The following is a 115343-nucleotide window of genomic DNA, read 5'->3' as shown; positions in this document are numbered from 1 at the left end:
ACTTATTCACCACCCGCAATTGGCAAAAAAAGTTGAGAGCGCCGATCACTTTGCCAACGAGAGCAACACGTATGCTCAGGTACTGATCGCCTTGATCGAGGCGGTACAGAAAAATCCTAAGCTAAACTCAATTCAATTGATGGCTCGTTGGCACGGCACCGAACAAGGACGCTTGCTTAAAGCGCTGGCGGAAAAGGAGTGGCTAATTGACGGCGACAACCTTGAACAACAGTTTTTAGACACCATTACTAGGTTATCCGCAGGTCAGCACACGCAGACCCTGGATGAGCTGATCAAGCGTGCAAGGCAGCCGGGTTTATCGGCTGAAGAGCAAATTCAGATAGCAAAACAGATGCGCGACCTCTTAAAACAGAATGTTTGTACATCTAACCCGACCTCAGCTGGCGTGTGAGGTCATAGCTCGGGTATAATCCTCGGCTTGTTTTTTGCCCGCCAAGACCTTCAGTGGATAGGGTGTTATGTCCGGAAAAGCGCAACAACAGTCTCGTATCAAAGAGTTGATCACCCTTGGTCGTGAGCAGAAGTATCTGACTTACGCAGAGGTCAACGATCACCTGCCTGAGGATATTTCAGATCCAGAGCAGGTGGAAGACATCATCCGCATGATTAATGACATGGGGATCCCCGTACACGAGAGTGCTCCGGATGCGGACGCCCTTATGTTGGCCGACTCCGATACCGACGAGGCAGCTGCTGAAGAAGCGGCGGCCGCGCTGGCAGCGGTGGAGACCGACATCGGTCGCACGACTGACCCTGTGCGCATGTATATGCGTGAAATGGGTACCGTCGAGCTGCTGACACGTGAAGGCGAAATCGAAATCGCCAAACGTATTGAAGAGGGTATCCGTGAAGTGATGGGCGCAATCGCGCACTTCCCTGGCACGGTTGACCACATTCTCTCCGAGTACACTCGCGTCACCACCGAAGGTGGCCGCCTGTCTGACGTTCTGAGCGGTTACATCGACCCGGACGACGGCATTGCGCCGCCTGCCGCCGAAGTGCCGCCGCCTGTCGATGCGAAAGCCGCGAAAGCCGACGACGACACCGAAGACGACGATGCTGAAGCCAGCAGCGACGACGAAGATGAAGTTGAAAGCGGCCCGGACCCGGTCATCGCAGCCCAGCGTTTCGGTGCGGTTTCCGATCAAATGGAAATCACCCGCAAGGCCCTGAAAAAGCACGGTCGCTCCAACAAGCTGGCGATTGCCGAGCTGGTGGCCCTGGCTGAGCTGTTCATGCCGATCAAGCTGGTACCGAAGCAATTCGAAGGCCTGGTTGAGCGTGTTCGCAGTGCCCTTGAACGTCTGCGTGCGCAAGAACGCGCAATCATGCAGCTGTGTGTACGTGATGCACGTATGCCGCGTGCTGACTTCCTGCGCCAGTTCCCGGGCAACGAAGTCGACGAAAGCTGGACCGACGCACTGGCCAAAGGCAAGGCGAAATACGCCGAAGCCATTGGTCGCCTGCAGCCGGACATCATCCGTTGCCAGCAAAAGCTGACCGCGCTTGAGACCGAAACCGGTCTGACGATTGCTGAAATCAAAGACATCAACCGTCGCATGTCGATCGGTGAGGCCAAGGCCCGCCGCGCGAAGAAAGAGATGGTTGAAGCGAACTTGCGTCTGGTGATCTCGATCGCCAAGAAGTACACCAACCGTGGCCTGCAATTCCTCGATCTGATCCAGGAAGGCAACATCGGCTTGATGAAGGCGGTGGACAAGTTCGAATACCGTCGCGGCTACAAGTTCTCGACTTATGCCACCTGGTGGATCCGTCAGGCGATCACTCGCTCGATCGCCGACCAGGCTCGCACCATCCGTATTCCGGTGCACATGATCGAGACGATCAACAAGCTCAACCGTATTTCCCGGCAGATGTTGCAGGAAATGGGTCGCGAACCGACCCCGGAAGAGCTGGGCGAACGCATGGAGATGCCTGAGGATAAAATCCGCAAGGTATTGAAGATCGCTAAAGAGCCGATCTCCATGGAAACGCCGATTGGTGATGACGAAGACTCCCATCTGGGTGACTTCATCGAAGACTCGACCATGCAGTCGCCAATCGATGTCGCCACTGTTGAGAGCCTTAAAGAAGCGACTCGCGACGTACTGTCCGGCCTCACTGCCCGTGAAGCCAAGGTACTGCGCATGCGTTTCGGCATCGACATGAATACCGACCACACCCTTGAGGAAGTCGGTAAGCAGTTTGACGTGACCCGCGAGCGGATCCGTCAGATCGAAGCCAAGGCGCTGCGCAAGTTGCGCCACCCGACGCGAAGCGAGCATCTACGCTCCTTCCTCGACGAGTGATACCAGAACCCCCGGCCCAGGCCGGGGGTTTTGTTTTCTATAGATTAATTTCTACAGATTAACTACCCCCGCAGCACCCCTCCCCCTAAATGCCCGTCTACACTCGACAGATTCCCCGTGCCATAACGAGACCGTTATGCCCAGACTGCCGACCGTGATACTGCTGTCGCTGCTCGCCTGGACCGCAACGGCCGGCGCGTTGACTCTTACTGATGATGAGCGTGGCTGGCTGGCGGACCATCAGGAGCTGCGCCTGGGGGTGGACGCTTCTTGGCCGCCCTTCGAATACCGTGATGAAAATGGCCGTTATCAAGGCCTCGCTGCCGACTATGTGCGCCTGATCCAGGACCGCCTGGGCGTGCGGATCAAGCTGATTGAGCCGGAAAACTGGACCGCCGTGCTCGAACAGGCGAAAAACAACCAGCTCGATCTACTGCCCGGCATCATGTCGACGCCCGAGCGCCAGAATTACGTGGCCTTTACGCGCCCGTACCTGGACTTCCCGATCGTCATCCTTGCCCATGAGGGCGGCGCAAAACCACGCAACCTCAAAGACCTGTATGGCCTGAAGATCGCCGTGGTGGAAAACTACGCGCCGCACGAATTACTGCGCACTCACCATCCCGACCTCAACCTGGTGGCCATGCCGAACGTCAGCTCGACGCTGCAAGCCCTGGCCACCGATGAAGTGGATGCGGTTGTCGGCGACCTCGCTTCCAGCGTCTGGAGCCTGCGCCAGCTCAAGCTGGATGGTTTGTACGTCAGCGGCGAAACGCCCTACCGCTATCAATTGGCGATGGGCGTGCCGCGTGACCAGAAAATACTGGTGGGCATCCTGGACAAAGTCCTCGCCGACCTCAGCTCCGACGAAACCGATGCGATCCAGCAACACTGGGTCGGCAGCTTCACCGATCACCGCACCTTCTGGGCTGACTTGCTGATGTACGGCCTGCCGGCGGTGCTGCTGTTGAGTACTGTGTTGGCCATCGTGATACGCATCAACCGCCGGCTCAGCTCGGAAATTGCCCGGCGGGTAGCCCTTGAGCAAGAATTGCGCAGCAGCGAATACCACTATCGCGGCCTGGTAGAAAGCCTCTCCGCGATTGCCTGGGAAGCCAGCATCACCGACTTCACCTACAGCTACGTGTCGCCCCACGCCGAAGACCTGCTGGGCTATCCCCGCGCCCATTGGCTGATTCCAGGTTTCTGGCGCAACATCATCCACCCCGCCGACCTGACCCGTGCCGAGGCATTCTGCTACCAGGAAACCCGCGCCAACCGCGATCACAGCCTCGATTATCGAGTGATTACCGCCGACGGGCGCTGCTTGTGGGTGCGTGACATCGTCAGCCTGATCGAGCACGGCCATGAGCCGGTGTTGCGCGGTTTGATGATCGATATCAGCGAAGCCAAACGCACTGAAGAGGCGCTGCAGCTTTCCGAAGAGAAGTTTGCCTCGGTGTTTCAGCAATGCCCGGATATCCTGGTCATCGCCCGCCTCTCTGATGGCTGCCTGCTGGAGGTAAACAAGGCATTCGAGGACCAGATTGGGCTAAGCGCCGAACAAGTCGTGGGTAAAACCGCGACCGAGCTGAATATCCTGGGTGTTCAAGGTGTCGGCCCTGACCTGTTGCGACGTGTGCAGACCACCAGCATCCGCAACCTGGAGATGCCGTTTCTGCGCAGTAATGGCCAGGCGTTTACCGGACTGCTCTCCGCCGAGCCGTTCCAACTCAACACCACAGAAGCCTTGGTGGTGGTGGTGCGGGACATCACCCAACTCAAGGAAACCCAGCAACTGCTGCAAACCTCCGAAGAGAAATTCGCCAAGGCCTTCCACGCCTCACCCGACGGTTTGCTGCTCAGCCGCCAGCGCGATGGGCTTTTGATTGAAGTGAACGAAGGCTTCACCCCGCCTGACGGGCTTTACCAGTGCGAACTCGCTCGACCAGTCGACCCTGGACCTGGGCATCTGGGTTGACCTCAACGAACGCAAACACATGCTGGAATTGATGCAGCGCGACGGTTTTGTGCGTGACTTCGCCTGCCGTATCCGCCGCGCCGACGGCTTGATTCGCCTGTGCGAAGTATCCAGCCGCCCGCTGCCCATCGGCGAAGAAGACTGCATGTTGACCATCGCCCGCGACATCACCGAGCGCCAAGTGATGCAGGAAAAACTGCAACAGGCCGCCACAGTATTCGAGAGTACCGCCGAAGGGGTATTGATCACCGACACCCGGCAGAACATCAGCGCCGTCAACCGTGCTTTCAGCGAGATCACCGGCTACAGCGAAGCCGAAGCCCTTGGCAGCACGCCGCGCCTGCTCGCCTCCGGCCTGCATGACAGCGCGTTCTATGCGGCGATGTGGCATCAATTGACGGCCCACGGCCACTGGCAGGGCGAGATTTCCAACCGTCGCAAAAACGGCGAGCTGTACCCCAGTTGGCTGACCATCAGCGCCGTGCGCAACCGCGACCAGTTGATCACGCACTTTGTTGCCGTGTTTGCCGATATCTCCAGCCTCAAGCACGCCCAGGCTCGCCTCGACTACCAGGCGCACCACGATCCCCTGACCGGCCTGCCCAACCGCACCCTGTTTGAAAGCCGACTGCAAGCCGCCCTCAATAGCCAGGAAGAAACCGGTAACCAAGGCGCGGTGCTGTTCCTCGACCTGGACCGGTTCAAGCATATCAACGACAGCCTCGGCCACCCCGTCGGCGACCTGCTGCTCAAGGACATCGCCGTGCGCCTCAAGGAGCAACTGCGCGACATCGACACCGTGGCACGCCTGGGCGGCGACGAATTCATCATCCTGCTGCCCGGCCTGCAACAAGCCAGCGATGCCGAACACCTGGCCAATAAACTACTCGCCTGCTTTACCCCGCCGTTCCAGGCTGGCGAGCATGAGTTCTTTATCAGCGCCAGCATCGGCACCAGCCTCTACCCACAGGACGGTACCGACGTCGCCACCCTGGTCAAAAACGCCGATGCCGCGATGTACCGCTCCAAGGCCAAAGGCCGCAACCGTGTCGAGAGCTACACCCGCGACCTCACCGCCCAGGCCAACGAACGCGTGGCCCTCGAGCACGAACTGCGTCGCGCCATCGAGCGTGAAGAGCTGTTTCTGTACTACCAACCAAAACTCAGCCTGGTCACCCGGGAACTGATCGGCGCCGAAGCATTGATTCGCTGGCACCACCCAACCTTTGGCGACGTGCCGCCGGAACACTTCATCGCCATCGCCGAAGAGAACGGCACGATCCTGCAGATTGGCGACTGGGTACTGGAACAGGCGTGCCGTCAGATGCACACCTGGAAACGCGCCTTCAACGATTTCGGCCCGCTGTCAGTCAACCTCGCCGGCGCACAACTGCGTCACCCCAACCTGCTCGCGCGCATCGAACAACTGCTGCACGACTACCACCTGGAGCCCGGCTGCCTGCAACTGGAGATCACCGAAAACTTCATCATGAGCCAGGCCGAAGAAGCCCTCGAAGTGCTGCACCAACTCAAGCACTTGGGCGTGCAACTGGCCATCGATGACTTCGGCACCGGCTATTCTTCCCTCAGTTACCTCAAGCGCCTGCCACTGGATTTCCTCAAGATCGACCAGTCCTTCGTGCGCGGCCTGCCCGACGACCCCCACGACGCCGCCATCGTGCGCGCCATCATCGCCCTGGGCCACAGCATGCAATTCACCATCATCGCCGAAGGCGTGGAAAACCCCGCACAACAAGCCTTCCTCGCCGCCGAAGGCTGCGAACAGATGCAAGGCTACATCGTCAGCCTGCCACTGCCGCCAGAGCTTTTTGCCGAGACGTTTCTTCATATGCGGGTTTCAGACTTTTCGGATGGCACAGCACGGAAACCGTCGCTATAATCCGCGTCCTACTGAGGGCCTATAGCTCAGTTGGTTAGAGCAGAGGACTCATAATCCTTTGGTCGTAGGTTCGAGTCCTACTGGGCCCACCATCTTCGAAGCCACGCACTGCGTGGCTTTCGTCGTTTTTGGTCTAAGCTTTTGGCTCAGATTTTCCAGCTAGACCAGCAAAAGTGTCCACAATATGTCCACTCGGATTTTCCAGCACCTTCACCTCAGCCCCGTTCGGCCAAGCAATTGTCAGTTGACCAACGCGCCCATAATCGACTCGGTTGGTATGGCGTTGAAAGTAGCCCTCCCCAAACACCATAAAATCCAGAACGGCACGGCACATGGTCTGCGCACTGCAACCGGCCGGGAGAATGAAGTCACGCAGCAGCAGGTTGCGTTTGAAGCGCGCAATGGTGGCGTTCCGTGCCCCCCGCTGCCGAACGTAGAACCGTGAGAAAGCTAATAACGCTCCAAAAAACACAGACTTAGATATTAATTCGACGAATTTAGCGGCGAATACGCCGCCAACTGAGAATCCTGCCAGCAAAAATCATTCGATCAGCCATACAAAAAATGCTTAGCGAATGCTTAACAAGCGCTCAAATATGAGCAATACTTCGCACCGTACAGTACATAGAATTTAGCATACCTTTGTACGTGGTTAGATTATATTGCCCTGGAGTTCAGTTATGGCAGCGCTACTTGATCGGGCCGACCAGGCCATATCGGTTACCGCAATGGTTAGGAGCTTCAGTTCAAAGCTCAAAGAAATCTCAAGCCGCACCACCGATCGCTTGGTCGTGTTCAAAGACAATGAACCGGCTGCAGTCATCGTGAACGTAGATGCTTATCAAGAATTGATGGATGAGCTGGAAGACCTACGAATCGAAGCTACTGCACGTGATCGCTTGGCGAGCTTTAACCCAAAATCGGCTATCTCTCACGCAGATATGCGAGCCAGGTACGCCAAAAAAGACTAAGGATTTGCGATGGCTTGGGGAGTCAACTATCACCCAGATGCTGAAGGCGACTTCGATAGGCTTGGATCCACAGCAGCAAACAGGATCCTCGACGTCATCGAGGAAAGAATAGTAAATGGAGAACCCGATAAAAGTGGGAAGGCCCTGAGCGGCTCGCTTGCAGGGTGTCGTCGAATTCGGACTGGCGATACACGCATCGTGTACCGGGTTGATGGAAAAGCCGTCGAAGTACTGATCGTCGCCGTCGGCAACTGACGTGACGACGAAGTTTACAACGACGCAAAAAAACGAGTCTGAGCCCGCGTTAAGGGCTTTTTTTATACTGCCCTGCATCCGTATTACAGGCTACTGAATCACCTGAAGGCCCAGAGCCTCCCGCCAGCGTGCCGCGAGCATCCAGAACAACGAGTTCACGAACGCAGCAGCGCACTATTGGCAGCCTGTTCGCAGGCATCGGAGGCTTTGATGTCGGATTTGAAAATACTGGACACACCAAACAAGAAAGCCGCGCACTGCGCGGCTTTTTCGTGTCTGGAAGTCTGTAACATACCGCCTCATTGCCCTAGCACCGGAGCCCACCCTTGCCCGCCCTCGACGAAATCGATCGCCAACTGATCGCCGCCTTGCAGATCAACGCCCGCGAAAGCGTAGCCATGCTTGCCCGGCAGTTGGGGATTGCGCGCACCACGGTGACGTCGCGCCTGGCGCGTCTGGAGAAAACCCAGGTGATCACCGGTTATGGCGTGCGCCTCGGGCAGCGTGTGGTCGATGGGGGTTTGCAGGCGTATGTCGGCATTACCGTTCAAGCGCGCTCGGGCAAGGAAGTGCTGCGCAGGCTGAGCGCCATGGCGCAGGTGCAGCAGTTGTGCGCGGTGAGTGGCGAGTTCGATTACGTGGCTTGGCTGCGCACTGATTCGCCGGAACAGCTGGACCAGTTGCTGGACCAGATCGGCAGCGTCGAGGGCGTAGAAAAAACCACCACGTCGATCATTCTCAGTAACAAATTGGACCGTGGCCAGCCAGTTTGACCAGCTACTTCGTCATTATGACTAAAAACAATCCAATCCGACGACACATTGCGTCTTAATAACGAACGCTACGCTCCCTAAACTGGCTGCCATCTTTTCCTATACTCAACGGGCAGAACCCCGCCGAGTCGTCAGTAAGGTCAGCCATGAGCATTCCGTCCAGCACCATCAGCAAGACCAATCGCCATCCCGCCGACGGTAAAAAACCTATCACCATCTTTGGCCCGGATTTTCCGTTTGCCTTTGATGACTGGATCGAACACCCGGCCGGCCTGGGCAGTATTCCTGCGGCCAACCATGGCGCGGAAGTGGCAATTGTGGGGGCCGGGATCGCGGGGCTGGTGGCGGCCTACGAGCTGATGAAGCTGGGGCTCAAGCCGGTGGTGTATGAGGCCTCGAAGATGGGCGGGCGTTTGCGCTCCCAGGCCTTTGAAGGCGCCGAAGGCATCATCGCCGAGCTGGGCGGCATGCGTTTTCCGGTGTCGTCCACCGCGTTCTACCACTATGTGGACAAGCTGGGCCTTGAGACCAAACCCTTTCCCAACCCGCTGACACCGGCTTCCGGCAGCACCGTGGTCGACCTCGAAGGCCAGACTCACTACGCGCAGAAACTCTCGGACCTGCCGGTGCTATTCCAGGAAGTTGCCGATGCCTGGGCGGATGCGCTGGAGGCCGGCTCGCAGTTCGGTGATATCCAGCAAGCCATTCGCGATCGCGACGTGCCACGCCTCAAGGCGCTGTGGAACAAGCTGGTACCACTGTGGGACGACCGCACCTTCTATGACTTCGTCGCCACGTCCAAGGCGTTCGCCAAACTGTCGTTCGCGCACCGTGAAGTGTTTGGCCAGGTGGGTTTCGGCACGGGCGGTTGGGACTCGGATTTCCCCAACTCGATGCTGGAAATCTTCCGCGTGGTGATGACCAACTGCGACGATCACCAGCACCTGGTGGTTGGCGGCGTAGCACAAGTACCCATGGGCATCTGGCGCCATGTGCCGGAGCGTTGTGCCCACTGGCCTGCCGGCACCAGCCTCAGCTCCTTGCATCGCGGCGCGCCACGGGCGGGGGTCAAGCGCATCGCCCACGCTGCCGATGGCCGCTTTGCGGTAACCGACAACTACGGTGACACCCGCGAATACGCCGCCGTGCTGACTACCTGCCAAAGCTGGCTGCTGACCACCCAGATCGAATGCGACGAAACCCTGTTTTCGCAAAAAATGTGGATGGCCCTCGACCGCACGCGCTACATGCAATCGTCCAAGACCTTCGTGATGGTCGACCGCCCGTTCTGGAAAGACAAAGACCCGGAGACCGGCCGCGACCTGATGAGCATGACCCTCACCGATCGCCTCACCCGTGGTACCTATCTGTTCGACAACGGTGACGACAAGCCAGGCGTGATTTGCCTGTCGTACTCGTGGATGAGCGACGCGCTGAAAATGCTCCCGCAGCCCATCGACAAGCGCGTGAAACTGGCCCTCGACGCGCTGAAAAAGATCTACCCGAAAGTCGATATCAAGGCACGCATCATCGGCGACCCGATCACCGTGTCCTGGGAAGCCGACCCGCATTTCCTCGGTGCCTTCAAAGGTGCGTTGCCCGGCCACTATCGCTACAACCAGCGCATGTATGCGCACTTTATGCAGAAGGACATGCCCGCCGAACAGCGTGGGATTTTTATCGCCGGTGACGACGTATCCTGGACGCCTGCGTGGGTCGAGGGCGCGGTGCAAACCTCGCTGAATGCGGTGTGGGGCATCATGACCCACTTCGGCGGCAGCACTCACCCCGAAAACCCGGGCCCAGGTGATGTCTTTGACGAAATCGGCCCGATCGCCCTGGCCGATTAAGGAGTTAAGCATGCGTGTCGCCCTGTACCAATGCCCACCGCTGCCGCTGGATGTGGCCGGCAACCTCCAGCGCCTGCACCAAACGGCGCATGAGGCGACCGGTGCCGACGTGCTGGTGCTGCCGGAGATGTTCCTCAGCGGCTACAACATCGGCGCGGAAGCGGTGGGTGCACTCGCCGAAGCACAGGATGGGCCGTCGGCACAGGCGATTGCCGAACTGGCCAAAAGCGCCGGCCTGGCCATTCTCTACGGGTACCCGGAGCGGGCTGAGGACGGGCAGATCTACAACGCTGTGCAGTTGATCGATGCCCGCGGCCAGCGCCTGTGCAACTACCGCAAGACTCATCTGTTTGGCGACCTGGACCACTCGATGTTCAGCGCCGGGGAAGATGATTTCCCGCTGGTGGAACTTAACGGCTGGAAGCTCGGGTTTCTGATTTGCTACGACCTGGAGTTCCCGGAAAACACCCGCCGCCTGGCCCTGGCCGGCGCCGAGGTGATCCTGGTGCCGACGGCCAATATGGTGCCGTTCGACTTTGTTGCCGACGTGACCGTACGGGCGCGGGCCTTTGAAAACCAGTGCTATGTGGCCTACGCCAACTACTGCGGGCACGAAGGCGAGATTCAGTACTGCGGGCAAAGCAGTATTGCTGCGCCCAATGGCCAGCGAATTGCCCTGGCGGGGCTGGATGAAGCGTTGATCGTCGGTACACTGGATCGCCAATCGATCCTGGATGCCCGCGCGGCCAATCATTACCTGCAAGACCGTCGCCCAGAGTTGTACGGCGCGCTGCACAAGCCCTGAACCAGCCGGTTTGTTAGCATAGGCACATTCTACGTTTCGGAAGTGCCCATGCCTGCGCCGGCCCACCCTCATCACCTTGACTTGACCCTGGCCAACGGCCTGCGGGTTTCCTTGCGCCATGCGCCACGCTTGAAGCGTTGCGCCGCGATGTTGCGCGTGGCCGCCGGCAGCCATGACGTGCCATTGGCGTGGCCGGGCTTGGCGCATTTTCTTGAGCATTTGCTGTTTCTCGGCACCGCGCGCTTTCCCACAAGCGAAGGCTTGATGGCTTACGTGCAGCGCCAGGGTGGGCAGGTCAACGCCAGCACCCGCGAGCGCACCACGGACTTCTTCTTTGAATTGCCGGTGCCGACCTTTGCCGGTGGGCTCGAGCGGCTGGCGGATATGCTGACCCATCCGCGCCTGGCGATTGAAGACCAACTGCGTGAGCGCGAAGTGCTGCAGGCGGAGTTCGTAGCCTGGTCGCAGGACGCCAAGGCGCAGCAACAGGTTGCGCTGTTGGAGGGCTTGGCGGCGGACCATCCGCTGCGCGGTTTTCACGCCGGTAATCGGGATAGCCTGCCGGTGGAACGTGAGGCATTTCAGCAGGCACTGCGGGAGTTTTACAACGCGTACTATCAAAGCGGGCAGATGACATTGAGTCTTGCCGGCCCGCAGTCGCTGGAAGAACTGCAAGCGTTGGCCCAACGTTTCAGCGATGAATTGGCCCCTGGCCCTCTGCGCCCCCAAACCGCACCGCCAGCATTGATGCCAGGCCACGCGCGGGGCTATCAACACGTCGCCAATAATCACCTGCACCACGTCATTACCTGTAATGCGCCTCGCCAAGCCCTGGAGTTTCTCTGCACCTGGCTCAACGCTGCGGCGCCGGGTGGTTTGCTGGCCGAGCTGAAAGCACGAAAACTGGCCAATGCCATGCAGGCGAGCGTGCTTTATGCGTTTGCCGGGCAAGCCGTATTGGATATCGACTTTACCCTCGATACTCAAGGCGATTCGGCTACGCAAATCGAGGCGTTGCTGCACGACTGGCTGGGCTTTTTCGCACACAGCGATTGGACGCCTTTACACGAAGAGTTCGCATTGCTGAACGTACGCCAGCAACAGATCCAAAGCGCACTGGCAGTGGTGCAAAATGAACGTGAAAACCTGTCGGATCAGGGCGCTGCCGCACTAAAAGCGCTGCTGGATTCGCTGCACCTTAAACCGCCCGAACACCCTTGGCAGTTGCCGCCCAGCAACCCGTTCCTGCGTCCAGCTGCCAAAGAACAACGCGCCGGGCTGATCCGTGGCCAGACCAGCGCCCACCGCGGTTTGCGCACCTTCGCCCAGGACCGCTCCCGAGGCCGTCGGGAAGTGTCGGGGCTGACCTTCAGCCAGGCATTGGCGGATGACACCGATGAAGGCGCACTGTATCTGCAATGGCGGTTTGATAACGCCGCGCCCGCAGGACTGGAGCACGGGTTGCAGACGCTGCGCGAGAACGCTCGTCAGGCGGGTGTTGAGTTGTCTTTCGAAACGATCGGCAATGAGTGGCTGGTGAAGATGCTAGGTCTTCATGAACCTATGCCGGCAGTGCTGGAAGCCTTGGCGCAGTGCTTAAGCCAACCGCCGGAAGCCGCACCCGCCGCGACTCCCATGATCGCCATCCGAGCGTTGCTCAAGGCGCTGCCGACTTGCTGCAGCGGCACTCACGCCGGGCCAGTGTCATGGGCGACTGCACGATGGCATGGGCTCGGCTTTGGGTTACCGGCCGCTTGTGAAGCCGCGATCAAAATCGCCGCTGCGCGGCTGCCTGGCCAGGCGGCAAGCATTCAACACGCACCGCCAACCCTCGACGGCCAGAAGCTCTGGCACAGGGTGAAAACAGACGCCAACGAAGCCGCTTTGCTGCTGTTTTGCCCAGCGCCGACGCCAACCTTGGCCGACGAAGCCGCGTGGCGACTGCTTGGGCATCTGCTGCACGGGCCGTTTTACCAGCGTCTGCGGGTCGAGCTGCAAATTGGCTACGCAGTATTCAGCGGTATCCGACAGATCAACGGGCACACCGGGCTGCTGTTTGGCGTGCAGTCCCCCAGCGCTTCACTGAGCGGGATAGTCGATCACCTGCAGGCCTTTCTGAAGCAGCTACCGACGTTAATCGACCGCAGCCCAGACCTGGGCAACCAGGCCCTGGCGCAGCAATTCAGTGCCCAGCAACTGCCACTCAACCAAGCCGCCGAGCTGCTGTGGCAGGCGCAGTTGGCGGGCCACCCGACCGGTTACCTGGACCAACTACAACAGTTGATACAAAACCGCACACGCGAGGATCTGCAGCGCGCTGCCCAGCAGCTCAACGATGCCTCAGGCGGCTGGCGCTGTGTGGCGAACGGCCCGCGAATCAACGATTCCTGGCAACCGGCAGGCTGATCGTTGCCAACCCTGCAACAGGCTTTTTCCGTCAAGACAGCGCTAACTTGAAAAGAATTGCGTAATATTCATACGCAATATCTGAACATCTCCGATAGGAGGTGGACTATATGTATTACTTGGTAGTGAACGTCCCATCCCTTGGTAGGAGTATGAATATGACCTGGTCCAAACCCGCTTACACTGATCTGCGTATCGGTTTCGAAGTCACCATGTACTTCGCCAGCCGTTGATTGGCTGAGTAATACAACGCCTCGGTTCGCCCGGGGCGTTTTTGTTTTGAGCTTTGCGTGATGGAGCAATCATGTTTGTCCAGATTCTAGGTTCCGCCGCCGGCGGTGGCTTCCCGCAGTGGAACTGCAACTGCGTGAACTGCGCAGGCTTTCGCGACGGCAGCCTGCGCGCCCAGGCGCGTACCCAGTCGTCCATCGCGATCTCCGACGATGGCGTGAACTGGGTGCTGTGCAATGCTTCGCCGGATATCCGTGCGCAACTGCAAGGCTTTGCGCCAATGCAACCCGGTCGTGCCCTGCGCGATACCGGCATCAGCGCAATCATCCTGATGGACAGCCAGATCGATCACACCACCGGTCTCTTGAGCTTGCGCGAAGGTTGCCCGCATCAAGTGTGGTGCACCGACATGGTCCATGAAGACCTCAGCACCGGTTTCCCGCTGTTCACCATGTTGACCCACTGGAACGGCGGCCTGGCCTGGAACCGTATCGAGCTGGACGCCAGCTTCACGATCCCGGCCTGCCCGAACCTGCGCTTCACCCCGCTGCCCTTGCGCAGCGCCGCACCGCCCTACTCGCCGCACCGCTTCGACCCGCACCCAGGCGATAACATCGGCTTGATCGTCGAAGACCTGCGCACCGGCGGCAAGCTGTTCTATGCGCCGGGCCTGGGCAAAGTCGACGCGCCGCTGCTGGAAATCATGGCAGGCAGCGACTGCCTGCTGGTGGACGGCACGATGTGGGACGACGATGAAATGCAGCGCCGTGGCGTCGGCACTCGCACCGGCCGCGAGATGGGCCACCTGGCACAGAACGGCCCCGGCGGCATGCTCGAAGTACTGGAGCAGCTACCCAAGCAGCGCAAGGTGCTTATCCACATCAACAACACCAACCCGATCCTCGACGAAGACTCCCCCGAGCGCGCCGAGCTGGTGCGGCGCAATGTCGAAGTGGCTTACGACGGCATGAGCATTGAATTGTAGGAGCAGACGAAGTGACTGACACACCGTTGACCACCGCCGAGTTCGAAGCCGCCCTGCGTGCCAAGGGCGCCTTCTACCATATCCATCACCCGTATCACGTGGCGATGTACGAAGGCCGCGCCACCCGCGAGCAGATCCAGGGCTGGGTCGCCAACCGTTTCTACTATCAGGTGAACATCCCGCTCAAAGACGCCGCGATCCTGGCCAACTGCCCGGACCGCGAGATCCGCCGCGAGTGGATCCAGCGCCTGCTCGACCACGACGGCGCGCCCGGTGAAGACGGCGGTATTGAAGCCTGGTTGCGCCTGGGCCAGGCCGTCGGCCTCGACCCCGACCAGCTGCGTTCCCAGGAGCTGGTGCTGCCCGGCGTACGGTTTGCGGTGGATGCCTATGTCAACTTTGCCCGCCGCGCCAGCTGGCAGGAAGCCGCCAGCAGCTCGCTGACCGAACTGTTCGCACCGCAGATCCACCAGTCGCGCCTCGACAGCTGGCCGCAGCACTACCCGTGGATCGACCCGGCCGGTTATGAGTATTTCCGTACGCGTTTGGGCCAGGCGCGTCGTGATGTGGAACATGGTTTGGCGATCACGCTGCAGCACTACACCACCCGCGAAGGCCAGGCACGCATGCTGGAAATTCTGCAGTTCAAACTCGACATTCTGTGGAGCATGCTGGATGCCATGAGCATGGCCTACGAACTTAAACGCCCGCCGTATCACAGTGTGACCGAGCAGCGGGTCTGGCATAAAGGGATCACCCTATGAGCTTTGATCGCAGCAAAACACCGAGCTGGCGCCAGGGCTATCGCTACCAGTACGAGCCGGCGCAAAAAGGCCATGTGCTGCTCTACCCCGAAGGCATGATCAAGCTCAACGACAGCGCCGCCTTGATCGGCGGGCTGATCGACGGCGAGCGCGACGTGGCTGCCATCATCGCCGAGCTGGATAAACAATTCCCCGACGTGCCTGAACTCGGTAAAGACATTGAGAATTTCATGGAGGTCGCCCGTGCTCAGCACTGGATCGAACTTGCCTGAAAAGCCACCGATTGGCCTGCCACTGTGGTTGCTTGCCGAGCTGACTTACCGCTGCCCGTTGCAGTGCCCGTATTGCTCCAACCCGCTGGATTTTGCCGAGCAGGGTAAAGAGCTGAGCACCGAGCAGTGGATCAAGGTGTTTCGCGAAGCGCGGGAAATGGGCGCCGCGCAACTGGGGTTTTCCGGGGGTGAGCCGCTGGTGCGCCAGGACCTTGCCGAACTGATCGCCGAGGCGCGCAAGCTGGGTTTCTATACCAACCTCATCACTTCTGGCATCGGCCTTACCGAGCAGAAGATCAGCGACTTCAAGAAGGCGGGCCTCGACCATATCCAGATCAGTTTCCAGGCCAGTGATGAGCAGGTGAACAACCTGCTGGCCGGCTCGAAAAAAGCTTTCGCGCAAAAGCTGGAAATGGCCCGCGCGGTGAAGGCCCACGGCTACCCGATGGTGCTGAATTTCGTTACCCATCGGCACAATATCGACAAGATCGATCGCATTATCGAATTGTGCATTGCCCTGGAGGCAGACTTCGTCGAACTCGCCACTTGCCAGTTCTACGGCTGGGCGCAGCTCAATCGTGTGGGCTTGCTGCCGACCCGGGAACAACTGGTACGCGCCGAACGCATCACCAACGAATACCGCGCCAAGCTCGAAGCCGAAGGGCACCCGTGCAAGCTGATATTCGTGACACCGGATTACTACGAGGAACGCCCAAAAGCCTGCATGAACGGCTGGGGCAGTATTTTTCTGACAGTCACACCGGACGGTACCGCCCTGCCCTGTCATGGCGCCCGACAAATGCCGGTGCAATTTCCCAATGTGCGCGACCACAGCATGCAGCACATCTGGTACGACTCGTTTGGCTTCAACCGCTTTCGCGGCTACGACTGGATGCCCGAGCCGTGCCGATCATGCGATGAAAAGGAAAAGGACTTCGGCGGCTGCCGTTGCCAGGCGTTCATGCTCACGGGCGATGCGAGCAATGCCGACCCGGTGTGCAGCAAGTCCGAGCAGCACGGCATCATCCTCAAGGCGCGGGAAGAAGCCGAGCATGCCACCCAGACCATCGAGCAGTTGGCCTTTCGCAACGAGCGCAATTCACGGCTCATCGCAAAAGGCTGACGGCCTCAGCGCTTGGCGATGATGTACACCGCGTGGATGATGCCGGGGAAGTAACCGCACAGCGTCAGCAGGATGTTCAGCCAGAACGCCCCGCCGAAACCCACTTGCAGGAACACACCCAATGGCGGCAGCAGAATAGCGATGATGATACGAATGATGTCCATGGGTAAGCTCCAAAAAATCGGCTCGTGTGAGCCGTGTAGCTAATCGACCTTGGGCGTTCGTGAGGGTTCAGTGGGATCTGGCGTTGGGCCATCTTCAGGCCAGAATCTCCAGGCCGTGTTTCTGTACGATGCTCAGTAACTTGAGCGCCATGCCACTGGGTTGTTTTTCGCCGGACTCCCACTTTTTCACGGTGGAGGCGCTGGTGTTGAGGTAGCGGGCGAAAACGGGCTGACTGACATGACTGCTTTCACGCAGCTGCTTGATCTGCTCGGCCGGAATTTGTTCAGGGACGGCCGATAAGCATGCTTCGTCATATTCTCGGAGGGTGGTTTTGCTGATTGCTCCAATTGAATGAAGTGCTACGGCAGATTTATGAATCGACTCCAGCGCTTCACTTTCATATTTTTTGATCATGATGAATCTCCACAAACTCCCTTAAATCCAGTAATTGCTGGACTTGTGTGTCGTTTAAGCTTTCATAAGTTTTTGCCATCGCCCGAAACCAAATCAAATCTTTTTGACTGATATTGCTTTGATTCTGCTTGGCAAATAGCAGTTGATAAACCCAGTAGTGCCTGCCCTTGGCCAGGACAATTGAACGATGACGGTTTTGATTGAGGCGCTTCTTCCAGACACCGCCTCCCAGGTTATCGGCTTGGCCCTTCAACATCTCGCTGAATGCTTCCCTTAACTCCGAATCACAGATCCAAGCCTTGGCGGCTGCATCAGCAAAGTCCCGTGTCTTGAACAACCTAAGCTTCATGGATATCCCTTCCCACAAACATACCACCCAGTGGTACAGATTAGTAACGGAGCAAATAAAATTCTTTGTGCCCCAGCGGCAGTCCTTGCTGATGCCCGCTAAAAAGCCACTGTTTTCACGGATGCTCAATCAACGTTTTCAATCCAAAAATTTCACGAACAAAAAAAACGCCCCCAGCCAAAAGAATCAGGCTGGAGGCGCCGCGTATGCCGCGAGACGGTTCAGGAATAAGAGGTTAAACGGCGATGCCTTTGCGACATTGCAGTTGGGCGGTACGCACGCGGGAGAATGCGCGTGCCAGGCGCAGGAGCATTTCGTCGATATGGCTTTTGCTCACGTTCAGGGCTGGAGTAAAACGCAAACAGTCGGGTTGCGGGGCGATAAGGATCAGGTCTTCGTGCAATGCGGCCTTTACCACGGCATCCGCAGAATCATCTGACAGCGTCAGGCCCCACAGCAGTCCGTTGCCGCGTAGTTGCCCATGGCCGTATCGATAGGCCAACCGGGCAAGGCCTTCTCCCAGGTACAGGCCGGATTCGCGTACCTGTTCAAGAAAACCGCTTTCCAGCACGGTGTCGAGTACGGCAACACCAGCAGACGCCATCAAGGCATTGCCGTGATGCGTCCCCGCCAATTCCCCCACCTCGAAACAACAGGCCTTGCCTCGCGCCAGCAACGCCGCCAGCGGCACACCGCCACCCAGGCCTTTGCCGAGGGTGATGATGTCAGCACACACGCCGTACTGTTGTTCGACCAGCAGGCTGCCGCAACGACCCATGCCGGTTTGCACTTCATCGAGGATCAGCAGGATCCCCAGTTCCCGGCACAGCCGCTCGACCCCCTTCAAATAGTGCTCGGTGGCCGGAATAACGCCAGCTTCACTCTGGATCGGCTCCAACATGATGGCAACCGTTTGGGCGTCGACGGCCGCGTGCAGTGCCGGCAAGTCGTTGAAGGGCACATGGCTGAAACCCGGCAGGTGCGGCTCAAAACGATTGCCGTCGCCACCCGCCGAGGCTGCCAAAGCCGCAAAGCTTCGCCCATGACAACCGCCGCTGGCGCTGATAATGCGATAGGCACCACCGCGATACAGCTGGCCCCATTTGCGCGCCAGTTTAATCGCGGCTTCACAGGCTTCCGAGCCGCTGTTGAGCAAGTAACCCTGGTCGCTGCCGGTGTGGTCGCACAGCCGGTCGACGAGGTTCAGTTGGGTGCGGTTGTGCAGGCCGTTGCCAGGGTTGATCAGCATATGAGTCTGATCGGCCAGGGCTTTGATCACTACCTGCGGGCTATGGCCGAGGCTGTTGGCGGCGCTGCCCTGGCTGAAATCCAGGTAGGCGCGCTCGTCGCTGTCCCACAGCCAGGAGCCCTGGCCACGCACAAACACCTGCGCGGGTCTTGCCAGAGTCGGCATCAGGGATGTACTCGAGCCGTCATGGCGCGCATCCACGATCAAATCGTCCAGGCTCGGCGCAGGGCGACGAAACAGATTCACAGCTCACCCCCAATGGCAACCGGACCTTGGTCGATGCCCTGTACAAACACACCCTTGAGGTTTTTTGCGTTGCCTATGTAAACGCTATCAACATAAACGCTATTCATTGCCCGATCCGGCCCTGTAAGCCCTGCGAATAGGCGCTAGACTAGGCGCCCGAGGGGCCATCGGCCATTTCGATTTTCCAGCTTTTTCGATAAGTAAGTCTTATGGATTTCAAGCAACTGCGTTATTTCGTCGCGGTGTATGAGGAAGGCCACGTGGGCCGTGCTGCCGAGCGCCTGTCGATCTCGCAACCAGCCTTGTCACAACAGATTCGCCAGTTGGAACAGAACCTGGATGTGAGCTTGTTCGAGCGCAGCAGCAAGCGCCTGTTGCCGACACTGGCAGCACACACCTTGTACAACCATGCGTTGCCGCTCATCGATGGTATGCAGCAAGCCGTCGAGGCGTTGCGCAACTTCAAGGGCCAGGCGATGCGCACCTTGGCCATTGGCGTGCTGCAAACCGTGCACACCAGCCTGGTTCCGCAGATGCTTGAGCGCGTGCGCAAAGCCCAGCCGCACCTTGTGGTGCAGATCTATGAATTGACCGGGCTTGAAATCGAGCGGCGTTTGCTTAACGGCTCGTTGGATATCGGCATCAGCTACCTGCCACCCCGCCAGCCGGGGTTAACCGGTGTGTTGCTGTACGAAGATGAACTGAAGGTGGTCATCCCCGAAGACCATCCACTGCGGGAATTCAAGAAAGTCTCGCTGAAACAGGCGGCCGAGTTGCCAATGCTGCTGTTGGGGGAAGAGTTTCAGGTGCGGCAGATCTGGCAAGGCCAGTTATCCAACTTAGGACGACGGCCTCAGGTGCAGGCGGAGTTGAATACGATGGTCGGGATTCTCGACAGCCTGCCCCACACCCAGCTCGCCACCGTATTGCCGGGGCGCTCCCAGGATGAGCACAACAGCAAAGCGCTGCTGTGGAAGCCTCTGAGTGAACCAAGAGTGCCGCTGAAAGTGGGCCTGGTGTGCCGCGACGTCCAGCGCCAGCAAGCGACGGTAGCGTTGTTGCGCACCTTGCTGGAAGACGTGATGAATACCCCGCAGGCAAGTGCCTGACTTTTTCGCGGGCAAAAGAAAACCCCGCCGAAGCGGGGCTTTGCAGACTGTTTCCCTGACATCCATTTCACTCCGCCGTCCTGGCAGAATCCTACGTGTCCGTGTTGTTGCTTTGCGCTTCCTGCGCGACGTCCATGTGAAGTAGATTATCCGTGGATCCAATTTGGCGATAGAGGACGAATAGCAGCACGTCATGTAAGAGAATGCTTACACGCCCTCCAAGCCCTTAGAACTGTGCTTCATCCAGCAAAAACAATGATTCGCTACCGGCTTTTACCGACGCACTCAGCGAATGAATACGCGGCAGCAGGCGGGCAAAGTAGAAGCGCGCGGTGCCCAGCTTGCTGGCGTAGAAGTCTTCTTGCGCCTCTTTGCCCAGCGCGGCCTTGGCCATGCGTGCCCACATATAGGCATAAGCCATGTAGCCAAAGGCATGCAGGTACTCAACCGAAGCCGCGCCGATTTCATTCGGGTTGGTTTTGGCGCGATCCAGTACCCAGGCGGTCAACTCATCCAGGTTATCCACCGCAGCGCTGAGCGGTCGGGTGAACTCACCCAGTTCGGCGCCTGAAGACGCGATGAACTGGCGGATCTCATCAGCAAACAAGGTGTAGAACGCCCCGCCGCTGCCGACGATCTTGCGCCCCATCAAGTCCAGCGCCTGAATGCCATTGGTGCCTTCGTAGATCTGGGTGATGCGCACATCACGCACCAACTGCTCCTGGCCCCACTCGCGGATGTAGCCGTGGCCGCCAAAGATCTGCTGGCCGAGCACAGTGGTTTCCAGGCCTAGGTCGCTGAGGAAGGCTTTGGCAACAGGTGTCAGCAGCGCCACCAGGTTGTCCGCACGTTCGCGGGCGGCAGCATCGTCACTGAACTTGGCGATGTCCAATTGGGTGGCCACGTAGGTGGAGAACGCGCGACCGCCTTCGTTCGAGGCTTTCATGGTCAGCAACATGCGGCGCACATCCGGGTGCACGATGATCGGGTCGGCCACTTTGTCCTTGGCCTGGGCGCCGGTCGGCGAGCGGCTTTGCAGACGGTCGCGCGCGTATTCAATCGCGTTCTGGTAGGAGCGCTCGCCCGACGCCAGGCCCTGGATACCCACGCCCAAACGCTCGTAGTTCATCATGGTGAACATCGCCGCCAAGCCACGGTTCGGCTCGCCCACCAGGTAACCCACGGCTTCATCGAAGTTCATCACGCAGGTCGCAGACGCCTGGATACCCATTTTGTGTTCAATCGAGCCACAGCTCACCGGGTTACGCGCGCCCAGGCTGCCGTCGGCATTGACCATGAACTTCGGCACCAGAAACAGCGAGATGCCCTTTGGCCCGGCCGGCGCATCCGGCAACTTGGCCAGCACCAGGTGGATGATGTTGTCGGTGAGGTCATGCTCGCCGCCGGTGATGAAGATCTTGGTGCCACTGATGGTGTAGGACCCGTCCGCCTGAGGTTCAGCCTTGGTGCGGATAATGCCCAGGTCGGTCCCGGCGTGCGCTTCCGTCAGGCACATGGAACCTGCCCACTCACCCGAATACATTTTCGGCAGGTAGGTGGCCTTGAGTTCTTCGCTGGCGTGGGTGTTGATGGAAACACAGGCGCCGGAGGTCAGCATCGGGTACAGGCCAAACGCCAGGCTCGACGAGTTGATCATCTCTTCAACCTGGGCCGAGACTGCCTTGGGCATGCCCATGCCGCCGAAGATCGGGTCGCCGCCTACGCCCACCCAGCCACCTTCGGCGTAGGTCTTATAAGCCTGTGGGAAACCATCCGGCGTGCTGACGGCAGTGTCCGCCCAACGGCAACCTTGCTCGTCGCCATTACGGCTGAGCGGCGCGATGGATTTGGCCGTGACCTTGCCGGCTTCCTCAAGGATCGCCTCAACGGTTTCGGCATCTACGGTGTCTGCCAATGCCGGCAATTGGGCCCAGGTGTTGGCGACCTCAAAAACTTCGTTGAGGACGAAGCGCATATCACGCAGCGGCGCTTTGTAATCAGCCATGGCAAACCTCGTGAGAACAGGAAAAGTGATTCGATAGGATCGGTTTTACAGGCTCCGAGTGTACCCGAACAACATTTGAGACACATAGGGTCTATTGGTGACTATTAGGTATTTATTGGTCACGACACAAATCCCCTGTTGGCTTATGTGGGAGCTGGCTTGCCTGCGATGCAGACACCTCGGCACATCAGATACACCGAGTTGATGCCACCACAGGCAAGCCAGCTCCCACATTTTGACCGCGGTGAATCAGTCGCCTTTACAAGGCAAACAACTGCGCCGGCAAACTCATCAGGCACTCACTGCCCGCCTCCACGGCGGCGCGGTGCGTTGCAGTACGCGGCAACAGACGCTTGAAGTAAAAATCGCAGGTGGCCAATTTGGCTTGGGCAAACTCGGCGTCGTCATGCGACTGCGCCGCAATGGCCATGCGCAACCACAGGTACGCCAGAATGATGTAACCGCTGTACATCAAGTAATCCACCGCCGCCGCGCCCACCTCATCCGGATTTTTCATGGCAGCCATGCCGACCTTCATCGTAAGCTCGCCCCATTGCTGGTTCAGTTGGTTGAGCTGCTCAACATGGGCCTTGAGCTGCGGGTGCTCGGCATTCGCCACGCAGAACTTATGCACAAGTTTGGTAAACCCGCGCAGCAACTTGCCCTGGCTGCCCAGCACCTTACGGCCCAGCAAGTCGAGGGCCTGAATGCCATTGGTGCCTTCATAGATCGGCGCAATCCGTGCATCACGCGCCAGTTGCTCCATGCCCCATTCGCGAATGTAGCCATGGCCGCCGAACACCTGCATACCGTGGTTGGTCACCTCCAGCCCGGTTTCGGTCATAAAGGCTTTGCAGATAGGCGTAAGGAACGCCAACAGGTCTTCGGCCTCCTGGCGTTGGGCGGCATCACTGTTCAAGTGCGCGGTGTCGAGCAGTTGGGCAGTGAAGTAGGTCAGCGCCCGATTGCCTTCGTTGAAGGCCTTCATGGTCAGCAACATGCGCCGCACGTCGGCGTGCACGATAATCGGGTCGGCGGCTTTATCCGGGGCCTTGGCGCCGGTCAGCGAACGCATTTGCAGGCGGTCGTTGGCGTATTTGATCGCGCCCTGGAAACTCGCCTCACCATTGCACAAACCCTGCATGCCAGTGCCCAGGCGCGCGTGGTTCATCATGGTGAACATGCAATTGAGGCCCTTGTTCGCCTCGCCAATCAAAAAGCCCTTGGCGCCGTCGAAGTTCAGCACGCAGGTGGCCGAGGCCTTGATGCCCATCTTGTGCTCGATGGAACCGCAGTGCACCGCGTTGCGCTCACCTGAATCAGCGTGGAACTTGGGCACGATGAACAACGAGATGCCCTTGGTGCCCGCCGGTGCGTCCGGCAGTTTGGCCAGCACCAAGTGAATGATATTGGCGCTCAGGTCGTGCTCGCCGGCCGAGATAAAGATCTTGCTGCCGGTGATCGCATAACTGCCATCCGCCTGGGGCACGGCGCGGGTCTTGATCAGGCCCAGGTCAGTGCCGCAGTGGGCTTCGGTGAGGCACATGGTGCCGGTCCATTCGCCGACGGTGAGTTTGCTCAGGAACGTGGCTTTCTGCTGCTCGGTGCCGTGGGCGTGGATCGCCGACATGGCGCCGTGGGTGAGACCCGGGTACATGCCCCAGGAGGTGTTGCTGGAGCCGATCATCTCGCTGAGCACCAGCCCCAGTGACAGCGGCAAGCCCTGGCCACCGTAGGCCGGGTCCGCCGCTACGCCATGCCAGCCGCCTTCCACGTATTGGGCAAAGGCTTCCTTGAAGCCCTTGGGCGTGGTGACCACGCCGTTGTCGAAGTGGCAGCCCTCTTCGTCGCCACTGCGGTTGAGCGGCGACAGCACGTTTTCGCAGAATTTGGCGCCTTCTTCGAGGATCGCGCTGACCATATCGGGGCTTGCGTCGGTCGCGCCCAACGCGGCGTAGTGGCCGTGAAAATCAAACACGTTGTCGATCAGAAAGCGCATGTCGCGCAGGGGAGCTTTGTACTCAGGCATGGCAATGTCTCCGGCAGCAGATACCTTCAACCTACTGCCGGCCACCGCCTCGAACAATCACTGTAGAACCGCTGAATACACCGCCATCACTCAACCGGCAGCGCTCTCCATGCGCACCGCGCCACGGCGGTTCTGGCCGGAGGCGACCACGCAGTTACGCCCGGCGCCCTTGGCGGCGTAGAGCGCCTGGTCGGCGGACTTGAGTACTTCTTCGGGCGTACGCTGTTCGGCCTGGCGCTCGGCCACGCCGATGCTGACCGTCACCGACACACTCGAGGCGCCACTGCCCGCCCGGCGTTGGCGGCCCTGTTGGTCATCGTGGGGGCGGTCCGGGTTGCGCAGCTTGATGTCGTAGTTGGCGATGATCTCGCGGATCTCTTCCAGGTGCGGCATGCACTCGTCCAACGTCTTGCCGGCGAACACCACGGCAAACTCTTCCCCGCCATAACGATAGGCGCGCCCGCCGCCATTGACCTTCGACAATTTGCTGGCCACCAGCCGCAGCACCTGATCACCGACATCGTGGCCGTGGGTGTCGTTAAAGCGCTTGAAGTGATCGACGTCACTCATCGCCAACACGTAATTGCGCCCCAGCCGCTGCATGCGTTCATTGAGCGCGCGCCGCCCCGGCAAGCCGGTAAGTTCATCCCGGAAGGCCATCTGATAAGCCTCGTGCGCCACGCCCGCGGCAATCATCAGCATTACCTGGCTGCACATGATGTTCAGGGTGAACGGCAGGATGAACGTTTGCGGCAACATCCAGAACAGCCCCAGCAAACCCACCAGTTGCGCCGCGTGCAAGGGCCGCGGCTGATACCAGTACTGCGCCGCCAGGGTGACAAAACCTATCAGGAACATCGGGTACGACAGCTGGATCAGGCTCATCCAACTGCCATGCAGCGCCGGCCAGCGAATCTCCGCCAGCCAGTTCAGCAAGGCTTGGGGAAAACTCTGTTCAAGTGCCAGGGCCACGCTGACAAACGCAAAGAGCACGGCGCAGCGCGCCACGAAGTCGCGGAACAGATGGGTTTTTCTCCTGCCACAGTGCGTAGATGCTGAACAGCAGGGGCAACAGCAAGCAACACAGATGGAACACCACGGCGGCGTCTTCGCGCACGCGGCCATTGTCGCGGTAGTAGTCGGTCTGGGTGTCGAGCAGGAAGTAAACGACGTACACCGTGATCATCAAGAACAGCTCACGCTGGCGCCGATACACCGCGCAGTACGCGCCGCCGAGCAACAGCACCAAGGTCGGCAGCACATTGAACAACGAGGTGAAGAACACGCTGAGGTCTTTGACATACGCAGCCGAGAGCCCGGCCATCAATAGCAGTAACGAAGGAAGAAAATGACTGAAACGTACAGCGGACACGCGTGACAAGGGTAAAGCTCCGACCCGCCCAGAAAGATGGCACAGTGCCTTCACTGAGCCCAGTTAAGCACATTCAATGTGACCTGTATCACATTGCCATCACTGTAACGGCAGCCGGGCGCAATCCCTGAGTGCTGTGCTGTGTTTTTTCTCGCCGCATAAAAAAACCGCCGCTTCCAAAAGAAGCGGCGGTTTTCAAGAGACCGGCAGGGCTTAGTAAGCCAGGCCGAAGTCTTCTTCTTTCATGTCCATCAGGTTGTTGGCGCCCGACAGCATGGTGACTTTATGCGTCTGGGTACGCGGCAGGATGCGCTGGAAGTAGAAGCGCGCAGTCTGCAGCTTGGCGGTGTAGAACGCCTCTTCGGTGGTGCCGGCAGCCAGTTTTTCGGCTGCCAGGCGTGCCATGTCGGCCCAGAAGTAAGCCAGGCACGCGTAGCCGGAGTACATCAGGTAGTCCACCGAGGCGGCACCGACTTCTTCACGGTCTTTCATCGCGGCCATGCCGACCTTCATGGTCAACTCGCCCCACTCTTTGTTCAGTGCTGCCAGCGGTGCAACGAATTCCTTAACGGCTTCGTTGCCTTCGTTGGCCTGGCAGAACTTGTGCACGATCTTGGTGAAGCCCTTGAGCGCTTCGCCTTGAGTCATCAGCACTTTACGGCCCAGCAGGTCGAGTGCCTGGATGCCGGTGGTGCCTTCGTACAGCATCGAAATGCGGCTGTCGCGCACGTTCTGCTCCATGCCCCACTCGGCGATAAAGCCGTGGCCGCCGTAGATCTGCACGCCGTGGTTGGCCGATTCAAACCCGACTTCGGTCATGAACGCCTTGGCGATTGGGGTCATGAACGCCAGCAGGCCGTCGGCTTGCTTCTTGGCTTCGTCGTCGGTGCCGTACTTGACGATGTCCACTTGCTTGGCGGTGAAGTACACCATCGCACGGTTGCCTTCAGCGAAGGCTTTCATGGTCAGCAGCATACGGCGCACGTCAGGGTGCACGATGATCGGGTCAGCGGCCTTGTCTGGCGCTTTCGGGCCGGTCAGGGAGCGCATTTGCAGGCGGTCGCGAGCGTATTTCAGGCCGCCCTGGAAGCCGATTTCAGCGTGGGACAAGCCTTGCAGCGCGGTGCCCAGGCGAGCGGTGTTCATAAAGGTGAACATGCAGTTCAGGCCTTTGTTCGCCGGGCCGATCAGGAAACCGGTGGCCGCGTCGAAGTTCATCACGCAGGTGGCGTTACCGTGGATGCCCATTTTGTGTTCCAGGGAGCCACAGGTCACCGCGTTGCGCTCGCCGATCGAACCGTCTGCGTTCGGCAGGAATTTAGGCACGATGAACAGCGAAATACCTTTGGTGCCGGCCGGTGCGTCCGGCAGGCGGGCCAGTACGATGTGGACGATGTTGTCGGCCATGTCGTGTTCACCGGCCGAGATGAAGATCTTGGTGCCGGAGACTTTGTAGGAACCGTCGGCCTGAGGCTCGGCCTTGGTGCGCAGCATGCCCAGGTCGGTGCCGCAGTGCGGCTCGGTCAGGCACATGGTGCCGGTCCACTCACCCGAAACCAGCTTGGTCAGGTAAGCGTCTTGCTGCTCCGGGGTGCCGTGTTCGGAGATGGTGTTCATCGCACCGTGGGACAGGCCAGGGTACATGCCCCACGACCAGTTGGCGGCGCCGACCATTTCGCTCACGGCCAGGCCCAGGGATTCCGGCAGGCCTTGGCCACCGTGCTCCACGTCGTGGGCCAGGCTTGGCCAGCCGCCTTCAACGAACTGTTTGTAGGCTTCTTTGAAACCAGTAGGGGTTTTTACGCCTGACTCGCTCCAGGTGCACCCTTCGATGTCACCCACGCGGTTCAACGGTGCCAGCACTTGCTCACAGAACTTGGCGCCTTCCTCAAGAATGGCGTCAACCATGTCCGGGGTAGCGTCCTGGCAAGCCGGCAGGCTCTGATAGTGCGCTTCATAACCAAGCAGTTCGTCACGAACGAAGCGAATATCACGCAAGGGGGCCTTGTAGTCAGGCATAGCGATAAACCTCTGCTGATGTATCTGGGATGAACAACCGCGTGGATTTGTTATGGCGGTCAAACAGGTGTTTGAAACATACGTTTACGACCTGGGTTTGTCAAGCATCGCGCCGACGCCGTTTGTCATGACGTGAGTCAACTCCAGGCACGGCAAGGCCTGCGGCGGGATGCCACGTGATTTGAAAGTGTAGAAGTTCCCAGGGGCGAATCAGCACAATGTGGGAGCGGGCTTGTGTGGGAGCTGGCTTGCCTGCGATACAGGCACCGCGGTTTATCAGGAGAATTGAGTCGATGCTATCGCAGGCAAGCCAGCTCCCACAGAAAGCGAGAGCCAGCGCATAGAGGGATTAAGCGTAGGTATCGATCAAGGTGCCGAGCATTTCATCCGAAGCCTTGGCGACTTTCGCGCCCAGCTCCACTTGGAATTTGCCTTGGGCCATTTCGACCATGTTGCTCGCCGAGTTGGACGGCTGGGCGCGATCGTTGGCTTGCAGACGATCACTTTGTGCATCCGAGGGCTGGGTCGTCGCGGCGCCGGCGATTTTGCCGGCGGCCTGGTCGACGCGGTTCTGCCCGGCCTGAATGGTGCTCAGCCCCGAATAAAACGCGCTGCTTCCAGAGATTTCCATGGCGTAAGCCTGCCTTTAGAGAATCGTGAACTTCAATTGAAGCAGACATCCTGGCAAAACGCCCGTCAAAAACACTAATGGCATAATGCCTTAGCGATAGCCAAAATCAGTCAAGCAGGTCCAATTCCAGGTACTCGGCCACCGCTTCGCTGCTGGCCTGCTTGAGCTTTGGCACGCGTCCAAGGCACGGCGCGGGCAAGCGCTCAGCCAGGGTGGCAAGGTTCTCTTCCAGACGAGAGGTCTTGGGGTCGATGATATTCGCCACCCAACCCGCCAACGGCAAACCGTCTCGCGCGATGGCTTCGGCGGTAAGCAGCGCATGGCTGATACAACCCAGACGCACGCCCACCACCAGAATCACCGGCAGCTTGAGCGCAATGGCCAGGTCCGACAGGTTGTCCTGATCGGCCAACGGCACGCGCCAACCGCCCGCGCCTTCGATCAAGGTGAAATCCGCGCGCTGCGCGAGTATGTGCTGCATCGGTTTCAACAATGATTGCACTGTGAGCGCCACACCGGCCTCTCGAGCGGCCAGGTGCGGCGCAATCGCGGGCTCGAAGGCCACCGGGTTGACCTCGGCATAGGTCAGCGGCAGCGAACATTCGGCCAGCAGTGCCAAGGCGTCGGCATTGCGCAAGCCTTTTGGGGTGACCTGGCAGCCTGAGGCCACCGGCTTTCCGGCGGCGGTGCTTTTACCCGCAAGCCGCGCGGCATGCAGCAGCCCGGCGGCGACGGTGGTTTTGCCGACATCGGTGTCGGTGCCGGTGATGAAATAAGCGGCGCTCATAAAGGTTTCTCCAGTACGGCGTACACCACTTGGTACGTGGCGGGCAGGCCCTGGGCCTGACGAAACTGCTCGTAAGCGTGCACCAGTGCAACAATCCGCGCGCGGCCCGTCAACCCTCCCGGCCGACCGGGGTTGAGGTTATGTGCGCCCAACGCCTTGAGCTCATGGGTCAGGCTGCGCACATCCGGGTAATGCAGCACGTGAGGCTGGCGCTCCAGGCTCAGCACCCGTAAACCGCTGGCGGCACACAGCTGTTGGTAAGCCTCGAAGGTGCGAAAGCGGTTGACGTGAACCAAGCCATCCGCCGCACGCCAGCTTTGGCGCAACTCATCCAGGGTGCCCACGCACAAGCTCGCAAATGCCAGCACGCCACCGGGTTGCAGCACGCGATAAGCCTCGCTGAGCACCGCGTCGAAATTCGCGCACCACTGCACCGCGAGGCTGGAGAACAGCAGCTCGAAGCGCTCAGTTGCCAGCGGCAAGCGTTCTGCATCACCCGCGATAAAGTGCTGCGCGCCACCCAAAGGCCGCGCATGGCTGAGCATGCCTTCGGCGATGTCCAGCGCCACCCCTTGGCTTGCCGGCAGCAATTGGCCCAGCACACGGCTGAAATAACCCGTGCCGCACCCCACATCCAGCCAGCGTCGGGGCGCGATGGCAGCGGGCAGGCGCGACAACAGCGCCTGCCCGACTGCGCGCTGCAATTCGGCGACGCTGTCGTAACTGGCGGCAGCGCGGGAAAACGAGGCCGCCACCTGGCGCTTGTCCGGCAAGCCGCCCGGCAGTGGCGGCTGGGATAAATCAGTCATCAACACACTCATGCAAAAAAGCCTGGATGGCCCCCGCTACTCCGTGAGGGTCTTCCAGAAGAAAAGCGTGACCGGCCTGTTCAATCAGGCCGATTTCTACATCAGGCAGCAGGGCCAACAGGTCACTCGCAGCTTCGGCGGGCACCAACCCGTCCAGCCCCGCAAACAGGTGCAGTTGCGGGCCGCGATACGCCTGCAAAGCGGCGCGGGTATCCAGTTGAGCAAGCAGTTCCAGGCCAGGCATCAATACGCTCGACGACGTATTCGGCGCTCCGCTGACCAACAGGCGCGACAGCCCGCGCGGGTCTGCGGCACCTTTGGCGCATAACAAACCGAAACGTTTAAGGGTGACTTGAGAGTCGGCGTGGCAACCCGCGAGGAACGCATCGAACGTCTCGGCAGGCATCGCACTGGGCCAGCCTTGATGGGCGACAAAACACGGGTTGCTCGCCAATGTCAGCAGGCCGCAGCAACGCTCGCCGCGCCGCGCCGCCAGCTCGGAGGCGAGCATGCCGCCCAGGGACCAGCCGCCCAGCCAGGCGTTGTCCGGCAGCGTGGCGTCGAGTTCGTCGAGCCACTCATCCAGATCACTGGAAGTCAGCACCGGCAACGGTTCGATATGCACTTGCAGGTGTTCGTCCAAACCCTGCAAGGCGCCAGCCAAAGGCTCCAGCGGTGAAACGCCGAGCCCCCAACCGGGCAGCAATACCAGTCGATCACGCATGGTCGGGCTCCGTAATACTTAACAACCGGAAACACGTTTCCAATGCGTTTAACAATAGCTGCACCTGCGCCGCGCTGTGGGCCGCTGTCAGTGTCACGCGCAAACGCGCACTGCCGGCCGGCACGGTCGGTGGGCGGATGGCCGTCACCATCAGGCCGCGCTCGCGCAACATTTGCGACAGACGCATCGCGGTGGCGCTGTCGCCAATCAGGATCGGCTGGATCGGCGTGAAGCTGTCCATCAAGCGCAAGCCAAGTTGCTCGGCGCCCTGGCGGAACTGGCGGATCAGGCCATTGAGGTGCTCACGTCGCCAATGCTCGGTGCGCAGCAGCTCCAGGCTTTTTAAGGTGGCGCAGGCCAATGCCGGTGGCTGGCTGGTGGTGTAGATGTAGGGCCGGGCGAACTGGATCAGGCTTTCGATCAGCGCTTCACTGCCCGCCACAAACGCCCCGGCGGTGCCGAACGCTTTACCGAGGGTGCCGACCAATACCGGCACATCTTCCTGGCTCAAGCCGAAATGCTCGACAATTCCGCCGCCCGTAGCACCTAACGGTCCGAAGCCATGGGCGTCATCGACCATCAACCAGGCGCCCTTGGCGCGGGCCTCACGGGCCAGCGCAGGCAAGTCGGCCAGGTTGCCGTCCATGCTGAACACGCCATCGGTGACCACCAACGTATTGCCGGTAGCCTTCTCCAGGCGCTTGGCCAGGCTGCTGGCGTCGTTATGCAGATAGCGGTTGAAACGCGCTCCGGACAGCAGGCCGGCATCCAGCAGCGAGGCGTGGTTGAGCCGGTCCTCCAGCACCGTATCGCCCTGCCCCACCAACGCGGTGACCGCGCCCAGGTTGGCCATATAGCCGGTGGTAAACAGCAGCGCACGCGGGCGCCCGGTGAGGTCGGCCAGGGCTTCCTCGAGTTCATGGTGCGGCGTGGCATGGCCGATCACCAGGTGCGAAGCGCCACCGCCCACGCCCCAGCGGGACGCACCGGCGCGCCAGGCTTCGATCACTTGCGGGTGATTGGCCAGGCCCAGGTAGTCGTTATTGCAGAATGCCAAAAGCGGTTGGCCGTCTACCACCACTTGCGGGCCTTGCGGGCTCTCAAGCAAAGGGCGTTGGCGATAGAGGTGTTCGGCACGGCGGGCAGCGAGGCGCGCGGCGAGATCGAAAGACATGCAGGCCTCGGTACGTGTGGGTGAACACAGTTGCATGTGGGAGCTGGCTTGCCTGCGATGACGGCGGCACATTCAGTATCAATGTGTCTGAAAGACCGCTATCGCAGGCAAGCCAGCTCCCACAGTTGAATCGCATTTCAAGAGGAGTTTTTAAACCACCGCGTTATAGAACTGCTCGCTGCTCTTTTGCTCCACCAACGCCTGCTCAATCGCCGCCTGATGCACTTCATCGGCGTGCTCTTCACGGGCTTCCGGCAAAATCCCCAGGCGCGAGAACAGTTGCATGTCCTTGTCGGCCTGCGGGTTGGCGGTGGTCAGCAACTTGTCGCCGTAGAAGATCGAGTTGGCACCGGCAAAAAACGCCAGGGCCTGCATCTGCTCGTTCATCGCCTCACGACCCGCCGATAAGCGCACATGGGATTGCGGCATCAGGATGCGCGCCACGGCGAGCATGCGGATAAAGTCGAATGGGTCGATGTCTTCGGCGTTTTCCAGCGGCGTACCGGCGACCTTCACCAGCATGTTGATCGGCACCGACTCCGGATGCTCCGGCAGGTTGGCCAGTTGGATCAGCAGGTTGGCGCGGTCGTCGAGGGACTCGCCCATGCCGAGGATGCCGCCCGAGCAGATCTTCATTCCCGAATCACGCACGTAAGCCAGGGTTTGCAGGCGCTCGCCGTAAGTGCGGGTGGTGATGATGCTGCCGTAGAACTCCGGCGAGGTGTCGAGGTTGTGGTTGTAGTAGTCCAGGCCGGCCTCGGCCAGGGCTTCGGTCTGGTCCTGATCGAGACGGCCGAGGGTCATGCAGGTTTCCAGGCCCATGGCCTTCACGCCTTTGACCATTTGCAGCACGTAGGGCATGTCTTTGGCCGATGGGTGCTTCCAGGCGGCGCCCATGCAGAAGCGCGTCGAGCCGATGGCCTTGGCGCGGGCTGCCTCTTCGAGGACCTTCTGCACTTCCATCAGCTTTTCTTTTTCCAGGCCGGTGTTGTAGTGGCCCGACTGCGGACAATATTTGCAATCTTCCGGGCAGGCGCCGGTTTTGATCGACAACAAGGTCGACACCTGCACGCGGTTGGCGTCGAAATGCGCGCGGTGCACGGTCTGCGCCTGGAACAACAGGTCATTGAAGGGTTGCACAAACAGCGCTTTGACTTCGGCTAAAGACCAATCGTGACGCAGGGTGGCAGAGGTGCTGGCGCTCATGGGCGATTCCTTGATTATGCTTGGGCTTACGCTGTGGGAAGGGCAATACCGGCAATACCCGCAATACCCACAGTCGGTCACGACACGGATGCTCGGCATATTTAAGGAAGATTCATGCACTGTCAACTTGGATACAAACATCAGGTTTACATCTGGTTAGAAAACAACCAGACCTGTTTAATCTGCGATGAAGCGACAAACTCCAGCCACAACCTGTGCAACGTCTGCGAAATCGAGCTGCCCTGGCTGTTGGAGCACTGCGAGGTGTGCGCCCTGCCACTGCCGATGGAGGGTTTGATCTGCGGCCCCTGCCAAAAAAAACCGCCTGCCTATAAACAGGTGATCGCACCCTGGACCTACAGTTTCCCCGTCGACACCCTTATCAGCCGCTTCAAACACCAGTCGCGCTGGCCGCTGGGCCATCTGCTCGCACGCTTGCTGGGGCAGTATCTGCAACACCGTTTCGACAACACCGAACTCACCCGTCCCGACTGTCTGCTGCCGGTGCCCATGGCGCGCAAGCGCCTGCGTGAGCGCGGCTTCAACCAATCGTTGATGTTGGCCCGCTGGCTCAGCGCAGACCTCGACCTCCCACACGATGAACGCCTGTTGTTACGCCCCCATGAAACCGTCGCGCAACAAGACCTCGATGCCAAAACCCGCCTACGCAACCTGCTCACGGCCTTTGCGCTGGCGCCCGGCGCGCAGGTGCAGGGCCGCCACTTCGCGCTGGTGGACGACGTACTCACCACCGGCGCCACCGCCCACAGCCTGGCCCGGCTGTTGATGGACGCCGGCGCCCGTCAGGTCGACGTGTACTGCCTGGCCCGCACGCCAAAACCGGGCACATGACTTGACTCGCGTGCGCGGCGCCTGCAACGTCCGCTGACCTTATCGAAGCGTATCCACATGTCTCTGCCGACCTCCCTCAGCCAACACATCATCCGCCGGCCCCAGCGCATCGCCTTGCTGGCGCATATTGCCGAGCAGGGTTCGATCACCCGCGCGGCCAAGAGCGCCGGCCTGAGTTACAAAGCCGCGTGGGATGCGATCGACGAGTTGAACAATCTCTCGCAAAAACCGCTGGTGGAGCGCAGCGTCGGCGGCAAAGGCGGCGGCGGCGCCAAGCTGACGGCCGAAGGTGAACGGGTGCTGCGCCTGTACCAACGCCTGCAAGTGCTGCAAGCCGAGGTGCTGGGTTCGGATGAAGACGCGAGCGACTTCAACCTGCTCGGCCGCTTGATGCTGCGCACCAGCGCGCGCAACCAATTGCACGGCCAGGTCAGCGCCATCGAACACCAGGGCCGCAATGACCTGATTTGCCTGCAACTCTCGGGCGGCTTGAGCCTGAGTGCGCAGATCACTCACGACAGCACGCAGCGGTTGGAGCTGGAGACCGGCGTTGAAGTGGTCGCCTTGATCAAGGCCGGATGGCTGGAGTTGCTCGCCATTGGGCAGACTGCAACACCTGGACACAATTGCATGAGCGGTGTGATCGAGACGATTCTCGACGCCGATGACGGCCCCAGCGAAGTGCGCATCACCCTGCCCAGCGGCCAGGTTTTATGCGCCCTGGCACAGCCCGCCGCGCTTAAAGCGCTGCATGCGGTCGAGGGCGCAGCGGTCCAGGTGCAGTTCTCACCCAACAATGTGCTGCTCGGCACACCGGCCTAGGCGCCCGCCGTCTTCAAGCTGCAACAAATTCGTCATGAGCGCTCCTTAAGGTGTCTGCAAAAACCGCAGGGAGCCTGAAATGAGCCTACTAGAAGAAAACCAAGCCACCGACCTTGAACAGATGGTCGGCCTCACCCGCCGCCGCTTTATCGGCGCCGGTGCCCTGTGCGGTGCCGCGATGTTCCTGGGCGGCAACCTGCTCACCCGCAGCGCAATGGCCGTGAACGCTGCCAGCGCCAGCCCCTTGCTGGGCTTTACCAGCATCGCCGCCGCCACCAGCGACGCCATCACCTTGCCGCCGGGTTACTCCGCCTCGGTGCTGATCAGTTGGGGCCAGCCGCTGCACAAGAACGCGCCGGCCTTCGACCCGTCCGGCAACGGCACCGCCAAGGCCCAGGAACAACAGTTCGGTGACAACAACGACGGCATGAGCCTGTTTGCCTTCCCCGGCGACAACAACCGTGCGCTGATGGCCATCAACAACGAATACACCAACTACCGCTACCTCTACGCCCATGGCGGCGCGCCACAATCGGCTGAAGACGTGCGCAAGGCCCAGGCCAGCGAAGGCGTGTCGGTGATTGAGGTGCGGCGCAAGGGCGACACCTGGCAGTTCGTGCAGGACTCGCGCTACAACCGCCGCATCCACGGCAATACGCCGATCCGCCTGGGCGGCCCCGCTGCTGGCCATGCCTGGCTGAAAACCAGCGCCGACAAAACCGGCAAAAAAGTGCTCGGCACCTTCCAGAACTGCGCCAACGGCAAGACGCCATGGGGCACGTACCTGACCTGCGAAGAGAACTTCACCGACTGCTTCGGCAGCAGCAACCCGCAACAAAACTTCGACGCCGGGCAAAAGCGCTACGGCGTGGTGGCCGCCAGCCGCGAGATCAACTGGCACCTGCACGACCCGCGCTTCGACATGGCCAAGAACCCTAACGAACTCAATCGCCACGGCTGGGTGGTGGAAATCGACCCGTTCGACCCGCAGTCCACGCCGGTCAAACGCACCGCCCTGGGCCGCTTCAAACACGAAAACGCCGCGCTGGCAGAAACCCGTGATGGCCGCGCCGTGGTGTACATGGGCGACGACGAGCGTGGCGAGTTCATCTACAAGTTCGTCAGCCGCGATCCGATCAACCACCACACCCCCAAAGCCAACAAGAACCTGCTCGACCACGGCACCCTGTACGTGGCGATTTTCGATGCCGGCGACGGCAATGCCGACCACCCCAAGGGCAAAGGCGAGTGGGTCGAACTCACCCACGGCAAAAACGGCCTCGACGCCAGCTCAGGCTTCGCGAGCCAGGCCGAAGTGCTGATCCACGCGCGCCTGGCCGCCAGCGTGGTGAAAGCCACACGCATGGACCGCCCGGAATGGATCGTGGTCAGCCCCACCGACGGCCAGGTGTATTGCACGCTTACCAATAACGCCAAACGCGGCGAAGACGGCCAGCCGGTGGGCGGGCCGAACCCGCGCGAGAAAAACGTCTACGGGCAAATTCTGCGCTGGAAAGCCGACGCGGATAACCACGGCGCCAACACCTTCACCTGGGACTTGTTTGTGGTGGCCGGCAACCCCGGTGTACATGCGGGTACGCCGAAAGGCGGCTCGTCCAACATCAACCCACAAAACATGTTCAACAGCCCCGACGGCCTCGGCTTCGACAAGGCCGGGCGCTTGTGGATCCTCACCGACGGCGACTACAGCAACAAGGGCGACTTTGCCGGCATGGGCAATAACCAGATGCTGTGCGCCGACCCCAACACCGGGGAAATCCGCCGTTTCATGGTGGGGCCGGTGGCGTGCGAGGTCACGGGTATCAGCTTTTCGCCGGACCAGAAGACGTTGTTTGTGGGGATTCAGCATCCGGGGGAGACTGGTGGTTCGACCTGGCCGGAGCATCTGCCCAATGGTAAGCCACGCTCTTCGGTGATGGCGATTCGGCGTGATGATGGTGGAATTGTAGGCGCCTGACAGGGCCTATTCGCGAGCAAGCCCGCTCCCACATTTGACCGTGTACATCCTGTAGGAATGCGATCGAACGTGGGAGCGGGCTTGCTCGCGAAGGCGTCCGCACACCCACCACCTATCCAGGCTCTGGTGCGTTACCATACCCGGCCGGACGCGGCGCCCTGCTGCGCGCAGGAGTTCGTATGGCCCACCCGTTTGAAACACTCACCCCTGATTTAGTACTCGACGCCGTCGAAAGTATCGGCTTCCTCAGCGATGCGCGCGTGTTGGCGCTCAACAGCTACGAAAACCGTGTGTATCAGGTGGGCATCGAAGACTCCGAACCGCTGATCGCCAAATTCTACCGCCCGCAGCGCTGGACCAACGAAGCGATCCTGGAAGAACACCGCTTCACCTTCGAACTGGCCGAGTGTGAAGTGCCGGTGGTCGCGCCGATGATCCACAACGGCGAAAGCCTGTTCGAACACGCGGGTTTTCGCTTCACCCTGTTCCCACGCCGTGGCGGCCGGGCGCCGGAGCCGGGTAACCTCGACCAGTTGTATCGCCTTGGGCAATTGCTCGGGCGCTTGCACGCCGTGGGCTCCACCCGCCCGTTTGAACACCGTGAAGCCTTGGGCGTGAAGAACTTCGGTCACGATTCCCTCAACACCTTGCTCGAAGGCAATTTCATTCCCAAGAGCCTGCTGCCCGCTTACGAGTCCGTCGCGCGCGACCTGCTCAAGCGTGTGGAAGAGGTGTACAAGGCCACGCCACACAAGAACATCCGCATGCACGGCGACTGCCACCCAGGCAACATGATGTGCCGCGACGAGATGTTCCACATCGTCGACCTGGATGACTGCCGCATGGGCCCGGCCGTGCAGGACCTGTGGATGATGCTCGCCGGTGACCGCCAGGAATGCCTGGGCCAATTGTCGGAGTTGATGGACGGCTATCAGGAGTTCCACGACTTCGACCCACGCGAACTGGCCTTGATCGAACCCCTGCGCGCCTTGCGCCTGATGCATTACAGCGCCTGGCTGGCCCGCCGCTGGGATGACCCGGCGTTCCCCCACAGCTTTCCGTGGTTTGGCAGCGAGCGGTATTGGGGCGACCAGGTGCTGGCCTTGCGCGAGCAACTGTCGGCGCTCAATGAAGAACCCCTGAAACTCTTCTAAAGCGCAGGACACCACCGGTGTGGGAGCTGGCTTGCCTGCGATTCAGACAACTCGGTGTTTCAGTGGCACCCAGGTGATTTCATCGCAGGCAAGCCAGCGCCCACAGAAAAGCCCCTGCCTTGCCTGACAAAAATCCTTACAATCGCGCTTTGTAAGCTGCCTGAGCAAGGATTCTGCAATGCACGCCGCCAACCCCCGCAAGGGGTACATCCTGGGCCTGAGTGCCTATGTCATCTGGGGTCTGTTCCCACTTTATTTCAAAGCCATCGCCAGTGTTCCCGCCGCCGAAATCATCGTGCACCGCGTGTTGTGGTCGGCGCTGTTTGGCGGTTTGCTGCTGATGGTGTGGAAGCACCCCGGCTGGTTCCGCGAACTGCGTGACAACCCCAAGCGTCTGGCGATACTGGCACTCAGTGGCTCGTTGATTGCGGCCAACTGGCTGACCTATGTGTGGTCGGTGAACAGCGGGCGCATGCTGGAAGCGAGCCTGGGTTACTACATCAACCCGTTGGTGAATGTGCTGCTCGGCATGCTGATCCTGGGCGAGCGCCTGCGCCGCCTGCAATGGATCGCCGTCGGGCTGGCGGCGGTGGGTGTGGCGCAGCAAGTGTGGCAAGTCGGCAGTTTGCCGTGGGTGTCGCTGGTGCTGGCGCTGACCTTCGGCTTCTACGGATTGATCCGTAAACAGGCGCCGGTCAAGGCGCTGCCGGGGCTGGTGGTGGAAACCTGGATGCTGGTGCCGATCGCCGTCGCCTGGTTGTTGTTCAACCCGTCGGCCCATAGTGCGCAACTTGAGTTTTGGAGCACTTCCGAAGCCTGGTGGCTGGTGGCCGCAGGCCCGGTGACGCTGATCCCGCTGGTGTGCTTCAACGCCGCCGCACGGCATCTGCCCTACACCGCGCTGGGCTTTCTGCAGTACGTGGCGCCGACGCTGGTACTGCTGGAAGCGGTGCTGCTGTTCGGCGAACACCTGGCGACCAGCACGCTGATTGCCTTCGCGTTTATCTGGGCAGGCCTGGTGGTCTACAGCCTGGATGCCTGGCTGACGGTGCGCAAACGCTGATCAGATAACGTACAAACCTCTGCAAGCCACAGTGCACGTGGCTTGCAAGCATTCACCCCAAGGTGATCCACAGCCTGATCCCCGCCATTTGTGCACAAGCCCTTGAAACTGCTCGTTTTTTGCTCAATCGACGAAGAAGCCCGGCCAGCGTGGCCTGGCGCCGGGTCTCTACAGGTTATCCACAGGCCCATGCAAGATTTCCATGCATAACCCTGTGGGCCGATTATTCCTCGTGGTGCAGTTCCACCATCAAATCATCGGCCAAGGTTTCCAGGGACAGCTGCAAGGTATCCAGGGACAACGCGGCCGGCACTTGCAGCAGCGCTTCGGCACTGAACAGTGGATCACCGCTCATGGGCGCCGGACGCACATCGGTGCTCAGGCTGGCCAGGTTCACGCCTTGTTTGCTCAGCAGCGCCGTGATTTCGCGCACGATGCCCGCGCGGTCATTGCCCACCAGCGTCATCATGATCGATTTGGACGCCGATGCCTGCCCGCTGCTGCCCTCGCCTACCAGCACACGGATTCCGTGTGTGGATAAGTCCTCCAGCGCCCCCACCAGGGCCTGACGCTGTTCCGTCGGCACACTGACCCGCAAGATCCCGGCAAACTGCCCGGCCATATGCGCCATGCGGCTTTCCAGCCAGTTGCCGCCGTGGGCGGCGATATTCTGCGCGATGCGTTCAACCAGGCCGGGTTTGTCGGCGGCGATAATAGTGAGTACAAGATGGTCCATGGCGAAGTCCTCTGGAAATCAATCTACAAGGTGGACGCAGACGCCCTCGAAAACAAATCGTGTACCATTTTTATATTTATCTGGAACAATCCAATAGTTTTTTGAGAACATCCGATTCTCCGCTGTGACCGTACGACCAAAATGAGTCGCTAAACGACGTATTTAGTCTAATTTTCACAACCGCAAGTCATCATGTAGTATGCCCAACCGTGCACTACATAATGAAAATCTGAAACAGCGCATAAGCTCCGCAGAGTGAGGCAAGCAATGACTGAACACGTTCAAGTCGGTGGCCTGCAGGTCGCCAAAGTCCTGTTCGACTTCGTGAACAACGAAGCCATTCCCGGCACCGGCATTACTGCCGACCAGTTCTGGGCCGGCGCCGACAAGGTCATCCACGACCTGGCACCGAAGAACAAAGCCCTACTCGCCAAACGCGATGATTTCCAGGCGCGGATCGACACCTGGCACCAGACCCACGCCGGTCAGGCCCACGACCCGGTGGCCTACAAAGCCTTCCTGCAAGATATCGGCTACCTGCTGCCAGAAGCCGCAGACTTCCAGGCCTCGACCCAAAACGTCGACGACGAAATCGCCCGTATGGCCGGCCCGCAGTTGGTCGTGCCGGTCATGAATGCGCGCTTTGCCCTCAACGCCTCCAATGCCCGCTGGGGCTCGCTGTATGACGCGCTGTATGGCACCGATGCCATCAGCGAAGCCGACGGCGCCGAGAAGGGCAAGGGTTACAACAAAGTGCGTGGCGACAAGGTAATTGCCTTCGCCCGCGCCTTCCTCGACGAAGCCGCGCCGCTCACCGCCGGCAGCCACGTCGACTCCACCGGTTACAAGATGGTGGATGGCAAGCTCATTGTCAGCCTCAAGGGCGGCAGCAACAGCGGCCTGCGCGACGATGCACAGCTGATCGGTTTCCAGGGCCCTGCGGCCGAGCCGATTGCGATCCTGCTTAAACACAACGGCCTGCACTTCGAAATCCAGATCGACGCCAGCACCCCGGTCGGCCAGACCGACGCCGCCGGCGTCAAAGACGTGCTGATGGAAGCCGCGCTGACCACCATCATGGACTGCGAAGACTCCGTCGCCGCCGTCGATGCCGATGACAAAGTGGTGATCTACCGCAACTGGCTCGGCCTGATGAAGGGCGACCTGGCCGAAGAAGTGGCCAAGGGCGGCAAGACCTTCACCCGCACCATGAACGCCGACCGTGTCTACACCGGCGTGGATGGCCAGGACGTGACCCTGCACGGCCGTTCGCTGCTGTTCGTGCGCAACGTTGGCCACTTGATGACCATCGACGCGATCCTGGATAAAGAGGGCAACGAAGTGCCGGAAGGCATCCTCGACGGCCTGCTCACCAGCCTGGCGGCGATCCACAGCCTCAACGGTAACAGCAGCCGCAAGAACAGCCGCACCGGCTCCGTGTACATCGTTAAACCGAAGATGCACGGCCCCGAAGAAGCAGCGTTCACCAATGAGCTGTTTGGCCGCATCGAAGACGTGTTGAACCTGCCGCGTAATACGCTGAAAGTCGGGATCATGGACGAGGAGCGCCGCACCACGGTCAACCTCAAGGCCTGCATCAAGGCGGCGAGCGAGCGTGTGGTGTTTATCAACACCGGCTTCCTCGACCGCACCGGCGATGAAATCCACACCTCCATGGAAGCCGGCGCGATGGTGCGCAAAGCCGCCATGAAGGCTGAAAAATGGATCGGCGCCTACGAAAACTGGAACGTCGATATCGGCCTGAGCACCGGCCTGCAAGGTCGTGCGCAAATCGGTAAAGGCATGTGGGCCATGCCTGACCTGATGGCGGCGATGCTCGAACAGAAAATCGCCCACCCACTGGCCGGCGCCAACACCGCCTGGGTGCCATCGCCGACGGCTGCTGCGCTGCACGCGCTGCACTACCACAAGGTTGATGTGTTCGCCCGCCAGGCCGAGCTGGCCAAGCGCGAGCGCGCCTCGGTAGACGACATCCTGACCATTCCTCTGGCCAGCAACACCGATTGGTCCGAAGAAGAAATCCGCAACGAGCTGGACAACAACGCCCAGGGCATCCTCGGCTATGTCGTCCGCTGGATTGACCAGGGCGTCGGCTGCTCGAAAGTGCCGGACATCAACGATGTGGGCCTGATGGAAGACCGCGCCACCCTGCGCATCTCCAGCCAGCACATCGCCAACTGGTTGCGCCACGGCATCGTCAACGAAGCCCAGGTGATGGAAAGCCTCAAACGCATGGCGCCGGTGGTGGACCGTCAGAATGCCGGGGACGCGTTGTACCGTCCGCTGGCGCCGGATTTCGACAGCAACATCGCGTTCCAGGCGGCGGTGGAGTTGGTGATTGAAGGGACCAAGCAGCCGAATGGGTATACCGAGCCGGTGTTGCATCGCAGGCGTCGGGAGTTCAAGGCCAAGAATGGGCTTTGATTAAGCGCTGAAAAAACAAAGCCCTGTTCGTGAGAACAGGGCTTTTTAATTGGACAGAAATCAATCAGAAATAAGGGTGGCCTCACAAGTACCGTTAATCGTGACTTCCTGCCCATCAACCTCGAATTGCAAATTTGTGTAGGTAATAGTGTTTTTATAAGTCTTCGGAGCGCCAGCATTTTCGAAAGTAACTACAAATTTCCCAGATATAGGCGTAAGAAAATAAAGACCTTCTTCGTCTCTATAATCAATATTACCTCGATGGATCGGGCCTTCTGGGGCCTCTGGATCTCGTGGAAAGCTGAATTCATAATGGCTATTACCGGGGGACAGTGTTTTTCCGTACTCAGCCATCAAGGAGTCAGCTCCGTCAATGGTGACCGAAAAATAGCTCCAGCTCGCTCTCACCTCTGAAGGTTTTACAACTCGGACCTCGCCATCCCTGAGAATTTCAATGGTTGCATCGTTTTCTTCTGCTGTACCAATAGGCTTTTCAATAGTCATAACGAGCTCCTTTGGATAGTTTGAGTCGCTGGCTGAAGACCAGAACTCTCCAGCCAAGTAAACACCTCACTCGCCGGCTTGCCTACTGTGAGAACTGACAGTTCAGAAAGAAGATGGATCAGCAGATGCATGACCGCCGACGGTCCAGCGGGTGGGTGATTGAAGGAACTGAACAGGCGAATGGGTATACCGAGCCGGTGTGGCATCGTCGGCGTGGTGAGTTCAAGACTAAAAACGGCCTATAAATGAAAAAAGCCCTGATCGCAAGATCAGGGCTTTACTGTTTTAGCCATTGCACTTCATACAATGAGTTAAACAATTGGACTGCCGTTCGACAAAACATAACTGTCTGACATCCATCTTCATAAGGCTCATTAATCAATCGTTACAATGAGCAACCTCTCGCGCACCTACAAAGTGCTGCCTAGAGCAATAAAACTCCAAATACCTGCCTTCCAAAAAACCAGGAAGGCTTACAGAGCAACATAATCAATTACAAATCATCATTCCACTCAGCAGTGCCTACAACTTTATATTCGACTTCCTTATATGTAAACATCCCATTCAGCTCATATACCCGTTTGCTCGCGGAGTGGGTGACAGTTTCCTTCAAAGTACCGCTCATAAAAAAATATTTATTGCTAATACCGTCCTTCAAGGTCCAAATAAATTTTTCATCCTTGCTTTCAAATTTATAGGTAGCGACCCCATCCTCAGTTTGAGGTTTAAAAAGCACAGAGAATGAATCAACCCCCCGATAGCTGTAGAGCCCGGAGTCTTCGCCCGTCATTTCAACATTAACATCGTGAGAATCAAAACTTTTATAAACGCTGCCGTTCTTGGTGATTTCCAGCTTCATAAAATTGGCAGTAGTGGAACTTCCATTTGTGCTCATGACTGGCCTCTGCTCTCTAGTAAGTTGAGGCGGTGATTCCGACCGCCTTCAAACCAAGTGAACAGCTATGCTCACACCACCGCTACTGTCAAAGTTGACAGTTCTTACAGAAGTCCGACCAGCGGTAACTACTGCGCCATCCCCAATTCCCGCTTGACCATCTTCGCCAACTTCACGCTATCAATGGGCTTGAGCAAAAAATCCACCACGCTCAAATGCATCGCATCAATCACATCCGGCGCTTCCGCGTCTCCCGACATGATGATGATCGGCAACGCCGCACGGGTGGAATCGCGCACCTTGCGAATCAATTGCAGGCCGTTGCTCGGCGCCATGCGCAAATCGGTGATCAGCAAACCGATGGAACTGCTGGAGCTCAACAAATCCCACGCTGTCTCGCCACTGTCGGCGGTCATGCAGCGAATGCCGTCCAGACCCAGGATCTCCGCAAGCAATTCACGTGCGTCCTTGTCGTCATCGACAATCAACACCCGTTGTGGCGGCAGATCGGGTTCCAGCATCACGGCGCTCAGCGCCTCGCGCTCGGCATCACTCAAAATATCGTGGTCGGACATACGTTTCTCAGCAGTTCTATTCAAGCTCCCAGCACACTCGTCAGACATCTGCGGAAGGGCGAACAATGTGCACTTCGTCGGAAAGTTTGCCTAGTGGGCGTTCTACGGGGTTTGGACGATAGTCATGTAAGGTTTTTCCCTAGTCGTAGTGGGTTTTACCGAGACCTAGACTTACGTCCAATGGGCACCCGCCGCGCGGGAGTCGACCATGCAGGACGATAACGACAAAAAAACTGCGGTCACTGTTATGAGTAAAGCTGATGCTTTCACGCAGGCGGGAAAAACCGCCGTGTTGCAGAACATCCACGGCACTTTGCAATTCCTGCAACGCTTCCCTCCGTTTAACCAGATGGAAAACGCCCACCTGGCGTTTTTGGTCGAACAGTGCCAACTGCGCTTCTACGGCCCCGGCGACAGCATTCTCAAACCGTCCGGCGGGCCGGTGGAGCACTTCTATATCGTCAAGCAGGGCCGCGTCGTCGGCGAGCGGCCGGATTCGACGCAAGCCACCTTCGAAATCACCACCGGCGAGTGCTTCCCCCTCGCCGCGTTGCTGGGTGAGCGTGCCACCCGCACCGAGCACAAAGCCGCCGAAGACACCTTTTGCCTGCAACTGAACAAGCCGGCGTTTATCAAGCTGTTCGCCCTTTCCAGCCCGTTTCGCGATTTTGCCCTGCGCGGTGTCAGCAGCCTGCTGGATCAGGTCAACCAGCAGGTGCAGCAAAAGGCCGTGGAAACCCTGGGCACCCAGTATTCGCTGAACACCCGCCTGGGTGAATTGGCCATGCGCCACCCGGTCACCTGCAGCCCGACCACGCCACTGCGCGAAGCGGTGACGCTGATGCATGAGCAACAAGTGGGCAGCATCGTGATCGTCGATGCACACAAGGCGCCATTGGGGATTTTCACCTTGCGCGACCTGCGCCAAGTCGTCGCCGATGGCACCAGCGATTTCAATCAAGCCATCGCCGGCCATATGACCCAGGCGCCGTTCTTTTTAAGCCCGGACCACAGCGCCTTCGACGCGGCCATCGCCATGACCGAGCGGCATATCGCCCATGTGTGCCTGGTAAAAGACCAGCGCCTGTGTGGCGTGGTGTCCGAGCGCGACCTGTTTTCCCTGCAACGGGTCGACCTGGTGCACCTGGCCCGCACCATCCGCAACGCACCCCGGGTGGAAAACCTGGTGGTGATTCGCGGCGAGATCGGCCAACTGGTGGAACGCATGCTGGCCCATGGTGCGTCGTCCACCCAGATCACCCACATCATTACCCTGCTCAACGACCACACCGTGTGCCGGGTGATCGAACTGACCCTGGCCGACAAAGGCGACCCTGGCGTGCCCTTCAGCTGGCTGTGTTTCGGCAGCGAAGGGCGCCGCGAACAAACCCTGTTTACCGACCAGGACAACGGCATTCTGTTCGAGGCCACGGACGCCGCCGAAGCCGCCGAGATCCGCGGCCGCCTGCTGCCACTGGCGCAGCAGATCAACCAAAGCCTGGCGCTGTGCGGCTTCAGCCTGTGCAAGGGCAATATCATGGCCGGCAACCCCGAGCTGTGCCTGTCGCGGGCTGAATGGGCGCGGCGTTTTGGTGCCTTTATCCGCGAAGCCACGCCGGAGAATTTGCTGGGCTCAAGCATCTATTTCGATGTGCGTGTGGTGTGGGGCGACGAGCGCGGTTGTGAGCAACTGCGCCAGGGCATTCTGGATCAAGTGGCCGATAACCGGTTGTTCCAACGTATGCTGGCCGAGAACGCCTTGCGCCAGCGCCCGCCGGTCGGGCGTTTCCGCGACTTTGTGCTGACGCGCAAAGGCACCGAAAAGGCCACCCTCGACCTCAAGGTGCAGGGCCTTACACCTTTTGTAGATGGCGCACGCCTGTTGGCCCTGGCCAATGGTATTCACACCAACAACACCCTGGAGCGCCTGCGCCAACTGGTGGCCAAGGAGGTCATCGAACCGCTGGACGGCGCCGCCTATGAGGAGGCGTATCACTTTATCCAGCAAACGCGCATGCAGCAGCATCAGCTGCAAACCCGCGAGAACTTGCCGTATTCCAACCGTGTCGACCCCGACAGCCTCAACCACTTGGACCGGCGCATCCTGCGCGAATCCCTGCGCCAGGCCCAACGCCTGCAAAGCAGCCTGACGCTGCGGTATCAGCTGTGAGCCTGTTCGGTTGGTTGCGTAAGAAAAAGCCTGGGCTCGACGCAACCCAACAGCAGCGACTGGCGCACTTGCCCAAGCCTGCAGCCTTGGGCGACGGGTCTTTACGCGGGCAACGCTGGGTGGTGGTCGACCTGGAAACCAGCGGCCTGAACCTCAACCGCGACCAGGTGCTGTCTATCGGCGCAGTGGTCATCGAGGATGGCGCGGTGGATTTTTCGCAGATGTTCGAGCGCACCCTGCTACGGGCCAACACCAAGGTTGGCCCCAGCGTGTTGATCCACGGCCTCGGCCCCAGTGCGATTGCCGCCGGCAGCGACCCGGCCGAAGCCTTGCTGGATTTTATGGCCTTTGTCGGCGACAGCCCGTTGCTGGCGTTCCATGCGCCGTTCGACCAACACATGCTGTGCCGGGCGCTCAAGGACAGCCTGGGTTATCGGTTGGCCCATCCGTTCCTCGATGTAGCCGACATCGCCCCGCTGTTGTGCCCCGACGCGAATATCCGTGAAGCCGGGCTCGATGACTGGATCAGCCACTTCACGCTGCACGTGGGCGAACGCCATCACGCCAGCGCCGACGCGTTGGCCACGGCGGAGCTGATGCTCATCCTGTTCAGCCGTGCGCGCCAACAGGGAATCGACAGCCCACAGGCGCTACAAGAGCGCTTGAGCCAATGGACACGGCGCAAACAAGCGCCCTCTTTCTAGCGCCCCGCACCTTGTGGCGAGCGGGCTCGCCACAATAGATAATCGCGACAGGCCACTACCCGACAGACGCCAATTGCGCCCACTCCCGGCCTCTGACACAATCGCGAATAATTCTCGTTAGTTTAAACCCCTTGTTTATTCGGTGATGCCTTGTCGTCGGTCCAAACCCCACACAGTGAGCTTGTTGGCGCGTTGTATCGCGACCATCGTGGCTGGCTGTTGGCGTGGCTGCGACGCAATGTGGCCTGCCCGAGCCGCGCCGAAGACCTGAGCCAGGACACGTTCATGCGCCTGCTGGGCCGCGACGAACTGCGCGAACCCCGCGAGCCGCGCGCGTTTCTGGTGGCCATCGCCAAAGGGTTGCTGTTCGACTACTTCCGCCGCGCGGCACTGGAGCAGGCCTACCTCACCGAACTGATGCTGATCCCGGAAAGCGAACACCCCTCGCCCGAACAGCAGCAACTGATCCTCGAAGACCTCAAGGCCATCGACCGCCTGCTCGGCAAGCTGTCGAGCAAGGCCCGCGCCGCCTTCCTCTATAACCGCCTCGACGGCCTGGGCCACGCCGAAATCGCCCAGCGCCTGGGTGTGTCGGTGCCGCGCGTGCGCCAGTACCTGGCCCAGGGCATTCGCCAGTGCTACATCGCGCTGTATGGCGAGCCGCTGTGACAGGCTCCAAACCGGTCACCGCCCGCGTGCTGGATGCGGCGATTGCCTGGCAACTGTCGCTGGGCTCAGGCGACGGCAGCCGGGTTGCACAGGAAGAGTTCGCCAAATGGCTGGCCAGCGATGAAGAACACGCACGCGCCTGGCGCCAGTTGGGCATGCTCGACCAGCGCTTCAGCATGGCCTCGGGCCCGGCGCGGGCGGCGTTGTTGCAGTCACGCCAGGGCATTCGCCAGCGCGTGCGCAAGTTGGGCGGCGGTTTGGCCAGCATCGCACTGGTGATTGGCCTCGCGCTGTTTGCCGGCGAGCGTTACGTGCCGATCCACTATTGGCTCGCCGACCAACGCACCGCTACCGGCGAGCAACGCACGCTGAAACTGGCCGACGGCACGCTGATCAACCTCAACACCCACAGCGCCATTGACCTGCGCTTTGATGAAAAACGCCGATTGATCGTGTTGCAGGAAGGCGAAATCCTGGTCGAAACCGGCCACAACGATGCGCGGCCGTTCTATGTGCAAACCCGCGACGGCAACCTGCGCGCCCTGGGCACACGGTTTATCGTCAAGCGCGAAGACGACGCCACGCGCCTGAGCGTGCTGCAATCTGCCGTGGCCGCCCAGCCTGAGGCGCTGCATCAGGAACAGATTTTCAAGGAAGGCCAGCAAGTGCTGATGCGCAGCGACGGCCTCGGCCCTGCGCTGGCGCTCACACCCGCCGCAGACGCCTGGACGCGCGGCATGCTGGTGGTCGACAACGCCCGCCTGGGCGATGTGGTTGCAGAGCTTGGCCGCTATCGCACCGGCTACCTGGGCGTGGACAAAAACGTGGCCGACCTGCGCATCACCGGCAGCTTCCCGCTGCACGACACCACGCTGGCGCTGAATGCCCTGCTGCCGACCTTGCCGGTGCAGATCGAGCAGCACACGCCGTGGTGGGTGACTGTGAAGGGTAAGCCTTAGGTTTTTCAGCGCCTGGGCGATCGCCTTCGCAGGCAAGCCAGCTCCCACATTTAACGGTGTTCACACTTCCAAAGGTGGGAGCTGGCTTGCCTGCGATGAGGCCCTCAAAGCCACCTCAAAAAATATTTTCACCCAGCCCTATCACTTTTTGATTCTCGTCCGGCACCTAGGCAATTGAGAAATATTTTCATTCAGGAGCCGCCCCATGTCCCGCACGCTAGACACCTTGTTGCGCCCCAGCCTGTTAGCCGTGGCCATTGCCCTCAGCGCCCCGCTGACGAGCCCCGCGCTGATCGCCGCCGAGCAAGCTAGCAACGTGCGCGCCTATAACCTGCCGGCTGCGCCATTGGCCAGCACCCTGAACCAGATCGCCAGCCAGGCCGGCTTGGCGCTGACGCTTAACCCTTCGCTGGCAGCGGGCAAGACCTCGGCACCGGTCAAAGGCCAGTTTGATGCCCAGGGCGCGCTGCGTGAGGCGTTGCGTGGCACGGGGTTGCAGTTGGAGCAAAGCAGCGCGGGGACGTTTACGCTGGTGGCCATTCCTGAAGGTGTCGTGGCGTTGGCGCAGACCAGCATCATTGCCCAGGGCAGCGATGAAAGCGCTTGGGGGCCCGTCGACGGCTACCTGGCCAAACGCACTGCGGCCGGCACCAAGACCGACACCGCGCTGGTTGAAGCGCCGCGCTCGATCTCCGTCGCCACCCGCGAGCAGATGCAGGACCGCAACGTTCAGAACCTGGATGACGCGGTTAAATACATGCCCGGCATCGTGTCGGCCAGCTACGGCAGCGACACCCGCTACGACTGGATGCGCGTGCGCGGCTTCGAACCCACGCAATTCCTCGACGGCCTGCCACTGCCACGCGGCGTGTACGCCAACCCGAAAGCCGAAACCTGGAACCTCGACCGCCTCGCCCTGCTGCGTGGCCCGGCCTCGTCGGTCTACGGCCAAACGCCGCCGGGCGGCCTGCTGGACATGGTCAGCCGTCGTCCCAGTGAAGAACAAAGCAGCGCCATCCAAGTGCAATACGGCAGTGACAACTACCGCCAGATCAACTTCGCCAGCACCGGCAAGATCGATGATGAAGGGCAGTTTCTGTATGGCCTCAGTGGTGTGGTGCGCGATGCCGGCACTCAGGTCGACCATATCGACAACAAGCGCTACAACATTGCGCCGAGCCTGACCTGGAATATCGACCCGGATACCAAGCTGACTTTCCTGTCGCAGTTCACCCGTGACGATACCGGTGCCACCAGCCAGTTTTTGCCCATCCAGGGCACCAAGATCAAATCACCATTGGGTGATATCTCCCATCACAAAAACCTGGGCGACCCGAACTACGAGTTCTACGACCGCACCTACTACGCATTGGGCTATGCATTCGAGCATCGCTTTAATGACACCTGGCAGTTCCGTCAGAACCTGCGCTACACCAAGTCGGAGTTGTCATTTCAGACACTCACCGTAGGTGCGTATCCCTTCACGATGGTTGACGCAGACGGCAACGTCGGCCGCACCTCGACAAACGTGGACGAGAACATCGGCCAATTGGCCCTGGACAACAACTTCCAGGCCGACTTCGCCACCGGCAACATCTCCCACACCCTGTTGCTCGGCCTGGATCACCAGCGCACCGATAACGCTTACCTGTCGATTTACGGCGATGGCCTGAAGACCAACGTTAACAATCCGATCTACGGCCAGCCCATCGTTCGTCCCGCTCGCTCCGGGGCTTATTACGACTACAACCAGAAAACCGTGCAGACCGGCCTCTACGCTCAAGACCAGATGGCGCTTGACCAATGGCGCCTGACCTTGGGCGGCCGCGAAGACTGGGTGCATCAGGGCACCACCTACTTCAACCAGAAAGATGCGACCAATACCGACCGAATCAAACATTTCAGCGGCAACGCCGCACTCAGCTACGTATTTGATTCCGGCTTCGTACCCTATATTTCCTACGCTGAATCCTTCCAACCGGCGAGCAATGCCAGCGCCTCGGCGACCGAATCCTACAAACCCACCGAAGGCAAACAGTGGGAACTGGGTATCAAGTACCAGCCACCGGGCTCGAACACTTTGCTCAGTGCTGCCGTGTATGACCTGACCCAGAAAAACGTGCTGGTAACCACCACTACCGCCGGCAGCATTCCAGTCACCAACCAAACCGGTGAAGTGAAAGTCAAAGGCCTGGAACTGGAAGCCGTGTCTGATGTGACCGACAACCTCAAAGTCATCGCTTCCTATACCCTGGCCAAATCCGAAGTGCAAAAAGGCGACTACAAAGGTAATCGTCTGCAACTGATGCCAAACCAGCAAGCAACCCTGTGGACAGATTACACCTGGCACACGGGGGTCCTCGACGGCTTCGGTATTGGCTTGGGTGCACGCTACACCGGCAATACCTATGGCGACCAAGGCAATACGTGGTTGGGCAAGGCCGACGCCTACACCGTGTTCGATGCGGCCGTGCACTACGACCTCGGCCGTCTGGACAACAGCCTCAAAGGTGCCTCGGTGAAACTCAACGCCACCAACCTGTTCGACAAGGACTACATTTCAACCTGCGATGGTTTCTATTGCTACTACGGCGACCAACGCAGCGTCGTCGCCAGCGCCACCTATCAGTGGTAATCGGCTGAGTTAACAACCGGGCCGCCCCTGTGGGCGGCTTCGGTGTGCTTGAAGGCTAGAAAATGAAAAGCAAAACCATCCGCCGCTGGTCCTTCATCCACACCTGGACCAGCCTGATCTGCACGGTGTTCCTGCTGCTGCTTGCCCTTACCGGCTTGCCGTTGGTGTTTCACCACGAGATCGACCACCTGCTGGGCAACGAGCCGGAACTGGCACAGATGCCCGCCGATACACCGCAACTGAACCTTGAACAGTGGGTGGCCAAAGCCCAGGCTCATCGCCCCGGCGAGGCCATGCAGTACCTGGCGTGGGACGAAGACGACAAGAACGGCGTGATCGCGATCATGGCCGCCACGGCCGGCACCGAGCCCAACTCGTCCCACACCTTCATGCTGGATGCGCGCACGGGTGAGGCAGTGGAAACCCCGGCGGCCAATGGCGGGCTGACCCTGTTCCTGTTGCGTTTGCACGTGGATATGTTCGCCGGGTTGCCGGGCAAGTTGCTGCTGGCGTTCATGGGCATTTTGTTTGTGGTGGCGATTGTCTCGGGCACGGTGCTGTACCTGCCGTTTATGCGCCGCTTGAAGTTCGCCACCGTGCGTAAAGACAAGTCCACTCGCCTGCGCTGGCTCGACCTGCACAACCTGATCGGCGTGGTCACGCTGACCTGGGCGCTGGTGGTGGGCGTCACCGGCGTGATCAGCGCCTGCGCCGACCTGATCATCGCCGCCTGGCGCCAGGACAGCCTCAGCGCCATGATCGAGCCGTACAAAAACGCGCCGCCGCTGACCCAGCGCGCACCGGCCAGCGAATTGCTGAGCATCGCCGCCAAGGCCGCGCCCGGCATGGAGCCGGACTTTATCGCCTTCCCCGGCACGCGCTTTTCCAGCGAGCACCACTACGCGGTGTTCATGAAGGGCAGCACGCATCTGACCTCGCACCTGCTCACGCCGGTGCTGATCGACGCCAGCACCCTGGCCGTCACCGCCATCGCCGAACGGCCGTGGTACATGGACGCCATGGGCATGTCCCAGCCGTTGCACTTTGGCGACTATGGCGGCATGCCGATGAAGATCCTCTGGGCGGTGCTGGATGTGCTGACCATCATCGTGTTGGGCAGCGGTGTTTATCTGTGGATTGTGCGGCGCAAGGCAGCCAAGTCATGAAGCCGCGCCAGTCGAGTTTCTGGAAGGTGTTTGGCATTCCGTTGGGAATTGGCCTGCTCAGCGCGGCGGGGTTGTTTGCGGCGCTGTTGGGGGACGGGTTGTGGGATTCGTTGAGTTGGGTGGGGTTGGGTGTTCCTGCTGCCATTGGGGCTTGGGGGTTGTTTAAGCGGCGTGGCTGAAGGCGCTATCGCAGGCAAGCCAGCTCCCACCTATTGAATTGTGAACACCGTTAAAGGTGGGAGCTGGCTTGCCTGCGATGAGGCCTTCAAAAACAACCACAATCCCTCTAGGCTAGCCCCTGCCATTTCCGAGGAATGCCCATGTCCGCGCCCAGCATGACCTTGTTTCACAACCCTGCTTCACCCTTTGTTCGCAAAGTCCGCGTGCTGCTGATCGAGACTGGCCAGCAGGGCCGCGTGGCCTTGCATGGCTGCATGCCGACGCCGGTCAACCCCGATGCACAGGTGGTGCAGGACAACCCCGTGGGCAAGATCCCGGCCTTGCGCCTGGCCGATGGGTCGGTGCTGCACGACAGCCGGGTGATCCTCGATTACTTCGACCACCAGCACGTCGGCAACCCGCTGATCCCGCGTGACGGCTCGGCCCGCTGGCGCCGCCTCACCCTCGCCTCGATGGCCGACGGTATCTTGGATGCCGCCGTGCTGGTGCGTTACGAAACCGCCATGCGCCCGGCAGAAAAACACTGGGACCAATGGCTGGAGGGGCAGCGTAACAAGATCCACCGCACCCTCGCCGAGCTGGAAGCCGAAGCGATTGCCGAACTGACCAGCCACTTCGACATCGCCGCCATCAGCGTGGCGTGCGCCCTGGGTTACCTGGACTTTCGCCACCCCGACCTGCAATGGCGCGCCAACCACCCCAAGCTTGCCGATTGGTATGCCGAGGTCAGACAGCGGCCTTCGATGCTGGAGACTCAGCCACCAGTTTGATAAGCCCCCCGATCCAATGTGGGAGCGGGCTTGCTCGCGAAAGCGGTGTGTCAGTCAGCACATCTGTTTCTGACCCACCGCATTCGCGAGCAAGCCCGCTCCCACATTGAAGAGTGGTGCTGCTGAGGAAGGTGGCAATCCCTGCCACCAATTGCGCCCGCACCTGCTGATCTTCACGCAACCCAATCATTGCGCCACCTCCCGAACCTTGCGTTTACCCACGCCATACCAATCCAGTTTGCGCGTCAGCACCATCACCGTACCCAGCAAACCAAACAGCAACAGCGAGCCCATCAGCAGCGCGTAATCCTCAGCGCTCAACAGCCCGTACAACAAGCCATACAACGCCGCCAACCCCGCCGAAAAGCCCAGGCCATGCACAACACTGCGCAGCACGTGGCACACGTAAAAACCAATCAACAACACACAGGCACTCGCCGAGATCAGGTAGGCCAACGCAAAGCCCAGGTGTTCGGACAACGACAACAACAGCAGGTAGAAAAACGCCAAGGCAACGCCCACCAATGCGTACTGGATCGGGTGCACTGCGAGGTTTTTCAGCACTTCGAACAGGAAGAAACCGGCAAACGTCAGGGCGATAAACAGCAGCGCGTATTTGATCGCGCGGTCGCTCTTGAGGTACTGGTCCACCGGGTCGATGAAGTTCACGCCAAAGCTGCGGTTGGTGAAGTCTTCACAGCCCTGGCGGTCCAGGCAGGTTTGCAGGGCTTGTTCGAGGTTGGTGGAGAAAAACGAGGTTTGCCAGTTGGCGCTGAAGCCCTTGTCGGTGACCTCTCGTTGCGCCGGCAGGAAGTTGCCGATAAAGCTTGGGTGCGGCCAGTTGGACGCAAGTGACACCTGGCTGGTCTTGCCCACCGGCACCACTTGCAATTGCTCGGTGCCTTGCAGGCGCAGGTCAAAAGCGAAGTCCACCACGCCCGGTTGTTTGCTGTCCTGCGCGGGCAGCGCCACATGCACGCCCTCGCCCAACCAGTCCACTTGCGAGCCTGGCGAGAAGGCCAGGCGTTGGCTGCCCAGCTCAAGCTTCAGGGCGTTTTCGATGCCACGAATATCGCTGATACCCACCGCCAGAAACGCCGGCTCGAAACGGTAATCGGCAAAGTTTTCGGTAATGCCCAACTGCGCCGGCAACTCGAAACGCCCGCTGATGCGGTTGTCGGCATGGAACAGGCGCGCCTGGTAGATGCCCCGCGCACGCAGTTCGGTTTGCACCTTGCCGTCGAGTTCAAAACGGTCCGGCAGGAAATACAAACGACCGCGCTCTTCACGGGTTTCCTCGTAGCGTTTATTGAGCTTTTCATTGAGTTTCCACTCGCGCACGGTCTTGCGATAGGGCACCACCATGACCGGGCCGGTAATGCGTTGGCTGTAGCTGGAACTGCGGGCGATGTCCATCAGCACGCCGTCGCGCAGTTGCTGGCGGTCGCTGATGATGCCGTTGATCATCAGCAGCGGAATCAGCAACAGCAGGATCAGCAGCGCAATGGCGCCAAGTTTGAACAGCAGGCTTCGGTTCATGGGGCTCTCCCTGTTTGGATGGGCAGAGCGTGAGCCGCGCGTGTGGGCGTTTTATGTGGGCACTGTGGAGACTGTGTGGAGATGCAGCACCACCTGCACGCCGCCGTGCACATTGCCGATCTGCAATGCGCCGCCGTGCAGCTTCATCACTTCTTCGACAAAGTTGAGGCCCAGGCCGGTGCTTTTGCGCCCGCTGATCGGGCGCGGCAACGAGTAGAAACGCTCGCTCAAGCGCGGCAAGGCGTAGTCGGGAATCGGCGCAGCCTGATTGAACAGGCTGACCTGCACGTCGTTGTGCTGCGTCTGTGCGCTGAATCGCAACGTGCCGCCGGGCGGGGTAAAATCCAAGGCGTTATCGAGCAGGTTACCCAGCGCCTGGCGCAGCAGGAAAGGCTCACCGAAGACCTTCACATCCGCCGCTATCGTCTGTTCCACCTGCAAGCCAGCGCCTTCGATTCGCGCACATTGCGCCTTGAGCACCTCCTCGACCAGGGCCGCCAACGGCATGCGGGTCTGTTCTTCCAAACCCTGGCGTTGCTCCACCTGGGCCAGGTTGAGCAGCCGCTCGATCAACTGCTGCAAGCGCGCGCTTTCGCTGTCGATATTGCCGACAAAACGCTGCTGCTGCTCGCGGCTCATATCGCCCTGCAGCAATTCCGCCGCGCCGCGAATAGCCGCCAGCGGGCTTTTCAATTCGTGGGTCAGGGTGTGCACGTAGTGCTCGACGTAGGCCTTGCCTTCCAACTGCGTGCGCATGTGCTCCACAGCGGTGGACAACTGCTTGAGTTCGCCGCCTCGGTAATGCGGCAACTCGGCACGTCGCCCTTCACTCACCGCCTGGGCATACGCCGTAAGCCGATGCAGCGCCACGCTCAGCCACCACGACAGCAGCGCGCCCAGCAGCAGGCCCAACACCACCAACCCGGCGCCGTACCACAGCAGGCGGTTCTCGGTGCGATCAATATAGGGCTGCAACGAGCTGTTGGGCTTGGCCAACCGTCACTACACCGATGATCTTGCCGTTGTCACGGATCGGCGCGCCCACGTGCATCACCGACGTGTTGGGGTCATCCAGTTCACTGCGGGTGGAACGGGCGCCGTACTCGCCGCGCAGAGTCAAATACACGTCGTTCCACTTGGAATAGTCCTGGCCCACCGCTTCGCCCGTGGAGTCGAGCAGCACGATGCCATTGGCGTCGGTCACATAAATGCGGTGGTTAACCTGATTTTTCGGCAGGCCCCAGATGGTCGCGCCAGGCTGGCGACTGCCATAGGCTTTGAGCAACTCGGGCCAGTGGCTTTGGCCGAGGGTGCCGTTCTTTACGTCCAACCTCAGGATCTCGGCCAGCAAGTTGGCCGTGTCCACCAGGGTTTCTTCGGTGGACTGGCGCACGCCGGGGCGGATTTCCTTCATCACCGTGTTGAGCACAAAGTAACCAGTAAGGCCGATAAACAGCGCATACACCAGGAAGATCCGCAGCCCCAGGCGCATCAGCTATGGCTCGGGCTGTAGCTGTAGCCGAGGCCGCGATGGGTCTGGATCGGCTCGGCATCCGCCGCAATACCGCGCAGTTTGCTGCGCAGGCTTTTGATATGGCTGTCGATATTGCGCTCATAGCCGGCATCGGCCGGCACGCCCACCGCGTCGAGCAATTGCTCGCGGCTGAACACCCGTTCGGGCTGCTCCAGCAGACTTTGCAGCAGGCGGAATTCATGCCGCGTAAGGCTTAAAGCCTGGCCGCGATAACTGATCTGCATGCGCTCCAGGTCGACCTGGAACACGGCAGGCGCGGCGCCGGGACCGACGCGTTTGAGAATCGCCCGAACCCGTGCCGCCACTTCCCGTGGGCTGAACGGCTTGACCACATAATCGTCGGCGCCGATCTCCAGGCCCACCACGCGGTCGATCTCGCCATCGCGCGCACTGAGGAACATCACCGGCACTTCGCTGAAGCGGCGCAGTTGCTTGCAGGTCTCAAAGCCGCTGATATCCGGCAACCCGATGTCGAGGATGATCAGGTCGGCAGGCGTCTGGCGTTGATGGGCCAGCGCCTCCTGGCCAAGGCTCAGCCAGGTGGTGGTGAAACCCTCGCCTTGCAGGGCAAAGATCAGCGTATCGGCTATCGCCGCTTCGTCTTCGACAATCAGGATGTGCGGCATAGGCTCGATCAGCAGTCGGGTTTGTCGGCTGTGTAGCGGCGGGCCGGGTTAACCGCCGCGCCGAACTCACGCAGGGCCTTGGCGCCGATCAGCAGCGGGTAGTTGAAGCTGCTGCGGTCGGTGAGGTTGACCTCCACGGTGCGCTTGACGTTGCCCAGGCACATTTCCAGGTCGATTACCGGGCGCTTGGCCACAGTGGCTTCGTCCTTGTCGTCGTCCTCGTCGGCGCGGCTTTTGATTTTGCTGATGCGCGAGACTTTGTGCTCATAGACCTTGTCGCTGGCGTCCTTGCCGCCGAGGCGGAAGCGCACCCAGTCGTCGCCATCGCGCTGGAAGGTTTCGATGTTGCGGGCCGACAGCGAGGCGGTCAGCGCACCGGTGTCCATCTTGGCCTTGAAGGTTTGGCCGATCTCCGGCAGTTGGATGTATTCGTAGCGACCGTAGAGGGTCGGTTCGGCGGCCATGACGGGCACGGCAGCCAGGGCGAGCAAGGCAAGGAGCAGTTTCACGACGTGATTTCCTTGAAAAGAAGTAGGCGGATTCTAGACCGCAAAAGCATTGTTTAGTTAGATCGTCCCACGCTCTGCGTGGGAACTGATCACATTCGTGCGGCAATTTGCGATTTGGCCTCTAGACTCAGCTTGCTTATCATGGCCCGCCCACCCGATTCCAAGAGTTACTTATGCGCCGCCTGCTCACCGGCTGTTTTGTCACACTGCTGTTATTGCTCAACACCCTGGTGCTGTTCGGCCCGTTGATGGTGTTTGCCCTGCTCAAGCTGGTAGCGCCCGGCCGCTTTCGCGACTATGCCTCCCGGGCCGTGATGTGGATCGCCGAAACCTGGGCCGAGATCGACAAGCTGATTTTCGCGCTGTGCATCCCCACCCAATGGGACATTCGCGGCGGCGACGAGCTACGCGGCGACACCTCCTACCTGGTGATCAGCAACCACCAGTCCTGGGTCGACATTCCCGCACTGATCCAGGCACTGAACCGGCGCACGCCGTTCTTCAAATTCTTCCTGAAAAAAGAGCTGATCTGGGTGCCGTTCCTGGGCCTGGCCTGGTGGGCGCTGGATTACCCGTTCATGAAGCGCTACACCAAGGCATTCCTGGCCAAGCACCCGGAGTTGGCGGGGCAGGATTTGAAGATCACCAAAGAGGCCTGCGAGCTGTTCAAGCGCCAGCCGGTGACGGTGGTCAATTACCTCGAAGGCACGCGCTTCAGCGAGGCCAAACGCACACAGCAAGACTCGCCGTTTTCGCGGCTGCTAAAACCCAAGGCGGGCGGCGTGGCGTTTGTGCTGGCTGCGATGGGTGAGCAACTCGACGCGGTCCTCGATGTGACCGTCGTCTACCCGCAGCATAAAATTCCGGGGTTCTGGGACTTGATCTGCGGCACAGTGCCGAAGGTGATCATTGATATCCGCACCCGTGAGCTGGACCCGGCGTTGTGGCAAGGGGATTACGAGAATGATCCGGCGTTTCGCCAGACCGTCCAGAACTGGGTAAACCAGCTCTGGATGGAGAAGGATGCGCGCATTGAGCAGTTGCTCAACGCACGCACTTAGCAAGGTAGCGGTCAAACGCAGTGACGATCAGTCCTGCAGAAAACTGCGTAGAGGGCGTTTAATACCAATCGTCGCCATATCAACTGCCCATTTGATTAGCTCATCTGGGACTTCAAGATCCTCTGAATCATCGGGTGCCGGCTCGAACGGGCCTGTACTGACAGACGCCCTTTGGGCCTTATCGCGTGCGGCGGCTTCAAAATCTAACTTCGGCTCGCGCCTGTCATCTGCGAAGAAGGTACCAGCACTGGAATACGCCGGGTTGGCAGCATGGTTGCTTGTAGAGATGCTATTCATAGGTATACCTGTCTGATTGGATTGTAAAAGGCGCGGCAACCAATGAATGCGTCCGCGCCTTGCACATATGTGGTGAAACATCCAATTAGGTTCCTCGGGGAATGTTGCCGTGTATGTTCAAAGCACTTGCCGTGCAAAACCCCGAGTGAAAAAAGCCACCTGACACTCACCTGACCAATAAAAATGGCGACCTGCAGCAAGTCGCCATTTCTTTTCCCGGGCTTAACCCTCAACAGACATCCCGTCAAAACAGTCTTAGCTGCCAGTGCCCCAGGCCGAGGCCAGCTTGCCCAGCACCGACTCGCTGGCGCCCTGGCCGCCCAGGTACTTGAGGATCACCGGGGCAAATTGGCTGACCATGCCACTGTCCATGCCCAACGCGCTAAAGGCGGTGTTCAAGTCGTTGGTGTTCTTCACGTTACCCAGCAAGCCGTCCAGGCCGCTGGTTTTGCTGCCGCCACTCTGGCCGAGCATCCCGCTCAAGGCGCCGAGGCTGCCCAGGGAATTGCTGCCCGAGAGTTGATCCAGGCCCGGCACGCTCTTGCCCAGTTGCGAATAGTCAGTACCGCTCAGTTTGTTCTTGGCCAGGCCCAGCATCGCGCCGGTGCCGCCCACGGCTTGCTCGGGGGTGATGTTCAGTTGCGAGGTCAGGGCGCTCAGCAGGCCGGCGGTCTCAGAGCTAGGCGCTGCAGCCGCCGCCTTGTTGTTGCTGCCCTGGGCACCGGAGACGGCATTGGCCACGTCACCGAGGCTGAAACCTGCGGCAAACACCGGGCTGGCGGCCACGGTCAACAGGCAAGACAGGGCAAAACCGCGTGAAATCTTCATCAAGACAACCTCTGAATGTAGGAGCTAAAAGCACGCGTTTGACTGACAGTCCCGAAGGAATGTTCCCACCTGCAGATTAGTTCAGAAAATTCTGCATCCAAATGTTCCCCGCGTGCGTATCCCCCCTGCACCGCCCGGAGTCGGATGCTGAGCAAGGAACAGCAAGCGCTGTTGACTGCACCCGCGACCCTGGCCTCTCGCTGACACCACACAACCCCTGTGGGAGCTGGCTTGCCTGCGATGGCGGTGGGCCAGTCAACTTATCCTGTGCTGACCCACCGCTATCGCAGGCAAGCCAGCTCCCACATTTGATCTGCATTGGCCGGGCGACTTGCTCCTGGCGATGGATGGCGCTTATAGTTCGGCGGTCGTCCATATGGCGACACGGGTTTGGCGACTCGATTGAAATAATGCATGCAAAAGCACCTGCTCCTTTGCAGGTTTTTTTGCACGCGTAGAGCTGCTTTATGGCGGCTGTGCGCGGGAGACCTTCGGGTCTGCCGGCCTTTGCTTTATTTCACCGGTTCGCCAACCTGCGTACAGCTGCCACCCATTCGTTTGGCGACGTGTGAGTGGTAGCCTCACTCTCTGAAATAAAGGTTAAAACATGAACCGATACATGCCGCTCACCGGCCACGATGCCACCACGCCCTCCCTGCTCATCGACACCCAAGTCCCGCTCGACGTGCTCCACGACGCCGCCGTCTACCGCATCCGCGCGGTCACCCAAGTCATGGAAAACCTGGCGTTTCGCGAAGGCCTGAACACCGACAACCTCGTCCTCCAGGACTTCGCCCTGCTCTGCGCCATCCCATTGCGCGATGGCTGTGATCTGCTGGATGTGATCAGCCGACGCCTACAGGCCTAAACACCCGATGCAAAGAAGGGCAGCGCCCTGTTGCCCTTTCCTACATGTGAAGCGACGGTAAATCTCACTGCGACTTAAAAAGCTAAAATGACTCACACATGTCAGCGTCTGCCGAGACTTGCGTAGTCCCTTTCTGAAACGTCAAAAACGCCCCTGCACGCGTCTTACCTCAGCTGTAGCACCTTCTTATAGTCGTGCGCCTCAGTCACTTGGAGGTGCACGCTATGCAGGGACCCTACGCATTTATCAACGAACGGCCGCAGCCTTATCCGCTGCTTAAACTCGACCTTTCGCTCAACCCTCACATTCAAACCAAGTTCGACATCCTCAACCAACACATTCGCAACGTCGTGGTACTGCCAGGGCAGTTGGTGATCATTCCCGATGCGCGTACAGCGTCTTGCACGACGGAAGAGGCCCAACTGATGCGCTCGGCGCAGAACATCAAACAGGCGTTGTTTGCACACTCCGCGACGGATCAATTCCTGATCAAAAACTATGATCAGTTGCAGGCCATCATGGCCCATGCGTCCCTGGGTATTGGCAGTGCCAGTAGCGCCTGGAGCAAGCACTTGGCGCAGATCGAGACAACCCTCATGGAAATTGACGATTTGCATAAGCAGTACTTAACCAAGGGCACCCCAGCTGCGAGAGATGAGTTTCTGATCAAACGTCGGGCGCTGTTTGCGAAGCTCGATGGGCAACTATCCGGGATGGCCCGGTTTGGAACAGGTTTGAAAAAAGAAGGCTCGATTAAAAAGATGTTGGGCATTTCCAGCAAACGTTACTGGCAGCATGGGGAGATTCGTGGGTATGAAGAAAGAGTCAAGCGTGTAGCTAAAGCCTCGCAGATCTTGAAGAAGGGCGCCTATATTGGTATTGCGCTAGATGTTGGGGCGGCAGCGCTGGAAATTGCGGAGGCATGCTCGACAGGACGTGAGCAAGAATGCACCCAAGCAAAATATGTCGAAGGAGGGAAGTTAGTGCTTGGCGTTGGCGGCGCATCAGCAGGAGGGATAATTGGGGCCCAGGTCGGTACTGGCGCCTGTATGCTCGTTTTTGGCATACCTACAGCGGGCGCCGGCGCACTGGCTTGCGCAATCGTCGGGGGCGCCGCAATTGGGCTCGCAGGCGGCAAGCTAGGAAGCGCAATGGGCGAAGGCGCGGGTAAACTCCTCTATAAGACGGTAAGGGATTAAATGGCCTTGGAATATATCGGCATGTGCGCGGGCGCCATTATGTTACTCAGCTTTGCGCTCATCACCTATGTCATGTTTGAAAAATTGGATGCCGCAGAACGCTATATGCAATGCAGCACTTACATCACCGGAAACAGGAATACTTTTCGCAATACCCCGTTCGATGGGAGGCCGCAGCGCGTATTGGCCATGGCGACGGTTATTCTTATCCCAAGAATATTTCAATGGCGGCGCTTGGCACTCGTCGAAGACGTTGAGAAAATCCCACGCGCACTCAAATATTGGATGATCATACCATCACTCATCCTTTTAACTTCCGCTACAACCATGATGATCAGCTCGTATTTTTTATATTTTTACTGACCACCTAATACAAGGGCGCACAGAGGCGCCCTCATACTGACGCTAAACCTTACGCCGCGCTAAACAGCTTATGCGGATCAATCACAAACTTCTTCGGCACGCCCGCATCGAACTCGCCGTACCCACGCGGCGCGTCATCCAGGCTGATCACCTGCACACCGACGATTTCCGCAATGTTGATGCGATCCCACATGATCGCCTGCATCAGTGCGCGGTTGTACTTCATCACCGGCGTTTGCCCGGTGTGGAAGCTGTGGGATTTGGCCCAGCCCAGGCCAAAGCGAATGCTCAGGCTGCCCATTTTCGCGGCGGCGTCCACAGCCCCTGGATCTTCGGTAACGTAGAGGCCAGGGATACCGATTTTGCCCGCCACGCGCACCACGCCCATCAGCGAGTTGAGCACGGTGGCCGGGGCTTCGGCCTTGGCGCCTTCATGGCCGTGGCCACGGGCTTCGAAGCCTACGGCGTCTACCGCGCAGTCCACTTCCGGCTCGCCCAGCAATGCAGCGATTTGTTCGTGCAGCGGGGTGTCTTTGGACAGGTCGGCAATTTCGAAACCCTGGGCCTTGGCGTGGGCCAGGCGGATGGGGTTGACGTCGCCGATGATCACTACCGCCGCGCCGAGCAAGCGTGCCGAAGCAGCAGCGGCCAGGCCGACCGGGCCGGCGCCTGCGATGTAGACGGTGCTGCCTGGGCCAACGCCGGCAGTGACGGCGCCGTGGTAGCCAGTCGGCAGGATGTCGGAGAGGCAGGTCAGGTCACGGATTTTCTCCATGGCCTTGTCGCGGTCCGGCAGTTTGAGCAGGTTGAAGTCGGCATACGGCACCAGCACGTATTCGGCCTGGCCGCCGGTCCAGTCGCCCATGTCGACGTAGCCATACGCGCCACCGGCACGGGCCGGGTTGACGGTGAGGCACACGCCGGTGTGTTGCTCTTTGCAGGAGCGGCAACGGCCGCACGCCACGTTGAAGGGCACCGACACCAGATCACCGATCTTCAGGTTCTCGACGTCGCTGCCCTTCTCGATCACTTCGCCGGTGATTTCATGCCCCAGTACCAGGCCGGTCTGGGCAGTGGTGCGGCCGCGCACCATGTGTTGGTCGGAGCCGCAGATGTTGGTGGAGACCACGCGCAGGATGACGCCGTGCTCAATCTTCCTGCCACGGGGGTCCTGCATTTTGGGATAGTCGATTTTCTGTACTTCGACCTTGCCGTTGCCGAGATACACGACACCACGATTACCAGACATGCTTTCACCTCGCTGTTGTTTTTATGGAACCGCGTCGCCCAGGCAGGCGGCGCGTTTAAGTGCTCGGGTACAGATGCTGTTTTTGCGTTGTTGCTGATGGCCTAATCGCAGGCAAGCCAGCTCCCACATTTGAAAGTATTCACAAGTCAAAATGTGGGAGCTGGCTTGCCTGCGATGGCGGCCGTCAGAGCACCACAGTCCTATTGGCATTGAGAAAAACCCGCCGCTCAATGTGATACCCAACCGCCCGGGCCAACGTCAGCCCTTCAATATCGCGCCCCTTGGCAATCAAATCCTCGGGATAGTGGCTGTGGTCCACCACCTCCACGCCCTGGGCGATGATCGGGCCTTCATCCAGATCGTTGTTGATGTAATGCGCCGTGGCGCCCACCAGTTTCACGCCCTTGTTGTAGGCCTGGTGATACGGCTTGGCGCCCTTAAAACCGGGCAGCAACGAGTGGTGAATGTTGATGGCCTTGCCATCGAGCTTGCGGCACAACTCCGGCGACAGCACTTGCATATAACGCGCAAGAATCACCAGTTCGGCGCCGGTCTCTTCAATCACTTGCCACACCTGACGCTCCTGGGACGGTTTGTCGTTGGGGTCGAGGGGGAAATGGTAGTAGGGAATCTGGTGCCAGTCGGCCAAAGGTTTCAAATCAGGGTGGTTGGACACCACCGCGACCACGTCCATCGACAGTTGGCCGATGCGCTGGCGGTAGAGCAAATCGTTGAGGCAGTGATCGGCCTTGGACACCATGATCACCACTTTTGGCCGGTAGTTCGGCGCCGTCAGCTCGAAGATCATGCCAAAGGCTTCACCGCGCGTGGCCAGGCCATCGCGGAACGCCTGCTCGTCAAAACCCTCGGGCTGACGGAATTCCACGCGAATAAAAAACCGGCCCGAGAGGCGGTCATCGAACGAATGGTGCTCGGTGACGTAGCAGCCCTGCTCGAACAGGTAGCGGGTGACCGCGTCCACCGTGCCGAGCACGCTGGGGCAGTCGGCGGTCAAAATCCATGTATCGGGTGCGCGGCTCATTTTTTCAATCCTCAGGCTTGTGTGGCGAGGGGGCTTGCCCCCGTTGGGCTGCGTAGCAGCCCTAAAACCTGCCGCTGGGTGGTTTCAGACAAAATGCGTCGACCTTGCTGGGACCGCTGCGCGCTCCAACCGGGGGCAAGCCCCCTCGCTACAACAGCCCTCTCGCCACAAAATTTTGATCAGGCTTGGACGCTCAGGCCAAACTCAGCCGAGGCATCCTGCAGCCACAACCACCAGTAATCCGAAAAGCTGCGACGAATCAGCAGTTCCCAGGTGTCTTCAGCCGTGTGACGGATCACCAACTGCGACTTGGCGAACACCGTGCCCACCGCCTTGCCCACCGGGAAGTTGTTGGGGTGCACGTCGTAGCTGGTGGACTTCATCAGCACGTCGCGCACGTTCGGGCCGCTGAGCTCGAGGATCTGCTGGCCGCCGCTGACGTTGACGATCTGGATATGCAGCTCGCCCAGGGCAGCGCGCAGGTTTTGCTCGGCGGCAAATTCTTCACCGCTTGGCACGATCAACAGCCACTCGTCCGGGCCGAGCCATTGCAGGCTGGTTTCGCCTTTGACGATGACCTGGAGTGCGCCGGGCAGTTCGATGCCGAGGGCTTTGTGCACACCGGCGGCGAACGCGGCGTCATGGCCATCGCCACGAATCGTCAGGTGGCCGAGGAGTTTCTTTTCACGCACGGTCACGCCGGCGTTCTTGCGGCCCTTGCCGACCAGGCTGGCGAGGTCGGCATGGTGCAGCGACGACTCGGCCTTGGCGCCGGTGGTGGGGCGTTGTTGGTAAACATTGGCTGCTGTCATAAAGCACCTGTCTGAATTCTGTGGTGAATCTACTGACGCCTTCGCGAGCAAGCCCGCTCCCACATTTGGACTGTGTGAACCCGATCCAATGTGGGAGCTGGCTTGCCTGCGATGCAGGCGACTCGGTCTGTCAGATGTTCTGCCGCTCGCCTTTCGGGTCAAAGAACACCGAGGACACAATCTCTGCCTCGATCACGCTGCCATCCGCCTGCGGTGAGAACACTCGCTCACCCATACGCTTCAAGCCACCCTTGACCACCGCCATCGCAAACGAATAACCCAGCGAGTTGTGCGCATAGCTTGAGGTCACGTGACCGACCATCTTCATCGGGATCGACTGTTTAGGGTCGAACACCAATTGCGCGCCTTCCGGCAGCCATACATTCGGGTCAATCGGCTTCAAGCCCACCAGCTGCTTACGCTCTTCACGCACGCAGTCTTCGCGGTTCATCCCGCGCCAGCCGATCCACGAGAACGGTTTGGTGCGGCCTACGCACCAGCCCATGTTCAGGTCGTCCGGGGTCATCGAGCCGTCGGTGTCTTGCCCGACGATGATGAAACCCTTCTCGGCGCGCAGTACGTGCATGGTCTCGGTGCCGTACGGCGTCAGGTTGTACTTCTTGCCGGCCGCAACGATCTGTTCGAGTACGCCCATGGCGTAGTCGGCCTGCACGTTGACTTCATACGACAGCTCGCCGGTAAACGAGATACGGAACACCCGCGCCGGTACGCCGCCAACCAGGCCTTCTTTCCAGGTCATGAACGGGAAGCCGTCCTTGTCCAGGTCGATGTCGGTGACCTCCGCCAGCAGCTTGCGGCTGTTGGGGCCGGACAAGGTCATGGTTGCCCAGTGGTCGGTGACCGAAGTGAAGTACACCTTGAGGTCTGGCCACTCGGTCTGCTGGTAGATTTCCAGCCACTGGAGTACGCGTGCCGCGCCGCCGGTGGTGGTGGTCATCAGGAAGTGGTTGTCGGCCAGGCAGGCAGTTACGCCGTCGTCGAAGACCATGCCGTCTTCCTTGCACATCAGGCCGTAGCGCGCCTTGCCCACGTCAAGCTTGGTCCAGGCGTTGCTGTAGATGCGGTTGAGAAACTCGCGGGCATCCGGGCCTTGAATATCGATCTTGCCGAGGGTGGATGCATCCAGCAGGCCGACGCTGTCGCGCACGGCCAGGCATTCGCGCTTCACGGCGGCGTGCAGGTCTTCACCGTTACGCGGGAAGTACCAAGGGCGTTTCCATTGGCCGACGTCTTCAAACTCGGCGCCGTTTTTAACGTGCCAGGCTTGCAGCGCGGTGTAGCGCACCGGCTCGAAAATGTGCCCACAGTGACGGCCCGCCACGGCGCCGAAGGTCACCGGCGTGTAGTTCGGGCGGAACATGGTGGTGCCCATCTGCGGGATGGTCACGTTCAGCGAGCGGGCCGCAATGGCCAGGCCGTTGACGTTGCCGAGCTTGCCTTGGTCGGTGCCGAAGCCCAGCGCAGTGTAGCGTTTGACGTGCTCAACCGACTCGAACCCTTCGCGGGTCGCCAGCTCAATCGCAGCAGCGGTGACGTCGTTTTGCAGGTCGACAAATTGCTTCGGCGCCCGTGCGGTCGGCTGGTCATGGGGCACTTGGTAAATGCCCAGGGTCGGCTCTTCCAGACGGCTCAGGGCTTTTGGCAGCGTGCCTTCCACCGGCGCAAACCCGGCTTCGCTGGCTGCGCGCACACCGCCTTCAAAACCATCGGCCAGGGAATCGCCGAGCCCATAGACGCCATTGATGCCACCCACGCACACACGTTTTTGCGGGGCTTCACCCGGTACAAAACCGAGGATGTCTTCACGCCAGGTCGGCTTGCCGCCCAGGTGCGAAGCCAAGTGAACCACCGGGCTGTAGCCGCCGGAGCTGGCCACCAGGTCGCAGTCCAGCCACTCGCCGGGGCTGGTGACTTTGTGTGCTTTGACGTCAATCGCCGCCACACGCGCAGCGGTCACGTGTTTGCTGCCTCGGGCTTCGATCACGGCGCTGCCGGTGAGGATGCGAATACCTTTGGCGCGGGCTTCTTCCACCAGCGCGCCACGTGGGTTGTGACGCACATCAGCCACGGCGACCACTTGCAGGCCCGCATCGAGCCAGTCCAGCGCGACGCGGTAGGCGTGGTCGTTGTTGGTCGACAGCACCAGTTTTTTGCCGGGTGCCACGCCATAGCGGCGCACGTAGGTGGAGACCGCACCGGCGAGCATATTGCCCGGCACGTCGTTGTTGCCGTACACCAGCGGGCGCTCGCACGCACCGGTCGCCAGCACCACACGCTTGGCGCGCACACGGTGGATGCGCTGGCGCACCTGGCCGATGGGCGCACGGTCACCGAGGTGGTCGGTGAGGCGTTCGTGGATGGTCAGGAAATTGTGGTCGTGGTAACCGTTGACGGTGGCACGCGGCAGCAGCACCACGTCCGGCAGGGCTTTGAGTTCTGCGATGACGCTGGCAACCCATTCGGTCGCCGGTTTGCCGTCGAGGCTTTCGCGTGAGTCCAGCAAGGAGCCGCCGAATTCTTCCTGTTCGTCCGCAATGATCACGCGGGCACCGCTGCGCGCAGCGGCCAGTGCAGCGGCCAGGCCAGCAGGGCCGGCGCCCACAATCAGCACGTCGCAATGACGGTTGAAGTTGTCGTAGGTGTCCGGGTCGTTCTCGGTTGGTGAGCGACCAAGGCCCGCAGCCTTACGAATGTACTTCTCGTAGGTCATCCAGAACGATTTCGGGTACATGAAGGTTTTGTAGTAGAAGCCCGGCGGCATCAGCTTGCCGCCGACCTTGCCGAGAATGCCCATCACGTCATTGTTGACGTTCGGCCAGCCGTTGGTGCTGGTGGCGACCAAACCCTGGTACAACGCCTGTTGCGTGGCGCGCACGTTGGGAATCTGGGTGGCTTCGGTGGCGCCGATCTGCAGCACTGCGTTCGGCTCTTCGGCGCCGGCGGCAAAGATGCCGCGTGGGCGCGAATACTTGAAGCTGCGGCCGATGATGTCGACGCCATTGGCCAGCAATGCGGCGGCCAGGGTGTCGCCCTCAAAGCCTTTGTAGCTCTGGCCGTTGAAGGTAAACGTCAGGGCTTTGTTGCGGTCGATGCGACCACCGTTGGACAGGCGATTGATCTGGCTCATACCTTCTCTCCAGAAGCCTTGGCGGTGAATTGCGGCTTGCTGCCAATCTTGTAGGTTTCAAGAATTTCGTAGGTCAGGGTGTCGCGGGTGGCGTTGAAGTACTGACGGCAACCGGCGGCGTGAATCCACAGTTCGTGGTGCAGCCCGCGAGGGTTGTCACGGAAGAACATGTAGTCGCCCCACTCTTCATCGGTGCAGGCATTCGGGTCCAGCGGGCGCGGGATGTGCGCTTGGCCGGACGCGTGGAATTCCTCTTCGGAGCGCAGTTCGCCACAGTGAGGACAGAAGATATGCAACATAGGGGATTTCTCCTGTTAGTGGGCGACGGCCGCAGCGCCGTGTTCGTCGATCAACGCACCGTTGTGGAAACGGTCGATGGAAAAAGGCGCAGCCAATGGGTGCATTTCACCCTTGGCCAGGCTTGCAGCAAACACGTTGCCTGAGCCCGGCGTGGCCTTGAAACCACCGGTGCCCCAGCCGCAGTTGAAGAACATGTTCGGCACCGGGGTTTTGGAGATGATCGGGCAGGCGTCCGGCGTGGTGTCGACGATGCCGCCCCACTGGCGGTTCATGCGCACCCGCGACAGGACCGGGAACATTTCGACGATGGCCTGGATGGTGTGTTCGATCACCGGGTACGAACCGCGCTGGCCGTAGCCGTTGTAGCCGTCGATACCGGCACCGATCACCAGGTCGCCCTTGTCGGACTGGCTGATGTAACCGTGCACGGCGTTGGACATGATCACGCTGTCGATAATCGGCTTGATCGGCTCGGACACCAGCGCTTGCAGCGGGTGGGATTCGATCGGCAGGCGGAAGCCGGCCAGCGAGGCCATATGCCCGGAATTCCCGGCGGTGACCACACCGACGCGCTTGGCGCCGATAAAACCCTTGTTGGTTTCGACGCCGATGCACACGCCGTTTTCCTTGCGAAAGCCGATCACTTCGGTCTGCTGGATCAAGTCCACGCCGAGTGCGTCAGCCGCACGGGCAAAGCCCCAGGCCACGGCATCGTGACGGGCCACGCCGCCGCGCCGTTGCACGGTGGCGCCGAGTACCGGGTAGCGGGTGTTTTTCGAGCAGTCGAGGTACGGAATCTCGTCGGCCACTTGCTTGGCGTTGAGCAGTTCGCCGTCCACGCCGTTGAGGCGGTTGGCACTCACGCGGCGCTCCGAGTCACGGATGTCTTGCAGGGTGTGGCACAGGTTGTAGACGCCGCGCTGGGAGAACATCACGTTGTAGTTCAGGTCCTGGGACAGGCCTTCCCACAGTTTCATCGCGTGTTCATACAGGTGCGCCGACTCGTCCCACAGGTAGTTGGAACGCACGATTGTGGTGTTGCGCGCCGTGTTACCGCCGCCCAGCCAGCCTTTCTCGACCACGGCCACGTTGGTGATGCCGTGTTCTTTGGCCAAATAGTAAGCCGTCGCCAGACCATGCCCGCCGCCGCCGACGATAACCACGTCGTAGACCTTTTTCGGTGTGGGCGTGCGCCACATCTTCTGCCAGTTTTCGTGGTGGCTGAGTGAGTGCTTGAAGAGGCCGAAGCCTGAGTAGCGTTGCATAGTCATTACTCCAAAACCGCGCTCAGCGATAAACCGGGAAATCAGCGCACAGGGCAGACACGTGCTTGGCCACGTTGGCCTCGACATCGGCATCGCCGAGGTTGTCGAGGATGTCGCAGATCCAGCCGGCCAGTTCGATGCATTGCGGCACCTTGAAACCCCGCGTGGTCACCGCCGGGGTGCCGATGCGCAGGCCCGAGGTCACGAACGGCGACTGCGGGTCATTCGGCACGGCGTTCTTGTTGACGGTGATGTGGGCGCGGCCGAGGGCGGCGTCCGCCTCTTTGCCGGTGAGGCCCTGGCGAATCAGGCTGACCAGGAACAGGTGGTTATCGGTGCCGCCGGACACCACGTCGTAGCCGCGCTTGATAAACACGTCAGCCATGGCTTGGGCGTTGTCGATGACCTGTTGTTGGTAAGCCTTGAAGCCTGGCTCCAGCGCTTCCTTGAAGCACACGGCCTTGCCGGCGATAACGTGCATCAGCGGGCCGCCCTGGGCGCCGGGGAACACGGCAGCGTTGAGTTTCTTCTCGATGGCTTCGTTGGCCTTGGCCAGGATCAGGCCGCCACGCGGGCCGCGCAGGGTTTTGTGGGTGGTGGTGGTGACCACATCGGCGTAAGGCAGCGGGTTCGGGTACAGGCCCGCGGCAACCAGGCCGGCGACGTGGGCCATGTCGACGAACAGCAGTGCGCCAACCTTGTCGGCGATCTGGCGAAAGCGCGGGAAATCCAGGGTTTTGGAGTAAGCCGAGAAGCCGGCGACGATCATTTTCGGCTGGCACTCAACGGCCAGGCGCTCGACTTCGTCGTAATCGATCAGGCCGGTGTCGGTGTTGATGCCGTACTGCACGGCGTTATACAGCTTGCCTGAAGACGACACTTTGGCGCCGTGGGTCAAGTGGCCGCCATGGGCCAGGCTCATACCCAGGATGGTGTCGCCCGCATTGATCAGCGCCAGGTACACCGCGCTGTTGGCGGACGAGCCGGAGTGCGGCTGCACGTTGGCATAATCGGCGCCGAACAGTTGTTTGGCGCGTTCGATGGCCAGGGCTTCAACCTTGTCCACATGCTCGCAGCCGCCGTAGTAGCGCTTACCGGGGTAGCCTTCGGCGTATTTGTTGGTCAGGCCACTGCCCTGGGCTTCCATGACGCGTTTGCTGGTGTAGTTCTCTGACGCGATCAGCTCGATATGATCTTCCTGACGCTGCTCCTCGGCATTCATCGCCGCCAGCAATGCGTCGTCATACCCTTGGATCTGGTCTTTTTTGCTGAACATCGCGTCTCTCCCAGCCTTTCGTATTGTTGAGGCCCTCGCAGGGCCCTTTGATGCGATGGTAGGGCTGGCGCAGTGAGGTCAAATGCCTACGCACGCCACGCAAAGGTGCGTTTACGACATGGCTTCGCGGGTGGGCGATAAAACACTGAGATGGCTTGGGCCGCCTGAAGATTTAGACACAGAAACCTGACACTTTAAGCTTCACACGCCTGAAAACTTGGCTACGCTTGCCAATCAAACAGCGCCAGCTCATGCATTCGACGCATTCACTGTTCAATCCAGAAGATTGAACGCCCTACACCGTCGAGGAACGCTGGCATGGCGCTACTTAACCAAGTGATGGCTATCTGTAAACGCCTGGCCCCCTGTGGCTGGCACACTCTGTTGCTTCAGCACGGTCTCGATATCCTGGCGACCAACCTTGAAGCCGAACTGGGTAAAACACTGAAACCAGACCGCACACTGGCGGGCTTTGAAGACTTTGCCCTGGCCGCAACACGGGGCATTGAACCTGGCCAACCCGCACACAGCCTGCTGTACCACGCGCTGGCCCACCCCAACGTGACAAGCGATGCCAAGGGCGGCCCACTCCAGGCGTACCCCACACCGGCAGAACTTGAAACCGTGCTCAACTACGTTTACGCCCGGCAGGCGCCCAGCCTTGCGCAACTGAACGCGCGTGCCAATGGACGGCCCCTGGCAGTCGTCGTGTTTGCGCTGGAGTACCGCGCAGCACCGGACACGGTGCACAAGGTTCAGGCCGATTTGTGCTTTTCGCGGACCGGCATAGCAAGGGTGGGCACTGCCGCCGCGTTGTACGACGCTTCAAGCAGAGGCTTCCTGCCGTTTGTAGAAGGTCAAAATCACGCTATCCGGGTTCTGCCGGCGCGCTACAGCGCCTACGTCGCGGTGCAGCTTAAGGGCGACCGTGCCCGTTTTGGCCCTATGCGTTTTGATTCAGACGACGCAGACATGGATTTTTGGGTGCCGGTTCATAAACTGTTCAACGGCAACGAGTGCATTGCGGGCCTCACCGTTGATGTTCGCCTTCAAGCGCTGCACAAAAACGAGAAATTACGCCGCATACACCTGGAGTTGGGGCCAGATGCCGGCTGGGATGAACCCCATATCAGCCAACCGCCCTTCATCATCACCGATGGCCTGGCAGACTGGCTTCCCGAACACACTTATGGCACTGGTTTAATGGCCGCTACGCCCCGTGCTCGACTGGTTGAAGCGGCTCAGTATCAAGGCAAACCCTTGACGTTCAATGTGCCCGACGACCCCGACATTTTCATCTCCAGCTTGCGAATTGACGAGGGTGCTTCGGAATACGTGCATATTCGCCATAAAGTCGATGCAGCGGGCAATATCACCAACCTCAATCGCCGATCAGACCTGTTTGCCGAGTTGCAGAAGGGTAACTTCAGGGCTCAGCACTACCTGGACTTTACCGCCGACGGACGCATTCAAGCCCACTGCGCGGCGTTGGACACTGCCATCCCACAACGCGTGCCGGCGTATTCACTGATCTGCGCGCCGGACTTCTATCCTCTGTGCAAGCAGCGACACCTGGTCGAATGGCTCGAAAGCCTGGACCCCGATGTTCGATACACGGTCTTTCGCATAGAGCCGGAATGTTTGTCCGATTCGCGATACCCCGCCAATATCCAGTCTTTTCCGGAGTCTTTTTCCAGCAAGGACAACGGCATCACTGCGATTGTGGCCCAGCTCGATTCCTCGCCCAACCGGGCTACGCCGCTGACGCCAATCGTTACGCCTGCACGGTGCGCGTGGTGCCTTCCCGATGCGGGCGCCGGGATATTCGCGCCAGGCTGGGATGTTGGCCTCGTGACGACTGACCCCGCGTTGGGCAGCGTGATGCACCTGGCAGCTTACAGGCTGGGCAGCCCATTCCCCGAGGATGCCAAGCTCTGCGCAGCGTTGAGCTCATTCTGGCCTGCAGTCGCACCCGACTCAGCGCAAGCCTATCCACCAAACGCCGGGGCGGGACCGACCATAAAACCCATGCTGGATCAGGAGATCGGCAAAAGTGGCGGTTTCCCGTGGGATGGCGTACCCGCTCCAAAAAAATACGTCGCCAATAACGCACCCCACAGAGCGTACGAAACTTACTTCTATACCGACTACACAGAGAACGCGCTGAACGGGAAGCTCTCATTGGCACTTACAGGCAAAGTCGACTCACAGGAATATCAACGGCGAATCGATGCTTTTCGGCGAGTCAAACTGTCATTGGGTGCCACGTCCAGAAGTTGGTTTATCGACTCGTTCAGCCTGGCTACGCCCGAGGACTCCAACATCGTTACGCTGAACACAAACCTGCAAGTTGGCCCAAAGGACACAGGCTACCGAATCGAAGTGTTTCGCTACACGCCGGTTGAATCACCCGCATTTGACCAAGCGCGTATCAGGCTGACGGAAACCTTTACTTATTTCGTATGGCCGCACGTCATGTTGCGCCAACAGGGTGTCAGACCCTGGCAGCGCGTTTAGGCTTGGCCATGCCCGACAGCGCAGGCCGCTATGACGTGATCATCATCGGTGCCGGCCCGGCAGGTTGCTCAGCGGCCATTTCCTGCGCCCGACAGGGCTTGAAGGTGGCACTGATTGAGCGCCTGCCTTTTCCGCGTCACCGCCCGGGCGAAACCCTGCACCCCGGCATAGAGCCGCTGCTTCAGCAACTGGGCGTGGCTGAAAAAATCCGTGGCGATGCCTTCGTCCGGCCTGCGGGCACTTGGGTAAAGTGGGACAAGGAACGACACTTTGTGCCTTTCGGGCAAGACCAAAGCGGAGCATGGCGGGGGTTTCAGGTTCCCCGAGCAACGCTGGACGGGTTGCTGTTGGATCAAGCCGTCGCGTCAGGTGTGCACGTCCTGCAACCCTGCCAGGCAAAGAGCGTGTTGCAGATAAAAGATCGAGTGGTAGGCCTACAGACCCAGGCCGGTCAACTGTTTTGCAGGCACCTTATTGATGCCAGTGGCGCTCACGGCTGGCTGGCACGCCAATTAAGGCTGACCTCGCATCGCTGCTCGCCCCCGCTGACAGCCGTGTATGGCTATAAGCGAGGAACAGTCCAGGAAAGTGCGCTCGGCATCTTCGCAGACCCATCGGGCTGGTATTGGACGGCTCACATCGGCCAGCAGCTTTATCACTGGACGCGACTGCGCTTTGTGCACGATAAATCACCGAAGATGGCGGCTGTTCCGGCCTGTTTTGAACAATTACCCTGTGAAGGAACGATCCGAGGTGCCGATGTCACTTGGTCAATCTGTGACCAGTCGGCGGGTAACGGCTATTTCATCATCGGAGACGCAGCCAGCCGGTTGGACCCGGGCGCCTCTCATGGCGTACTCAAGGCGCTGATGTCCGGCATGATGGCTGCGCAATGCATTGTCGATGAAAGCGCCAACCCAATGCACGGGCAGGCTATTTCACTTCAATATCGCCAATGGCTGCGGGATTGGTTCGAGCGCGACGTACAAAAAATGCGCGACTTCTACGCAGCTCATCCGTTTCCACCTTGCTGGCTCGGGTCGGCGTCAGCCAATGGCCTTTCGAACCACCCACAAGAATAAAAAATGTAACGGATACAGCGCGTAAGCCCAGCGGCGCATGGCGGGTGGCGAGACGTTTTTGCCGTATCGCAACAAGACCAGACCCGCCAAGGGCGCAATCAGGCAAGCGGCCAACCCCATCAGCGCCACAGGCGTGCCGCTATTGAGCAGAACCTGCCATTGGTTGGCGGCCACGCAGACCAAACCCGGCAACACGCTGAAATACCATGGCCGGGTAAACACCAGCAGCATCGCCAACGGCAGCAAGACACCGAAAAACCCGAACATCAGCTGACTGGAAAATACCGCGCCTGCCGCCAGGGCAATCAGCGCCAATCCTCGATCAAACAGCGCCTTCTGCTGCCATCCTCGGGCAACCAGCAACCCCAGCGCCAACGTCGGCAAGACGTTCAACGTATCGGCATCCTCGATAAACAGCCGGTAGGGCACTTCACTGATCCCACTGAACAGCAACAGCCAGCCCAGGTAGCGCCACTGGCCGGTGACAGGGGCATTGGCGACCCGGTGCACATTGGCCGCAATCGCCAGGCAAAACCACGGGAACGCCAGACGCCCCGGCACATACAGGCCATCCAGGCTCAAACCGACATAGCGCAAGTGGTCCAGCACCATGCTCAGCAACGCCAGCCACTTGAGCAGATCCAGTGCGCCATCGCGGACGCGTCCGACAGCCAACGTGTGTGTACCGTGCATAATTCCCCAGTGACTTTGCATTTACAGTGCGTGCGCACCCGCGACAATCTTGGTTACAGTGCGCACCAACATCGACCACAGGAATGGGCCATGACTGACAAGAGCCAACAATTCGCCAGCGACAACTATTCCGGCATCTGCCCGGAAGCCTGGGCCGCCATGGAACAAGCCAACCAGGGCCATCAACGCGCCTACGGCGATGATGAATGGACCCACCGCGCCGCCGACGGTTTCCGTAATTTGTTCGAAACCGACTGCGAAGTGTTCTTCGCCTTCAACGGCACCGCAGCCAACTCCCTGGCGCTGTCTTCGCTGTGCCAGAGCTACCATAGCGTGATTTGCTCGGAAACCGCCCACGTCGAAACCGACGAATGCGGCGCGCCGGAGTTTTTCTCCAACGGCTCCAAGCTGCTCACCGCACGCACCGAAAACGGCAAGCTGACCCCGGAATCGATCCGCGAGATCGCCCTCAAGCGCCAGGACATCCACTACCCCAAGCCGCGCGTGGTCACCCTCACCCAAGCCACGGAAGTGGGCAGTGTGTACACCCCGGAAGAAATCCGCGCCATCAGCGTCACCTGCAAAGAGCTGGGCCTGAACCTGCACATGGACGGCGCGCGCTTCTCCAACGCCTGCGCGTTCCTCGGCTGCTCGCCGGCCGACCTGACCTGGAAAGCCGGTGTGGACGTACTGTGTTTCGGCGGCACCAAAAACGGCATGGCCGTCGGCGAAGCCATCCTGTTCTTCAATCGCAAACTGGCTGAAGACTTCGACTACCGCTGCAAACAGGCCGGCCAGCTGGCCTCGAAAATGCGCTTCCTCTCCGCCCCCCTGGGTCGGCCTGCTGGAAAACGACGCCTGGCTCAAACACGCCCGCCACGCCAACCACTGCGCGCAATTGCTCAGCAGCCTGGTGGCGGACATTCCCGGCGTGGACCTGATGTTCCCGGTACAGGCCAACGGCGTGTTCCTGCAACTCTCGGAACCGGCCATCGCGGCGCTGACGGCCAAGGGCTGGCGCTTCTACACCTTCATTGGCAAAGGTGGCGCACGGTTCATGTGCGCGTGGGATACAGAAGAGGAACGTGTAAGAGAATTAGCCGCAGACATCAGGGAAGTGATGAACGCGTAAGCCTCTCGAATACTGGCGCATTGCCGAGTCTGTTATTTGTTGTTTCTGACAGCATCACAGTCCAATCTCATCGACTAGCCTCTTGGAACCCGAAAGGAAAACGCCGCTGCAGCGGCCACCTTTCGGGAACAACTGCCTGCCGAATAATCGGCCGGAAACGGAAATCCAGCAGAGGGTTAGACCATGGAAGTTCAATGCTACAACACTAAAGCGTTGCAGGAAGGTAGTCTTAGCACCACGTTTGTGAGCTGGGATGAGTTCAGGAAACTGGCGAAAGTCGGCGATACCATCAGGGAACCATCAAGAACCCTGGTCATCACCGAAAAAACCTTTGAACTGACAGCATCAGGTGATCAGTTCGCCATACAGATCTACGCACGCTAACTCACCCAACTGTGGGAGCGGGCTTGCTCGCGAAGGCGATGCATCAGCCACCATCATCAGTGACTGGCCCTCCGCTTTCGCGAGCAAGTCGAATCGTCGCACCGCCGCTCCCACATTGGACTGTGTGCACTTGAGAGGTTAGAACTCGATACGCACGTCGCCCTTGGGCACGCTGCAGCACGACAGGATGTAGCCTTCGGCTTCGTCTTCCTCGGTGATCCCACCGTTGTGGTCCATCTCGACCTCCCCGCCCAGCTTCATGACCTTGCACGTCCCACAAATGCCCATGCCGCACGCTTTGGGGATCAGCAGGCCAAGCTTGGCCGCCGCCGCGTGTACGGTTTCGCCCGGTGCCACTCGAATGCTTTTGCCGGAGGCAATAAATTCCACCTGATGCAGGTCCGCCAGGTCGACCTCTGGCGCGTCCGCGGCTTGCTCGGCTTGCTCCACCGCATCGGCGCGGGCTTCCGGCGGCGTGGCGCCGAAGGATTCCTCGTGGTAGCGCGTCATGTCGAAGCCAGCGGCCTCCAGCAGGCGTTTTACCGCGCTCATGTACGGCGTAGGGCCGCAGCAGAACACTTCGCGCTCCAGGAAGTCCGGCACCATCAATTCCAGCATCTTGTGGTTCAGGTAACCGCGATAACCCGCCCAGGGCTCGCCCAACCCGTGTTTTTCACAGATCAGGTGCAGGCTGAAGTTATCGATCCGCGACGCCATGTGCTCCAGCTCGCGATGGTAAATGATGTCTTTGGGCGAGCGGGCGCTGTGGACAAACGTCATGTCGACGTTCGCGTTGGTGTCGTAGAACCAGCGCGCCATGGACATCACCGGCGTGATGCCGACGCCGCCGCTGAGGTACAGCACTTTCGGGCTTGGGAAGTCGATGGCATTGAACAGCCCGACCGGCCCGTGCACCGCCAACTCCTGGCCTTCATGCAGGGTGTCGTGCAGCCAGTTGGAAACTCGCCCGCCCGGCACGCGCTTGATGGTCACCGAGAAGCTGTAGGGCACCGACGGCGAACTGGAGATGGTGTACGAGCGCATGATCGGCTGGCCTTCGATCTCCAACTCCAGGGTGACGAATTGCCCTGGCTTGAAAAAGAACAAAATCGGCTGGTCGGCCATGAAGCAAAAGGTGCGCACGTCCCAGGTTTCCTGGATGACTTTGACGCAACGGACGATGTGCCGACCATTGGCCCAGGTCTGGGTGGTTACCGGGTTCAGGAAATTGTTGGACATGCTTGCTCTCCACTGCCGATGCTCGGCTTTATGGTGGCGATTCTGCGTAACGCCGGAACCGCCCATTTACCTATCTGCGACATTCACATACTTATCGCGACCAGCCCCCATACCACGGGGCTTGCGCGTCGGGATCAGAGTGGGCCATGTCGCTAATGGACAAGGTTCGGTGCATCGGCGGCCCCACACTCGCTTCCAACAAAGACGCTTTCTTTACGCCTTGCTGCAAAACCTGATCAGCCACTTTCGCCGGCCACACAGAATGGCCATGAGGACACACACGATGGACGTCACCGCAACCTTAAGCTTGGGCGATCCGCTGGAACCCGCACGCAAGGCCACCGCGCAAATGCTGCAAGAGCGCGAACGCACTTTTTCGCTGCCGCAGCCGTTCTACTCTGATGAGCGGTTGTTTGATATCGACATGCAGGAGATCTTCCAGAAAGAGTGGTTGATCGCCGGCATGACCTGCGAGATCCCCGCCAAGGGCAACTACATCACCCTGCAAATCGGCAAGAACCCGATCATCGTGATCCGTGGCGCCGACGGCGTGGTGCATGCCTTCCATAACGTGTGCCGCCACCGGGGCTCGCGCCTGTGCACCAGCGACAAGGGCAAGGTCGCCAAGCTCGTTTGCCACTACCACCAGTGGACCTACGAGCTGGACGGCCGCCTGCTGTTCGCCGGCACCGAGATGGGCGCCGACTTCGACATGAAGCAGTACGGCCTGAAGCCGGTGAACGTGAAAACGGCGGGTGGCTACATCTTCATCAGCCTGGCCGAAAACCCGCCGGCCATCGATGACTTCCTGTCGACGTTGAACCACTACATGGAACCCTACGACATGGAGAACACCAAGGTGGCGATTCAAACCACCTTGTTCGAAAAGGCCAACTGGAAGCTGGTGCTGGAAAACAACCGCGAGTGCTACCACTGCAACGCATCGCACCCGGAACTGCTGAAAACCCTGCTGGAATGGGACGACGTCACCGACCCGCGCGCCGACCAGGCGTTTAAAGATCACGTCGCTGCCTCCGCCGCCGCGTGGGACGCCGAAAAGATTCCTTACGCCCACGCCAGCTTCGGCCTGCGCAACCGCATCGTGCGCATGCCGCTGCTCAAAGGCACCGTGTCGATGACCCTGGACGGCAAACAAGGCTGTGCCAAGCTGATGGGTCGCATCAAAAACCCGGACCTGGGCTCGATGCGCATCCTGCACCTGCCGCATTCGTGGAACCACTGCATGGGCGACCACATCATTGTGTTCACCGTGTGGCCGATCAGCGCCCAGGAAACCATGGTCACCACCAAGTGGATCGTGCACAAGGACGCCGTGGAAGGTGTGGACTACGACGTGGAGCGTATGCGCCAAGTCTGGGACGCCACCAATGACCAGGACCGTCGCCTGGCCGAAGAGAACCAGCGCGGGATCAACTCCACCGCTTACCAGCCAGGCCCGTACTCCAAGACCTATGAGTTTGGTGTGGTGAATTTTGTCGATTGGTACAGCGAGCGTTTATTGAACAACCTGGGGGCGGCGCCAGCGCCTTACCTCAAGGGCGTAGCGGCGCACGAATAACTGACACCCCACAGATCAAACTGTGGGAGATCAAACTGTGGGAGCGGGCTTGCTCGCGAATGCGGTGGTTCAGCAATGAATAAATTGACTGATACACCGCCTTCGCGAGCAAGCCCGCTCCCACAGTTGGATGAGTTGACTGTTCGAAAATTGATCAACCCCCTTACAGCCCTTTGCCAATCTACCCTCCAGCCTTCGCCCAACAACTTATCCACAAAGCCACCCACAGCAATTGTGGGCAAGTGTGCTCAACCCTCGAAATTAACTGAAGAAAATCCGTGACTTATTCAGTTCATGCGGTTTTAGCCACACCTGATCACTTATTGATCAAACCCTTGAAAGCCCCTGAATACGTGGCCTACAGCAGTACGCGAACACCTTATCCACAGAAGCACCAACAGACTTTGGGGGCAACTTCGCCAGCCTTGTGGAAAACCACCTCAAACCTTCATGAATCGGGGCATTCAGGAGTTTCAGCGAGCCAACAGGGTAAAATTGATCATATTTTGATCAACCTACTGAAAGCCTTTATTTATAAGGCTCCCAGCCGAGAGCGAACATCTTATCCACAGAAGCGCCAACAGACTTTGGGGGCAAGTTTGTGCCAGGTTTCAAACTTATCCAGGGAAAAACCCAAGCAAAAACCGTCAGTTAGCCTGGTTGTTTTTCGTACAGAGGGCTGCAGGGCTTGATCAGCCGGGGCTGTGGACAACCGCGAACAGGTTATCCACAGGCGGATCAACAGGGATTGTGGGTAATCCGGACAATGCACCGCAAAAGCAGTGCGAGGGCGGGCTTTTCTGTGGGAGCTGGCTTGCCAGCTCCCACACAAGCCAGCCCCGACAGGTAATCAGCGCACCACGCCTTCTTCAATGAGTAGCTTGAGAATGGCCTCGGCACCCGCTTCCGGGGTAAGCCCCTTGAGCACTTGCCCACCGCCACCACTGGCCTTGGCGGTCGCCGCCTTCATCCGATCCGCGCCGCTCTTGGCCTTGATCACCTTGAGGCGCTTGGGCCTGGGCTTGGCCGGTTGCAACACCGCGTCTGTGAATAACTCGTCCGCCTCGATTTCGACCTCATGGGCCGCCAGCTCCCCGCGCTGCGCCGGGCCATAGGCGCTTTGCCGTGGCTTGGGCGCGGCGTTATCCACAGTCGCCAGGAACGGCAGGCGCACCTTCAGGCGGCGCCGCTGGCCACGCGGCAAGGCTTGCAGCACATGGGCCACGCCGCCGTCGATAGATTCGACCTGCGCCAGCCCGACAATCAACGGCCAGCCCAATTGCTCGGCCAACAGGAACGGCAACATGCCCGAGCCTTCGCCGGTTTCCGCCTGGCTGCCGGTGAGTACCACGTGGGCGCCGGCCTCGCGCAGATAATCACTGAGCACCGGCAGGGCGTCGCTGCCCGCCGGTTGTTCCAGTACATGCAATTGCGGCAGGCCCATGCCCAGGTAGCTGCGCAACGTCGGCTCGTTAACGTCACCGGCATGCAGCACCTGCAACTTATCCCCAGCCAGCTGCAGGCCCAACTCGACGGCGCGTGCATCCTGCTCCGCACGGCGCGGGCGGCCGGAGGTCGGGTGGGCGCCGATGGACACCAGGCTGATTACATTCGTGGTCATGGTCATTTCCTTAAGCCGCATCGCGCTTGGCGCCATGGCGGTAGGCCTCGACCGCAGCGATCAAGGCTTGCAGAATCGCGGCGCTTTCGCCGATCACCGACAGGTCGGCACGCTTGATCATGTCGCAGCCAGGGTCGAGGTTGATCGCTACCACCTTGTCGCAGGCACCGATGCCTTGCAGGTGCTGGATCGCTCCGGAAATGCCCACGGCCACGTACACCCGTGCGGTGACCCAGGTGCCGCTGGCGCCGACCTGGCGATCACGCGCCATAAAGCCATCGTCCACTGCCACCCGTGACGCGCCTTCGGTAGCGCCCAAGGCGGCGGCGGTCTGGTGGAACAATGCCCAATCCTTGACGCCATTGCCGCCAGAGAAAATAAACTCCGCCTCGGCCATCGGAATCGCCCCGGGGTCCACCGCCACTGCGCCGAGGTCCTCGATACGCGGCAGGCTGCGCGCCAGCGCTGTGGATAACTCCACGGGCAAGGCTTCGTGACGGGTTTCGCTGACCGGCTCGGCGCATTCCACCGCTGCCAGAATCAGGCGCGGCAGTGGCCGGGCCAAATCCTCCTGGCCCGCACCGGCGCGGCCGATGCACTCTTCGTCCTTGACCTGCCACACGCGTGTGGCCGGGCGCTCCTTCAGGCTCGCGGCAAAACGCCGGCCCAATTCGCCGCCGCCACTGCGGCTGTCGGGCAGCAACCAATGGCGCGGGTTGAACTGGTTATCCACAGCCCGCAAGCCCTGGATGCGTTGCTCCGGTGAATAACCCTCGAATTCCTGGCCTTCCAACACCAGCAGGCGATCGACGCCCGCCGTGGCAAAGGCGCTTTCTTTGTGCTCGCCAAACACCACCGCCAGCACTGCACCGTCGCTGCCGGCAAGTTGCCGGGCCAGGCCGAGCAAGTCGCGGTCATGGCTGCTCAGCCGGCCCCCGACCATGTCCGGCACCACGTTGATATAGAACGCCGGCGCTGTTACCTGATGCAACGGCAACTGCACTTCCACCGCCGCCGTGCGCTTGGCCGCGCCGCCCTGCTGGGCGCCGCTGCGGTCGATACGCTTGATGCCGTTGGGGCCGATAAACCCTACGCCATGTACATTTTTGCGGATGACGCCGTTCGGCCCCATCCAGCTGTGTTGCAGCGGCTGCATGGCGGCGTGCAACGGGTGCAGGCGGTTACGGGCGATCCATTCGGCCCGTGGGTCACGGCGGATAATGTCGCTCATCAGTGCACCTCCGCAGGTTGACGCTTGATGGGGGCCTTGGCCGGTGTGGCGTCTTCAAGCAATGCGTCGGCCACCAATTCAGCGATGTCCTTGATCAGTGGCCGTGGCTCGACTACACCCTCAAGCATTGCGGTGCATTGTGGACAACCCACGGCCACCAGTTCGGCGCCGGTTTCGCGGATGTCGTCCATGCGCATATCCGGGATCCGCTGCTTGCCGGGAATATCGGTGATCGGCGCGCCGCCACCGCCGCCGCAGCAGCGCGAACGGAAGCCCGAGCGTTGCATCTCCTTCACCTCGATGCCCAACGCCCGCAGCACTTGGCGCGGCGCCTCGTATTCGCCGTTGTAGCGGCCCAGGTAACAAGGGTCGTGGTAGGTCACGCTGTTGCCCTTGTGCTGGCCCAGGTTCAGCGCGCCCTCGTCGATCAGTTCGGCCATGAAGGTGCTGTGGTGCTGCACGACATAATTACCGTTGAAGGCGCCGTATTCGTTCTTCAGCACGTGAAAGCTGTGCGGGTCGCAGGTGACGATGCGCTTGAAGCTGTACTTTTCCAGTGTGCGGATATTGCGCGTGGCCAGCAGTTGGAAAGTGGCTTCATCGCCCAGCCGCCGCGCCACATCACCGCTGTCGCGTTCTTCCAGGCCGAGCACGGCAAAGTCGACTTTGGCCGCTTTGAGCACTTTGACGAACGCGCGCAAGGTGCGTTGGTTGCGCATGTCGAACGCGCCGTCACCGACCCAGAACAGCACGTCGCAGCTGGCTTTTTCGCTGAGCAACGGCAGGTTCAGGTCCGCTGCCCAGTTGAGGCGACCGCCCGGTGCGAAACCGCCGGGGTTATCGGTGGCAATCAGGTTTTCCAGAACTTCGGCGCCCTTGTTCGGCGTGGCGCCTTTTTCCAGGGTGAGATGGCGGCGCATGTCGACGATGGCGTCGACGTGCTCGATCATCATCGGGCACTCTTCCACGCAGGCGCGGCAGGTGGTGCACGACCACAGGGTTTCGGCGTCGACCAGGCCGTTGACGATGGGCTGGTGCGGGTTGCCGCCGTGCTCGCCGATTGGCTTGCCTGGGTACGGGCTGCCAGCGAACTTGGCATCGGTGCCACCGGCCAGGCCGACCACCATGTCCTGAATGAGTTTTTTCGGGTTCAGCGGCTGGCCGGCAGCGAACGCCGGGCACGCGGCTTCGCACTTGCCGCATTGCACGCAGGCGTCGAAGCCGAGCAGTTGGTTCCAGGTAAAATCCTTGGGTTTTTCCACGCCCAATGGCGCGGTTTTATCGCTGAGGTCGAGCGGCTTCAAACCGGTGGAGCGGCCGCCGCCAAAACGCTCGGCGCGGCGGTGCCAGGCCAGGTGCAGGGCGCCGGCGAAGGCGTGTTTCATCGGCCCGCCCCAGGTCATGCCGAAGAACATTTCGCTCACGCCCCACAGCACGCCCAGGCTCAAGAGCGCGGCGAGCAGCCAGCCGCCAAAGTCGGCGGGCAAAATCCCGGCCACCGGCAAGGTCACCAGGAAGAAGCTCACCGAGAACGCCATCAGGCTTTTCGGCAGGCGCATCCACGGGCCTTTCGACAGACGCGCGGGTGGGTTACGCCGACGCAGGTAGACGAAGGTGGCGCCGACGAACATCAGCACCGAGGCCAGCAGCAAGGCATAGCCGAGGATACGGTTATGCAGGCCAAAACCGTGCACCAAAATAGCCAGCAGCGCCGACAGCACAAAGCCCAGGGCCGTGGCGACGTGGGTGTTGGCGATGTATTTGTCGCGGGCGACCACGTGGTGCAGGTCAACCATGTAGCGCTTGGGCATGGCCAGCAGGCCGCCGAGCAGGTCGACCTTGGACGCGCGGCCACGGCGCCACATGTTGACCCGGCGCAAGGCGCCGAGGGCGGCGAGGCCCAGAGCAGCAAAGAGCAGGATGGGAAGAAGGGTGTTCAACATGGTGAAGCTCCCGAAGACCACACAGGTCTACTGTGAAACTGGCCCGAAATGTGGGAGCGGGCTTGCTCGCGAAAGCGGTGGGTCAGCCACCGGATGCATCAACTGACACACCGTCTTCGCGAGCAAGCCCGCTCCCACAGTTGACCGAGTCCACCTCGTCAGAAATCCTTGCACAAGCGCAGGGCGTCATAGATCGCGGCGTGGGTATTACGCTGCGCCACACAGTCACCGATGCGGAACAGCAAGTAGCCGTCACCCGCTTCGCTCAAGCACGGCTGCGGCTTGATCGCGAACAACGCTTCGACGTCGATCTGGCCCTTGTTGCGCGAACCGTCCTTGAGCCCGTAGTAAATGGCCTCGTCCGGGCGCACACCGTTCTCGACCACCACCTGGTCAACCACGCGTTCTTCCTTGGCGCCGGTGTATTCGTTCTCCAGCACGGCCACCAGCTTGTCGCCCTCGCGGTAGACCTTTTCCAGCATCATGTCGCCGGTCATGATCACTTCTTTGGGGTACATGCTGCGGTAGTAAGTCGGGAACGACGTACCACCAATCGCCACGCCAGGCTTGATGTCGTCGGTAACGATTTCCACCTGGCAGCCTTTGTCGGCCAGGAAGTCGGCCACCGACATGCCGGTGAACTCGCAGATGGTGTCGTACACCAACACGTTCTTGCCCGGCGCGACTTTGCCGTCGAGCACGTCCCAACTGCTCACCACCAAACCTTCAGCGGCGCCCCAGTGTTCGTTCTGCTCGATAAACGGATGCCCGCCGACGGCCAGCACCACGATATCAGGGCGCAGGTCCAGGATGGTTTCGGCATCCGCCGCCACGCCCAGGCGCAGGTCGACTTTCAAGCGCGCCAATTCCAGCTGGAACCAGCGGGTGATGCCGGCGATCTGGTCACGCTGCGGGGCTTTGGAGGCCGTGGTGATTTGTCCGCCGATAAATTCTTTCTTCTCGAACAGGGTCACGTCGTGGCCACGTTCGGCCGCGACCCGCGCCGCTTCCATGCCGGCCGGGCCGGCACCCACCACCACGACTTTGCGTTTGACCCCGGTGGATTTCTCGATGATGTGTGGCACGCCCATGTATTCACGGGAGGTCGCGGCGTTCTGGATGCACAACACATCCAGGCCCTGGTATTGGCGGTCGATGCAGTAGTTGGCGCCGACGCATTGTTTGATCTGGTCGATCTGGCCCATCTTGATCTTGGCGATCAAGTGCGGGTCGGCGATGTGCGCACGGGTCATGCCGACCATGTCCACATAGCCGCCTTCCAGAATGCGCGTGGCCTGGTTCGGGTCCTTGATGTTCTGTGCGTGCAGCACTGGAACCTTGACCACTTCCTTGATACCGGCCGCCAGGTGCAGGAACGGCTCCGGCGGGTAGCTCATGTTGGGGATCACGTTGGCCAGGGTGTTGTGGGTGTCACAACCCGAGCCCACCACGCCGATAAAATCGAGCATGCCGGTGTCGTCGTAATACTTGGCGATCTGCTTCATGTCCTCGTGGGACAAGCCGTCCGGGTGGAACTCGTCGCCACACAGGCGCATGCCCACGCAGAAGTCGTCACCGACCTCGGCGCGCACGGCTTTGAGCACTTCCAGGCCGAACTTCATGCGGCCCTCGAAAGTGCCGCCCCATTCGTCAGTACGCTTGTTGACCCGTGGGCTCCAGAACTGGTCGATCATGTGCTGGTGCACCGCAGACAGTTCCACCCCGTCCAGGCCACCGGCCTTGGCGCGCTTGGCGGCGCTGGCGTAGTTGCCGATCACGCGCCAGATTTCTTCCGGCTCGATGGTCTTGCACGTAGCACGGTGCACCGGCTCACGCACGCCGGACGGCGACATCAGGGTTGGCCAGTTAAAGCCGTCCCAGCGCGAGCGACGGCCCATGTGGGTAATCTGGATCATGATCTTGGCGCCATGCTTGTGCATGGCGTCGGCCAGGTTCTGGAAGTGCGGGATGATGCGGTCGGTGGACAGGTTCACCGAGCTCCACCACTCCTGCGGGCTGTCGATGGCCACCACCGAGGAGCCGCCACAGATCGCCAGGCCGATACCGCCCTTGGCTTTCTCTTCGTAGTACTTCACATAGCGGTCGGTGGTCATGCCGCCGTCGGTGGCATACACCTCGGCGTGGGCGGTACTGAGCACGCGGTTGCGGATAGTCAGTTTGCCGATCTGGATCGGCGCAAACATTGCTTCGAAAGCCATGGCACGGTTCCTCGACTTACAACGGCTTGACGGTGAACAGGCCGTCGTCATGGCCCTCTTCGGAGCCTCCATAAACTTGCTCGGCTACGGTGCGAATCTTGCTGCCGCGCGCTTGCAGAATCTGGTCCATGGCACCGGCAAACCAGCCGGTGAACATGTAGTCCACTTTGCGCCCGACCTTGCCGTACACGTAGACAAACGCCGAGTGTTCGAGCTTGACGCTGGCAGTGCCTTTGTCGAGGTCGATGTCCTGGATCTTGAACAGGCCCCAGCCGCGTTGCGACAGGCGCTTCATGTAGTGCTCGAATACTGCAACGCCTTCCAGGCCGTGGCATTCAGCTTCTTTTTCGCACCAGTGCCAGGCAGATTTGTAGCCGGCCTTGTAGAGGATTTCGGCGTAGGCGTCAGCGCCCAGCACTTCTTCGATGCCCATGTGGTTGTTGACGAAGAAATGCCGTGGCACATACAGCATCGGCAGGGCGTCGGAGGTCCAGACACCGGTTTCGCTGTCGACTTCGATAGGCAATTGCGGGGCGATTTTGGCCATGAAAACTTAACTCCAGAAATTCGGTTTCAGTGCTTAGCAAAGCTTTTGCTTTGCTCTTATAAACAAGCCGTGTGAATGACTTTGGAGCCGTAGCGAGCACGTCGAGAGCAAGGAAGGACCGGAGCGACAAGCGAGACAGTACGGTACGTACGGCGAGCTTGGCGCGAGGACCTGACGCAGCTATCGGCGAGCGGAGTAGGCTCCAGAGTTATTCATTCGCCCCAGACGTCTTTGAGGACATTGACCCAGTTCTCGCCCATGATCTTGCGCACCACGCGCTCGCTGTGGCCGCGTTTGAGCAGGGTCTCGGTGAGGTTGGGGAACTCGCCCACGGTGCGGATGCCCAGCGGGTTGATGATCTTGCCGAAGCTGGTCAGGCGGCGGGCGTAGCCCTTGTCATGGGTCAGCATCTCGAAGAAATCCTGGCCATGGCCCTGGGTGAAGTCGGTGCCGATGCCGATCGCGTCTTCGCCGACGATGTTCATGGTGTATTCGATGGCTTCGGCGTAGTCGTCGATAGTCGAATCAATGCCCTTGGCCAGGAACGGCGCGAACATGGTCACGCCGACAAAACCGCCATGGTCGGCGATGAACTTGAGTTCTTCATCGGACTTGTTACGCGGGTGCTCTTTAAGGCCCGACGGCAGGCAGTGGGAGTAGCACACCGGCTTTTTCGATTCGAGGATGACTTCTTCGCTGGTCTTGGAACCGACGTGGGACAGGTCGCACATGATGCCGACACGGTTCATCTCGCCGACGATTTCACGACCAAAGCCCGACAGGCCGCCGTCGCGCTCGTAGCAGCCGGTGCCGACCAGGTTCTGGGTGTTGTAGCACATCTGCACCACACCTACGCCGAGCTGCTTGAAGATCTCGACGTAGCCCAGCTGGTCTTCAAACGCATGGGCGTTCTGGAAGCCGAAGATGATGCCGGTCTTGCCCTGCTCTTTTGCACGGCGAATGTCGGCGGTGGTTTTCACCGGGATCACCAGGTCGCTGTTTTCACGGATCAGGGTCTGGCTGGCAACGATGTTGTTGATCGTGGCCTGGAAGCCTTCCCACACCGACACCGTGCAGTTGGCGGCGGTGAGGCCACCTTTGCGCATGTCTTCGAACAGGTCGCGGTTCCACTTGGCAATAATCAGACCGTCGATAACGATGCTGTCGGCGTGCAACTCGGCTGGGCTCATCAGGCGTCCCCTTATTGGCGATTCATGCGCCGAATCGTCTGCCGGCGCTTTGGGGCCAGCATATGCCCAGGGGCAACCTGAGCCGGGTGCAAAAACGACAGGGGAATTGCCGAAAGCGTCAATCAGCGACAAAGGCCTACATGACATCGCTGACGGGTGGCTGTTCTTTGTCCCACGCTTGAGCCAGAATTTGCTCATCACCTGATATGAGACGGCGCAATGAAATCGATTTTCCTGGCTTTGGCACTCATCGCAACCGGCGTCCACGCCGCCGAAGACACCGACAACACGCCTTGCGATGGCATCGAAAACGACAAACAAACCCTGGAATGCGCCACCTATAACAAAACCACCGCCGAGCAATTGCTCAAGGATAACTATCAGGGCTTGCTCGAACGCATGGGTTCAACCTATGGCAGCAACAAATCGCAACTGGCCGACATTACCGCTCGTCTGAAGGATGCCCAGCAGAAGTGGGAAAAACTTCGCGATGCCGATTGCGCGGTGGACACCTTCCCGGCGGTGAATGGCAGCAAGGACTACGCGATTCAACAGAATGACTGCCTGGCGCGGATGAGTGATGAGCGGTCGGAGTTTTTGGAGTCGATCGGGCAGGAATAAGCCGGATCAATCGCAAAGCACCCTTGAAAAGGAATTCACATGTACTACCCACGCGAAGCGCAGCGGGACTTTCTGTTCACGCGCGCCGTCATGCTGTTTGTCGCCACGTTGGTGTTGGCCCTGATGCTGTTTCTTTCCAAAGATCGGGGAGCCCCCTACGCCCTGATCAAGGCGTCCCCCGTGGAGACGACCGGGCAGGTGACTCAACTGGAAAGCTTTGGTAACTGGGGCACCATCACCAACGTGTATTACAGCTTCAAGCACGACGAACACGATCAAGACGGTATGGCCACCACCAGCGGCTACGCCGGCGGCCCTGTGTACGAAGTCGGTAGCCCGGTGCAAGTGGTGTACTCGAAATGGTTTCCAAGCGTTCACAACCTCAAGGCCAATTTCAACAGTGGTAGGTGGAACTTCTACATAATGAGCGCCAGTGCCGCGCTGATAGTGTTATGTCAGGCCCTGATGTTCTGGACGTTGTTCAGAATCTATCGGCACAAAGAAGAGGATCGACAGTACTGATCTGATTTCGCAGGTGCATCCAAAGGCATGCCTGCGCCACTTTACGCTTACCAAGGCCATTTCATGACTATCTGCGGCATCGAAATCAAAGGCAGCGAAGCCATCATCGCTGTCGCCTCCCTGGACAACCAGGCGCTGACCCATGTGGCCCTGGCCACCAAGAAAATCGCCCTTGATGATGACGATGAAGCGGCCAACGTCAAAGCCTTCGCCGCCCAGGTGAAGGCCTTTGTGCAGGCCAACGCCATCACCCGCATCGCGATCAAGAAGCGCAGCAAGAAAGGCGAATTCGCCGGTGGCCCGACCACGTTCAAGATTGAAGGGGTGTTTCAGTTGCTGGACGGGGTTGAGGTGACATTGCTGTCGCCGCAGACCATCAACGCGCAGAACAAGAAGCACGACTTTGCCCTGCCGGAGACGCTGAACAAATATCAGCATGAGGCCTTCAAGGCGGCGTGTTCGGCACTGGTCAAAAAATAGGCCACACCAAAAATCCCCTGTGGGAGCTGGCTTGCCTGCGATGGCGGCCTGCCAGACAACGCTGCACTGCCTGATCTACCGCTATCGCAGGCAAGCCAGCTCCCACAGTTGATTTATGGTGTCTTGGAGTTCGGTGTACGGCGCTTGTGCAGCAGCCAGTCGCCAAAGGATTTGTCTTCCAGGGCATACCCGCCGCGACTCGACTTCCACACCAACTCTTTATCACGCAAGGCATCGATACAGGCCTGAATGGTCTGGGTGCCCGGCACCACGTCGCTGCCCATGTCCTCCAGTGCCTTGCTGACCGCCGTGAGTGTGCTATCGGTAAACGGCGCAAAAGGCTCGTTGTTCTGCGAGCGTTCCACCATCACCGCCAACACAGCACGCTGTGGAACGGTGAGGTTGTTCCACGCGCTTTCAAATTCGGTCCACACGCCGGCACGCAACAGTTCGGCGCGGCTGTGCAGCAGCTGGCCCAGGTTGCTCGCCTCGCCCAACTCCAGCGCCACTTCGCCGATGATGGTACGCAGCATTTCCGGGCGCCGGCCGACCAGTTCGAAGGCTTCGTCGATATCCGCAGCGTTGAACTGATTGGTGCTGGCCAAATGCGCGTTGAGGTGCACGGTGTAGGCCTGAGTGAACTCTTTGCCGAGCAAGGGAAAGGGGGTGATGCTGGAGCCGAAGAATGGCTGGCTTTTACCGAGGACCAAATGCGCGAGCTTGTCGCGATTGGAGCCGGTGAACACCAGCCGCAAGCCACTGCCCTCCTCGTCACGGCCTTGGTTGAGCTGATCTCGGGCAGCTTTCAACGCGAACATCGCGTTGATGCCGGACTCGGTGGTGAGTGCGTGCTGCGCTTCATCAATCACCAGTACGACGGGCTTTTCGGCAGCGCTGTGGAGCAACTCCAACGCTTGAGTCAGCGTCGCACCCACCGGCAATTGTGGCTTGCTGAAGTCCCAGGAAAGGGTACGCAGGAAGCTTAGCTTCTCGATTCCAATGTTCTTGGCCAGCTTGCGAATACCCTTTTCATAGGGCACCAGCGCCGCGGCAATAGCGCTGGCGATCAACTCCGCCGGATCTTTCTCTTTGTCAGCCCAGAGATCCACGTAAACCGCCAGCCAACCCCGCAGTTGACACTCCGGGATCAGGTCTTCGCGCAAAAAGGTACTTTTGCCGGTGCGACGCGGCGCAGCGAGAAACAGGCCAGAGGTAAAATCCTGAATACCGGCCCCCACCAAACCATCGGCAATGCTGCTTGCCAGGGCGGGGCGGCGGAATACGAAGCCGCTGTTCTTCGACATGGTTTTATACTCAATTATGGAAAGGACTATAAATTATAGTAACGAGTATAATTGACTATAATTGCCCGTCAAACCACCTCCCGTCGCCGATCCTCTCTCGGACACTTGGCAAACCGCGCCCGGTAGCTGCGGGTGAAGTACGACGGCGACTCAAACCCGCACGCAATACTCACTTCCAGCACGCTCATGTCGCTTTGGCGCAATAGCTGCCGGGCTTTTTCCAGGCGCAGGCCGAGGTAGAAGTTGCTCGGCGTGTCGTTCAGGTGCAGACGGAACAGGCGCTCCAGCTGGCGCCGCGTGACCTTGATCGCCTCGGCCAACGCCAACGTGCTCAGCGGCGGCTCGCTGTGCTGTTCCATCTCACCGATCACCTGCACCAGCTTCTTGTTGTTGATGCCATAACGCGTGGCGATCTGCATGCGCTGGTGGTCTTTGCGCGGGCGGATGCGCCCGAGCACGAATTGCTCGGACACCTGAATCGCCAGGTCCGGGCCGTGGGCCTGGGCGATCAGGTCGAGCATCAGGTCGATGGAGGCGGTGCCACCGGCGCAGGTGATGCGCCGGCGGTCAATCTCGAACAGCTCCTGGGTCACCGTGAGCTGTGGATAGGATTCCTTGAACGCGTCGATGGCTTCCCAGTGCAGGGTCAGGCGGTGGCCGTCGAGCAAACCGGCTTCTGCGAGCACACAGGCGCCGGTGTCGATGGCGCCGAGGGTCACGCCATCGTGGTCAAGGCGACGCAGCCAGTGTTCCAGTGCGGGCGTAGTGAACTTCAAGGGTTCGAAGCCTGCGACCACCATCAGCGTCGCGCCTTTTTTCAGCGGTTCCAGCGCGGCGTCGGCGTTCACCGACATGCCATTGCTCGCCAGCACCGCGCCGCCATCGGCACTTAACACGTGCCAGCGGTACAACTCGCCGCGAAAGCGGTTGGCCACGCGCAGCGGTTCCAGCGCGGAAATAAAGCCGATGGCCGAGAAACCCGGCATCAGCAGAAAGTAGAAATCCTGGGACATGGTGGCGCTCTCGTAGGACGGGCAGCGTGCTCACTGTGATACGCCAGTTCAACCGACCATTCAAGAGCACAGGTCGCTGCAGTGCAAGAGCTGGTCGCCGCCGTGCGCTTTGCCTCCCCTCAAGCTGCGTAACGTGATCCCACGGCGCACAAAGACGCCGGCCCCCACAATAACGACCTGCCGAGGGATCCACCATGAACCGACTGATCAGCCGCTGCGTGCTTGCACTCAGCGCCAGCGCCATCTTGAGCACCAGCGTACTCGCGGCCGACGCAGAATCTTGCCGCAACGTGCGCATGGGTGTGGTGAACTGGACCGACGTAATCGCCACCAGCGCCATGACCCAAGTATTGCTCGACGGCCTCGGCTACAAGACCAAACAAACCAGCGCCTCCCAGCAAATCATCTTCGCCGGTATCCGCGACCAGCGCCTGGACATGTTCCTGGGCTATTGGAACCCGCTGATGACCCAGACCATCACGCCGTTCGTCGACGCCAAGCAAGTCAAAGTCCTCGACAAGCCGAGCCTGGAAGATGCGCGCGCCACCCTCGCCGTGCCGACTTACCTGGCGGATAAAGGCCTGAAAACCTTCGCCGACATTGCCAGGTTCGAAAAAGAACTGGGCGGCAAGATCTACGGCATCGAGCCAGGCTCGGGCGCCAATACCCAGATCAAGGCGATGATCGCCAAGAACCAGTTCGGCCTCGGCAAGTTCCAGTTGGTGGAGTCCAGCGAAGCCGGGATGCTCGCCGCCGTCGACCGCGCCGTGCGCCGCAAAGAAGCCGTGGTGTTCTTTGGCTGGGCGCCGCACCCGATGAACGTCAACGTCGCGATGACTTACCTCACCGGCAGCGATGACGCCCTTGGCCCGAACGAAGGCATGGCCACGGTGTGGAGCGTGACTTCACCGACCTACGCCGAGCAGTGCCCCAACGTGCACAAGCTATTGACCAACCTGACCTTCACCGCCGCCGACGAGAGCCGAATGATGCAGCCGTTGCTGGATCACAAAGACGCCTTCGAGTCTGCCAAGCAGTGGCTCAAGGACCACCCGCAAGACCAGCAGCGCTGGCTCGAAGGCGTGACCACCTCCGACGGCAAACCGGCCGCGGCCAACCTGCAACTGACCAGCAAATAACCTGATTCGCATCACCGTATCGCAGCCGCTGTTGGCTGCGAACGGCATCACTACGCCCGCCTGTAAGGAACCGCCTCATGAACCACGACGTCATCATCACCTGCGCACTCACCGGTGCTGGCGACACGACCAGCCGCAGCCCGCACGTGCCGGTCACGCCCAAACAAATCGCTGCCGCCGCCGTGGAAGCCGCCAAAGCCGGCGCCACCGTGGTGCACTGCCATGTGCGTGACCCGCAAACCGGCAAGTTCAGCCGCGACGTGGCGCTGTACCGCGAAGTGATGGAGCGCATTCGCGAGGCCGACATCGACATCATCGTCAACCTCACCGCCGGCATGGGCGGCGACCTGGAAATCGGCGGCGGCGAGAACCCGATGGAGTTCGGCCCCAACACCGACCTGGTCGGCCCGCTGACGCGCCTGGCCCATGTCGAGGAACTGCTGCCGGAGATCTGCACCCTGGACTGCGGCACGCTCAACTTTGGCGATGGCGACACCATTTACGTCTCTACTCCGGCGCAGCTGCGGGCGGGTGCCAAACGCATTCAGGAGCTGGGCGTTAAGGCCGAGCTGGAAATTTTCGACACCGGCCACCTGTGGTTCGCCAAGCAGATGATCAAGGAGGGCTTGCTCGACAACCCGCTGTTTCAGCTGTGCCTGGGCATCCCATGGGGCGCGCCGGCCGACACCACCACCATGAAAGCCATGGTCGACAACCTGCCTGCCGACGCCGTGTGGGCCGGCTTCGGTATCGGCCGCATGCAAATGCCCATGGCGGCGCAAGCGGTGCTGCTGGGCGGCAACGTGCGGGTCGGCCTGGAAGACAACCTGTGGCTGGACAAGGGCGTGCTCGCCACTAACGGCCAACTGGTGGAGCGCGCGAGTGAAATCCTCAGCCGCCTGGGTGCACGGGTCATGACCCCGGCAGAAGGCCGAATCAAGATGGGCCTGACCAAGCGCGGCTAATCCCGGCCGAAACCGGATCAAAAATGTGGGAGCGGGCTTGCTCGCGAATGCGGTGAATCAGTCACCGAATGCATCAACTGACACACCGCATTCGCGAGCAAGCCCGCTCCCACAGGGTTCTTCACATTATTCAGGATTGTCGACATGAGCTTTATCACCGAAATCAAAACCTTCGCCGCCCTCGGCAGCGGCGTTATCGGCAGCGGCTGGGTTTCCCGTGCCCTGGCCCACGGCCTGGATGTCGTCGCCTGGGACCCGGCGCCTGGCGCTGAAGCGGCGCTGCGCAAGCGCGTCGCCAACGCCTGGGGCGCGCTGGAGAAACAAGGCCTGGCGCCGGGTGCCTCCCAGGGCCGCCTGCGCTTTGTCGCCACCATTGAAGAATGCGTAAAAGACGCCGACTTCATCCAGGAAAGCGCCCCGGAACGGCTGGAGCTAAAGCTGGAATTGCACAGCAAAATCAGCGCCGCTGCCAAGCCAAACGCACTGATTGGCTCCAGCACTTCGGGCCTGTTGCCGAGTGAGTTCTACGAGGGCTCGACCCACCCGGAACGCTGCGTGGTCGGCCACCCGTTCAACCCGGTTTACCTGTTGCCGCTGGTGGAAGTGGTGGGCGGCAAGCACACCGCGCCGGAGGCGATTCAAGCGGCGATCAAGGTGTATGAATCCCTCGGCATGCGCCCGCTGCATGTGCGTAAGGAAGTGCCGGGGTTTATCGCCGACCGTTTGCTTGAAGCGCTGTGGCGTGAGGCGTTGCACCTGGTCAATGATGGCGTGGCCACCACGGGCGAGATCGATGATGCGATTCGTTTTGGCGCCGGTTTGCGCTGGTCGTTCATGGGCACATTCCTGACTTACACCCTCGCGGGCGGCGATGCCGGAATGCGCCACTTCATGGCCCAGTTCGGCCCGGCACTGCAGTTGCCGTGGACATATTTGCCGGCGCCGGAGCTGACCGACAAGTTGATTGATGATGTGGTCGACGGCACCAGCGATCAGCTGGGTAAACACAGCATTTCGGCGCTGGAGCGCTATCGTGATGATTGCTTGCTGGCGGTGCTTGAAGCAGTGAAGACCACTAAGGAAAAACACGGTATGACTTTCGCTGAATAACCAATGTGGGAGCGGGCTTGCTCGCGAAGGCAGTGTGTCAGTTGATGCATTCGGTACTGACCCACCGCATTCGCGAGCAAGCCCGCTCCCACATTTCTGACCGAGTAAATTTTCGGAATCCACACCATGCCCGCACTGACCACCTACACCACCAAAATCCAGCCCGACTGGGTCGACTACAACGGCCACCTGCGTGATGCGTTCTACCTGCTGATCTTCAGCTACGCCACCGACGCGCTGATGGACACCCTCGGGCTGGACAGCGAAAACCGCGAAGCCAGCGGCCACTCGCTGTTCACCCTGGAACTGCACCTCAACTACCTGCACGAAGTGAAACTCGGCGCCGACGTAGAGGTGCACACCCAACTGATCGCCCACGACGCCAAGCGCCTGCACCTCTATCACAGCCTGCACCTTGTGGGCGATGCGAAGGAATTGGCCGGCAACGAACAGATGCTGCTGCACGTCGATCTGGCCGGGCCGCATTCTGCGCCGTTTACCGAGGCCACCCTGGAAAAGCTCGCGGGCATCAGCGCCGAACAGGCCGACCTGCCCCGCCCTGCCTTGCTGGGCCGAGTGATTGGATTACCACCCAAAAAACAATAAGGAGCCGCCATGCAAACCGCCGCCGCTGTTGCCGATTTCCGTACTTACCCGAAGATCTGCGACCTTGCCGAGGCGCAGGTGCTGGATGATCAGATTCGCGTGCAGTGGGCCGATGGGCGGGTCAGCCCGTTTCATCATCAGTGGCTGCGGGACAACTGCCCTTGCAGCGAATGCGTGTACAGCGTGACCCGTGAGCAGGTGCTGGAAATTGTCGACGTGGACGAGCATCTGCGCGCCCTAAACGCGAGCATTGATCAGGGTTTTCTAAGTGTGCAATGGCGTGGCGGCCATCATAGTCAGTACGACCCAGGCTGGTTGCGCGCCCACGCCTATGACGATCAATCACGCGCCGAACGCCGTGCGGCCAAACCCCAGTCTCAACTGTGGCACAGCAGCTTCGCGCTGCCCGTCTTCGACTATGCGACGGTGATGGAAGACCCCAAAGCCCTGCTGCAATGGCTGCTGGCCTTGCGTGACAACGGCCTTACGCAAATCCGTGGCGTACCCACCGAGCCGGGCTCGCTTGCACTGATCGCCAAGCGCATTTCATTTATTCGCGAGAGCAACTTCGGCGTGCTGTTCAACGTGCAATCCAAGGCCGATGCCGACAGTAACGCCTACACCGCTTTCAACCTGCCGCTGCACAGTGATTTGCCGACACGGGAGCTGCAACCTGGGCTGCAATTTTTGCATTGCCTGGTGAATGACGCCGACGGTGGCGAGAGCATTTTTGTCGATGGGTTTGCCATCGCCCAGGCGCTGCGCAGCGAGGACCCCGAGGCGTTTTGCGCACTGTGTAAAATCCCGGTGGAGTTTCGCAATAAAGACCGGCACAGCGACTACCGCCGCCTGGCACCGATTATTGCGCTGGACGCCTTGGGTGATGTGGCAGAGATTCGCATGGCCAACTTTTTGCGCGGGCCGTTTGAGGCAAGCGTGGAGCAGATGCCGTTGTTGTACCGGGCGTATCGGCGCTTTATTGCGATGACGCGCGAGGAGCGTTTCCGCCTGGTCAAACGCCTGAATCCGGGTGAACTGTGGTGCTTCGATAACCGCCGCACCTTGCATGCGCGCAACGCGTTTGACCCGGCTTCGGGGGCGCGGCATTTTCAGGGTTGTTACATTGATCGGGATGAGTTGCTCTCAAGGATTCTGGTGTTGCAGCGGTAGACCGGGGTGCGGCCATCGCAGGCAAGCCAGCTCCCACATTTGACCCCATTTCAAAGGTAAAACCAGGTCAAGTGTGGGAGCTGGCTTGTCGAATCGTCGCACCGCTGCGATGAGGCCAATAAAGCCACCACAAACCCCAGCAAAAAAAAGCCCCGGGCCAGCCGTGACTGGATCGGGGCAGAGTGCTTGGTGTGAGCGTGACATCCCGAGGGTGACCAAACCGTCAAGGTGCGTGCCTGGCCTCCAGTGTGCCTATTGTTGCTATCGGTAAATGACCCGAAAACGACCTGTTCATAGCCATCTGAGCCATTCGCCGATTCTGCCCTTGCCGACCGGCCGAGGGCCTACCAGAATCCCATTCAATCCCGCTCCCTACACCAGGATAAACGTCATGATGCACGCGGACTTGATTGACCAGGATGACCTGCTGAGCCAACTGCGCTCGCTGGGTTTCGAGGTATCCAGCGGCGCCAGCGCCGAACAGGCTTGCGAGTGCGCGGTACGCGGTTTGAGCGCTGCGCGGGCCAAGGCGCTCAAGGGCATGGTGGAGCAGATGTACACCGGCAGCGCGACGATCTTGCCGGCGGTGCGCCAGGCGATCGACAAGCAGCTGTTGCCGGCTTTGGTGCAGTTCAAGCAAAGCTCTGGTGCCTGATAAATCGCTATCGCAGGCAAGCCAGCTCCCACATTTTAATGTATTCACAAATCAAAAGGTGGGAGCTGGCTTGCCTGCGATGAAGGCGACTCGGTCTAGAGCCTTACACTGGCAAACGTCGACTCATTACGCGCCTGGCTCAACGCCGACATCGGCCCCGACAACGGTGACAACACCAGCGCCTGTGGAATCGGCATCATCGCCACTTGCTGGGTGGTGTTGGAACCTACGCGCTCATCCCGTGGCGGAATGCCAAAGTATTCGCGGTAGCACTTGGAGAAGTGCGGCGTGGACACAAACCCGCACACCGAGGCCACTTCGATGATCGACATCGGGGTTTGCTTGAGCAACTGCCGTGCACGGATCAGGCGCAATTTGAGGTAGTAGCGCGACGGTGAGCAGTGCAGGTATTTCTGGAACAGCCGCTCCAGTTGGCGGCGCGACACGGCGACATACACCGCCAGCTCATCCAGGTCGATCGGCTCTTCCAGGTTGGCTTCCATCAGCGCGACGATTTCCTGCAGTTTCGGCTGGTTGGTGCCGAGCATGTGCTTGAGCGGCACACGCTGGTGATCCTGTTCGTTGCGGATGCGTTCGTACACAAACATCTCGGAGATGGCAGCCGACAATTCACGGCCGTGGTCGCGGCTGATCAGGTGCAGCATCATGTCCAGCGGCGCGGTGCCGCCCGAGCTGGTGAAGCGGTTACGGTCGAGGGTGAACAGACGCGTGCTCATGGCCACGCGCGGGAAGGCTTCCTGCATCGAGGCCAGGCATTCCCAGTGCACGCTGCAATCAAAGCCGTCGAGCAACCCGGCGCAGGCCAGGGCCCAACTGCCGGTGCAGACCGCGCCAAGGCGGCGCGATTGGCGCGCCTGGCTTTGCAGCCACGACACATGTTCACGGGTCACGGTGCGCTGGATGCCCACGCCGCCGCACACAATCACAGTGTCCAGGGCCGGAGCTTTGTGCATGGAGGCATCGGGAGTGATTTGCAGACCGTCGCTGGCCCACACCTGGTTGCCGTCGACACTCAGGGTTGTCCAGCGATACAGCTCGCGGCCGGACAGCTGGTTGGCCATGCGCAGCGGTTCCACTGCCGAAGCCAGGGAAATCAGCGTGAAATTGTCCAGCAGCAAAAAGCCGATGGATTGAGGCGCACGGTTCTGGGGTTGGGCCCCGGAGTTGAACGACGTCATCGCGGTATCTCCTCACACAAAGCGGGTGATGGCCTCAGGCGAGGCTCTTGTTATTGCGCTCGTCTCCGGCAAGGAGTGAGGCTTTAAATGGATAGAGCAAATGCCATGCCTAAAATTGAATGGCCGTCCAATAAATCCTAAAAACGACCTGATGACGCGTCTATATAAGCCCGCGCCGGGAGTGCGGGATATGGCCGGAAATGGACGTCAGAGCGGCCCTGCTCAAGGGGTGTGAGCAGATCGGTAGCACTTGTGGGAAGGCGCTTTGCGGGTGTGGGAAAGGTCTGTCACCGCACGCACGGGTGACGGGTAGGAAGGCGCGAGATCGTTCGCAAGCTACTTATCTATTTGCGACGCGCTAAAAGGTGGCGCGTTTGGGTTCGGGTGTTCACTTTATGCGCAGTGGTGGCTGCACAACCGCTATCGCAGGCAAGCCAGCTCCCACAGGAGAATGCATTCCAAATGTGGGAGCTGGCTTGCCTGCGATGGCGGTATAACTGAATCAACACTCTACTGCGCTGACCGCCAAGCCCCCTCGCGAAGTTTCCTTGTACTTGTCATGCATATCCGCGCCGGTATCGCGCATGGTGCGGATCACCCGGTCCAGGGAAATAAAATGCTGGCCATCTCCGCGCAGCGCCATCTGCGCCGCGTTGATCGCCTTCACCGCCGCAATCGCGTTGCGCTCAATGCACGGCACTTGCACCAACCCGCCCACCGGGTCGCAGGTCAGGCCGAGGTTATGTTCCAGGCCAATTTCGGCGGCGTTGCACAGTTGCTCCGGCGTGGCGCCGAGGATCTCGGCCAGGCCCGCAGCGGCCATGGCACAGGCTGAACCGACCTCGCCCTGGCAGCCGACTTCGGCGCCGGAGATCGAGGCGTTTTTCTTGCACAGAATCCCGACCGCCGCAGCGCCCAGCAAATAGTCGACCACGTTGGCTTCGGTGACCTCTTCGCTGAACTTCATAAAGTAGTGCAGCACTGCCGGAATAATCCCCGCCGCGCCATTGGTGGGCGCGGTGACCATGCGCCCACCGGCGGCGTTTTCTTCATTGACCGCCAGGGCGAACAGGTTGACCCATTCCATGGCGCTCAAGGTTGAGCCGATCACATTCGGTTTGCCCAGCTCCTGCAAACTGCGGTGCAGCTTGGCCGCGCGACGACGCACATTCAGGCCGCCGGGCAGGATGCCTTCGTGCTTGAGGCCCTGCTCCACGCAATCCTGCATGGCGCGCCAGAGCTTCATCAGGCCGCTGCGGATTTCTTCTTCGCTGCGCCAGGTTTTTTCGTTGGCCAGCATCAATTCGGCAACGCGCAGGTTGTGGGTCTTGCACAGCTGCAACAGCTGCGCCGCGCTGGAAAAATCATAGGGCAGCTCGGTGCGGTCCATGTCCGCCACGCCGCTTTGGGCCTGGGCCTCATCCACCACAAAACCGCCACCGACTGAATAGTAGGTGTCGCGGTGCAGCTCGCCGTCATCACCCAACACCACCAGGGTCATGGCGTTGGGGTGGAAGGGCAGGTTTTCATCGAGCAGGCGCATGTCGCGCGCCCATACAAAGGGCACCGGCAAACGCCCGTCGAGCAACAAGGTGTCGGTCTCACGCAGGGTGTGGATACGCAGGCCGATCTGCGACGGGTCAATTGCGTCCGGCCATTCGCCCATCAAGCCCATGATGGTAGCGGTGTCGCTGCCGTGGCCGATGCCGGTGGCCGACAACGAGCCATAGAGCTGAACTTCGACGCGACGTACTTGTTCCAACATTCCACGTTCACGCAAGTGCTGAACGAACAACGCCGCGGCGCGCATGGGGCCGACGGTGTGAGAACTCGAAGGCCCGATGCCGATCTTGAACAGGTCGAAAACACTGATAGCCATTGCCGTGAAACTCCTCGATGGGCACGGGCGACCTGCTACGCTGAACTCGCCCGAATAGCGGCATCATCAAGCTTTTGTTGCCCCTTACGGCGTCTCACACCGACGTGACCATGCTCAGCAGCGCCGCCCTCGCACGAACCGGCGTTTTGGCCGTTTTTAGCGGTGCAGAGCGGCAAAAAATGCGGTTTTGCCGTTGAAAAAATCTGTAAGCGACGTCACCGACACTGGATACGACCATCCCTGTACTGGATACGACGCCCCCTGTAGGCGTCAGATTTTCACTGGTACATGATCAGTCTCGACTCGTTTGCAGGGCATCGTGCCGTCAGCTTGAAGCACGCCCCAACCGCAACACTTATAAAGCGCGGCACATGCCGTCAGAAAAAAGACACAGGAGTCTACCCAGATGAAAGGTTCACCCTCGTTGTTGTTGGCCGCCATGTTGAGTCTGCCAGCCCTGGCGCACGCTGCAGAACCGGCACAATGCCAGACCGTCAATTTCTCCGATGTCGGCTGGACCGACATCACCGTCACCACCGCAACCACCAGTGAAATCCTCAAAGGCCTGGGCTACAAGCCACGCACCACGATGATTTCAGTACCGGTGACCTACAAGTCGCTGGCCGACGGCAAGAACATGGACATCTTCCTCGGCAACTGGATGCCGACCATGGAAAACGACATCAAGCAGTACCGTGATGCCGGCACCGTGGAAACCGTGCGCGCCAACCTGGAGAACGCCAAGTACACCTTGGCCGTACCCGAGGCGCTGTATAACAAGGGCCTGAAAGACTTCGCCGATATTGCCAAATTCAAGGATGAGCTGGGCGGCAAGATCTACGGCATCGAGCCGGGTAACGACGGCAACCGCACCATCCAGACCCTGATCGACAAAGACGCCTTCGGCCTGAAAACCGCAGGTTTCAAAGTGGTGGAATCCAGCGAAGCCGGGATGCTCTCGCAAGTGGAACGCGCCACCAAACGCGACCAGGCCATCGTGTTCCTCGGTTGGGAACCGCACCCGATGAACACCCGCTTCAAGATGAAGTACTTGACCGGCGGTGACGATTCATTCGGCCCCAACTATGGCCAGGCCACCATCTACACCAACGTTCGCAAGGGCTACACCCAGGAATGCAGCAACGTCGGTCAGTTGCTGAAAAACCTGTCGTTCACCCTGAACATGGAAAGCACCCTGATGGGTAAAGTCCTGGACGACAAACAAAAACCGGATGTAGCCGCCAAAGCCTGGCTCAAATCCAACCCACAAGTACTCGACACCTGGCTTGCCGGTGTCACCACCATTGATGGCAAACCAGGGCTGGACGCCGTTAAAGCTTACCTCGCCAAATAATTAACCCGGCAACACCGCTGACCCCAGGCCGGTGCGCTGGCCTGGGATGTTTTCCCCTTCGCATGTGGACATTCACTACCATGCTGACTGAACAGAAAATCCCACTAGGCCAGTACATCGCTGCCTTCGTCGAATGGTTGACCCAACATGGTGCCAACTATTTCGACGCAATCGCATCGACTCTGGAAACGATGATCCACGGCGTGACGTTCGCGCTGACCTGGTTCAATCCGCTGGCATTGATCGGTCTGATTGCGCTGCTGGCTCACTTTATTCAACGCAAATGGGGCCTGACCGTTTTTGTCATCGCCTCCTTCCTGCTGATCCTCAACCTGGGGTACTGGCAGGAAACCATGGAAACCCTCGCCCAGGTGTTGTTCGCCACCCTGGTCTGCGTGGTCATCGGTGTGCCGCTGGGCATTGTTGCCGCGCACAAACCGCTGTTCTACACCATGATGCGGCCGGTGCTCGATCTGATGCAGACCGTGCCGACCTTCGTCTACCTCATCCCGACCCTGACCCTCTTCGGGCTGGGCGTGGTGCCTGGCTTGATCTCCACGGTGGTGTTCGCGATTGCCGCGCCTATCCGCCTGACCTACCTGGGTATCCGTGATGTACCGCAAGAGTTGATAGACGCCGGCAAGGCCTTTGGCTGCTCGCGCCGTCAGTTGCTCTCACGTATTGAATTGCCCCACGCCATGCCGAGCATTGCCGCCGGCATTACCCAATGCATCATGCTGTCGTTGTCGATGGTGGTGATCGCGGCCCTGGTGGGCGCCGACGGCCTCGGCAAGCCGGTGGTCAACGCCCTCAACACCGCCGACATCGCCCTGGGCTTTGAAGCCGGCCTGGCAATCGTATTGCTGGCCATCATGCTCGACCGCATCTGCAAACAACCCGATGCCAAAGTAGGGGGTGATGCATGAGCATTATCCGATTCGACAATGTCGACGTGATCTTCTCCAAAGACCCACGCGAAGCGCTCAAGCTGCTGGACCAGGGCATGAGCCGTAACGAGATCCTGAAAAAGACCGGGCAGATTGTCGGCGTTGAAAAAGCCAGCCTGGACATTGAAAAAGGCGAGATCTGCGTGCTGATGGGCCTGTCCGGCTCCGGCAAATCAAGCCTGCTGCGCTGCATCAACGGCCTCAACACCGTAAGCCGTGGCCAACTGTTTGTGGAGCATGAAGGTCGCCAGATCGACATCGCTTCGTGCACACCGGCCGAGCTGAAAATGATGCGCACCAAGCGCATCGCCATGGTGTTCCAGAAGTTCGCGTTGATGCCGTGGCTGACGGTGCGCGAGAACATCAGCTTTGGCTTGGAGATGCAGGGCCGCCCGGAGAAAGAACGGCGTGCGCTGGTGGATGAAAAACTCGAACTGGTGGGCCTGGCCCAATGGCGTAACAAGAAGCCCGACGAGCTGTCCGGCGGCATGCAGCAGCGCGTCGGCCTGGCCCGCGCCCTGGCGATGGACGCCGATATCCTGCTGATGGACGAACCCTTCTCGGCCCTCGACCCGTTGATCCGCCAAGGCCTGCAAGATGAATTGCTGGAGCTGCAACGCAAGCTGAGCAAGACCATCGTGTTCGTGAGCCACGACCTCGATGAGGCGCTCAAACTCGGCAGCCGCATCGCGATCATGAAAGACGGCAAGATCATCCAGTACAGCGTGCCGGAAGAGATCGTGCTGAACCCGGCGGACGACTATGTGCGCACCTTCGTCGCCCATACCAACCCGCTGAACGTGCTGTGCGGGCGCAGCCTGATGCGCACCGTAGAGAACTGCACCCACGTCAACGGCTCCATCAGCCTGGACCCGGGCGGCGATTCGTGGCTGGACCTGGCCGAAGGCAATGTGATCAAGGGCGCACGCCAGAACGGCACGCCGTTGAACCTGCAGAACTGGGCGCCGGGGCAACCGGTGGAAGGTTTGGGTCGGGTACCGACGCTGGTGGATTCCAATATCGGCATGCGCGATGCGTTGCAGATTCGGTATCACACAGGGAACAAGCTGGTGTTGCATAACAACAACCAGGTGGTGGGGATTCTGGGGGATAGCGAGCTGTACCATGCCCTGCTGGGCAAGAACCTGGGCTGACAGACACCGCAAAACCAACTGAAGAAACCGGGTCAATGTGGGAGCTGGCTTGCCTGCGATAGCTTTAGTGAATTCACCACCGCTATCGCAGGCAAGCCAGCTCCCACATTTGATCTCTATTTCAACAGTGAAAAAGCGGCGCCAGTGACGGCGCCACTCTGCTCAACCATCAGCTATAGACACGGCCAAGGAGCTGCCGATGGCTTTCAAACTGATCGAGCACGTCCCGGGTGATCTGTTCCTGGGCGAAGCCCATCAGGTCATATTCCTGAGGTCCGTTGTGCAGGTAGACCTCGGCCCGGTAGTAACGGGTGCGCTCTTCTTCGGGCAGGTCGCTCGGTGCCGAGGAGTAAGCATCCAGGCTCACTTCATAGACAAACGGGTTGCCCTCTTCCATCTCGATACGCACACCGATGCAGCGCTTGGATTTGCCCAACAGCGTCTGCACTTCCAGCCCTTGATCGCGCAGCGCGCTCGCCGCTTCTTCCAACGCAGGCGTGACGTGCTTGTCCATAAAGCGTTGCACAGTGCCCTGGCTCGGTTGCAGGTCCAGCGCAGTCAAACGCTCGCTGAAACCACGACGACCACGTTCGGCCAATTGCGCCTGCTCCTGTTCGATGGCCACATCCTGGCGCATCGCCTTGTGCAAACCGAACATAAACAGAATCAGCACCACCGAGAACGGCAACCCCGCCAGCACCACCATGGTTTGCATGGCTTCGAAGTTGCCGGCAAACAGCAGGCCGATGGTCACCAGGGTGATCACCACCGACCAGAAGATCCGCAGCCAGTGCGGCGCATCTTCGTCTACGTTGCCGCCTTTGCAGGACAGGTTGGCCATCATCACCGCGCCCGAATCCGCCGGGGTCAGGAACAGCACAAAGCCCACGAAGATCGACACGCCGATCACGATTTTCGACGCCGGGTAATGCTCAAGCAGTTGGTAGATGGCCATCGACGGTTGTTCCAGCGCCGTCTTGCCCAACTCCACCGCACCGTGGTTCAACACCAGGTCCAACGCCGAATTACCGAAGATCGACAACCACGCCAGGGTGAAGCCCAGCGGGATCAGCAGCACGCCGGCCACCAGCTCACGCACCGTACGACCACGGGAAATACGCGCGATGAACATGCCTACAAATGGCGCCCAGGAAATCCACCAGGCCCAGTAGAACAGGGTCCACAGGCCCATCCAGCGCTCGGTCTTGTCGGCGTCGCCTTCGTACACATACAGGTCGAAAGTTTTCAGGATGATGCCGTTGAGGTAGTCACCGGTGTTCTGCACCAAGCCATTGAGCAGGTGCAAGGTCGGGCCAAACAACAGCACAAAGATCAGCAAGCCGCTGAACAGCACGATGTTGAGGTTGGACAGGCGGCGAATGCCGTTTTCCACGCCCGACACGGCCGCGATGGTCGCCACGGTGCTCATCACGATGATCACGATCAGCAGATTAGTGTTGCTGTGCTGCATGCCGAACAGGTTTTCAAGGCCCGACGACACTTGCATCGAACCGATGCCCAGGTTCGTCACCAGGCCCAGCAGGGTCACGAACATGCCGAAGCCGTCCACCGCGTGGCCGGCTGCGCCTTTGACCCAACGCTCACCTACCAGCGGGTACAGTGCCGAACGCAAGGCCAGCGGCTGGTTATGACGGTACGCGAAGTACGCCACGGCCAGGCCGACCAGCGCATAAATCGCCCAGCCGTGCAGGCCCCAGTGCAGGAACGTCAACTGCAACGCCTGGCGGGCTGCACCATTGCTGGCAGCGGCGCCTTCGGGCGGGTTGAAGTAGTGATCCAACGGCTCGGAGGCCCCGAAATACAGCAGCGAGATGCCGATGCCGGACGAGAACAACATGCCGGCCCAGGCGCCGTAGCTGAAGTCCGGGGTGTCGTCCTTGCTGCCCAGTTTCAATTTACCGTAGGACGAAAACGCCAGGCCGACCACAAACACCAGGTAGGCAGCGATGACCACCATGTAGTACCAGCCGAAGCTTTTCGACAGCCAGGCCTGGGCGATGCCGAGCATGCGCCCGGCCTCCTGCGGGGCGATGATCAGAATGGCGGTCAACAACAGAATGAGCGCGGTGGAGGTGTAGAACACCCAACCGTTGACCCTGACCTTTTCCGGCGGGGTCTTTATAAGAGAGGCAGAACTCATGGCGCAGATGCTCCGGGCAGTGCGAGAGAGAAACACAAGGCAACGGTTATCCCGGGACATCGATTTTTCGGCAGTCGACGGACGGGTGTTATAAAGACACCCCGAAAATTCTTGAGCCGTGCCGAGGCAGTGGCCAGGCCTTGATACGGCCTGTTTCAAGGGTTTTTGCAGGTGTCAGAGGACGTCGCTCACAGGTAGGAAAAATCTGTAGGCAGCGACCATTTGTCGCAGATCTTATTCTTTGTTGATTGAACGTTCAATCAAAACAAAATAGACTGGCCATCAAGCCGACGGGCGTTTATCGCCCAACGGCAGGCCTAAGGAGAGGTGCTACATGCCCAAGGTCGGTATGCAACCCATACGCCGCCAGCAATTGATCGAAGCCACTTTGACGGCCATCGATCAGGTTGGAATGGGAGATGCCAGCATTGCGCTGATCGCCCGTTTGGCCGGCGTCTCGAACGGCATCATCAGTCACTACTTTCAGGACAAGAACGGCCTGATCGCCGCAACGATGCGGTACTTGATGAATGTGCTGATCGAGAACGTCCACGAACGCAGGCTTGCGCTGAAGGACGACAGCCCACGGGCGCACCTTCGGGTGATCATCGAGGGCAACTTCGACGCCAGCCAGGTCAACGGCCCGGCAATGAAAACCTGGCTGGCCTTCTGGGCCACCAGCATGCACCACCCGTCATTGCACAGGTTGCAGCGGATCAACGATCAACGTCTGTATTCCAACCTGTGCTGCCAGTTCCGCCGAGTGCTACCGCTGCCGCACGCACGCAAAGCAGCCAGAGGCCTGGCGGCCCTGATCGACGGTTTGTGGTTGCGCGGCGCCCTGTCGGGAGACGCTTTCGACACGGAGCAGGCGCAACGGATTGCTTACGAATACATGGATTTCCAATTGGCCAAGCAGGTGAGTTAGAGCACACATAACCGCTCAACCCCTGAACGTCTGCCGCCCAGTGTTGCCACAACCCCATGGCCCACTGGCGGCGGGTAACGCCAACCACTTATGCACTTGCGAGGACTTTATGGCCCGTTTCGAACTGCAAAAACTCTACATTGACGGCGGCTACAGCGACGCTGGCAGCGATGCCACCTTCGAAGCCATCAACCCGGCTAACGGTGAAGTTCTCGCCCAAGTGCAACGCGCAACGAAAGAAGACGTTGAACGTGCCGTGGTCAGCGCCGAAAAAGGCCAGAAAATCTGGGCCGCCATGACCGCCATGGAGCGTTCGCGCATCCTGCGTCGTGCCGTCGACATCCTGCGCGAGCGCAACGATGAGCTGGCCGCCCTGGAAACCCTGGACACCGGTAAAGCCTTCTCCGAAACCCAATACGTCGACATCGTCACCGGCGCCGACGTACTGGAATACTACGCAGGCCTGGTGCCAGCCATCGAAGGCGAGCAGATCCCGCTGCGCGACACTTCGTTCGTCTACACCCGCCGCGAGCCGCTGGGCGTGGTGGCCGGTATCGGCGCGTGGAACTACCCGATCCAGATCGCCCTGTGGAAATCCGCACCGGCCCTGGCTGCCGGTAATGCAATGATCTTCAAGCCAAGCGAAGTCACTTCGCTGACCACCCTGAAACTGGCCGAGATCTACACCGAAGCCGGCGTACCGGCTGGCGTGTTCAACGTATTGACCGGCAGCGGCCGTGAAGTTGGCACCTGGCTGACCGAGCACCCGCGCATCGAGAAAGTCTCGTTCACCGGCGGCACCGACACCGGCAAGAAAGTCATGGCCAGCGCTTCGAGCTCCTCGCTCAAAGAAGTGACCATGGAGCTGGGCGGCAAGTCCCCGCTGATCGTGTTCGAAGATGCCGACCTGGATCGCGCCGCCGACATCGCCATGATGGCCAACTTCTACAGCTCCGGTCAGGTCTGCACCAACGGCACTCGTGTGTTCGTGCCCAAGCACCTGCAAGCGGCGTTCGAAGCCAAGATCGTTGAGCGTGTTGCGCGCATTCGAGTCGGCAACCCACAAGACGAAAACACCAACTTCGGCCCGCTGGTCAGCTTCGCCCACATGGAAAGCGTGCTCGGCTACATCGCCAAAGGTAAGGAAGAAGGTGCCCGCGTACTGTGCGGCGGCGACCGTCTGACCGACGGCGAATTCGCCAAAGGCGCCTACGTGGCTCCGACCGTGTTCACCGACTGCACGGACGAGATGACCATCGTCCGTGAAGAAATCTTCGGCCCAGTGATGAGCATCCTCACTTACGAGACCGAAGAAGAAGTGATCCGCCGCGCCAATGACACCGACTTCGGCCTGGCCGCAGGTCTGGTGACCAAGGACCTGAACCGCGCCCACCGCGTGATTCATCAGTTGGAAGCGGGTATCTGCTGGATCAACGCCTGGGGCGAATCCGACGCCAAGATGCCGGTCGGTGGCTACAAGCAATCCGGTGTGGGCCGTGAGAACGGCATCAGCTCGCTGAACAACTTCACCCGCATCAAATCGGTACAGGTTGAGCTGGGCGACTACGCCTCGGTGTTCTAAACCACAGGCGCCTGGGAGTCGCCTTTGTGGCGAGGGAGCTTGCTCCCGCTGGGCTGCGCAGCAGCCCCATCCCAGGCCCCGCAGTTCTCCAGACCGAACTCGTTCGCTGGTTTTGCGACTGCTACGCAGTCGAGCGGGAGCAAGCTCCCTCGCCACAAAAGCAGCTTGAACCACTTATATGAGGGTGCATTTATGTCCCAAGAATACGATTACATCATTGTGGGTGCCGGCTCCGCCGGTAACACCCTGGCGACCCGTCTGACCGAAGACGAAGGCGTCACCGTCCTGCTGCTGGAAGCCGGCGGCCCGGACTACCGTTTTGACTTCCGCACCCAAATGCCCGCCGCGCTGGCGTTCCCGCTGCAAGGCCGTCGCTACAACTGGGCCTACGAAACCGACCCGGAGCCACACATGGACGGCCGCCGGATGGAATGCGGTCGCGGCAAAGGCCTGGGCGGTTCTTCGCTGATCAACGGCATGTGCTACATCCGTGGCAACGCCCTGGACTACGACAACTGGGCAAAACTGCCAGGTCTGGAAAACTGGACCTACCTCGACTGCCTGCCGTATTTCCGTAAAGCCGAAACCCGCGACATCGGCCCCAACGACTACCACGGTGGCGATGGCCCGGTCAGCGTGACCACGCCGAAAGCCGGCAACAACCCGCTGTTCCATGCGATGGTTGAAGCAGGCGTACAGGCCGGCTACCCGCGTACCGACGACCTGAACGGTTACCAGCAAGAAGGCTTCGGCCCGATGGACCGTACCGTCACGCCTAAAGGCCGTCGCGCCAGCACCGCACGCGGTTACCTGGACACGGCCAAGAAGCGCTCGACCCTGACCATCGTCACCCACGCCCTCACCGACAAAGTGTTGTTTGAAGGCAAGCGTGCCGTTGGCGTGCGTTACCTGATCGGCGCGGCTGAAGAGCGCGTTGAAGCCCGTGCGCGTAAAGAAGTATTGGTGTGCAGCGGCGCCATCGCGTCGCCGCAACTGCTGCAACGCTCCGGTGTGGGCCCGGCCAAACTGCTGGAAAGCCTCGACATCCCGGTGGTCCACGACCTGCCCGGCGTCGGCGAAAACCTGCAGGACCACCTTGAGCTGTACCTGCAATATGCCTGCACTCAGCCAGTGTCGCTGTACCCATCGCTACTCTGGTACAACCAGCCGGCCATTGGTGCCGAATGGTTGTTCAATGGCACCGGCATCGGCGCCAGCAACCAGTTCGAAGCGGGCGGGTTTATCCGTACCCGTGAAGACTTCGATTGGCCGAACATCCAGTACCACTTCCTGCCGGTCGCGATTAACTACAACGGCAGCAACGGCGTGAAAGAGCACGGTTTCCAGGCGCACATGGGGTCGATGCGTTCGCCGAGCCGTGGCCGCGTGCAATTGAAGTCGAAGAACCCTCGGGATTACCCAAGCATCCTCTTCAACTACATGGCCACCGAGCAGGACTGGCAGGAATTTCGCGACGGCATCCGCCTGACCCGCGAAATCATGCAGCAGCCGGCACTGGACCCATACCGTGGCCGTGAAATCAGCCCGGGTATTGACGTGCAAACCGATGAGCAGCTGGACAAGTTCATCCGCGAGCACGCCGAAACTGCGTTCCACCCGTCCTGCTCGTGCAAAATGGGCACCGACGAGATGGCCGTAGTGGATGCCGAAGGCCGCGTGCATGGCATGCAGGGCTTGCGTGTGGTCGATGCGTCGATCATGCCGATCATCACCACCGGCAACCTCAACGCGCCGACGATCATGATCGCCGAGAAAATCGCCGACAAGATCCGTGGCCGCAAGCCACTGCCGCGCAGCACTGCGGATTACTACGTAGCAGGCGATGCGCCGGTGCGTGGCAAGCCGATGCGTGAAGTGGGGCCTACAGCGCAGTAACTGATACCCCTGTGGCGAGGGAGCTTGCTCGCACTGGAGTGCGAAGCGCTCCCAAGATTTTGGGGCCGCTACGCAGCCCAGCGGGAGCAAGCTCCCTCGCCACAGGTGATCAGCTTTCCTTGATCAGCTCCCCGCCCCAGGCCTACTCTGTTGCCTGCCCGCGATGAGCCGCCCACAAGGAAGGCCCCATGTTCGACAAACACCCCATCCTCAAACAGCACTTCAGTGCCCTGCGCACCCGCGCCGAATTTTTCTCGCTGCGTTATGTGCGCGAATCCGGCCAGTCCCTGTCGGTACGCAAAAACGTCGCCGAGCCGCCGCAGTTGAGCCACGACGAGGGGGCGATGCTCACCGTGCGTCTCAACGGCGTGGAAGCCTATGCCGCAACCAACGACATTTCCCTCGCCGGCCTGCAAGCCGCCCTTGAGCGTGCCGAACAGCAAGCCCGGCAGATTTCGCCCCACGCCCTGCTCGACCTGCACCAACAGCAGGTGTCCAGCGACGTGGCCGACTACCTGTCGCCCGACCTCGACCAGCCCTTCCCATCCCTGAGCGACTGCTACCAACTGCTCGGCGATGAGTCCGCCAGCGTGCCCAAGGATGAGCGTCTGGTGAGTTGGGAAGTCAGCCTGGGCACCACGCGGGTTGAACAGATCTACCTCAACAGTGCCGGCGCCGAGCTGCGCCAGGCCCAGCGTTTCGTCTTTCCGGGCCTGAGCGTCACCGCGTTCGACGGCAACGACAGCCAGACCCGCACCCTGGGCGGCACCAACTTCGGCCAGCAAGGCAGTGCGAACGTGATTCGCCGCTTCGGCCTGGCCGGCGCCGCCCGTACGGTCGCCGACCAAGCCCTGCAACTGCTGCTCGCGCCGAACACGCCCCACGGCCCGCGTGACCTGCTGCTGATGCCCGACCAGATGATCCTGCAGATCCACGAGTCCATCGGCCATCCGCTGGAACTGGACCGCATCCTCGGTGATGAGCGTAACTACGCCGGCACCAGTTTTGTGAATGCCAGCGACTTCGGCCACCTGCAATACGGCTCGCCCCTGCTCAACGTGACCTTCGACCCGGACATCCCCGAACAGCTCGCCAGCTATGGGCATGACGACGACGGCACGGCCGCCAGCAAACAATTCCTGATTCGCGATGGCCTGCTGCTCAAACCCTTGGGTGGCGCGCTGTCGCAATTTCGCGCGAACCTGCCAGGCGTGGCCAACAGCCGCGCGTGTGGCTGGAATCGCCCACCCATCGACCGCATGGCCAACCTCAATATCGAGGCCGGCGACAAGACCCAGGCTGAACTGGTGAGCGGCATCGAGCACGGAATTCTGATGAGCACCAACCGCTCCTGGTCCATTGATGACGCGCGCAATAAATTCCAGTTCGGCTGCGAGTGGGGCCAGTTGATCGAAAACGGCGAACTCAAGGGTGTGGTCAAAAACCCCAACTACCGTGCCATCTCCGCGCAGTTCTGGCGCAACCTCAGCGCCGTCGGCGACGCCAGCACCTTCCAGGTTTTAGGCACGCCCAACTGCGGCAAAGGCGAACCCAACCAAGTGATCCGCGTGGGCCACGCCTCACCGGCCTGTGTGTTCAGTGATATCGACGTGTTCGGGGGAGATGCCTGATGAACAACTTCAAGGCACTGGTGGACTGGCTCAAGCAAGCCGTCACCGACAAGGAACACTTTCACCTGGGCTACGCTGACGAATCGTCGGAGTTTGTACGTTTCAACCACGCCAAAGTGCGCCAAGCCGGCCAAGTGCAACAGGCCAGCCTCAACCTCAAGCTAATCAACGATGGCCGCCACGCCGACCTCGGCATCACCTTGGCGGGCGAGCCGGAGCAGGATCGCCAGCGCCTCGCCGATGGCCTGCAACAACTGCGCGAAACCCTGCCATTGTTGCCGCAGGATCCGTACTTGCTGCTGAACCACAACGCCTGGCAAAACCACAACGAACAACTGCGACCGCTGCCGGAGCTGGCCCAGGTGCTGGCAGATATCAGCCAGGCCGCCGAAGGTGTGGACCTGGTGGGCTTCTACGCTGCCGGCCCGATCAGCCGGGGCTTTGCCAGCTCCGACGGCGCGTTCGGCTGGCATCAGGCCAATAGCTTCAATTTCGATTTCAGCCTGTTCCACGCCAATGGCGAAGCGGTAAAGGCCAGCTACGCCGGGCACACCTGGGACAGCGCCGCGTTCACTGAGCGCTTCCAGCGGGCGCGTGAGCAACTGGAGTTCCTCGGCCGCCCGCTGCACAAGCTGCCTCCCGGCCAGTACCGCGCCTACCTGGCCCCGGCGGCGTTGGAAGAAATTTTCAGCATCGTCACCTGGGGCGGGTTTTCCGCCCAGGCCATCGCCAGCAAAGGCAGTTGTTTGCAAAAGCTCTACACGGGTGAGCAGTCGCTGAGCCCATTGGTGAAGGTCGATGAGCAGATCAGCGGGTCCCTGAGCCAGGCATTTTCCACCGAAGGCTACCCGCGCAGCGATGTCACGCTGATCAACGCCGGTAAAGCCGAGGGCCAACTGATCAACTCGCGCAGCGCTGCCGAATATGGCCTGAGCACCAACGGTGCCAGCAGCGACGAGTCGCCCAGCGCCTTGCAGATGGCCGCCGGCGACCTGGGCCAGGCCGATATCCTCAAGCAATTGGGCACTGGCTTGTACATCAGCAACCTGTGGTACTTGAACTACTCGGACTTGCCGGCGGCACGCCTGACCGGCATGACGCGCTTCGCCACGTTCTGGGTCGAAGACGGTGAAATCAAGGCGCCGGTGAGCACCATGCGGTTTGACGACAGTGTCTACAGCCTACTCGGTTCGCAGCTTGAAGCGCTGACCATTGAACGGGAGTTGCTGCTGTCGGCGAGTACCTACAGCCAGCGCAATACCGCCTCCAACCTGCTGCCGGGGGCGCTGGTCAAGCGCCTGACGCTCACTCTGTAAATACATTCCCCCTGTGGGAGCGGGCTTGCTCGCGAAGGCGGTGTGTCAGTCACCGGATGAATTGACTGACACACCGCTTTCGCGAGCAAGCCCGCTCCCACAAGGTTTTGCGTCGTTTTCAGGCATCCGGTTTCGTCCTTTCCTACCGCAAAATCCCATCTAGCACTTCTCCCCGTGCGGCCTGTTGTCGCCCGCAAAAAACCTCGCTATAACGGTTAGTGGCATCCCGCCACCTATCCCACGAGAGCACGACCTTGCCCGGGAAGGGCAAGCTGGAGCGTTGACATGAATCATGGAAGTTTTGTCATAGAGAAGCTGTTCAAGCACTACAACGTTCATGTTGAGCAGCTAGGAAACGATTCGAAAAAAAACACCGTGTTGATGGTCAACGGCGCGCTGTCTACCACGCGCTCTTTCGCGCGAACCAGCAAATGCCTGGCGGAGCACTTTAATGTGCTGCTGTTCGACCTGCCCTTCTCCGGCTATTCGCGCGAGCACAACACCGACCTCGACCTGGTGACCAAGGACGACGAGGTGCAAATCCTGCGCGCCCTGGTAGAGCGCTTCGAGGTCAACCATCTGGTGTCGGCCTCCTGGGGCGGCATCTCCCACCTTGCTGACCCTGGCGCACAACCCGCCCTCCATCCAAAGCTCGGTGGTGATGGCCCTGGCGCCCAACCTCAACCAGGCCATGCTCGACTACGTGGAGCGCGTGCGCGTGCTGATTGAGGCCGATGACAAATCCGCCGTCGGCCACTTGCTCAACGAAACCGTCGGCAAATACCTGTCGCCGCGCCTCAAGCGCAACAACCATCGACACCTGTCAAGCATGGCCACCACCGAGTACCGCCAGGCGCGCTTCCATATCCATCAGGTGCTGGCCCTGGGCGATGGCAATTACCTGCCGGCGCTGACCCGGATCGAAACCCCGGTGCACTTCCTCAACGGTGCACTGGATGAATACACGCCGGCGGCCGAGGCCCGGCTCTTCAAGGACTATGTCGGCCGCAGCAGCTTTGCGGTCGCCGAACACACCGGGCATTTACTTGATCTGGAGTCGCGCGAAGCGGCCATGGCGGTGCACCGTGCACTCTTGGATTTCCTGGTGGGAGAGCACGCGGCGTTGTCGGAATTAGACGAACCGCCAGTGGGAAAAGGAGCGACGGATGGCGCATAATCGCCAACACATAGCCTGCTAATAAAAAGG

98 protein-coding genes, 1 tRNA gene and 5 pseudogenes (1 of these 104 cut by a window edge) are annotated in these 115343 nt (G+C 60.1%); 58 read left to right on the top strand and 46 right to left on the bottom strand.

Features of this window, described 5'->3' with window-relative positions; translation table 11 throughout:
• From dnaG to QF043_RS01060, 4 genes and pseudogenes are all read left to right on the top strand, one after another.
• Positions 1-412, top strand: partial view of a DNA primase gene (gene dnaG / locus QF043_RS01075; protein ID WP_069786299.1) — the end only. The gene continues 1559 nt to the left of window position 1, outside the view; the window shows 412 of its 1971 coding nt (coding positions 1560-1971); its start codon lies beyond the left edge, outside the window; the stop codon is at positions 410-412.
• A gap of 67 nt (positions 413-479) precedes the next feature.
• Positions 480-2330 carry an RNA polymerase sigma factor RpoD gene (gene rpoD / locus QF043_RS01070; RefSeq protein ID WP_307417241.1) on the top strand — a complete coding sequence of 617 codons (1851 nt, stop codon included), beginning with the start codon at positions 480-482 and terminating at the stop codon, positions 2328-2330.
• A gap of 136 nt (positions 2331-2466) precedes the next feature.
• Positions 2467-6211, top strand: a pseudogene (locus QF043_RS01065) (EAL domain-containing protein).
• Between the two features lie 15 nt (positions 6212-6226).
• A tRNA-Ile gene (locus QF043_RS01060) sits at positions 6227-6303 on the top strand.
• A 41-nt stretch (positions 6304-6344) separates the two neighbouring features.
• Here QF043_RS01060 and QF043_RS30675 read toward each other — a convergent pair.
• Positions 6345-6749 carry a hypothetical protein gene (locus QF043_RS30675; protein WP_373460651.1) on the bottom strand — a complete coding sequence of 135 codons (405 nt, stop codon included), beginning with the start codon at positions 6747-6749 and terminating at the stop codon, positions 6345-6347.
• A 142-nt stretch (positions 6750-6891) separates the two neighbouring features.
• On the opposite strand from QF043_RS30675, the gene QF043_RS01050 reads away from it, so the two are divergent.
• On the top strand, positions 6892-7182 hold the full coding sequence (locus QF043_RS01050) for a Phd-YefM (RefSeq protein WP_056857840.1): 291 nt from the start codon (positions 6892-6894) through the stop codon (positions 7180-7182).
• 9 nt (positions 7183-7191) lie between these two features.
• Positions 7192-7437 carry a type II toxin-antitoxin system RelE/ParE family toxin gene (locus QF043_RS01045; RefSeq protein WP_307417239.1) on the top strand — a complete coding sequence of 82 codons (246 nt, stop codon included), beginning with the start codon at positions 7192-7194 and terminating at the stop codon, positions 7435-7437.
• Between the two features lie 155 nt (positions 7438-7592).
• Here the strand turns inward: QF043_RS01045 and QF043_RS01040 are convergent, their stop codons facing one another.
• Positions 7593-7730 (bottom strand): hypothetical protein, encoded by a 138-nt coding sequence (locus tag QF043_RS01040; RefSeq protein WP_307417238.1) that lies wholly within the window; start codon positions 7728-7730, stop codon positions 7593-7595.
• A 33-nt stretch (positions 7731-7763) separates the two neighbouring features.
• Here QF043_RS01040 and QF043_RS01035 point away from each other — a divergent pair, with 33 nt between their 5' ends.
• The 9 genes from QF043_RS01035 (at position 7764) to pqqE (ending at position 16646) form a co-directional block, all read left to right on the top strand.
• The gene (locus QF043_RS01035) at positions 7764-8210 is read left to right on the top strand and encodes an Lrp/AsnC family transcriptional regulator (RefSeq protein WP_058420501.1); all 447 of its coding nucleotides are present in this window, start codon (positions 7764-7766) and stop codon (positions 8208-8210) included.
• Between the two features lie 167 nt (positions 8211-8377).
• Positions 8378-10060 (top strand): NAD(P)/FAD-dependent oxidoreductase, encoded by a 1683-nt coding sequence (locus tag QF043_RS01030; protein ID WP_065929487.1) that lies wholly within the window; start codon positions 8378-8380, stop codon positions 10058-10060.
• Positions 10061-10070: 10 nt separating this feature from the next.
• The gene (locus tag QF043_RS01025) at positions 10071-10865 is read left to right on the top strand and encodes a carbon-nitrogen hydrolase family protein (protein WP_307417236.1); all 795 of its coding nucleotides are present in this window, start codon (positions 10071-10073) and stop codon (positions 10863-10865) included.
• Between the two features lie 48 nt (positions 10866-10913).
• The gene (gene pqqF / locus QF043_RS01020) at positions 10914-13271 is read left to right on the top strand and encodes a pyrroloquinoline quinone biosynthesis protein PqqF (protein ID WP_307417235.1); all 2358 of its coding nucleotides are present in this window, start codon (positions 10914-10916) and stop codon (positions 13269-13271) included.
• A 158-nt stretch (positions 13272-13429) separates the two neighbouring features.
• On the top strand, positions 13430-13504 hold the full coding sequence (gene pqqA, locus QF043_RS01015; RefSeq protein ID WP_003194766.1) for a pyrroloquinoline quinone precursor peptide PqqA: 75 nt from the start codon (positions 13430-13432) through the stop codon (positions 13502-13504).
• A 71-nt stretch (positions 13505-13575) separates the two neighbouring features.
• Positions 13576-14487 (top strand): pyrroloquinoline quinone biosynthesis protein PqqB, encoded by a 912-nt coding sequence (gene pqqB, locus QF043_RS01010; protein ID WP_010207003.1) that lies wholly within the window; start codon positions 13576-13578, stop codon positions 14485-14487.
• 11 nt (positions 14488-14498) lie between these two features.
• Positions 14499-15251 (top strand): pyrroloquinoline-quinone synthase PqqC, encoded by a 753-nt coding sequence (gene pqqC, locus QF043_RS01005; protein WP_307417234.1) that lies wholly within the window; start codon positions 14499-14501, stop codon positions 15249-15251.
• Positions 15248-15523, top strand: a complete 276-nt coding sequence (gene pqqD / locus QF043_RS01000) for a pyrroloquinoline quinone biosynthesis peptide chaperone PqqD (protein ID WP_307417233.1) — start codon at positions 15248-15250, stop codon at positions 15521-15523. Before pqqC ends, pqqD begins: the two co-directional genes overlap by 4 nt.
• Positions 15516-16646 (top strand): pyrroloquinoline quinone biosynthesis protein PqqE, encoded by a 1131-nt coding sequence (gene pqqE / locus QF043_RS00995; RefSeq protein ID WP_099488573.1) that lies wholly within the window; start codon positions 15516-15518, stop codon positions 16644-16646. The genes pqqD and pqqE overlap by 8 nt, the downstream gene beginning before the upstream one ends.
• A 5-nt stretch (positions 16647-16651) precedes the next feature.
• On the opposite strand, the gene QF043_RS00990 is transcribed toward pqqE, so the two are convergent.
• The 4 genes from QF043_RS00990 to QF043_RS00975 form a co-directional block, all read right to left on the bottom strand.
• Positions 16652-16810 carry a YqaE/Pmp3 family membrane protein gene (locus QF043_RS00990; RefSeq protein WP_003194776.1) on the bottom strand — a complete coding sequence of 53 codons (159 nt, stop codon included), beginning with the start codon at positions 16808-16810 and terminating at the stop codon, positions 16652-16654.
• Between the two features lie 94 nt (positions 16811-16904).
• Positions 16905-17225, bottom strand: coding sequence for a DNA-binding transcriptional regulator (locus QF043_RS00985; protein WP_017138039.1), 321 nt, complete (start codon positions 17223-17225; stop codon positions 16905-16907).
• Positions 17209-17574, bottom strand: a complete 366-nt coding sequence (locus tag QF043_RS00980) for a type II toxin-antitoxin system RelE/ParE family toxin (protein WP_307421287.1) — start codon at positions 17572-17574, stop codon at positions 17209-17211. The genes QF043_RS00985 and QF043_RS00980 overlap by 17 nt, the downstream gene beginning before the upstream one ends.
• Before the next feature lie 235 nt (positions 17575-17809).
• Positions 17810-19069, bottom strand: a complete 1260-nt coding sequence (locus QF043_RS00975; protein ID WP_307417232.1) for an aspartate aminotransferase family protein — start codon at positions 19067-19069, stop codon at positions 17810-17812.
• A gap of 209 nt (positions 19070-19278) precedes the next feature.
• Between QF043_RS00975 and QF043_RS00970 the strand changes: the two genes are divergently transcribed.
• Positions 19279-20178 carry a LysR family transcriptional regulator gene (locus tag QF043_RS00970; RefSeq protein ID WP_307417231.1) on the top strand — a complete coding sequence of 300 codons (900 nt, stop codon included), beginning with the start codon at positions 19279-19281 and terminating at the stop codon, positions 20176-20178.
• A 226-nt stretch (positions 20179-20404) separates the two neighbouring features.
• On the opposite strand, the gene QF043_RS00965 is transcribed toward QF043_RS00970, so the two are convergent.
• The 10 genes and pseudogenes from QF043_RS00965 to bioB form a co-directional block, all read right to left on the bottom strand.
• Complete coding sequence (locus QF043_RS00965) at positions 20405-22183, bottom strand: acyl-CoA dehydrogenase C-terminal domain-containing protein (RefSeq protein WP_307417230.1); 1779 nt, start codon at positions 22181-22183, stop codon at positions 20405-20407.
• 259 nt (positions 22184-22442) lie between these two features.
• Complete coding sequence (locus QF043_RS00960) at positions 22443-24212, bottom strand: acyl-CoA dehydrogenase C-terminal domain-containing protein (protein WP_307417229.1); 1770 nt, start codon at positions 24210-24212, stop codon at positions 22443-22445.
• Positions 24213-24302: 90 nt separating this feature from the next.
• A pseudogene (locus QF043_RS00955) lies at positions 24303-25593 on the bottom strand (diguanylate cyclase).
• A 204-nt stretch (positions 25594-25797) separates the two neighbouring features.
• Positions 25798-27603, bottom strand: coding sequence for a phenylacyl-CoA dehydrogenase (locus QF043_RS00950; RefSeq protein ID WP_056857826.1), 1806 nt, complete (start codon positions 27601-27603; stop codon positions 25798-25800).
• Between the two features lie 349 nt (positions 27604-27952).
• Complete coding sequence (locus tag QF043_RS00945; RefSeq protein ID WP_017138029.1) at positions 27953-28234, bottom strand: hypothetical protein; 282 nt, start codon at positions 28232-28234, stop codon at positions 27953-27955.
• Positions 28235-28340: 106 nt separating this feature from the next.
• Positions 28341-29021 (bottom strand): dethiobiotin synthase, encoded by a 681-nt coding sequence (bioD, locus tag QF043_RS00940; RefSeq protein WP_307417228.1) that lies wholly within the window; start codon positions 29019-29021, stop codon positions 28341-28343.
• Positions 29018-29830, bottom strand: coding sequence for a malonyl-ACP O-methyltransferase BioC (gene bioC, locus QF043_RS00935; RefSeq protein ID WP_307417227.1), 813 nt, complete (start codon positions 29828-29830; stop codon positions 29018-29020). The genes bioD and bioC overlap by 4 nt, the downstream gene beginning before the upstream one ends.
• The gene (locus tag QF043_RS00930) at positions 29823-30554 is read right to left on the bottom strand and encodes an alpha/beta fold hydrolase (protein ID WP_307417226.1); all 732 of its coding nucleotides are present in this window, start codon (positions 30552-30554) and stop codon (positions 29823-29825) included. Before QF043_RS00930 ends, bioC begins: the two co-directional genes overlap by 8 nt.
• A complete protein-coding gene (bioF, locus tag QF043_RS00925; RefSeq protein WP_307417225.1) occupies positions 30547-31728 on the bottom strand; it encodes an 8-amino-7-oxononanoate synthase in 1182 nt (393 codons plus the stop codon). The genes QF043_RS00930 and bioF overlap by 8 nt, the downstream gene beginning before the upstream one ends.
• A gap of 150 nt (positions 31729-31878) precedes the next feature.
• A complete protein-coding gene (bioB, locus tag QF043_RS00920) occupies positions 31879-32934 on the bottom strand; it encodes a biotin synthase BioB (RefSeq protein ID WP_305456195.1) in 1056 nt (351 codons plus the stop codon).
• A gap of 114 nt (positions 32935-33048) precedes the next feature.
• Between bioB and QF043_RS00915 the strand changes: the two genes are divergently transcribed.
• From QF043_RS00915 to rarD, 5 genes are all read left to right on the top strand, one after another.
• Positions 33049-33786 carry a ComF family protein gene (locus tag QF043_RS00915; RefSeq protein WP_307417224.1) on the top strand — a complete coding sequence of 246 codons (738 nt, stop codon included), beginning with the start codon at positions 33049-33051 and terminating at the stop codon, positions 33784-33786.
• Positions 33787-33843: 57 nt separating this feature from the next.
• Entirely contained in the window at positions 33844-34608 is a 765-nt protein-coding gene (locus QF043_RS00910) for a TOBE domain-containing protein (RefSeq protein WP_307417222.1), read from the top strand.
• 79 nt (positions 34609-34687) lie between these two features.
• Entirely contained in the window at positions 34688-36586 is a 1899-nt protein-coding gene (locus QF043_RS00905) for a PhoX family phosphatase (RefSeq protein ID WP_307417221.1), read from the top strand.
• 179 nt (positions 36587-36765) lie between these two features.
• Positions 36766-37740, top strand: coding sequence for a serine/threonine protein kinase (locus tag QF043_RS00900; RefSeq protein ID WP_017138020.1), 975 nt, complete (start codon positions 36766-36768; stop codon positions 37738-37740).
• Between the two features lie 178 nt (positions 37741-37918).
• On the top strand, positions 37919-38803 hold the full coding sequence (rarD, locus tag QF043_RS00895) for an EamA family transporter RarD (protein ID WP_017138019.1): 885 nt from the start codon (positions 37919-37921) through the stop codon (positions 38801-38803).
• A 223-nt stretch (positions 38804-39026) separates the two neighbouring features.
• On the opposite strand, the gene QF043_RS00890 is transcribed toward rarD, so the two are convergent.
• Positions 39027-39539 carry a glycine cleavage system protein R gene (locus QF043_RS00890; protein WP_017138018.1) on the bottom strand — a complete coding sequence of 171 codons (513 nt, stop codon included), beginning with the start codon at positions 39537-39539 and terminating at the stop codon, positions 39027-39029.
• 267 nt (positions 39540-39806) lie between these two features.
• Between QF043_RS00890 and QF043_RS00885 the strand changes: the two genes are divergently transcribed.
• Positions 39807-41984, top strand: a complete 2178-nt coding sequence (locus QF043_RS00885) for a malate synthase G (protein ID WP_307417220.1) — start codon at positions 39807-39809, stop codon at positions 41982-41984.
• Positions 41985-42044: 60 nt separating this feature from the next.
• Here QF043_RS00885 and QF043_RS00880 read toward each other — a convergent pair whose 3' ends face one another.
• The 3 genes from QF043_RS00880 to QF043_RS00870 all read right to left on the bottom strand — a co-directional run bounded on the left by QF043_RS00880 (position 42045) and on the right by QF043_RS00870 (position 43958).
• Positions 42045-42488, bottom strand: coding sequence for a hypothetical protein (locus QF043_RS00880; protein WP_307417219.1), 444 nt, complete (start codon positions 42486-42488; stop codon positions 42045-42047).
• 493 nt (positions 42489-42981) lie between these two features.
• Positions 42982-43383: a hypothetical protein gene (locus QF043_RS00875; RefSeq protein WP_307417218.1), complete on the bottom strand. Its 402-nt coding sequence runs from the start codon at positions 43381-43383 to the stop codon at positions 42982-42984.
• 128 nt (positions 43384-43511) lie between these two features.
• Entirely contained in the window at positions 43512-43958 is a 447-nt protein-coding gene (locus tag QF043_RS00870; RefSeq protein ID WP_056857812.1) for a response regulator, read from the bottom strand.
• 247 nt (positions 43959-44205) lie between these two features.
• On the opposite strand from QF043_RS00870, the gene QF043_RS00865 reads away from it, so the two are divergent.
• From QF043_RS00865 to QF043_RS00830, 8 genes are all read left to right on the top strand, one after another.
• Entirely contained in the window at positions 44206-46128 is a 1923-nt protein-coding gene (locus QF043_RS00865; protein ID WP_307417217.1) for a putative nucleotidyltransferase substrate binding domain-containing protein, read from the top strand.
• On the top strand, positions 46125-46832 hold the full coding sequence (locus QF043_RS00860; protein WP_307417216.1) for a PolC-type DNA polymerase III: 708 nt from the start codon (positions 46125-46127) through the stop codon (positions 46830-46832). Before QF043_RS00865 ends, QF043_RS00860 begins: the two co-directional genes overlap by 4 nt.
• A gap of 150 nt (positions 46833-46982) precedes the next feature.
• Complete coding sequence (locus tag QF043_RS00855) at positions 46983-47501, top strand: RNA polymerase sigma factor (RefSeq protein ID WP_058420525.1); 519 nt, start codon at positions 46983-46985, stop codon at positions 47499-47501.
• Entirely contained in the window at positions 47498-48460 is a 963-nt protein-coding gene (locus QF043_RS00850; protein WP_307417215.1) for a FecR domain-containing protein, read from the top strand. The genes QF043_RS00855 and QF043_RS00850 overlap by 4 nt, the downstream gene beginning before the upstream one ends.
• 205 nt (positions 48461-48665) lie before the next feature.
• Complete coding sequence (locus QF043_RS00845) at positions 48666-51095, top strand: TonB-dependent siderophore receptor (protein WP_307417214.1); 2430 nt, start codon at positions 48666-48668, stop codon at positions 51093-51095.
• A gap of 62 nt (positions 51096-51157) precedes the next feature.
• Positions 51158-52261, top strand: coding sequence for a PepSY domain-containing protein (locus QF043_RS00840; protein ID WP_307417213.1), 1104 nt, complete (start codon positions 51158-51160; stop codon positions 52259-52261).
• Positions 52258-52440, top strand: a complete 183-nt coding sequence (locus QF043_RS00835; protein WP_307417212.1) for a hypothetical protein — start codon at positions 52258-52260, stop codon at positions 52438-52440. Before QF043_RS00840 ends, QF043_RS00835 begins: the two co-directional genes overlap by 4 nt.
• A 141-nt stretch (positions 52441-52581) precedes the next feature.
• Positions 52582-53211 (top strand): glutathione S-transferase, encoded by a 630-nt coding sequence (locus QF043_RS00830; RefSeq protein WP_307417211.1) that lies wholly within the window; start codon positions 52582-52584, stop codon positions 53209-53211.
• Positions 53212-53397: 186 nt separating this feature from the next.
• On the opposite strand, the gene creD is transcribed toward QF043_RS00830, so the two are convergent.
• The 4 genes and pseudogenes from creD to QF043_RS00810 all read right to left on the bottom strand — a co-directional run bounded on the left by creD (position 53398) and on the right by QF043_RS00810 (position 57419).
• Positions 53398-54750 carry a cell envelope integrity protein CreD gene (gene creD, locus QF043_RS00825; RefSeq protein WP_307417210.1) on the bottom strand — a complete coding sequence of 451 codons (1353 nt, stop codon included), beginning with the start codon at positions 54748-54750 and terminating at the stop codon, positions 53398-53400.
• Between the two features lie 51 nt (positions 54751-54801).
• Positions 54802-56242 (bottom strand): annotated as a pseudogene (creC, locus tag QF043_RS00820) (two-component system sensor histidine kinase CreC).
• Positions 56242-56910, bottom strand: a complete 669-nt coding sequence (creB, locus tag QF043_RS00815; RefSeq protein WP_305456230.1) for a two-component system response regulator CreB — start codon at positions 56908-56910, stop codon at positions 56242-56244. The pseudogene creC and the gene creB overlap by 1 nt, the downstream one beginning before the upstream one ends.
• An 8-nt stretch (positions 56911-56918) precedes the next feature.
• Entirely contained in the window at positions 56919-57419 is a 501-nt protein-coding gene (locus tag QF043_RS00810) for an ATP-dependent zinc protease (protein WP_138813559.1), read from the bottom strand.
• A 173-nt stretch (positions 57420-57592) separates the two neighbouring features.
• Here QF043_RS00810 and QF043_RS00805 point away from each other — a divergent pair, with 173 nt between their 5' ends.
• A complete protein-coding gene (locus tag QF043_RS00805; protein WP_307417209.1) occupies positions 57593-58480 on the top strand; it encodes an acyltransferase in 888 nt (295 codons plus the stop codon).
• A 27-nt stretch (positions 58481-58507) separates the two neighbouring features.
• Here the strand turns inward: QF043_RS00805 and QF043_RS00800 are convergent, their stop codons facing one another.
• Both QF043_RS00800 and QF043_RS00795 read right to left on the bottom strand, forming a co-directional pair.
• Positions 58508-58777: a hypothetical protein gene (locus QF043_RS00800; protein WP_307417208.1), complete on the bottom strand. Its 270-nt coding sequence runs from the start codon at positions 58775-58777 to the stop codon at positions 58508-58510.
• Between the two features lie 255 nt (positions 58778-59032).
• Positions 59033-59605 (bottom strand): DUF2780 domain-containing protein, encoded by a 573-nt coding sequence (locus QF043_RS00795; RefSeq protein WP_307417207.1) that lies wholly within the window; start codon positions 59603-59605, stop codon positions 59033-59035.
• A gap of 607 nt (positions 59606-60212) precedes the next feature.
• On the opposite strand from QF043_RS00795, the gene QF043_RS00790 reads away from it, so the two are divergent.
• From QF043_RS00790 to QF043_RS00780, 3 genes are all read left to right on the top strand, one after another.
• Positions 60213-60473: a hypothetical protein gene (locus tag QF043_RS00790; protein WP_017137997.1), complete on the top strand. Its 261-nt coding sequence runs from the start codon at positions 60213-60215 to the stop codon at positions 60471-60473.
• A 224-nt stretch (positions 60474-60697) separates the two neighbouring features.
• Entirely contained in the window at positions 60698-61672 is a 975-nt protein-coding gene (locus tag QF043_RS00785) for a hypothetical protein (RefSeq protein WP_307417206.1), read from the top strand.
• Positions 61673-62035 (top strand): hypothetical protein, encoded by a 363-nt coding sequence (locus QF043_RS00780; protein WP_307417205.1) that lies wholly within the window; start codon positions 61673-61675, stop codon positions 62033-62035.
• Between the two features lie 49 nt (positions 62036-62084).
• Here QF043_RS00780 and fdhA read toward each other — a convergent pair whose 3' ends face one another.
• The 7 genes from fdhA to glyA form a co-directional block, all read right to left on the bottom strand.
• A complete protein-coding gene (gene fdhA / locus QF043_RS00775) occupies positions 62085-63284 on the bottom strand; it encodes a formaldehyde dehydrogenase, glutathione-independent (protein WP_307417204.1) in 1200 nt (399 codons plus the stop codon).
• Between the two features lie 184 nt (positions 63285-63468).
• Positions 63469-64326 carry a formyltetrahydrofolate deformylase gene (gene purU / locus QF043_RS00770; RefSeq protein ID WP_056857793.1) on the bottom strand — a complete coding sequence of 286 codons (858 nt, stop codon included), beginning with the start codon at positions 64324-64326 and terminating at the stop codon, positions 63469-63471.
• A 179-nt stretch (positions 64327-64505) separates the two neighbouring features.
• Positions 64506-65138: a sarcosine oxidase subunit gamma gene (locus QF043_RS00765; protein WP_101273317.1), complete on the bottom strand. Its 633-nt coding sequence runs from the start codon at positions 65136-65138 to the stop codon at positions 64506-64508.
• A gap of 130 nt (positions 65139-65268) precedes the next feature.
• Positions 65269-68286 carry a sarcosine oxidase subunit alpha gene (locus QF043_RS00760; protein WP_307417203.1) on the bottom strand — a complete coding sequence of 1006 codons (3018 nt, stop codon included), beginning with the start codon at positions 68284-68286 and terminating at the stop codon, positions 65269-65271.
• Positions 68283-68585, bottom strand: coding sequence for a sarcosine oxidase subunit delta (locus tag QF043_RS00755; protein ID WP_056857790.1), 303 nt, complete (start codon positions 68583-68585; stop codon positions 68283-68285). Before QF043_RS00755 ends, QF043_RS00760 begins: the two co-directional genes overlap by 4 nt.
• 15 nt (positions 68586-68600) lie before the next feature.
• A complete protein-coding gene (locus tag QF043_RS00750) occupies positions 68601-69851 on the bottom strand; it encodes a sarcosine oxidase subunit beta (protein ID WP_010207084.1) in 1251 nt (416 codons plus the stop codon).
• Positions 69852-69873: 22 nt separating this feature from the next.
• Positions 69874-71127, bottom strand: coding sequence for a serine hydroxymethyltransferase (gene glyA / locus QF043_RS00745; RefSeq protein WP_307417202.1), 1254 nt, complete (start codon positions 71125-71127; stop codon positions 69874-69876).
• 318 nt (positions 71128-71445) lie between these two features.
• Between glyA and QF043_RS00740 the strand changes: the two genes are divergently transcribed.
• Together QF043_RS00740 and QF043_RS00735 are read left to right on the top strand one after the other, a co-directional pair.
• Entirely contained in the window at positions 71446-73644 is a 2199-nt protein-coding gene (locus tag QF043_RS00740; protein WP_307417201.1) for a hypothetical protein, read from the top strand.
• An 8-nt stretch (positions 73645-73652) separates the two neighbouring features.
• Positions 73653-74726 carry an NAD(P)/FAD-dependent oxidoreductase gene (locus QF043_RS00735; RefSeq protein ID WP_307417199.1) on the top strand — a complete coding sequence of 358 codons (1074 nt, stop codon included), beginning with the start codon at positions 73653-73655 and terminating at the stop codon, positions 74724-74726.
• Here the strand turns inward: QF043_RS00735 and QF043_RS00730 are convergent.
• Positions 74691-75419, bottom strand: coding sequence for a TraX family protein (locus tag QF043_RS00730; RefSeq protein WP_307417198.1), 729 nt, complete (start codon positions 75417-75419; stop codon positions 74691-74693). The genes QF043_RS00735 and QF043_RS00730 overlap by 36 nt on opposite strands.
• Positions 75420-75509: 90 nt before the next feature.
• On the opposite strand from QF043_RS00730, the pseudogene QF043_RS00725 reads away from it, so the two are divergent.
• Together QF043_RS00725 and QF043_RS00720 are read left to right on the top strand one after the other, a co-directional pair.
• Positions 75510-76551: pseudogene (locus tag QF043_RS00725) on the top strand (low specificity L-threonine aldolase).
• A 183-nt stretch (positions 76552-76734) separates the two neighbouring features.
• Complete coding sequence (locus tag QF043_RS00720) at positions 76735-76935, top strand: hypothetical protein (protein WP_307417197.1); 201 nt, start codon at positions 76735-76737, stop codon at positions 76933-76935.
• A 138-nt stretch (positions 76936-77073) separates the two neighbouring features.
• Here QF043_RS00720 and gbcB read toward each other — a convergent pair whose 3' ends face one another.
• Positions 77074-78174 carry a glycine-betaine demethylase subunit GbcB gene (gene gbcB, locus QF043_RS00715; RefSeq protein ID WP_056857784.1) on the bottom strand — a complete coding sequence of 367 codons (1101 nt, stop codon included), beginning with the start codon at positions 78172-78174 and terminating at the stop codon, positions 77074-77076.
• A gap of 283 nt (positions 78175-78457) precedes the next feature.
• On the opposite strand from gbcB, the gene gbcA reads away from it, so the two are divergent.
• Both gbcA and QF043_RS00705 read left to right on the top strand, forming a co-directional pair.
• Positions 78458-79753, top strand: a complete 1296-nt coding sequence (gene gbcA, locus QF043_RS00710; RefSeq protein ID WP_307417196.1) for a glycine-betaine demethylase subunit GbcA — start codon at positions 78458-78460, stop codon at positions 79751-79753.
• A 278-nt stretch (positions 79754-80031) separates the two neighbouring features.
• The gene (locus QF043_RS00705; RefSeq protein WP_307417195.1) at positions 80032-80445 is read left to right on the top strand and encodes a hypothetical protein; all 414 of its coding nucleotides are present in this window, start codon (positions 80032-80034) and stop codon (positions 80443-80445) included.
• Positions 80446-80603: 158 nt separating this feature from the next.
• On the opposite strand, the gene QF043_RS00700 is transcribed toward QF043_RS00705, so the two are convergent.
• From QF043_RS00700 to QF043_RS00675, 6 genes are all read right to left on the bottom strand, one after another.
• A complete protein-coding gene (locus QF043_RS00700; RefSeq protein ID WP_307417194.1) occupies positions 80604-81374 on the bottom strand; it encodes an electron transfer flavoprotein subunit beta in 771 nt (256 codons plus the stop codon).
• Positions 81375-81384: 10 nt separating this feature from the next.
• Positions 81385-82605 carry an electron transfer flavoprotein subunit alpha/FixB family protein gene (locus QF043_RS00695; RefSeq protein WP_307417193.1) on the bottom strand — a complete coding sequence of 407 codons (1221 nt, stop codon included), beginning with the start codon at positions 82603-82605 and terminating at the stop codon, positions 81385-81387.
• Positions 82605-84548: a dimethylglycine demethylation protein DgcB gene (gene dgcB / locus QF043_RS00690; protein WP_307417191.1), complete on the bottom strand. Its 1944-nt coding sequence runs from the start codon at positions 84546-84548 to the stop codon at positions 82605-82607. The genes QF043_RS00695 and dgcB overlap by 1 nt, the downstream gene beginning before the upstream one ends.
• 158 nt (positions 84549-84706) lie before the next feature.
• Complete coding sequence (dgcA, locus tag QF043_RS00685) at positions 84707-86767, bottom strand: dimethylglycine demethylation protein DgcA (protein ID WP_307417189.1); 2061 nt, start codon at positions 86765-86767, stop codon at positions 84707-84709.
• A 16-nt stretch (positions 86768-86783) separates the two neighbouring features.
• Complete coding sequence (locus QF043_RS00680; RefSeq protein WP_008033249.1) at positions 86784-87314, bottom strand: DUF5943 domain-containing protein; 531 nt, start codon at positions 87312-87314, stop codon at positions 86784-86786.
• A 212-nt stretch (positions 87315-87526) separates the two neighbouring features.
• On the bottom strand, positions 87527-88504 hold the full coding sequence (locus QF043_RS00675) for a dipeptidase (RefSeq protein WP_014720245.1): 978 nt from the start codon (positions 88502-88504) through the stop codon (positions 87527-87529).
• A 219-nt stretch (positions 88505-88723) separates the two neighbouring features.
• Here QF043_RS00675 and QF043_RS00670 point away from each other — a divergent pair, with 219 nt between their 5' ends.
• From QF043_RS00670 to QF043_RS00660, 3 genes are all read left to right on the top strand, one after another.
• Positions 88724-89125: a lysozyme inhibitor LprI family protein gene (locus QF043_RS00670; RefSeq protein ID WP_056857778.1), complete on the top strand. Its 402-nt coding sequence runs from the start codon at positions 88724-88726 to the stop codon at positions 89123-89125.
• Positions 89126-89164: 39 nt separating this feature from the next.
• On the top strand, positions 89165-89647 hold the full coding sequence (locus QF043_RS00665) for a hypothetical protein (RefSeq protein WP_099550380.1): 483 nt from the start codon (positions 89165-89167) through the stop codon (positions 89645-89647).
• A 63-nt stretch (positions 89648-89710) separates the two neighbouring features.
• Positions 89711-90127, top strand: coding sequence for a DUF3010 family protein (locus QF043_RS00660; RefSeq protein WP_307421286.1), 417 nt, complete (start codon positions 89711-89713; stop codon positions 90125-90127).
• Positions 90128-90240: 113 nt separating this feature from the next.
• On the opposite strand, the gene QF043_RS00655 is transcribed toward QF043_RS00660, so the two are convergent.
• Positions 90241-91431: an AAA family ATPase gene (locus QF043_RS00655; protein ID WP_305456266.1), complete on the bottom strand. Its 1191-nt coding sequence runs from the start codon at positions 91429-91431 to the stop codon at positions 90241-90243.
• Between the two features lie 68 nt (positions 91432-91499).
• On the bottom strand, positions 91500-92444 hold the full coding sequence (locus QF043_RS00650; RefSeq protein ID WP_065929451.1) for a GlxA family transcriptional regulator: 945 nt from the start codon (positions 92442-92444) through the stop codon (positions 91500-91502).
• A gap of 194 nt (positions 92445-92638) precedes the next feature.
• On the opposite strand from QF043_RS00650, the gene QF043_RS00645 reads away from it, so the two are divergent.
• The 6 genes from QF043_RS00645 to QF043_RS00620 all read left to right on the top strand — a co-directional run bounded on the left by QF043_RS00645 (position 92639) and on the right by QF043_RS00620 (position 98089).
• On the top strand, positions 92639-93583 hold the full coding sequence (locus QF043_RS00645) for a choline ABC transporter substrate-binding protein (protein ID WP_307417188.1): 945 nt from the start codon (positions 92639-92641) through the stop codon (positions 93581-93583).
• Positions 93584-93660: 77 nt separating this feature from the next.
• Positions 93661-94548, top strand: coding sequence for a 3-keto-5-aminohexanoate cleavage protein (locus QF043_RS00640; RefSeq protein WP_017139368.1), 888 nt, complete (start codon positions 93661-93663; stop codon positions 94546-94548).
• A gap of 144 nt (positions 94549-94692) precedes the next feature.
• Positions 94693-95658, top strand: a complete 966-nt coding sequence (locus tag QF043_RS00635; protein WP_307417187.1) for an L-carnitine dehydrogenase — start codon at positions 94693-94695, stop codon at positions 95656-95658.
• A gap of 126 nt (positions 95659-95784) precedes the next feature.
• Positions 95785-96264 (top strand): thioesterase family protein, encoded by a 480-nt coding sequence (locus tag QF043_RS00630; RefSeq protein WP_058420714.1) that lies wholly within the window; start codon positions 95785-95787, stop codon positions 96262-96264.
• A 9-nt stretch (positions 96265-96273) separates the two neighbouring features.
• On the top strand, positions 96274-97434 hold the full coding sequence (locus QF043_RS00625; RefSeq protein ID WP_307417186.1) for a gamma-butyrobetaine dioxygenase: 1161 nt from the start codon (positions 96274-96276) through the stop codon (positions 97432-97434).
• 391 nt (positions 97435-97825) lie between these two features.
• A complete protein-coding gene (locus QF043_RS00620; RefSeq protein ID WP_017139371.1) occupies positions 97826-98089 on the top strand; it encodes a hypothetical protein in 264 nt (87 codons plus the stop codon).
• Between the two features lie 95 nt (positions 98090-98184).
• On the opposite strand, the gene QF043_RS00615 is transcribed toward QF043_RS00620, so the two are convergent.
• The gene (locus QF043_RS00615; protein ID WP_005792167.1) at positions 98185-99288 is read right to left on the bottom strand and encodes a GlxA family transcriptional regulator; all 1104 of its coding nucleotides are present in this window, start codon (positions 99286-99288) and stop codon (positions 98185-98187) included.
• Positions 99289-99790: 502 nt separating this feature from the next.
• Complete coding sequence (locus tag QF043_RS00610) at positions 99791-101167, bottom strand: L-serine ammonia-lyase (RefSeq protein ID WP_307417185.1); 1377 nt, start codon at positions 101165-101167, stop codon at positions 99791-99793.
• Between the two features lie 406 nt (positions 101168-101573).
• Between QF043_RS00610 and QF043_RS00605 the strand changes: the two genes are divergently transcribed.
• The 3 genes from QF043_RS00605 (at position 101574) to choV (ending at position 104622) form a co-directional block, all read left to right on the top strand.
• Positions 101574-102521, top strand: coding sequence for a choline ABC transporter substrate-binding protein (locus QF043_RS00605; protein WP_068931290.1), 948 nt, complete (start codon positions 101574-101576; stop codon positions 102519-102521).
• Positions 102522-102601: 80 nt separating this feature from the next.
• Entirely contained in the window at positions 102602-103447 is an 846-nt protein-coding gene (choW, locus tag QF043_RS00600) for a choline ABC transporter permease subunit (protein WP_307417183.1), read from the top strand.
• Positions 103444-104622, top strand: coding sequence for a choline ABC transporter ATP-binding protein (choV, locus tag QF043_RS00595; protein WP_017139375.1), 1179 nt, complete (start codon positions 103444-103446; stop codon positions 104620-104622). The genes choW and choV overlap by 4 nt, the downstream gene beginning before the upstream one ends.
• 169 nt (positions 104623-104791) lie before the next feature.
• Here the strand turns inward: choV and QF043_RS00590 are convergent, their stop codons facing one another.
• The gene (locus QF043_RS00590) at positions 104792-106726 is read right to left on the bottom strand and encodes a BCCT family transporter (RefSeq protein ID WP_256666310.1); all 1935 of its coding nucleotides are present in this window, start codon (positions 106724-106726) and stop codon (positions 104792-104794) included.
• 391 nt (positions 106727-107117) lie between these two features.
• Between QF043_RS00590 and betI the strand changes: the two genes are divergently transcribed.
• The 6 genes and pseudogenes from betI to QF043_RS00560 all read left to right on the top strand — a co-directional run bounded on the left by betI (position 107118) and on the right by QF043_RS00560 (position 115313).
• A complete protein-coding gene (gene betI / locus QF043_RS00585) occupies positions 107118-107711 on the top strand; it encodes a transcriptional regulator BetI (protein WP_010207128.1) in 594 nt (197 codons plus the stop codon).
• 109 nt (positions 107712-107820) lie between these two features.
• Complete coding sequence (gene betB / locus QF043_RS00580; protein ID WP_017139377.1) at positions 107821-109293, top strand: betaine-aldehyde dehydrogenase; 1473 nt, start codon at positions 107821-107823, stop codon at positions 109291-109293.
• Between the two features lie 192 nt (positions 109294-109485).
• Positions 109486-111189: a choline dehydrogenase gene (gene betA, locus QF043_RS00575; RefSeq protein ID WP_058420720.1), complete on the top strand. Its 1704-nt coding sequence runs from the start codon at positions 109486-109488 to the stop codon at positions 111187-111189.
• 188 nt (positions 111190-111377) lie between these two features.
• On the top strand, positions 111378-112820 hold the full coding sequence (locus QF043_RS00570) for a TldD/PmbA family protein (RefSeq protein WP_307417182.1): 1443 nt from the start codon (positions 111378-111380) through the stop codon (positions 112818-112820).
• Positions 112820-114136 (top strand): TldD/PmbA family protein, encoded by a 1317-nt coding sequence (locus QF043_RS00565; protein WP_307417181.1) that lies wholly within the window; start codon positions 112820-112822, stop codon positions 114134-114136. The genes QF043_RS00570 and QF043_RS00565 overlap by 1 nt, the downstream gene beginning before the upstream one ends.
• Before the next feature lie 285 nt (positions 114137-114421).
• A pseudogene (locus tag QF043_RS00560) lies at positions 114422-115313 on the top strand (alpha/beta fold hydrolase).
• Positions 115314-115343: the final 30 nt, after the last annotated feature.

The sequence above is a fragment of the Pseudomonas sp. W3I7 genome (assembly GCF_030816095.1).
Taxonomy (GTDB): Bacteria; Pseudomonadota; Gammaproteobacteria; order Pseudomonadales; family Pseudomonadaceae; genus Aquipseudomonas; species Aquipseudomonas salomonii.
This window is presented reverse-complemented; position numbering and strand designations above follow the sequence as displayed.

What these genes read in the sequence shown, in the direction of transcription:
- rpoD (WP_307417241.1), top strand. Translation starts at nt 480, where the DNA reads ATGTCCGGAAAAGCGCAACAACAGTCTCGTATCAAAGAGTTGATCACC.
- QF043_RS01050 (WP_056857840.1), top strand. Translation starts at nt 6,892, where the DNA reads ATGGCAGCGCTACTTGATCGGGCCGACCAGGCCATATCGGTTACCGCA.
- QF043_RS01045 (WP_307417239.1), top strand. Translation starts at nt 7,192, where the DNA reads ATGGCTTGGGGAGTCAACTATCACCCAGATGCTGAAGGCGACTTCGAT.
- QF043_RS01040 (WP_307417238.1), bottom strand. Translation starts at nt 7,730, where the DNA reads ATGTTACAGACTTCCAGACACGAAAAAGCCGCGCAGTGCGCGGCTTTC.
- QF043_RS01025 (WP_307417236.1), top strand. Translation starts at nt 10,071, where the DNA reads ATGCGTGTCGCCCTGTACCAATGCCCACCGCTGCCGCTGGATGTGGCC.
- pqqF (WP_307417235.1), top strand. Translation starts at nt 10,914, where the DNA reads ATGCCTGCGCCGGCCCACCCTCATCACCTTGACTTGACCCTGGCCAAC.
- pqqB (WP_010207003.1), top strand. Translation starts at nt 13,576, where the DNA reads ATGTTTGTCCAGATTCTAGGTTCCGCCGCCGGCGGTGGCTTCCCGCAG.
- pqqD (WP_307417233.1), top strand. Translation starts at nt 15,248, where the DNA reads ATGAGCTTTGATCGCAGCAAAACACCGAGCTGGCGCCAGGGCTATCGC.
- QF043_RS00990 (WP_003194776.1), bottom strand. Translation starts at nt 16,810, where the DNA reads ATGGACATCATTCGTATCATCATCGCTATTCTGCTGCCGCCATTGGGT.
- QF043_RS00985 (WP_017138039.1), bottom strand. Translation starts at nt 17,225, where the DNA reads ATGATCAAAAAATATGAAAGTGAAGCGCTGGAGTCGATTCATAAATCT.
- QF043_RS00980 (WP_307421287.1), bottom strand. Translation starts at nt 17,574, where the DNA reads ATGAAGCTTAGGTTGTTCAAGACACGGGACTTTGCTGATGCAGCCGCC.
- QF043_RS00970 (WP_307417231.1), top strand. Translation starts at nt 19,279, where the DNA reads ATGGATTTCAAGCAACTGCGTTATTTCGTCGCGGTGTATGAGGAAGGC.
- QF043_RS00965 (WP_307417230.1), bottom strand. Translation starts at nt 22,183, where the DNA reads ATGGCTGATTACAAAGCGCCGCTGCGTGATATGCGCTTCGTCCTCAAC.
- QF043_RS00960 (WP_307417229.1), bottom strand. Translation starts at nt 24,212, where the DNA reads ATGCCTGAGTACAAAGCTCCCCTGCGCGACATGCGCTTTCTGATCGAC.
- QF043_RS00950 (WP_056857826.1), bottom strand. Translation starts at nt 27,603, where the DNA reads ATGCCTGACTACAAGGCCCCCTTGCGTGATATTCGCTTCGTTCGTGAC.
- QF043_RS00945 (WP_017138029.1), bottom strand. Translation starts at nt 28,234, where the DNA reads ATGGAAATCTCTGGAAGCAGCGCGTTTTATTCGGGGCTGAGCACCATT.
- bioD (WP_307417228.1), bottom strand. Translation starts at nt 29,021, where the DNA reads ATGAGCGCCGCTTATTTCATCACCGGCACCGACACCGATGTCGGCAAA.
- bioC (WP_307417227.1), bottom strand. Translation starts at nt 29,830, where the DNA reads ATGACTGATTTATCCCAGCCGCCACTGCCGGGCGGCTTGCCGGACAAG.
- QF043_RS00930 (WP_307417226.1), bottom strand. Translation starts at nt 30,554, where the DNA reads ATGCGTGATCGACTGGTATTGCTGCCCGGTTGGGGGCTCGGCGTTTCA.
- bioF (WP_307417225.1), bottom strand. Translation starts at nt 31,728, where the DNA reads ATGTCTTTCGATCTCGCCGCGCGCCTCGCTGCCCGCCGTGCCGAACAC.
- bioB (WP_305456195.1), bottom strand. Translation starts at nt 32,934, where the DNA reads ATGAGCGCCAGCACCTCTGCCACCCTGCGTCACGATTGGTCTTTAGCC.
- QF043_RS00915 (WP_307417224.1), top strand. Translation starts at nt 33,049, where the DNA reads ATGCACTGTCAACTTGGATACAAACATCAGGTTTACATCTGGTTAGAA.
- QF043_RS00910 (WP_307417222.1), top strand. Translation starts at nt 33,844, where the DNA reads ATGTCTCTGCCGACCTCCCTCAGCCAACACATCATCCGCCGGCCCCAG.
- QF043_RS00905 (WP_307417221.1), top strand. Translation starts at nt 34,688, where the DNA reads ATGAGCCTACTAGAAGAAAACCAAGCCACCGACCTTGAACAGATGGTC.
- QF043_RS00900 (WP_017138020.1), top strand. Translation starts at nt 36,766, where the DNA reads ATGGCCCACCCGTTTGAAACACTCACCCCTGATTTAGTACTCGACGCC.
- rarD (WP_017138019.1), top strand. Translation starts at nt 37,919, where the DNA reads ATGCACGCCGCCAACCCCCGCAAGGGGTACATCCTGGGCCTGAGTGCC.
- QF043_RS00890 (WP_017138018.1), bottom strand. Translation starts at nt 39,539, where the DNA reads ATGGACCATCTTGTACTCACTATTATCGCCGCCGACAAACCCGGCCTG.
- QF043_RS00885 (WP_307417220.1), top strand. Translation starts at nt 39,807, where the DNA reads ATGACTGAACACGTTCAAGTCGGTGGCCTGCAGGTCGCCAAAGTCCTG.
- QF043_RS00880 (WP_307417219.1), bottom strand. Translation starts at nt 42,488, where the DNA reads ATGACTATTGAAAAGCCTATTGGTACAGCAGAAGAAAACGATGCAACC.
- QF043_RS00875 (WP_307417218.1), bottom strand. Translation starts at nt 43,383, where the DNA reads ATGAGCACAAATGGAAGTTCCACTACTGCCAATTTTATGAAGCTGGAA.
- QF043_RS00870 (WP_056857812.1), bottom strand. Translation starts at nt 43,958, where the DNA reads ATGTCCGACCACGATATTTTGAGTGATGCCGAGCGCGAGGCGCTGAGC.
- QF043_RS00865 (WP_307417217.1), top strand. Translation starts at nt 44,206, where the DNA reads ATGAGTAAAGCTGATGCTTTCACGCAGGCGGGAAAAACCGCCGTGTTG.
- QF043_RS00845 (WP_307417214.1), top strand. Translation starts at nt 48,666, where the DNA reads ATGTCCCGCACGCTAGACACCTTGTTGCGCCCCAGCCTGTTAGCCGTG.
- QF043_RS00840 (WP_307417213.1), top strand. Translation starts at nt 51,158, where the DNA reads ATGAAAAGCAAAACCATCCGCCGCTGGTCCTTCATCCACACCTGGACC.
- QF043_RS00835 (WP_307417212.1), top strand. Translation starts at nt 52,258, where the DNA reads ATGAAGCCGCGCCAGTCGAGTTTCTGGAAGGTGTTTGGCATTCCGTTG.
- QF043_RS00830 (WP_307417211.1), top strand. Translation starts at nt 52,582, where the DNA reads ATGTCCGCGCCCAGCATGACCTTGTTTCACAACCCTGCTTCACCCTTT.
- creD (WP_307417210.1), bottom strand. Translation starts at nt 54,750, where the DNA reads ATGAACCGAAGCCTGCTGTTCAAACTTGGCGCCATTGCGCTGCTGATC.
- creB (WP_305456230.1), bottom strand. Translation starts at nt 56,910, where the DNA reads ATGCCGCACATCCTGATTGTCGAAGACGAAGCGGCGATAGCCGATACG.
- QF043_RS00805 (WP_307417209.1), top strand. Translation starts at nt 57,593, where the DNA reads ATGCGCCGCCTGCTCACCGGCTGTTTTGTCACACTGCTGTTATTGCTC.
- QF043_RS00800 (WP_307417208.1), bottom strand. Translation starts at nt 58,777, where the DNA reads ATGAATAGCATCTCTACAAGCAACCATGCTGCCAACCCGGCGTATTCC.
- QF043_RS00795 (WP_307417207.1), bottom strand. Translation starts at nt 59,605, where the DNA reads ATGAAGATTTCACGCGGTTTTGCCCTGTCTTGCCTGTTGACCGTGGCC.
- QF043_RS00790 (WP_017137997.1), top strand. Translation starts at nt 60,213, where the DNA reads ATGAACCGATACATGCCGCTCACCGGCCACGATGCCACCACGCCCTCC.
- QF043_RS00785 (WP_307417206.1), top strand. Translation starts at nt 60,698, where the DNA reads ATGCAGGGACCCTACGCATTTATCAACGAACGGCCGCAGCCTTATCCG.
- QF043_RS00780 (WP_307417205.1), top strand. Translation starts at nt 61,673, where the DNA reads ATGGCCTTGGAATATATCGGCATGTGCGCGGGCGCCATTATGTTACTC.
- fdhA (WP_307417204.1), bottom strand. Translation starts at nt 63,284, where the DNA reads ATGTCTGGTAATCGTGGTGTCGTGTATCTCGGCAACGGCAAGGTCGAA.
- purU (WP_056857793.1), bottom strand. Translation starts at nt 64,326, where the DNA reads ATGAGCCGCGCACCCGATACATGGATTTTGACCGCCGACTGCCCCAGC.
- QF043_RS00765 (WP_101273317.1), bottom strand. Translation starts at nt 65,138, where the DNA reads ATGACAGCAGCCAATGTTTACCAACAACGCCCCACCACCGGCGCCAAG.
- QF043_RS00760 (WP_307417203.1), bottom strand. Translation starts at nt 68,286, where the DNA reads ATGAGCCAGATCAATCGCCTGTCCAACGGTGGTCGCATCGACCGCAAC.
- QF043_RS00755 (WP_056857790.1), bottom strand. Translation starts at nt 68,585, where the DNA reads ATGTTGCATATCTTCTGTCCTCACTGTGGCGAACTGCGCTCCGAAGAG.
- QF043_RS00750 (WP_010207084.1), bottom strand. Translation starts at nt 69,851, where the DNA reads ATGCAACGCTACTCAGGCTTCGGCCTCTTCAAGCACTCACTCAGCCAC.
- glyA (WP_307417202.1), bottom strand. Translation starts at nt 71,127, where the DNA reads ATGTTCAGCAAAAAAGACCAGATCCAAGGGTATGACGACGCATTGCTG.
- QF043_RS00740 (WP_307417201.1), top strand. Translation starts at nt 71,446, where the DNA reads ATGGCGCTACTTAACCAAGTGATGGCTATCTGTAAACGCCTGGCCCCC.
- QF043_RS00735 (WP_307417199.1), top strand. Translation starts at nt 73,653, where the DNA reads ATGCCCGACAGCGCAGGCCGCTATGACGTGATCATCATCGGTGCCGGC.
- QF043_RS00730 (WP_307417198.1), bottom strand. Translation starts at nt 75,419, where the DNA reads ATGCACGGTACACACACGTTGGCTGTCGGACGCGTCCGCGATGGCGCA.
- QF043_RS00720 (WP_307417197.1), top strand. Translation starts at nt 76,735, where the DNA reads ATGGAAGTTCAATGCTACAACACTAAAGCGTTGCAGGAAGGTAGTCTT.
- gbcB (WP_056857784.1), bottom strand. Translation starts at nt 78,174, where the DNA reads ATGTCCAACAATTTCCTGAACCCGGTAACCACCCAGACCTGGGCCAAT.
- gbcA (WP_307417196.1), top strand. Translation starts at nt 78,458, where the DNA reads ATGGACGTCACCGCAACCTTAAGCTTGGGCGATCCGCTGGAACCCGCA.
- QF043_RS00700 (WP_307417194.1), bottom strand. Translation starts at nt 81,374, where the DNA reads ATGACCACGAATGTAATCAGCCTGGTGTCCATCGGCGCCCACCCGACC.
- QF043_RS00695 (WP_307417193.1), bottom strand. Translation starts at nt 82,605, where the DNA reads ATGAGCGACATTATCCGCCGTGACCCACGGGCCGAATGGATCGCCCGT.
- dgcB (WP_307417191.1), bottom strand. Translation starts at nt 84,548, where the DNA reads ATGTTGAACACCCTTCTTCCCATCCTGCTCTTTGCTGCTCTGGGCCTC.
- dgcA (WP_307417189.1), bottom strand. Translation starts at nt 86,767, where the DNA reads ATGGCTTTCGAAGCAATGTTTGCGCCGATCCAGATCGGCAAACTGACT.
- QF043_RS00680 (WP_008033249.1), bottom strand. Translation starts at nt 87,314, where the DNA reads ATGGCCAAAATCGCCCCGCAATTGCCTATCGAAGTCGACAGCGAAACC.
- QF043_RS00675 (WP_014720245.1), bottom strand. Translation starts at nt 88,504, where the DNA reads ATGAGCCCAGCCGAGTTGCACGCCGACAGCATCGTTATCGACGGTCTG.
- QF043_RS00670 (WP_056857778.1), top strand. Translation starts at nt 88,724, where the DNA reads ATGAAATCGATTTTCCTGGCTTTGGCACTCATCGCAACCGGCGTCCAC.
- QF043_RS00665 (WP_099550380.1), top strand. Translation starts at nt 89,165, where the DNA reads ATGTACTACCCACGCGAAGCGCAGCGGGACTTTCTGTTCACGCGCGCC.
- QF043_RS00660 (WP_307421286.1), top strand. Translation starts at nt 89,711, where the DNA reads ATGACTATCTGCGGCATCGAAATCAAAGGCAGCGAAGCCATCATCGCT.
- QF043_RS00655 (WP_305456266.1), bottom strand. Translation starts at nt 91,431, where the DNA reads ATGTCGAAGAACAGCGGCTTCGTATTCCGCCGCCCCGCCCTGGCAAGC.
- QF043_RS00650 (WP_065929451.1), bottom strand. Translation starts at nt 92,444, where the DNA reads ATGTCCCAGGATTTCTACTTTCTGCTGATGCCGGGTTTCTCGGCCATC.
- QF043_RS00645 (WP_307417188.1), top strand. Translation starts at nt 92,639, where the DNA reads ATGAACCGACTGATCAGCCGCTGCGTGCTTGCACTCAGCGCCAGCGCC.
- QF043_RS00640 (WP_017139368.1), top strand. Translation starts at nt 93,661, where the DNA reads ATGAACCACGACGTCATCATCACCTGCGCACTCACCGGTGCTGGCGAC.
- QF043_RS00635 (WP_307417187.1), top strand. Translation starts at nt 94,693, where the DNA reads ATGAGCTTTATCACCGAAATCAAAACCTTCGCCGCCCTCGGCAGCGGC.
- QF043_RS00630 (WP_058420714.1), top strand. Translation starts at nt 95,785, where the DNA reads ATGCCCGCACTGACCACCTACACCACCAAAATCCAGCCCGACTGGGTC.
- QF043_RS00625 (WP_307417186.1), top strand. Translation starts at nt 96,274, where the DNA reads ATGCAAACCGCCGCCGCTGTTGCCGATTTCCGTACTTACCCGAAGATC.
- QF043_RS00620 (WP_017139371.1), top strand. Translation starts at nt 97,826, where the DNA reads ATGATGCACGCGGACTTGATTGACCAGGATGACCTGCTGAGCCAACTG.
- QF043_RS00615 (WP_005792167.1), bottom strand. Translation starts at nt 99,288, where the DNA reads ATGACGTCGTTCAACTCCGGGGCCCAACCCCAGAACCGTGCGCCTCAA.
- QF043_RS00610 (WP_307417185.1), bottom strand. Translation starts at nt 101,167, where the DNA reads ATGGCTATCAGTGTTTTCGACCTGTTCAAGATCGGCATCGGGCCTTCG.
- QF043_RS00605 (WP_068931290.1), top strand. Translation starts at nt 101,574, where the DNA reads ATGAAAGGTTCACCCTCGTTGTTGTTGGCCGCCATGTTGAGTCTGCCA.
- choW (WP_307417183.1), top strand. Translation starts at nt 102,602, where the DNA reads ATGCTGACTGAACAGAAAATCCCACTAGGCCAGTACATCGCTGCCTTC.
- choV (WP_017139375.1), top strand. Translation starts at nt 103,444, where the DNA reads ATGAGCATTATCCGATTCGACAATGTCGACGTGATCTTCTCCAAAGAC.
- betI (WP_010207128.1), top strand. Translation starts at nt 107,118, where the DNA reads ATGCCCAAGGTCGGTATGCAACCCATACGCCGCCAGCAATTGATCGAA.
- betB (WP_017139377.1), top strand. Translation starts at nt 107,821, where the DNA reads ATGGCCCGTTTCGAACTGCAAAAACTCTACATTGACGGCGGCTACAGC.
- betA (WP_058420720.1), top strand. Translation starts at nt 109,486, where the DNA reads ATGTCCCAAGAATACGATTACATCATTGTGGGTGCCGGCTCCGCCGGT.
- QF043_RS00570 (WP_307417182.1), top strand. Translation starts at nt 111,378, where the DNA reads ATGTTCGACAAACACCCCATCCTCAAACAGCACTTCAGTGCCCTGCGC.
- QF043_RS00565 (WP_307417181.1), top strand. Translation starts at nt 112,820, where the DNA reads ATGAACAACTTCAAGGCACTGGTGGACTGGCTCAAGCAAGCCGTCACC.